The organism is Leptotrichia sp. oral taxon 221, from assembly GCF_018128245.1.
In the GTDB taxonomy this organism is placed as follows: domain Bacteria; phylum Fusobacteriota; class Fusobacteriia; order Fusobacteriales; family Leptotrichiaceae; genus JABCPH02.
This window is the reverse complement of sequence record NZ_CP072378.1, coordinates 519,042-634,384: the sequence shown is the minus strand read 5'-3', so window position 1 is coordinate 634,384 and position 115,343 is coordinate 519,042. Positions and strand designations below refer to the sequence as shown.

105 protein-coding genes (2 of these 105 cut by a window edge) are annotated in these 115,343 nt (G+C 29.2%); 19 read left to right on the top strand and 86 right to left on the bottom strand.

Going from position 1 to position 115,343, the window contains the following annotated elements; all coding sequences use genetic code 11:
* The 3 genes from asnB to J4863_RS02885 all read right to left on the bottom strand — a co-directional run.
* Positions 1–1,387, bottom strand: the 5' portion of a protein-coding gene (asnB, locus tag J4863_RS02895; protein ID WP_211618968.1) for an asparagine synthase B. Its footprint begins 197 nt before the window's first position; the window shows 1,387 of its 1,584 coding nt (coding positions 1–1,387); the start codon lies at positions 1,385–1,387; its stop codon lies beyond the left edge, outside the window.
* A 545-nt stretch (positions 1,388–1,932) separates the two neighbouring features.
* The gene (locus J4863_RS02890; protein WP_371815580.1) at positions 1,933–3,288 is read right to left on the bottom strand and encodes a M18 family aminopeptidase; all 1,356 of its coding nucleotides are present in this window, start codon (positions 3,286–3,288) and stop codon (positions 1,933–1,935) included.
* A 138-nt stretch (positions 3,289–3,426) separates the two neighbouring features.
* A complete protein-coding gene (locus tag J4863_RS02885) occupies positions 3,427–4,944 on the bottom strand; it encodes a carboxypeptidase M32 (protein WP_249111562.1) in 1,518 nt (505 codons plus the stop codon).
* Between the two features lie 140 nt (positions 4,945–5,084).
* Here J4863_RS02885 and udk point away from each other — a divergent pair, with 140 nt between their 5' ends.
* From udk to J4863_RS02870, 3 genes are all read left to right on the top strand, one after another.
* On the top strand, positions 5,085–5,726 hold the full coding sequence (gene udk / locus J4863_RS02880; protein ID WP_211618967.1) for a uridine kinase: 642 nt from the start codon (positions 5,085–5,087) through the stop codon (positions 5,724–5,726).
* Between the two features lie 34 nt (positions 5,727–5,760).
* Positions 5,761–7,098: an FAD-dependent oxidoreductase gene (locus tag J4863_RS02875; protein WP_211618966.1), complete on the top strand. Its 1,338-nt coding sequence runs from the start codon at positions 5,761–5,763 to the stop codon at positions 7,096–7,098.
* A 75-nt stretch (positions 7,099–7,173) separates the two neighbouring features.
* Positions 7,174–7,968 (top strand): potassium channel family protein, encoded by a 795-nt coding sequence (locus tag J4863_RS02870; protein WP_211618965.1) that lies wholly within the window; start codon positions 7,174–7,176, stop codon positions 7,966–7,968.
* A gap of 186 nt (positions 7,969–8,154) precedes the next feature.
* On the opposite strand, the gene J4863_RS02865 is transcribed toward J4863_RS02870, so the two are convergent.
* From J4863_RS02865 to J4863_RS02845, 6 genes are all read right to left on the bottom strand, one after another.
* A complete protein-coding gene (locus J4863_RS02865; RefSeq protein WP_211618964.1) occupies positions 8,155–9,237 on the bottom strand; it encodes a Xaa-Pro peptidase family protein in 1,083 nt (360 codons plus the stop codon).
* 88 nt (positions 9,238–9,325) lie between these two features.
* Positions 9,326–10,783 (bottom strand): AarF/ABC1/UbiB kinase family protein, encoded by a 1,458-nt coding sequence (locus J4863_RS02860; RefSeq protein WP_249111561.1) that lies wholly within the window; start codon positions 10,781–10,783, stop codon positions 9,326–9,328.
* 35 nt (positions 10,784–10,818) lie between these two features.
* Complete coding sequence (locus J4863_RS09415; protein ID WP_249111560.1) at positions 10,819–10,965, bottom strand: hypothetical protein; 147 nt, start codon at positions 10,963–10,965, stop codon at positions 10,819–10,821.
* A 13-nt stretch (positions 10,966–10,978) separates the two neighbouring features.
* Positions 10,979–12,616 (bottom strand): NAD(P)/FAD-dependent oxidoreductase, encoded by a 1,638-nt coding sequence (locus J4863_RS02855; RefSeq protein ID WP_211618963.1) that lies wholly within the window; start codon positions 12,614–12,616, stop codon positions 10,979–10,981.
* 141 nt (positions 12,617–12,757) lie between these two features.
* Positions 12,758–13,261, bottom strand: coding sequence for a small multi-drug export protein (locus J4863_RS02850; protein WP_211618962.1), 504 nt, complete (start codon positions 13,259–13,261; stop codon positions 12,758–12,760).
* 202 nt (positions 13,262–13,463) lie between these two features.
* The gene (locus J4863_RS02845; protein ID WP_211618961.1) at positions 13,464–15,143 is read right to left on the bottom strand and encodes a S16 family serine protease; all 1,680 of its coding nucleotides are present in this window, start codon (positions 15,141–15,143) and stop codon (positions 13,464–13,466) included.
* A gap of 311 nt (positions 15,144–15,454) precedes the next feature.
* Between J4863_RS02845 and J4863_RS02840 the strand changes: the two genes are divergently transcribed.
* Positions 15,455–16,744 (top strand): hypothetical protein, encoded by a 1,290-nt coding sequence (locus J4863_RS02840; RefSeq protein ID WP_211618960.1) that lies wholly within the window; start codon positions 15,455–15,457, stop codon positions 16,742–16,744.
* Between the two features lie 6 nt (positions 16,745–16,750).
* Here the strand turns inward: J4863_RS02840 and J4863_RS02835 are convergent, their stop codons facing one another.
* The 3 genes from J4863_RS02835 to mnmA form a co-directional block, all read right to left on the bottom strand.
* Positions 16,751–17,971, bottom strand: a complete 1,221-nt coding sequence (locus J4863_RS02835) for an NAD(P)/FAD-dependent oxidoreductase (RefSeq protein ID WP_211618959.1) — start codon at positions 17,969–17,971, stop codon at positions 16,751–16,753.
* Between the two features lie 1,122 nt (positions 17,972–19,093).
* Positions 19,094–20,035: an aminotransferase class IV gene (locus J4863_RS02830; RefSeq protein WP_211618958.1), complete on the bottom strand. Its 942-nt coding sequence runs from the start codon at positions 20,033–20,035 to the stop codon at positions 19,094–19,096.
* Positions 20,036–20,167: 132 nt separating this feature from the next.
* Entirely contained in the window at positions 20,168–21,229 is a 1,062-nt protein-coding gene (gene mnmA / locus J4863_RS02825; protein WP_211618957.1) for a tRNA 2-thiouridine(34) synthase MnmA, read from the bottom strand.
* A gap of 215 nt (positions 21,230–21,444) precedes the next feature.
* On the opposite strand from mnmA, the gene J4863_RS02820 reads away from it, so the two are divergent.
* From J4863_RS02820 to J4863_RS02800, 5 genes are all read left to right on the top strand, one after another.
* Entirely contained in the window at positions 21,445–21,894 is a 450-nt protein-coding gene (locus tag J4863_RS02820) for a MarR family transcriptional regulator (protein ID WP_211618956.1), read from the top strand.
* Positions 21,895–21,960: 66 nt separating this feature from the next.
* Entirely contained in the window at positions 21,961–22,707 is a 747-nt protein-coding gene (locus J4863_RS02815; protein ID WP_211618955.1) for an ABC transporter ATP-binding protein, read from the top strand.
* Positions 22,700–24,217, top strand: coding sequence for an ABC transporter permease/substrate-binding protein (locus J4863_RS02810; RefSeq protein WP_211618954.1), 1,518 nt, complete (start codon positions 22,700–22,702; stop codon positions 24,215–24,217). The genes J4863_RS02815 and J4863_RS02810 overlap by 8 nt, the downstream gene beginning before the upstream one ends.
* Positions 24,218–24,406: 189 nt before the next feature.
* Positions 24,407–25,186, top strand: coding sequence for a J domain-containing protein (locus J4863_RS02805; protein ID WP_211618953.1), 780 nt, complete (start codon positions 24,407–24,409; stop codon positions 25,184–25,186).
* Positions 25,183–25,629 (top strand): hypothetical protein, encoded by a 447-nt coding sequence (locus J4863_RS02800; RefSeq protein ID WP_211618952.1) that lies wholly within the window; start codon positions 25,183–25,185, stop codon positions 25,627–25,629. Before J4863_RS02805 ends, J4863_RS02800 begins: the two co-directional genes overlap by 4 nt.
* Positions 25,630–25,767: 138 nt before the next feature.
* On the opposite strand, the gene J4863_RS02795 is transcribed toward J4863_RS02800, so the two are convergent.
* The 10 genes from J4863_RS02795 to J4863_RS02750 form a co-directional block, all read right to left on the bottom strand.
* A complete protein-coding gene (locus J4863_RS02795; protein WP_211618951.1) occupies positions 25,768–26,574 on the bottom strand; it encodes an HAD family hydrolase in 807 nt (268 codons plus the stop codon).
* A gap of 58 nt (positions 26,575–26,632) precedes the next feature.
* On the bottom strand, positions 26,633–27,445 hold the full coding sequence (locus J4863_RS02790) for an HAD family hydrolase (RefSeq protein WP_211618950.1): 813 nt from the start codon (positions 27,443–27,445) through the stop codon (positions 26,633–26,635).
* 162 nt (positions 27,446–27,607) lie between these two features.
* The gene (locus tag J4863_RS02785; RefSeq protein WP_249111559.1) at positions 27,608–28,555 is read right to left on the bottom strand and encodes an SDR family oxidoreductase; all 948 of its coding nucleotides are present in this window, start codon (positions 28,553–28,555) and stop codon (positions 27,608–27,610) included.
* A 28-nt stretch (positions 28,556–28,583) separates the two neighbouring features.
* Positions 28,584–31,262 carry a leucine--tRNA ligase gene (gene leuS / locus J4863_RS02780; protein WP_211618949.1) on the bottom strand — a complete coding sequence of 893 codons (2,679 nt, stop codon included), beginning with the start codon at positions 31,260–31,262 and terminating at the stop codon, positions 28,584–28,586.
* A gap of 546 nt (positions 31,263–31,808) precedes the next feature.
* Positions 31,809–32,501, bottom strand: a complete 693-nt coding sequence (locus tag J4863_RS02775; RefSeq protein WP_211618948.1) for a hypothetical protein — start codon at positions 32,499–32,501, stop codon at positions 31,809–31,811.
* 52 nt (positions 32,502–32,553) lie between these two features.
* Entirely contained in the window at positions 32,554–32,769 is a 216-nt protein-coding gene (locus J4863_RS02770) for a zinc-ribbon domain-containing protein (RefSeq protein ID WP_211618947.1), read from the bottom strand.
* 88 nt (positions 32,770–32,857) lie between these two features.
* On the bottom strand, positions 32,858–34,639 hold the full coding sequence (aspS, locus tag J4863_RS02765) for an aspartate--tRNA ligase (protein WP_211618946.1): 1,782 nt from the start codon (positions 34,637–34,639) through the stop codon (positions 32,858–32,860).
* A gap of 72 nt (positions 34,640–34,711) precedes the next feature.
* Positions 34,712–35,344 carry a hypothetical protein gene (locus J4863_RS02760; RefSeq protein WP_211618945.1) on the bottom strand — a complete coding sequence of 211 codons (633 nt, stop codon included), beginning with the start codon at positions 35,342–35,344 and terminating at the stop codon, positions 34,712–34,714.
* Positions 35,345–35,365: 21 nt separating this feature from the next.
* Positions 35,366–36,601 (bottom strand): histidine--tRNA ligase, encoded by a 1,236-nt coding sequence (hisS, locus tag J4863_RS02755; protein WP_211618944.1) that lies wholly within the window; start codon positions 36,599–36,601, stop codon positions 35,366–35,368.
* A 63-nt stretch (positions 36,602–36,664) separates the two neighbouring features.
* Entirely contained in the window at positions 36,665–37,357 is a 693-nt protein-coding gene (locus J4863_RS02750) for a thymidylate kinase (protein WP_211618943.1), read from the bottom strand.
* A 271-nt stretch (positions 37,358–37,628) separates the two neighbouring features.
* Between J4863_RS02750 and J4863_RS02745 the strand changes: the two genes are divergently transcribed.
* Entirely contained in the window at positions 37,629–38,201 is a 573-nt protein-coding gene (locus tag J4863_RS02745; protein ID WP_211618942.1) for a hypothetical protein, read from the top strand.
* Positions 38,202–38,336: 135 nt separating this feature from the next.
* On the top strand, positions 38,337–39,530 hold the full coding sequence (gene fabV / locus J4863_RS02740) for an enoyl-ACP reductase FabV (protein WP_211618941.1): 1,194 nt from the start codon (positions 38,337–38,339) through the stop codon (positions 39,528–39,530).
* 286 nt (positions 39,531–39,816) lie between these two features.
* Here the strand turns inward: fabV and J4863_RS02735 are convergent, their stop codons facing one another.
* The 5 genes from J4863_RS02735 to J4863_RS02715 form a co-directional block, all read right to left on the bottom strand.
* Entirely contained in the window at positions 39,817–40,509 is a 693-nt protein-coding gene (locus J4863_RS02735) for a M48 family metallopeptidase (protein ID WP_211618940.1), read from the bottom strand.
* A 9-nt stretch (positions 40,510–40,518) separates the two neighbouring features.
* The gene (locus tag J4863_RS02730; RefSeq protein WP_211618939.1) at positions 40,519–40,953 is read right to left on the bottom strand and encodes a hypothetical protein; all 435 of its coding nucleotides are present in this window, start codon (positions 40,951–40,953) and stop codon (positions 40,519–40,521) included.
* A gap of 34 nt (positions 40,954–40,987) precedes the next feature.
* Positions 40,988–42,451 carry a magnesium transporter gene (mgtE, locus tag J4863_RS02725; RefSeq protein WP_249111558.1) on the bottom strand — a complete coding sequence of 488 codons (1,464 nt, stop codon included), beginning with the start codon at positions 42,449–42,451 and terminating at the stop codon, positions 40,988–40,990.
* 125 nt (positions 42,452–42,576) lie between these two features.
* A complete protein-coding gene (locus tag J4863_RS02720) occupies positions 42,577–43,089 on the bottom strand; it encodes an NUDIX hydrolase (protein ID WP_211618938.1) in 513 nt (170 codons plus the stop codon).
* A 51-nt stretch (positions 43,090–43,140) separates the two neighbouring features.
* Positions 43,141–43,935: an SseB family protein gene (locus J4863_RS02715; protein ID WP_211618937.1), complete on the bottom strand. Its 795-nt coding sequence runs from the start codon at positions 43,933–43,935 to the stop codon at positions 43,141–43,143.
* A 194-nt stretch (positions 43,936–44,129) separates the two neighbouring features.
* On the opposite strand from J4863_RS02715, the gene J4863_RS02710 reads away from it, so the two are divergent.
* Together J4863_RS02710 and J4863_RS02705 are read left to right on the top strand one after the other, a co-directional pair.
* Entirely contained in the window at positions 44,130–45,752 is a 1,623-nt protein-coding gene (locus J4863_RS02710; protein ID WP_211618936.1) for an ABC-F family ATP-binding cassette domain-containing protein, read from the top strand.
* A gap of 118 nt (positions 45,753–45,870) precedes the next feature.
* Positions 45,871–48,579, top strand: coding sequence for a PEP/pyruvate-binding domain-containing protein (locus J4863_RS02705; RefSeq protein ID WP_211618935.1), 2,709 nt, complete (start codon positions 45,871–45,873; stop codon positions 48,577–48,579).
* 83 nt (positions 48,580–48,662) lie between these two features.
* Here J4863_RS02705 and rpmA read toward each other — a convergent pair whose 3' ends face one another.
* The 3 genes from rpmA to rplU are packed head-to-tail and all read right to left on the bottom strand — an operon-like array spanning position 48,663 to position 49,627.
* Entirely contained in the window at positions 48,663–48,956 is a 294-nt protein-coding gene (rpmA, locus tag J4863_RS02700; RefSeq protein ID WP_211618934.1) for a 50S ribosomal protein L27, read from the bottom strand.
* Complete coding sequence (locus J4863_RS02695) at positions 48,953–49,294, bottom strand: ribosomal-processing cysteine protease Prp (protein ID WP_211618933.1); 342 nt, start codon at positions 49,292–49,294, stop codon at positions 48,953–48,955. The genes rpmA and J4863_RS02695 overlap by 4 nt, the downstream gene beginning before the upstream one ends.
* 24 nt (positions 49,295–49,318) lie before the next feature.
* Entirely contained in the window at positions 49,319–49,627 is a 309-nt protein-coding gene (gene rplU / locus J4863_RS02690; RefSeq protein ID WP_211618932.1) for a 50S ribosomal protein L21, read from the bottom strand.
* Between the two features lie 183 nt (positions 49,628–49,810).
* Here rplU and J4863_RS02685 point away from each other — a divergent pair, with 183 nt between their 5' ends.
* Positions 49,811–50,395 carry a YiiX/YebB-like N1pC/P60 family cysteine hydrolase gene (locus J4863_RS02685; RefSeq protein ID WP_211618931.1) on the top strand — a complete coding sequence of 195 codons (585 nt, stop codon included), beginning with the start codon at positions 49,811–49,813 and terminating at the stop codon, positions 50,393–50,395.
* 180 nt (positions 50,396–50,575) lie between these two features.
* On the opposite strand, the gene ychF is transcribed toward J4863_RS02685, so the two are convergent.
* The 16 genes from ychF to J4863_RS02605 form a co-directional block, all read right to left on the bottom strand.
* Entirely contained in the window at positions 50,576–51,679 is a 1,104-nt protein-coding gene (gene ychF, locus J4863_RS02680; protein WP_211618930.1) for a redox-regulated ATPase YchF, read from the bottom strand.
* 68 nt (positions 51,680–51,747) lie between these two features.
* Entirely contained in the window at positions 51,748–52,305 is a 558-nt protein-coding gene (locus tag J4863_RS02675) for a uracil-DNA glycosylase family protein (RefSeq protein WP_211618929.1), read from the bottom strand.
* 12 nt (positions 52,306–52,317) lie between these two features.
* The gene (locus tag J4863_RS02670) at positions 52,318–53,091 is read right to left on the bottom strand and encodes an MBL fold metallo-hydrolase (protein WP_211618928.1); all 774 of its coding nucleotides are present in this window, start codon (positions 53,089–53,091) and stop codon (positions 52,318–52,320) included.
* Between the two features lie 33 nt (positions 53,092–53,124).
* Entirely contained in the window at positions 53,125–53,592 is a 468-nt protein-coding gene (locus tag J4863_RS02665) for a competence protein ComE (RefSeq protein WP_211618927.1), read from the bottom strand.
* A 21-nt stretch (positions 53,593–53,613) separates the two neighbouring features.
* On the bottom strand, positions 53,614–54,726 hold the full coding sequence (gene yqeH, locus J4863_RS02660; protein WP_211618926.1) for a ribosome biogenesis GTPase YqeH: 1,113 nt from the start codon (positions 54,724–54,726) through the stop codon (positions 53,614–53,616).
* 27 nt (positions 54,727–54,753) lie between these two features.
* Entirely contained in the window at positions 54,754–55,755 is a 1,002-nt protein-coding gene (gene xerA / locus J4863_RS02655; protein WP_211618925.1) for a site-specific tyrosine recombinase/integron integrase, read from the bottom strand.
* 11 nt (positions 55,756–55,766) lie between these two features.
* Positions 55,767–58,214 (bottom strand): type I DNA topoisomerase, encoded by a 2,448-nt coding sequence (gene topA, locus J4863_RS02650; RefSeq protein ID WP_211618924.1) that lies wholly within the window; start codon positions 58,212–58,214, stop codon positions 55,767–55,769.
* A 48-nt stretch (positions 58,215–58,262) separates the two neighbouring features.
* The gene (gene dprA, locus J4863_RS02645; protein ID WP_211618923.1) at positions 58,263–59,381 is read right to left on the bottom strand and encodes a DNA-processing protein DprA; all 1,119 of its coding nucleotides are present in this window, start codon (positions 59,379–59,381) and stop codon (positions 58,263–58,265) included.
* A gap of 25 nt (positions 59,382–59,406) precedes the next feature.
* Positions 59,407–60,153, bottom strand: a complete 747-nt coding sequence (locus J4863_RS02640) for a lipopolysaccharide assembly protein LapB (protein ID WP_249111557.1) — start codon at positions 60,151–60,153, stop codon at positions 59,407–59,409.
* A 25-nt stretch (positions 60,154–60,178) separates the two neighbouring features.
* Positions 60,179–61,567 carry an asparagine--tRNA ligase gene (asnS, locus tag J4863_RS02635; RefSeq protein ID WP_211619294.1) on the bottom strand — a complete coding sequence of 463 codons (1,389 nt, stop codon included), beginning with the start codon at positions 61,565–61,567 and terminating at the stop codon, positions 60,179–60,181.
* Between the two features lie 255 nt (positions 61,568–61,822).
* Positions 61,823–62,167 carry a 50S ribosomal protein L20 gene (rplT, locus tag J4863_RS02630; protein ID WP_211618922.1) on the bottom strand — a complete coding sequence of 115 codons (345 nt, stop codon included), beginning with the start codon at positions 62,165–62,167 and terminating at the stop codon, positions 61,823–61,825.
* A gap of 23 nt (positions 62,168–62,190) precedes the next feature.
* Complete coding sequence (rpmI, locus tag J4863_RS02625; RefSeq protein ID WP_211618921.1) at positions 62,191–62,397, bottom strand: 50S ribosomal protein L35; 207 nt, start codon at positions 62,395–62,397, stop codon at positions 62,191–62,193.
* Between the two features lie 17 nt (positions 62,398–62,414).
* Positions 62,415–62,948, bottom strand: coding sequence for a translation initiation factor IF-3 (gene infC, locus J4863_RS02620; RefSeq protein ID WP_256439017.1), 534 nt, complete (start codon positions 62,946–62,948; stop codon positions 62,415–62,417).
* A gap of 564 nt (positions 62,949–63,512) precedes the next feature.
* Positions 63,513–65,666 carry a M13 family metallopeptidase gene (locus tag J4863_RS02615; RefSeq protein WP_249111556.1) on the bottom strand — a complete coding sequence of 718 codons (2,154 nt, stop codon included), beginning with the start codon at positions 65,664–65,666 and terminating at the stop codon, positions 63,513–63,515.
* A 213-nt stretch (positions 65,667–65,879) separates the two neighbouring features.
* The gene (locus J4863_RS02610; protein ID WP_211618920.1) at positions 65,880–67,475 is read right to left on the bottom strand and encodes an alpha-glucoside-specific PTS transporter subunit IIBC; all 1,596 of its coding nucleotides are present in this window, start codon (positions 67,473–67,475) and stop codon (positions 65,880–65,882) included.
* Between the two features lie 268 nt (positions 67,476–67,743).
* A complete protein-coding gene (locus J4863_RS02605) occupies positions 67,744–68,538 on the bottom strand; it encodes an endonuclease/exonuclease/phosphatase family protein (RefSeq protein WP_211618919.1) in 795 nt (264 codons plus the stop codon).
* Between the two features lie 239 nt (positions 68,539–68,777).
* Between J4863_RS02605 and malQ the strand changes: the two genes are divergently transcribed.
* Positions 68,778–70,277, top strand: a complete 1,500-nt coding sequence (gene malQ, locus J4863_RS02600; RefSeq protein WP_211618918.1) for a 4-alpha-glucanotransferase — start codon at positions 68,778–68,780, stop codon at positions 70,275–70,277.
* 177 nt (positions 70,278–70,454) lie between these two features.
* Here the strand turns inward: malQ and J4863_RS02595 are convergent, their stop codons facing one another.
* From J4863_RS02595 to J4863_RS02475, 25 genes are all read right to left on the bottom strand, one after another.
* Positions 70,455–71,831, bottom strand: coding sequence for an NCS2 family permease (locus J4863_RS02595; RefSeq protein WP_211618917.1), 1,377 nt, complete (start codon positions 71,829–71,831; stop codon positions 70,455–70,457).
* A 24-nt stretch (positions 71,832–71,855) separates the two neighbouring features.
* The gene (locus J4863_RS02590) at positions 71,856–73,205 is read right to left on the bottom strand and encodes a hemolysin family protein (RefSeq protein WP_211618916.1); all 1,350 of its coding nucleotides are present in this window, start codon (positions 73,203–73,205) and stop codon (positions 71,856–71,858) included.
* Between the two features lie 126 nt (positions 73,206–73,331).
* Positions 73,332–74,306, bottom strand: a complete 975-nt coding sequence (gene trpS / locus J4863_RS02585) for a tryptophan--tRNA ligase (protein ID WP_211618915.1) — start codon at positions 74,304–74,306, stop codon at positions 73,332–73,334.
* A gap of 32 nt (positions 74,307–74,338) precedes the next feature.
* Entirely contained in the window at positions 74,339–74,863 is a 525-nt protein-coding gene (locus J4863_RS02580; RefSeq protein WP_211618914.1) for a gamma carbonic anhydrase family protein, read from the bottom strand.
* A gap of 93 nt (positions 74,864–74,956) precedes the next feature.
* Positions 74,957–76,171 carry a saccharopine dehydrogenase family protein gene (locus tag J4863_RS02575; RefSeq protein WP_211618913.1) on the bottom strand — a complete coding sequence of 405 codons (1,215 nt, stop codon included), beginning with the start codon at positions 76,169–76,171 and terminating at the stop codon, positions 74,957–74,959.
* Between the two features lie 122 nt (positions 76,172–76,293).
* A complete protein-coding gene (speB, locus tag J4863_RS02570; RefSeq protein ID WP_211618912.1) occupies positions 76,294–77,157 on the bottom strand; it encodes an agmatinase in 864 nt (287 codons plus the stop codon).
* A 39-nt stretch (positions 77,158–77,196) separates the two neighbouring features.
* Entirely contained in the window at positions 77,197–78,045 is an 849-nt protein-coding gene (speE, locus tag J4863_RS02565) for a polyamine aminopropyltransferase (protein WP_211618911.1), read from the bottom strand.
* Between the two features lie 96 nt (positions 78,046–78,141).
* The gene (locus tag J4863_RS02560; protein WP_211618910.1) at positions 78,142–79,593 is read right to left on the bottom strand and encodes an aminotransferase class I/II-fold pyridoxal phosphate-dependent enzyme; all 1,452 of its coding nucleotides are present in this window, start codon (positions 79,591–79,593) and stop codon (positions 78,142–78,144) included.
* 14 nt (positions 79,594–79,607) lie between these two features.
* Entirely contained in the window at positions 79,608–80,459 is an 852-nt protein-coding gene (speD, locus tag J4863_RS02555) for an adenosylmethionine decarboxylase (protein ID WP_211618909.1), read from the bottom strand.
* Positions 80,460–80,786: 327 nt separating this feature from the next.
* Positions 80,787–81,668 (bottom strand): hypothetical protein, encoded by an 882-nt coding sequence (locus J4863_RS02550; protein ID WP_211618908.1) that lies wholly within the window; start codon positions 81,666–81,668, stop codon positions 80,787–80,789.
* A gap of 90 nt (positions 81,669–81,758) precedes the next feature.
* The gene (gene rlmB, locus J4863_RS02545) at positions 81,759–82,457 is read right to left on the bottom strand and encodes a 23S rRNA (guanosine(2251)-2'-O)-methyltransferase RlmB (RefSeq protein ID WP_211618907.1); all 699 of its coding nucleotides are present in this window, start codon (positions 82,455–82,457) and stop codon (positions 81,759–81,761) included.
* Between the two features lie 195 nt (positions 82,458–82,652).
* On the bottom strand, positions 82,653–83,579 hold the full coding sequence (locus tag J4863_RS02540) for a transketolase family protein (RefSeq protein WP_211618906.1): 927 nt from the start codon (positions 83,577–83,579) through the stop codon (positions 82,653–82,655).
* Between the two features lie 12 nt (positions 83,580–83,591).
* Positions 83,592–84,401 (bottom strand): transketolase, encoded by an 810-nt coding sequence (locus J4863_RS02535; RefSeq protein WP_211618905.1) that lies wholly within the window; start codon positions 84,399–84,401, stop codon positions 83,592–83,594.
* 18 nt (positions 84,402–84,419) lie between these two features.
* The gene (locus J4863_RS02530; protein WP_211618904.1) at positions 84,420–85,745 is read right to left on the bottom strand and encodes an MFS transporter; all 1,326 of its coding nucleotides are present in this window, start codon (positions 85,743–85,745) and stop codon (positions 84,420–84,422) included.
* Positions 85,746–85,846: 101 nt separating this feature from the next.
* Complete coding sequence (locus tag J4863_RS02525; RefSeq protein WP_211618903.1) at positions 85,847–86,800, bottom strand: alpha/beta hydrolase; 954 nt, start codon at positions 86,798–86,800, stop codon at positions 85,847–85,849.
* A gap of 66 nt (positions 86,801–86,866) precedes the next feature.
* Positions 86,867–88,180: a nucleotidyltransferase family protein gene (locus J4863_RS02520; protein WP_249111555.1), complete on the bottom strand. Its 1,314-nt coding sequence runs from the start codon at positions 88,178–88,180 to the stop codon at positions 86,867–86,869.
* Positions 88,181–88,263: 83 nt separating this feature from the next.
* Complete coding sequence (gene pflA / locus J4863_RS02515; protein ID WP_211619290.1) at positions 88,264–88,989, bottom strand: pyruvate formate-lyase-activating protein; 726 nt, start codon at positions 88,987–88,989, stop codon at positions 88,264–88,266.
* Between the two features lie 134 nt (positions 88,990–89,123).
* A complete protein-coding gene (pflB, locus tag J4863_RS02510) occupies positions 89,124–91,355 on the bottom strand; it encodes a formate C-acetyltransferase (RefSeq protein WP_211618902.1) in 2,232 nt (743 codons plus the stop codon).
* 303 nt (positions 91,356–91,658) lie between these two features.
* Positions 91,659–92,120, bottom strand: a complete 462-nt coding sequence (locus tag J4863_RS02505) for an RpiB/LacA/LacB family sugar-phosphate isomerase (RefSeq protein ID WP_211618901.1) — start codon at positions 92,118–92,120, stop codon at positions 91,659–91,661.
* Between the two features lie 48 nt (positions 92,121–92,168).
* Complete coding sequence (locus J4863_RS02500; protein WP_211618900.1) at positions 92,169–93,227, bottom strand: biotin--[acetyl-CoA-carboxylase] ligase; 1,059 nt, start codon at positions 93,225–93,227, stop codon at positions 92,169–92,171.
* A 143-nt stretch (positions 93,228–93,370) separates the two neighbouring features.
* Positions 93,371–93,856 carry a hypothetical protein gene (locus tag J4863_RS02495; protein WP_211618899.1) on the bottom strand — a complete coding sequence of 162 codons (486 nt, stop codon included), beginning with the start codon at positions 93,854–93,856 and terminating at the stop codon, positions 93,371–93,373.
* A gap of 21 nt (positions 93,857–93,877) precedes the next feature.
* Positions 93,878–94,108 carry a serine kinase gene (locus tag J4863_RS02490; RefSeq protein ID WP_211618898.1) on the bottom strand — a complete coding sequence of 77 codons (231 nt, stop codon included), beginning with the start codon at positions 94,106–94,108 and terminating at the stop codon, positions 93,878–93,880.
* An 84-nt stretch (positions 94,109–94,192) separates the two neighbouring features.
* The gene (locus J4863_RS02485) at positions 94,193–94,930 is read right to left on the bottom strand and encodes a helicase (RefSeq protein ID WP_249111554.1); all 738 of its coding nucleotides are present in this window, start codon (positions 94,928–94,930) and stop codon (positions 94,193–94,195) included.
* 54 nt (positions 94,931–94,984) lie between these two features.
* The gene (locus J4863_RS02480) at positions 94,985–95,968 is read right to left on the bottom strand and encodes a hypothetical protein (protein WP_211618897.1); all 984 of its coding nucleotides are present in this window, start codon (positions 95,966–95,968) and stop codon (positions 94,985–94,987) included.
* A 26-nt stretch (positions 95,969–95,994) separates the two neighbouring features.
* Positions 95,995–97,662 carry an AAA family ATPase gene (locus J4863_RS02475; RefSeq protein ID WP_211618896.1) on the bottom strand — a complete coding sequence of 556 codons (1,668 nt, stop codon included), beginning with the start codon at positions 97,660–97,662 and terminating at the stop codon, positions 95,995–95,997.
* 496 nt (positions 97,663–98,158) lie between these two features.
* On the opposite strand from J4863_RS02475, the gene J4863_RS02470 reads away from it, so the two are divergent.
* From J4863_RS02470 to J4863_RS02455, 4 genes are read left to right on the top strand one after another with little or no spacing between them, the layout of a single operon-like run.
* Complete coding sequence (locus J4863_RS02470; RefSeq protein ID WP_211618895.1) at positions 98,159–99,556, top strand: oxaloacetate decarboxylase subunit alpha; 1,398 nt, start codon at positions 98,159–98,161, stop codon at positions 99,554–99,556.
* A gap of 25 nt (positions 99,557–99,581) precedes the next feature.
* Positions 99,582–99,920 (top strand): OadG family transporter subunit, encoded by a 339-nt coding sequence (locus J4863_RS02465; RefSeq protein ID WP_211618894.1) that lies wholly within the window; start codon positions 99,582–99,584, stop codon positions 99,918–99,920.
* Positions 99,921–99,948: 28 nt separating this feature from the next.
* The gene (locus J4863_RS02460; RefSeq protein ID WP_211618893.1) at positions 99,949–100,308 is read left to right on the top strand and encodes a biotin/lipoyl-containing protein; all 360 of its coding nucleotides are present in this window, start codon (positions 99,949–99,951) and stop codon (positions 100,306–100,308) included.
* A 30-nt stretch (positions 100,309–100,338) separates the two neighbouring features.
* Positions 100,339–101,457, top strand: a complete 1,119-nt coding sequence (locus J4863_RS02455) for a sodium ion-translocating decarboxylase subunit beta (RefSeq protein WP_211618892.1) — start codon at positions 100,339–100,341, stop codon at positions 101,455–101,457.
* A 184-nt stretch (positions 101,458–101,641) separates the two neighbouring features.
* Here the strand turns inward: J4863_RS02455 and trpA are convergent, their stop codons facing one another.
* The 15 genes from trpA to J4863_RS02380 all read right to left on the bottom strand — a co-directional run.
* The gene (gene trpA / locus J4863_RS02450) at positions 101,642–102,409 is read right to left on the bottom strand and encodes a tryptophan synthase subunit alpha (RefSeq protein WP_211618891.1); all 768 of its coding nucleotides are present in this window, start codon (positions 102,407–102,409) and stop codon (positions 101,642–101,644) included.
* Positions 102,402–103,601 carry a tryptophan synthase subunit beta gene (gene trpB, locus J4863_RS02445; RefSeq protein WP_211619288.1) on the bottom strand — a complete coding sequence of 400 codons (1,200 nt, stop codon included), beginning with the start codon at positions 103,599–103,601 and terminating at the stop codon, positions 102,402–102,404. The genes trpA and trpB overlap by 8 nt, the downstream gene beginning before the upstream one ends.
* A 67-nt stretch (positions 103,602–103,668) precedes the next feature.
* Positions 103,669–104,049 (bottom strand): hypothetical protein, encoded by a 381-nt coding sequence (locus J4863_RS02440; RefSeq protein ID WP_211618890.1) that lies wholly within the window; start codon positions 104,047–104,049, stop codon positions 103,669–103,671.
* Positions 104,042–104,695, bottom strand: coding sequence for a phosphoribosylanthranilate isomerase (locus J4863_RS02435; protein ID WP_249111553.1), 654 nt, complete (start codon positions 104,693–104,695; stop codon positions 104,042–104,044). Before J4863_RS02435 ends, J4863_RS02440 begins: the two co-directional genes overlap by 8 nt.
* 85 nt (positions 104,696–104,780) lie before the next feature.
* Entirely contained in the window at positions 104,781–105,548 is a 768-nt protein-coding gene (gene trpC / locus J4863_RS02430) for an indole-3-glycerol phosphate synthase TrpC (protein ID WP_211618889.1), read from the bottom strand.
* The gene (locus J4863_RS02425) at positions 105,523–105,858 is read right to left on the bottom strand and encodes a hypothetical protein (RefSeq protein WP_249111551.1); all 336 of its coding nucleotides are present in this window, start codon (positions 105,856–105,858) and stop codon (positions 105,523–105,525) included. Before J4863_RS02425 ends, trpC begins: the two co-directional genes overlap by 26 nt.
* Positions 105,859–105,879: 21 nt before the next feature.
* Entirely contained in the window at positions 105,880–107,493 is a 1,614-nt protein-coding gene (gene trpD, locus J4863_RS02420) for an anthranilate phosphoribosyltransferase (RefSeq protein ID WP_211618888.1), read from the bottom strand.
* Between the two features lie 130 nt (positions 107,494–107,623).
* A complete protein-coding gene (locus tag J4863_RS02415) occupies positions 107,624–108,901 on the bottom strand; it encodes an anthranilate synthase component I family protein (RefSeq protein ID WP_211618887.1) in 1,278 nt (425 codons plus the stop codon).
* A gap of 585 nt (positions 108,902–109,486) precedes the next feature.
* A complete protein-coding gene (locus J4863_RS02410) occupies positions 109,487–110,260 on the bottom strand; it encodes a phospholipase D-like domain-containing protein (RefSeq protein ID WP_211618886.1) in 774 nt (257 codons plus the stop codon).
* Positions 110,261–110,404: 144 nt separating this feature from the next.
* Positions 110,405–112,069 (bottom strand): OPT/YSL family transporter, encoded by a 1,665-nt coding sequence (locus J4863_RS02405; protein ID WP_211618885.1) that lies wholly within the window; start codon positions 112,067–112,069, stop codon positions 110,405–110,407.
* 74 nt (positions 112,070–112,143) lie between these two features.
* Positions 112,144–113,151 carry a YiiG family protein gene (locus J4863_RS02400; protein ID WP_211618884.1) on the bottom strand — a complete coding sequence of 336 codons (1,008 nt, stop codon included), beginning with the start codon at positions 113,149–113,151 and terminating at the stop codon, positions 112,144–112,146.
* Positions 113,152–113,260: 109 nt separating this feature from the next.
* On the bottom strand, positions 113,261–113,836 hold the full coding sequence (locus J4863_RS02395; protein ID WP_211618883.1) for a chromate transporter: 576 nt from the start codon (positions 113,834–113,836) through the stop codon (positions 113,261–113,263).
* Complete coding sequence (locus tag J4863_RS02390) at positions 113,836–114,411, bottom strand: chromate transporter (RefSeq protein ID WP_211618882.1); 576 nt, start codon at positions 114,409–114,411, stop codon at positions 113,836–113,838. The genes J4863_RS02395 and J4863_RS02390 overlap by 1 nt, the downstream gene beginning before the upstream one ends.
* A gap of 80 nt (positions 114,412–114,491) precedes the next feature.
* The gene (sufU, locus tag J4863_RS02385; protein ID WP_211618881.1) at positions 114,492–114,938 is read right to left on the bottom strand and encodes a Fe-S cluster assembly sulfur transfer protein SufU; all 447 of its coding nucleotides are present in this window, start codon (positions 114,936–114,938) and stop codon (positions 114,492–114,494) included.
* A gap of 42 nt (positions 114,939–114,980) precedes the next feature.
* Positions 114,981–115,343, bottom strand: partial view of a SufS family cysteine desulfurase gene (locus J4863_RS02380; protein WP_211618880.1) — the 3' portion only. The gene runs 855 nt beyond the window's last position; only the last 363 of its 1,218 coding nucleotides appear in the window; its start codon lies beyond the right edge, outside the window; its stop codon occupies positions 114,981–114,983.

Genomic DNA, 115,343 nt, shown 5'->3' with positions numbered 1-115,343 from the left:
TTTTCAAGTCCTCATCAGTATATTTCCCCTCTGCATATTCTTTCAAATAATCAACCATTGAATGTCCTACTGCATCACTAAACGCTGCTTTTTCTCTATACAAAATGCTATCTGGCAAGTAGTCTAACCCTTCAAATGCTTTTCTCAATAAATATTTTCCTTTATTATATTTATTCATTTTTTTCTCAGGATTCACGCTCATAACATAATCTACGAAATCCAAGTCACCAAACGGAACTCTTGCTTCTAACGAATTTGCAGCAATCACTCTATCAGCTCTCAACACATCATACATATACAATTCTCTAATTCTTTTTTGAGATTCTTTTTGAAATTCTTCAGGTGTCGGTGCAAAATCTGTATATTTGTAACCAAATATTTCATCGCTGACTTCTCCTGTCATAAGCACCTTCAAATCAGTATTTTCGTGAATATATTTACACACTAAATACATTCCAATACTAGCTCTTATTGTTGTAATATCCCATGTTTCCAAGTGCCAAATTACTTTTTCCAACGAATCCAAAACATCTTTTTTTGTCATAATTACTTCTGTATGCTCCGTTCCTAAAAAATCCGCCACTTCTTTCGCATATCTCAAGTCAATCGGATCTGTTTCCATCCCAATTGCAAAAGTTTTTATTGGTTTATCCAAAAATTTTTGAGAAACTGCACAAACCAATGAAGAATCTAATCCACCACTCAACAAAAATCCCAACGGTGCATCTGAATGTAATCTCTTTATTATTCCTTTTTCCAATTTTTCTCTAATTTTAGAAGTTATCGTATCTAAATCTTCATCAATAATTCTTTTTGGATCTGCCAAATCATTGTACAAATGAAATTCTCCATCTTTGTAATAATGACCTGGAGGGAATGGAAATACTTCATCGCAAAATTCTATTAAGCCTTTAGCTTCTGATGAAAATGCGATTCCGCCAGTTTCTTTATCATATCCATAAAACATCGGTCTTATACCAATCGGATCTCTTCCAGCCATTATTTCACCAGTTTCTCCATCAAATAAAACTAAAGCAAATTCAGCATCCAACATCTTCAACATAATTTCAAATCCAAATTTTTCATAAAGCGGAATAAGTACTTCACAATCACTTTCTGACTTAAATTCAAACTCATCCCTCAACAATTCCCTCAATTCCAAGAAATTATAAATCTCCCCATTACAAATCAATTTTTTCCCATCTCTTTCAAACGGTTGATTTCCTTTTGCTGACAAATCCATAATCGATAATCTATGAAATCCCCAAATCCCATCTTCTTCTTTGATTATTTGGTTATCAGGCCCTCTATGAAAAATATTGTCATAACTTTTTTTAAACATTTCCTTATTAATTTTTTGTTTTGATGCAAATACAAATCCACACATACTAATTTCTCTCCTTTTTTCTCTTAAATTTTCGTAATTATACAACTGCTAAATAAAGAAAAAACCGCAATCTCTAAAAAATTGCGGGTATTAAATATACATTATATGAATTAAGTATGTTACAAACTTGTCAAAACAAATTTACAATTAATGTTTTTCATAATTACAATGTACGGAAATGCCTTTTCATGCACTCGATACCCGCCAATACTAACGTAATTGGATCACGTCTCAGTCTACTAAAATTTCTTTTTATTGATTTAATTCATTTTATTTAAAATTTTTATAATTTATATTAAATCTCTCATTTCTAAAAGAAATTCTTTCGGTGAGCAACTCCAGAGTGTTCTTCACTAATTACTCCATTGTTAGACTTCCACCATCTCTAACTCGCTCTTAACTTCTGTAAAAAGCTACTCTCTCTATCACAGTCTTTTCATCTATTTAGCTTTATTATGAACTTATACTATCATAAAAAATCATAAATGTAAAATATATTATTATTACATAATCATTTATAATATTTATAGTTTTAACAATTTATATTATTTTTCAAAAAATTCTGTTGCCAATTCTTTCAAGAAATAAACATCTGACACTCCACAAAGTTCCCTTGCTGAGTGCATTGCAAGCATAGGTATTCCAACGTCTATTCCATCGATTTCTAAGTGAGTTGAAGAAATAGGTCCTATTGTACTTCCTCCCAATTCATTTGACTCATTTACAAACGGCTGTATTTTAATATCTGTTCCATCAATTATTTGTTTTATTACAGAAGTTGAAAATCCGTCTGAAGTATATTTTTGTCTAGCACTAATTTTTACTGAAATACCTTCATTAATTCTACCTCTGCTTGTAGGATCCGTTTTGTTCATATGTGCAGGATGTGCTGCGTGTGCTGCATCTGCCGATAACATAAATGATCCACTTAACATTCTCAAGAAATTTTCTCTCGTATAACCTAATCCTAACACTATTCTTTCCAATGTATGTATTAAATAATTTGAATCTGCCCCTTGTTTTGTCGCACTTCCAATTTCTTCATTATCAAAAGCCACAAAAACGTTTATTTGTTTTTGATTATGCTCACTTTCCACCAATCCTAAAAGTCCTGCATAAACTGAAACTAAATTATCAATTCTTGGTGCTGAAATAAATTCTTCATTTGCCCCCAAAAGACATCCTTTTTCAGTATTGTAAACATACAAATCAAAATCCAAAACATCTTCTTTTTTCAAATTAATTTTATCAAAAATGTAATTTAATAAAAAGTTATCTTTTTCAAATATTTCATTCATTAATCCAATTACTGGCAACACATCTTTTTGTCTGTCAATTTTTACCCCATTATTAACATCCCTGTTTTGATGTATTGCTAAATTTGGTATTGTCATTAGTGGCTCATCAAATTTTATAGCAACTGTTCTTGGAAAAAACGGATCATTTGTTCTAAGAATAACTCTTCCTGCGATTGAAAGTGGTCTGTCAAACCATGTACTTAAAATTGGTCCCCCATAAACTTCCGTATTCAATCGAATTATATTCTCTGTAATCATCTCAGGATTTGGTTTTATTCTGAAACAAGGCGAATCTGTATGTGATCCAAATATTTTAAACCCTCTCGACAAATCTACGTCTTTCCCCACTGTAAACGCAATTATCGCAGAATTTGATTGTTTTACAAAATATTGACCCCCTTTTTTCAATTTCCACTCTTCTCTCGGATTCAATCTTTGAAATCCATTTTCTTCCAAAATATCTGATGAATTTTTTACTGCATGATAGGCACTTGGACTGTCATCGATAAATTCAATTACTTCTCTAGCAAAACTTTTGATTTCTAAATCTATAAATCTTTTTTGTATTTGCTGCATTTCTTCATTCGTGTGTATCATTTTCATCCCTCTCTTTCCAAAAAAAAATTCAACTCTATTTACTAAAAAATATACGTTTTTCAATTTTTTTGTGTCTCTTACTTTGATAAAAGTATACCTTGAAAATCTTAAATTTCAATAGATTGAAACCAAATTAAATGTTTTTTAATAAATCTCAGAAAATTTACCAATTAAATAATCAATATAATATGATGAATCAAATTCTTTTCCAGTCATGTCTTTTATTATTTCTTTTGGTGTTTTTGTTTTCCCAAATTGATGAATATTGTTTTTTAAAATTTCATTTATTCTACTGAATTCTCCATTTTTTAATTCATCTAAAATATTTACTTTTTTGTTAATTGTATCGTAAATTTGTGCAGAATAAGCACTTCCTAGCGCATATGAAGGAAAATATCCAAATAATCCTGAAGCCCAGTGAACATCTTGTAAAATTCCTTTTGAATAAGTTTCTGGTCTAATTCCTAAATATTTTTCATATTTATCTGCCCAAGCTTCTGCCAATTCATCTACATCAACTTCCTTATCCAAGTCGCTAAAAATCTCTTTTTCAAGCTCATATCTTATCAAAATATGAATCGGATACGTCAATTCATCAGCTTCAATTCTAATAAACGACTCTTCAACTTCATTTGCTAGAATATACAAATCTTCAGCAGTTATCCCATTTTTTGACAATATTCCATCAAAAACTTTTTCAATTTTTGGATAAAGAAAACTTAAAAATTCTCGACTTCTTCCAAACATATTTTCATAAATTCTCGATTGTGATTCATGAATTCCCATTGAAGTTCCATTTCCTAAAATCGTATTAGAAATCTCGTCTGTGATGTGTTGTTCATACAAAGCATGTCCACCTTCATGAATTGTTGAATAAACTGAACTCAATAAATTATTCTCATAGTAATGCGTCGTAATTCTAACATCTTTATTTCCCATATCAGTAGTAAACGGATGCTCACTTTCCTTCAAAATACCTCTCTCAAAATCAAATTTCATTACATCTAGAATCTCTTTAGATAGCTCTTTCTGCTTTTGAATATCAAATTTCAATGATTTAAATTTTTTTCTTTTTTCTTCATCTAAAACTTTTTTCTCGCTCTTAACAATTTTCTTAATCAATGGCGACAATTCAGTTCTTACCTTCTCAAAAAATTCATCCAATTCCACAACAGTCATTTCTGGCTCATAATCGTCCAAAAGCGTATTGTATTGATGCCCTTCATATCCCCTCAATTTAATAAATTTCTTATTATATTCTATAATTTGCTTCAAATAATCCTTAAAAATCTCATAATTATTTTCATTTTTAGCTCTCTCCCAAACCCTTGAAGCTACTAAAACAATCTCTGAATATTTTTGATAATCTTCTTTGGGTATTTTTTTCATTTTTTCAAACGTCTCTTTTTTTATCTCTTGAATAATTTTTCTATCTAATTCATTCAAATTATTCTCATCAACCGAATAAACAAGTTCCTTAAACTCATCATTTATTACAGTCGAATAACTTTCTCCCGACAAATAATTAAGTGTCTTAGACTTTTTCTCAATCGCCATTCTAGGTGCCTCTGTTTCCAAATCCCAATTTAACAACGTTATCGCATCATCAAATGCTGCTTTTTTCTCTAATATTTCTTTAATTTTCTTCATTTTTTCGTTCATTTTTTCCTCCTCAAATTTCCTTTTTATACAGAATACTTTTTATTATATCACATTAATTTATTTTTTTGTAACGGACAAAAAGAAAATAATATGTTATAATAAATTATGTAAAAAATCATTTTTAATTGGGAGGAATATGTATGTCATATCAAACGATTATTGTTGGAATTGCTGGTGGAACTGGATCTGGTAAAACTAGCGTGACTAAGGCGATTATCGAAGATTTAGAAAAGAAAGGAATTCATTCAATTTTGCTGGAACAGGATTCTTACTATAAAAAAAATGATCACTTGACTTATGAGGAAAGAGTGGGATTGAATTATGACCACCCTGATGCAATTGATTTTAACTTGTTAGAAGAGCATATTTTATCTTTGAAAAATGGAAAATCTATTGAAAAGCCGATTTATGATTTCCAAGTTCATAATAGGGTTAATGAGACAGAACACATTGAACCTGCGAATTTAATAATTGTAGAAGGGATTTTAGTTCTTGCTATACCGAAAATTCGTGATTTGTTTGATGCGAAAATTTTCGTTGATACAGATGACGATGAGAGATTGTTAAGAAGGATTGAGAGAGATTTGCATGAACGTGCGAGAAGTTTCGAAAGTATAAAAAATCAATATATAAATACAGTAAAACCAATGCACTTAGAATTTGTTGAGCCTTCAAAAAGATACGCAGATGTTATTATTCCTAGAGGAAAAGATAATAAAGTTGGAATAAAAATGGTCGCAAGTCGTCTTAGATACTTGTTTAATCATTTAGAAAAAAAATAAAAAATTAAGTTTAATTTGAGAGGAGAAATATTTTATGAAAATAGTTGTAATTGGTGGTGGAGCAGCGGGAATGATGTTTTCCACTCAATATAAAAAAGCAAACCCTGATGATGAAGTTTTTTTGTTTGAAAAATCTTCATATGTTGCTTGGGCTGGTTGTCCGACACCTTATTTTATTGCTGATGAATTGAAAAAAAGTGATGTTTTACACGGAACGCCTGAAGACTTTATAAAAAGAGGAGTTAATGTAAAAATTCATCATAAAGTGACTGGTATTGACTTTCAAAATAAGACTTTGAATGTTGAAGGTGAAGAAATAAACGGAATTTTTGGTTATGATAAACTTGTGATTGCTGTTGGAGCAAAATCGTTTATTCCAAATATTTCTGGATATTCTAAAAATTTGACTAATGTTTTCACGCTTTCTCATGCAGAAGAGGCTTTTAAAATTAAAGACTACATTACTGAAAATAAAGATAAATTGAAAAAAGCTGTGGTTGTTGGAGCTGGATTTATTGGGCTTGAAACTGCAGAAGCCTTTAATAAAAAAGGATTAAATGTGACAATTGTTGAAAAGGCTGGAGAAATTTTACCTTCGTTTTCTGAAAAATTGAAAGCTGGGGTTTATAAAGAAATTGAAAATCGAGGAATTTCTTTGAAGTTGAATGCTGGTGTTACTGAAATTGTTTCACAAGATGGAAAAGCAAGCGCTGTAAAATTAGATAATGGAGAAATAATTGATTTCGATATTGCATTATTTAGTATTGGAATTACTCCTAATATTGATTTTATTCCTAAAAATTTAAAAACTGACCAAGGAAAAATTGTTGTAAATGATAAATTCGAGACTAATTTACCTGATGTTTATGCAATTGGAGATTGTATATTTAACAAATTCTATAAAACAGATAGAAATCTTTATGCACCGTTTGGGGATGTCGCTAATAAACACGGAATGATGTTGGCGAAATACTTGTCTGGAAAAAATATTAGCTGGAAAGGATTGTTAAGATCTTTTGCAACTTCATTTTATGATATTAAATTGGCACAAACTGGATTGACATTGAAAGAAGCGTTAGATTTAGGATTTAATGCAGATGTTGTTGAAATGCATGCAATGTATAAAAATTCTGGATTTGAGGATTCTATTCCTGGAAAAGTTGAAGTTGTTTATGATAAAGATAAAAAAGTGTTGTTAGGTGGAAGTATGGTTGGAGCTCAAGCTGTTGCTCAATTTATCGACCAAATTGCGATTGTTACAACTTTAGAAACACCTATTGAAAAATTTATCGAAATTGATTTTGCTTATTCACCTACAAATGCGAGCGTTTGGAATCCATTGTTGGTAGTTTATAGAAAAGTTATTAAATAATTTTTTAAGCAGTTTTACTATAATTAAATAAAATTACGAATAATCTTAAAAATACAATAAATAGGAGGAAGTTCTGTGAAAATTAAATTGAAAAGATTAAAAAAAAATGTTCAGCATAATAAAAGATTTAGAATAAATTATCAGATTTTTTTTATGTTTCTCGCCATTTATAGTTTTGCAACATCACTACTTGATTTGCATGGCGATATCAGTATTTCCAAAAATCCTATTTTAGAATTTATCGATTTTTCGATTTATTTAATTTTTGCTATCGATTACATAGTTCGGTTTATTTTTGCAAAATACAAAGCTAATTTTATAGAAAATAATATTCCTGATTTAATCTCGATTATTCCATATTACTCGATTTTTAGACTATTTAGAATATTTAAAATCAGAAAATTCGCGAAACTTTTTCGATATCTAAAACTTTCTAAACTTTATTTATTCGTAAAAAAAACATACAAAAAAATCAAAAAATTCTTAAAATTGAATGGTTTGATTTATCTATTGATGATGGCTGCACTTGGAATTCTTATTTCTGCTCTTATTATTTCTTATGTAGAAAAAATGAAATATGGAGACAGTTTATGGTGGGCCTTTGTTACAGCAACAACCGTTGGATATGGAGATATTTCGCCAAGAACTCATGTTGGTAGATTTGTAGCGATTTTCCTTATGCTTATTGGTGTTGGAACTTTTGGAATGATTACAGGTACTGTCACAACCTATTTTTTAAACAAACAAAATGAATTTGTACCTGATGATGATTTAGAAAAATTTATTTTAAAATCCGAAAATTATAGCGATTCTGAAAAAAAGGAAATTATCACTTTTATAGATTTTTTAAAATCTAAACGAGAAAAATAATAAAAATTGTGGGCAATTTGAAAGTGTTAGAAATTTATACTTTCAACATTAAATCCCACAATTTTTTATAAATATTCCTACCATCCTATACCGTATATTATATTTTGAGTTTACACAAAATTCTGGACACTCTCAATAATTCTTTTACAAAATTATTTTCACATTTTTACTCATTAAATCCAAAATCTATTTAGCTTCTAAAATTATCAATTCTTTTGGACTCTTATTCAATACTTCACATCCATCTTTTTTCACAACAACATCGTCTTCGATTCTAACTCCACCCCATCCGTCAAAATAAAGTCCTGGCTCAATAGTTACAATCATATTTTCCTTCAATTCAATTTGTGACATTTTTGATAAATATGGTAATTCGTGAATTTCTATTCCAATTCCATGACCTAATCCGTGACCAAATGCTTCTCCTAATCCTTTTTCTGTAAAGAAGTTTCTTACAACAGTATCCACTTCATCTGATCTCATTCCAGCTTTAACAGTATTTATTCCTAATAATTGACTTTCTAAAACAGTGTTATAGATTTCTTTGTGTCTTTCTGTGATATTATTTCCATAATAAACTGTTCTTGTGATGTCAGAAACATATCCGTCATAATATGCTCCAAAATCCATTGTAATAAATTCATCTTTTTGAATTTTTTTGTCACTTGCTACACCATGTGGCATCGCACTTCTGTACCCACTAGCCAAAATAGTATCAAACGATCTATCTTCAGCACCTAATTTTCTTTGAACATATTCCATATATCCAGCCAATTCTTTTTCAGAAACACCTTCTTTAATCACTTTCAAAACTTCAGAAAATGCAGTATCACTTATTTCAATCGCCTTTTTTATAGTTTCAATTTCTTCATTAGTTTTAACCATTCTCTCAAAAATTAATTTTTCTCCAACAGGTACTAAATCAGCTTTAAAAATCCCTTTTATTGTTTGATATAAAGAAAAAGTCACATCTTTATCCTCAAATCCAACAGTTTTCAATCCTAATTTTTCAATATATTCTCCAACAGTTTGCAATGAACCTCTTGTCACTTCTACAAATTCAAATCCCATTGGTGTCACTTGTTTTTCAGCTTGAGTTCTATATCTAAAATCCGAGAAGAAATAGTTCCCTTTTTTTGTAACCAAAGCCACTCCAGTAGTTCCTGTAAATCCAGCAAAATATCTCAAATTATACAAATTTGTCAAAAAAATTCCATCAATATTTAATTCATTCAATATTCTTTCTAATTTATCTGTTCTTTTAGTCATCTTCTATTCTCCAATCTTAATTTATTTTGATTTATTTCATTTACTATTTTAACGCTATTTTCATCTAAAATCAAATATTTTTTTACTTTTATTTTTTCCCCTTTTTTATAATTTCAACTATTCCCAAAATTGCCGAAATAACGTATCCTAAAAATCCTAAAACAGGTATCTCATTTATTTTAGGCGGGATTTCAGATAATACAACTATCGAAGAAGCTATTAACAACGAAGCAATAATTATCGCAACAACCAATCTATCCAATATTTTTAACAACTCTTTAAATCCCGTAACTTCATGTTTATGTTTCAATTCCCCATTCAATATTTTTTGCGATATATTCCTCAAATCTTCTGGCAACGACAACCAGCTTTCAGACACTTGCGTAATTTTCTTAGTCCCTTTTTCAAAAATATATTTTGGATTCATTCTTTCTCGCAAAATCCTTTTCGCATAAGGTTCTAGCGTCTTCATAATATCTAAACTTGGGTCCAAATGCCTTCCAATTCCTTCAATTTGTCCCACACCTTTCACTAAAAGATAAATATCCTCTGGCAAAATTACTTGATTTTTATTAAGAATAACTCTAACTTTTTCAAAGATATCTCCAATACTTATCTCGCTCAATACATTTCCATCAACTAAATACACAATTTCTGTTAATTCTCTCTCTAATTGTCTCTCATCAGGAACATTATATTTAACAGCCAGCTCTTTTATAGTATCTATAGCTTTTTTCACATCCTTTTGTATAAAATGCAACAATAAGTTTTCAAGTAATTCCTTATCTTGCGGATACAAAGTCCCCATCGCACCAAAATCAATAAATACAATTTTTCCTTCTGGCGTCATAAAAACATTCCCTGGATGCGGATCAGCATGAAAAAATCCATATTTTAATACTTGCTGTATATACAAATCCAATCCTACCCTTGCCACTTCACTAGGAAAAAATCCACATTTTTCAATCTTTTCCTTATCTGTTATTTTAAATCCCTTTATAAATTCCATACAAAGAATATTATCATTTGACAACTCCCTATACGGAACTGGAACATGTATTCGCTTATCATTTTTAAAATTGTTCGCAAATTTCTCCATATTGCTTAATTCATTTCTAAACGACAATTCCTTCGTAATCGAATTCCCAAAAGTATTAATAATATAAGAAGTATTCATCTTTTTAATCTCTTCATTCGTTCTCTCAAAATACGCCGCTAGATCCCTCATCATTGATAAATCAGAGGCTACAATCTCCTTTATTCCTTCTCTTCTAACTTTAATTACAACTTCTGTTCCGTCTTTCAAAATACCTTTATACACTTGCCCCATCGAAGCCGAAGCCATTGGTGTTTCATCAATCTCTTTAAAATATTCTAATGGCTCTATATTCAATTCTGCCTTTATTTTTGCATAAATATCTATTTTCTCTGGCTCAACATCATCTTGCAATTTTTGAAATTCTGCAATAATATCTTCTGGAAAAATATCCGTTCTATTACTGCACATTTGCCCTAATTTAACATAAGTAGGACCCAAATCCTGCATTGCTAAACGGATTCTCTCAGGAAAAGATGTCTCCCTTATATTTTCCAATCGCTTACTATTTTTGCCAACTTATTTGGAATAAATCTCTCCATGCCAGTTCTATCAAAAAGTTCCTCGAAACCATATTTTAAAAGAACATCTGATAATTTTTTCATTCTTTTTATTCTATCTATAACTTCCATTTTTTAACCTTCTTTATTCATAGTTTTTGTAATATTCGATTACCATTTCTGCACATTTTATGCCATCAACTGCTGCAGACATTATTCCACCTGCATATCCAGCACCTTCTCCACATGGAATAATCCCTTCAATATTAGCAAAAAACTCCTCATTTCTAGGAATTTTTACTGGCGAAGAACTTCTACTTTCCACACCTGACAAAACAGCATCATAATTTCCAAACCCTTTAATTTTCTTATCCATCGCTAATATTCCTTCCTTTAAAGCCGAATTTATAAACTCTGGAAACAACAAATTCAAGTCTGCAAATCTATATCCTCTAAAATAACTAGGCTTAACCTTCCCTAATTTTGTAGAAACTTTATTTTGCAAATAATCTCCAAACAACTGAATTGGTGCTTTGTAATCACTTCCTCCAAGCTCAAACGCCTTCTCTTCTAATCTTCGCTGAAACTCAACCCCAGCCATTACATCTTCCCCATCAAAATCCTCAGGAAACACATTTACCAAAACAGCCGAATTTGAATTTTCTAAATCCCTCTTAGAATAACTCATCCCATTCACCACAAGTCTTCCAATTTCACTTGCTGCAGGAACAACCACTCCTCCAGGACACATACAAAATGTATAAACCCCTCTACCATTACTAGCCTTCGCATTTAACTTATATTCTGCAGTCGGCAATTTATCAGCAAATTTACCATATTGAGAATGATTTATCATCGCTTGTTTATGCTCAATTCTTACACCAACAGAAAAAATCTTTCTTTCCATGTGAATATTTTTCTCATTCAGCATATAAAAAGTATCTCTCGCACTATGCCCAATAGCCAAAATCGCCACATCTGTTTCAATTTCATAACTCGGATTTTTTTCAATCTCCCCATTTTCCACTCTTTTCATAGCCTCTTCACTAACATCCTCAATCTCAACACTAGTTAATTTCTCATTCTCATCATATTTCACAGAAACTAATTTTTGGCTAAATCTATATTCTCCTCCTAAACTCTCAATTTTTTCCCTAATCCTTCTCATAATCCCAATCAATTTATCTGTCCCAACATGTGGTTTCGACATATACGCAATCTTTTTCTCTGCTCCAGCCTTTATAAATTCCTCATAAACCTTCTGCATCCTAAAATTATTCGTATTCGTATTCAATTTCCCATCAGAAAAAGTTCCAGCTCCACCTTCTCCAAACTGCACATTCGAATATTTTTTCAAATTTCCAGTCTTAAAAAAGTCATAAACATCTTTTTCTCTCTCATCAACACTTTTCCCTTGCTCAATAATTATTGGCTTCAGCCCAGCTTCTGCTAAAATCAATCCAGCAAAAACCCCAGAAGGCCCAGTTCCAACCACAACAGGACGTTTCCCCGTCTTAATATTTTCCAAAATTGCTGTTTTATAAATTTTCTTTTCTATCCCTCTAACATTTTTAACACCTTCATATTTTTTCTCATCAACCAATTCCACATCCACAGAATACACATAAATCACATTATTCTTATTTCTCGCATCAATCGCTTGTCCCGCAATTTCAAAACTCAAAATTTCATTCTTCAAAATTTTATACAATTTACAGACAACCGTTTTTAAATCATCAATATTATGTTTCACTGGCATTTTTATATTCGTTATTCTTAACATATTTTCCCTCTCATTTTCTCTAATTAATTTACCATAAAATTTTTTATAGATCTTCTATATAGTAAAAATCATAAATTTATTTTCTTCATAAATCAAATAAAAAACGAGTTAATGCAACTCGTTCCCATATTTTTTGAACTTTTATTTAAATAAACTTATCACACCATAAGATGCCGCCGTCATAATTGCTGCAGCTATCAATACTCCTAGCGTAATATAAATAAATGATCTTTTTCTCTCAAATTGAAGCAAAGCCGCAATTAATGCACCCGTCCAAGCACCTGTCCCTGGAAACGGAATAGCCACAAATAACATAAGCCCTATAAATTCTCCAGTTGCAAGACCTTCGCTACGTTTTTTTGCACGATTTTCAATTTTTTCAATAAATTTCACTAAAATATTATGCTTTTTCATAAATTCAAATGCTTTTACCGAAAACAAAAGAATAAACGGCACTGGAAGCAAATTCCCTACAATTGACACAATCATATTCAAATACCAAGGCAACCCAATCGCCGCTCCAACAGGTATCGCTCCACGAAGCTCAACAACAGGTAACATCGATATTAAAAATATCCCAAACATTTTATTCAAAAGTGATGCTCCCAATAAACTCACTTTTATAAATTCATTAAAAGATTTCATATTTTCCCTTTCTCATAATTTTTCTTATAATTATCAATTCTTTGATTCATAGATTAATTTCTCAAAAATTTCTATCAAATAATCTTTAATTTACAATTACCTTTTATAGAAAAATTCGAATTTTTCTATAAATCTCTTACAAATATTTTCTTTATTATATCATACGAAAAAAAATACTTCAATTTTTTATTTTACCCTTCCATTAATTCAAAAACATCTTATTAATATCCTCTTCTATTTCTTCTTGCATCAAAAATAATTTTGAGTAAACTTGCTCATAATTTTCTACAAATTCAACTTCTACTTTATCCAAAATATCTTTATTCACAGAACTGACACTACTTTTATCACCTTCAGGAACAAAAAATTTTTTTATTCCAAATTTATAAGCTTCTTCAATTTTTAAATTTACTGCTCCCACAGGTAAAATTTCTCCTAAAATACTCAATTCTCCAGTAAAAGCTATATCTTGTCGTATTTTCACTTGATTCAACGCAGAAAGTATTGATGTTGCAATAGCCATTCCAGCTGAAATAATATCTTTTTGAATGGAATTTTCGCTTAAATGAACATGAATATCATATTCCCTATAAAAATTAGGATTTTTCAAATGAAATCTTGTACTTTTTGTTCTTAAATATGTTATCGCTACCATTATCTCTTCTTTCATAGTTTGTGAAATATTCCCAGTTACTATTATTTCCCCTCTTCCAGGCATAATAACAGTTTGAATAGGTATAACTCTTCCTCCAAAAGGAGATAAAGCAATTCCCATCACTTTTCCTATTTGTGACCCACTAGTTGCCACATTTATCGGTATTTTTGGAATTTTTTTAGTGCTAATAAACGAATCAATATTTTTTAAAGTTATTTCAGGAGTTTTCTTTCTTTCTAGTGTATTTTTAGCAATTTTTCCATAAATTTTCATCAAAATTATATTCAATTTTCTAACACCAGACTCACTAGTATAATTTTCAATAATATATCTTAAAACATCGTCATCAAAAGTTAATCCTGATCCTATTTTTTTATTTATACTTGGAACCATATATCTTTTTGCAATCTGAACCTTTTCCTCCAAAGTATAACTATCCAAATAAATGATTTCCATTCTACTTTTTAGTGGCTCAGAAACTCTACTCATATCATTTGCTGTAGCTATAAACAACACATTTGACAAATCGTATTCTAATTCCAAAAATTCATCCCTAAATCTCTTATTTTGATCTGGATCTAAAATTTCAAGCAAAACACCTTCTATATCCCCTTCTGTTCTTTTCTCCATAATTTTATCAACTTCATCTAATAAAATTAGAGGATTATCACAACCAAATTTTGCCAACGTTTTCATAATTCTTCCAGGAGCTGATGAATTGTATCCTTTTGTAAGTCCTGTCAATTCAAACGTCGTTGTTACACCACTCAAAGAAATCTTCTCAAATTTTCTTCCCAAAGCTTCAGCTATCGATTCAGCAATTGAAGTTTTCCCTGTTCCAGCTGGACCTGCCAAACACAATATAACTGGCATTTTTTCATTAGTATTTTTCATAAAAAAACGTATTGCTAAATTTTCTAGAATAGTTTCTTTTATACTTTCCATTCCAAAATGTCTTTCATTCAAAATCCTTCTTACTTCACCAATATTAATTTTCTTTTCTTTAAGGTGTCTTTTCCAATCAAGACGTTTAATGAATTCAAGGCATCTTTCCATTTTTCTAAAACCTGCTTCTTCAACATTTTCTTCATCAGAACAAAATTCAAAATATTCTTTTATTTTAGCTTTATTGCTTTCACTCGTATCTAATTTTTCAATATCTTCAAATCTTAATTCTGATCTGCTTTCTTCCAATTCTTCGTTGTTTTTCAAATCTTCTTTAGCCATATTTCCCCCTATATTTTTAAATTATGAATTTATTTTTACAACATGATTTTTAGAAAATTTTAGTAAAAACTTCTAATTATTTTTGAAATGTTTCTCAAGAAGCTCCTTAAATTCTTGAATTTATATGATCATTAATTTGTTTTGCATTGTCTTTAATATGTTTTGTCGTTTTATTATTATACCACATGCATACCTCTTTGTAAACAAATTTTTAGTCCAAATCTTCTCCATTACTTGCAATAACTTTTAAAAAAATACTGTTTATTAATCTCATAAATATGCTATAATACGTGCAATAAAAGGAGGAATTCATGAAAGAAATGTTAAAAGGAAAATTGGAAATTGTTGAATTTTTTAAAAAATATTTTACAGAAAAACGGAAAGCTGAATTTAATAATGAAATTAAATTAGTGAATAAACTAAATGATAAAATGAAAAATTATACTCAACAACTAAACACAAAATATAATAAAAAAATTGATAAAAAGTTACAAAAAATTTATGATTTAAAAAGTGGAAAAATACAAATTATCAACGTAAATCGATATATTCAAAGAATTTTACTTCTAATTCTTTTTTATATTTCGCTTTTTAATTTATCATTGAATTTAAAGGTTTACAACCATTTTATCCACGTTTTAGTTGTGATTTTTATTATTCTATCATCTTTATCAGTACTGATAACATTTATTATTAAAAAGAAAATTTTTGATGCCTACTATTTCAACTTTAATTTTAAAAAATTAATTCCATTTCTTATCTTTTTTGTAGGAATTGGCTATTTTTTAAATTCTTACAAAAATACTTTAGAAGCATTGAATAATAAATCTATTTTGATTCGAGGTGCTGAAATGGACTCAATTTCTGAATTGAAAAATAGTACTCTTGAGATATCAAATAAGGAGGGAAAAATAAAATGGAAAGTTGATAAAAATCTAAAAATTATCACTCATGAAGATTCCAAAAATAAGAATATGAAAATTGTGGATACTGTTATCGAAGACAATAACAAAGTGAATATTTCATTCACTAATGATAAAGGCGAAGTTGTGTGGATAAAAGGGAAAATCATTAGTTTTGATCCTGATACAGTGAAAATAACATTAAAAGATAAACGTGTTATTCAAGGAGAAGTGTACGGAAAAATAATAAAACTTGATGATGGCAGAACCTTAATATTGAACAATAATTTTAAATTACGTGACACAAATAAAAAAATCGTCAATCGATTAATGTCGAATGAAAAAAATTTAAAAACAATAAGAAAATCAGTTTTTGCAATTTTGAAAACTGTTAAATCGTTGACATTTCCGATAGTTCTTGTTCAAACATTATTTTTAAGAAATGTGATTTTTAATCTGTTTTTTGAAGGGAATCTGAAAAAAGGATATGACTTAACAAATGTTCTTTTATCCTATTTTTCAAATTCATATTTATTAATTTTTATCGTACTTTTACTTCCGATTCTTTCTGAAATGTATAAAATTTTAAGATTAATGGCTAATTATATAAACACAAATTCTTCCATTGATGAACCTCTTGATTTGAAGAAAAAAAGAAAATATTCTAGAATCAAAATCTATAATCGTAGAAGAAAATAATTTTTATTAAACATTCATTCCGGCTAAATGCCCCGAAGACCAAGCCCACTGTAAATTAAAGCCACCACATTCACCATAAACATCTAAAATTTCACCAGCAAAGTATAGCCCCTTAACTTTTTTCGATTCTAAAGTTTCGGGGTTAATTTCTTTTAAAGGTATTCCACCCGCTGTAACTTGAGCTGCTTTAAAACCATTCGTATCTATCACATCCACTCTATACTTTTTTAAAACAGTGCACATACTTCTTAGTTCCTTTTCTGTCAACATATTTATCATTTTTGACAATTTCTCAATTCCAGATGCTTTTGACAAAAACTGTCCCAATTTTTTATTAATCATTCCATTAAAATATTGTTCCATCGTCAAATCACCCAATATATTTTTACGTTTTCTTAAAATTTCCAACAACTCGTTATACTCAAATTTTGGCATAAAATCAATTTCAAGCTCCACTTTCTTATGAATCGGATACACAAACGAAATATTAAAAATCACATTTCCTGAAACTCCATATTCTGTAAATAACAACTCCCCATCATAAGTACAAATTTTATTCCCATCACCATAAGCCGTAACTTTTGTATCTAGTTTAATTCCACGAAGTCCTTTAACTTGATAATCTTTAGTTTTCAACTGAACAATCGTCGGAACCAACTTTGTAATTGAATGTCCAAAACTTTTTGCCAACTCATATCCAGATCCATTCGACCCTAATTCTGTGTAAGTCTGTCCACCAGTAGCTAAAATCACTCTACTTCCTTCCACAACTTTTTTATCTTCAGAATAAACCTTAAATTTAAAATCCTTTTTTTCAATTTTTCTTACATAGAAATCAGTCAACGTAGTAATTCCCAATTTTTCAGCACAAAATCTCAATCCATCAACAACCGAAGCCGCCTGACCACTCAAGGGATAAACTCTCCCCCTAGTTTCCTCATTACAAATTAACCCAATTTCATTTTCAAAAAAATCAATAGTATTTGTCACCGTAAACTTCTCAAACACATTCTCAATCAAATCCACATTTTTCCCCATCGCAAAATAATTCGAAATCCCAGCTCTAACATTAGTCATATTACAACGTCCATTTCCCGTAACTAAAACCTTTTTTAGCACTCTTTCTTTTCGCTCCAAAATAATTACATCTTTCCCATTTTTCTTAGCAGTAATCGCTGCTATTAATCCTGATGCACCACCACCAATTATTATTACATCCGCTTTCATTATACCTACTTTCTATTTTTCATATTCTCAAACTTCATTAACATTTTCTCATTATATCACATTTCTAAACATTCCTAAACCTTTTTAATTTTTCTTTTTCTAAATATTTTAATAATAAATCAAAAAAATTCAATTTAAAAGTTTTTTTCTTAAAATTTCAAAAATTCTGTTTCTATTTTTAAAATAAAAAAGTGTGAATCTTAGTAATTTCAGTTTTATTTTACCAAAATTAGACTCACACTTATAAAAAACAATATATTTAAAAAACGAGCCGTGTGCTCGTTTCTTGTATGAAAGAAGTCTAAATGTAGAGATGGGGCGTCTCTTTTAGACAAATATATATTACCACATTTCACTTTTTATGTCAACACTTTTTATTGAAATTTTTTCATTTTTTTTCATTTTTATATTTTTTTTTTATATTTACTATTAATATAACTTTCACAAACTTATTATTTAACAATATTTATAACTTTATTTGTAATAATTACAATTTTAATATACTATCATAATTTTGAAAAAAATATATATTTTTTTCAAATATTCTTTTGACTTTAAATTTTTTTGTCTTATTTCTCAAAATTTTCTAATAAAAATATCCATTCTATAACGAAATTTTTTTAAATAACACCTGCTATATAAATTTTTCTTTATTTTTTTAATAATCCTATATCGAATTTAAAAACTGATTTTTCATGAGTACTTTTTATTTATTTATGTTTAGAATAAATCATTTAAGTCAATAAAATAGGCAAATATAAGAATTTTTATAAAGTAAAATAAATTTTTCTTTATTATTCAAAAGTTTCTATTTAATCTTTTTTCTAATTAGTTTGAAACCTTTTTATTTTTTTTTCATAGATTTGAAAAATTTTTTTATTTATTTCATTAGTTTTGAGATTTGGAAAATGATTTAAAAAATTACCTTTAAACATTGATTTTTAAAGGTTTAATAAAATTTTCTTTTTAATTTTTATTCTTTTAGAAATGTTAATTATCATATTTTTCTAATAATTTAGCTTTAAAACTATATTTTCAAACGATTTTGATAAAATAAACTAAGTATAATTTTAGTAATATAAATTAAAAGGCTCTGAATCTTTCAGAACCTTTTTATAATAACTATTCAACAACAAATAACCATTCTTTAGATAATTCGTGATCTCCATTAATAACTTTTTCATATTCACCTTTTAACAATTCATAGAATTTACCAGGTTTTGGTTCAGCATGGAAGTCTAATTGTCCAATTGGTCTTTGGTCTAATGATTCAGCATAAGTGATTTTCATTGCTGTTCCTGTTACTAACAATTCATCTGCTGTAAATACCATTGATCTGTCAATTTTTCCACGGTTGATTTTGTATCCATTGTATTCTAATAATTCTAATGCTGATCTTACTGTAATTCCTTCAAGTGCTGCATTTCCTGTATCAGGAATAATTACTTGATCTCTGTAAATTAATACAATATTTGCAACAGAAACTTCTACTACATTTCCTGCATCATCAAACATTAATGCATCATCATAACCATTTCTTTGAGCGTCACTTGTAGCTAGGAATGAATTGATGTAAGATCCACCTGCTTTTGCTTTAGTTGGGATAGATGAATCGTTATATTTTCTATAAGTTGAACTCATCAATCTTAATCCACCTTTTGTACTTACATAATCTGCAAGTGGCAACATATAAATTGCTAAATCAAAATCAAGTCCTGCTTTTTTAGGTGATAATCTTGGTTCTTTACAGAAAATGAATGGTCTCATATAGAAATCTTCTTTAATATCGTTCTTTTTAACTAATTCAGTTACAATATTTTTAAATTCATCCCATTCCATGAAAAATTCAAAACCTAACATTTTTGAAGCTGTCATAAGTCTTTTATAGTGATCTTCCAATCTAAAAATTGCTACTTTCCCATTTCTGTAGTATCCTCTAACTCCACCGAAACAAGTTGTTCCATATTGTAAACTGTGAGTTGCAATACTTACTGTTGCTTTCTCAAATTCTACTATTTCTTTATTGAAATATGCATATTTCATAAATTCAGTTTTACCTGCCATTAAATTTACCTCCAATATTTACATAACACTTATTATTTTTACTATTTAATTCTATCACTTTAGAGTAAATTAGTAAAATTTATTCTATAAATGGTAGTATTTATTTTTTTTATAAATATTAAATTTCTTATTTTATTTTTTCGTTTTTATCTCTCCACCACCGATTAATTCATCGTTTAAATAAAATACAATATGCTGACCTTCAGAATTTTCATGTGTTTTTTCATTAAATTTGAAAAAAAGTAAATCCTCTTTCAAAATTAATTTTCCCTTCAGTCCTTTCGATGAAAATCTTGGTCTTGCAATAATTTCCTTATCAAGCAACTCTTCTATTTTGTAATACAATTTATAATTAATCACTTCAATTTCATCTATTAGCAATTCTTCAAAATCTCCAACGACAATTTCGTTAGTTTCTGATCGAATTTCTGAAACGAAAAAAGGTTTTCCTAAATTAAGTCCCAAGCCACGTCGCTGACCAATCGTATAAAATTGATATCCTATATGCTGACCTACTACATTTCCATCTTTATCTACAAAATTTCCCTTTTTGACTTCATCGCCAAGAACCTTTTGTAAATATGGAATATAACCATTTGGTGCAAAACAAATTCCTTGGCTATCTGGCTTGTTATGTGTATGAATTCCGTGTTGTCGAGCGATTTCTCTAACTTGTGGTTTTTCATATTCTGATAGCGGAAATAAAAATCTCTCAACAATATCTTTATCAAGTCTGTAAAGCATATACGACTGATCTTTTCGATTTTCCTTGTCCCACATAAGAAGTCCATTCATACTTTTTTTCGAATAATGCCCAGTTGAAATATATTTTATCCCCATTTTATCTGCAAATTCTACTAATTTCTTAATCTTCACTTTCTCATCACAAATCACGCAAGGTGATGGAGTTTTCCCTTCATTGTACATTTTCACGAAATATTCCATTACCTCTTTTTTAAATTCATCTACAACATTTATCACATAATGTGGAATCCCCAAATTATAGCAAGTATATCTCGCATCATTTATATCATCTAGTGAACAACATGTTTTACCAGGATTTTCTGACAATTCATCTGGCAAATGTTTCAATGTAACTCCTATCACTTCATATCCTTGTTGCTGCAACAATAATGCTGCTACCGAACTATCTATTCCTCCACTCATTCCAACTACTACTTTTTTATTTTTCATTTTTACCTTTCTCAAAATATATAAAATTTTTAGTCTATTTTACCACACTTTTTGAGAAATTTCATTTTTTATTAATTGTTATTTTTTTATTTTATAAATTTCAAAAAATATTTGACTTTCATATTACTATATGGTAATATAAATTTACGATATAGTTATATTTTTATGTGAATATATTATCATATAGTAATAATTTTGTAAAGGAGGAAAATACTATGAAATCAAACTCTGGATTTTATATAAGCAGAATAAAACAAGTAAATACTAGACTTTTGAATAAATTTTTAGCACAAAAAAATATAATGGCGTTTAATGGGGAACAAGGTCGAATTTTGCATGTGCTTTGGGAAAATGATGGGATTAGTAATAGAGAATTGTCGAAAAAATCTGGTCTTGCTATGAGTTCACTTACAACGATGCTTGAACGGATGAAAGAAAAAAAATTATTGATACGAAAATTTTGTCCGACTGATAAACGGAAAAGTTTAATTTTTTTAACGGATTATGCTAAATCCTTGAAAAGTGAATATGATGAAATTTCTGACAAAATGACTGAAATCTCTTTTGAAGGAATTTCAGATGAGGAAAGATTGGCTTTTGAGACAACTTTAGAAAAAGTTTTGTATAACTTTGAAAAAGCTGAACAGGAATTTAATAAAAAATAATTTAAAATACTGAACAAAATTTGAAATTTATAAAAAATTATTTGGTATTTAACTGGAGGTAAATGAATGATAGAATTTATCAATGTTGGAATGACTTATCCAAATGGGAATGTTGGATTAAAAAATATAAACTTGACTATAAAGGAGTCTGAAATTACGGTTTTTATTGGACCGTCTGGGAGCGGGAAAACTACGCTTTTGAAAATGATTAATCGATTGGAGGATAATACGACTGGGGAAGTGAAAATTAATGGAAAAAATGTGAAGGATTATAATATTCACAAAATGCGTTGGGATATTGGATATGCTTTGCAGCAAGTGGCACTTTTTCCGCATATGACGGTTGAAGAAAATATTGCGATTGTGCCTGAATTGAAAAAATGGAAGAAAGAAAAAATTGATGCGAGAATTAATGAGTTATTAAATATGGTTGGGCTTGAGCCTGAAAAATATCGAAAGAGAAACCCTTCAGAATTATCTGGTGGAGAAGCACAAAGGGTTGGAATTGCAAGAGCTCTAGCTGCTGATCCACAAATTATTTTGATGGACGAACCATTTAGTGCATTAGATCCCATCACTCGTGCAAATTTACAGGAAGATGTGAAAAAACTTCAGAAACAAATTCACAAAACAATTGTTTTTGTAACTCACGACATTGAGGAAGCATTTTTATTGGGGGATAAAATTTGCATTATTCAAGATGGCGAATTAATTCAATCTGGAACAAAACACGAAATAATCTCAAATCCTAAAAATGATTTTGTGAAAAAATTTATAGCTATCAAAAAGAAAGAAGGTGAAATTTATGAATAAATTAATTTTGACTTTTTTAGAGAAAAAAGACGAACTTTTTAGTGGAATTGTGGAGCATATTCAAATTTCTTTTATTGCACTAATAATCGCTCTAATTATCGCCATTCCACTAGGAATTTATTTGAGCTATCATAAAAAATTAGCAAATATTGTTATTGCGATTAACGGCGTTATTCAAACTATACCATCTTTAGCAATTTTAGCACTTCTAATTCCTATTGTTGGAATTGGGAGAAAACCTGCTATAATCGCCTTAATACTTTATGCTCTGCTTCCAATTTTACATAATACTTACACTGGGATTACTGGCGTGGATCCAATGTATATGGTAACTTCAAGAGCTTTAGGAATGAATAAATTTCAGCAACTTACAAAAGTTCAGCTTCCACTGGCTATGCCTGTAATAATGACAGGAGTTAGAACGGCTGCAGTTTTGATTATTGGGACTGCCACATTGGCTTCACTTGTTGGAGCTGGAGGACTTGGAAAGTTGATTTTACTTGGTCTTGATAGGAATAATAACTATTTGATTTTGTTAGGAGCGATTCCTGCTGCTTTACTTGCGATTTTATTCGATTTCATCTTTAAGCAATTGGAAAAATTGAGTATCAAAAAAATATTAATTTTCCTAATTTTAATCACGTTTGCGTGTCTTTTTGGGTCAATTAGCAGTTTTAATAATACAAAAAAAGACAAATTGATAATTTCTGGAAAACTTGGTTCTGAGCCAGAAATATTGATAAATATGTATAAAATTTTGATTGAAGAAAATAGTAAAATTGGCGTTGAGTTAAAACCTGGACTTGGAAAAACTTCATTCGTATTCAATGCTTTGAAAAATGGCAATATTGATATTTATCCTGAATTTTCAGGAACTGCCGTTTTTACTTTCTTGAATGAAACTCCTGTGAATAATAATGCTGAAGATGTTTTTAATCAAGCACAAAAAGGAATGGAAACTAAATTTAAAATGGTTATGTTAAAACCTATGAAATATAATAATACTTATGCAATCGCTGTTAGCAAGAAGTTTGCTGATGAAAATAATTTGAAGACGATTTCTGATTTGGTGAGAGTGAAGGATAAGATAAAAGCTGGATTTACAAGAGAATTTAATGACCGTGAAGATGGTTATCCTGGACTTAAAAAATTATATCAGTTTGAAATTCCGAATATTAAAGAGTTTGAGCCAAAACTCCGTTATGTTGCTGTTCAAAGTGGCGATATTAACTTGGTTGACGCATATTCTACTGATCCTGAACTTGCTCAATATAATATGGTTATTTTAAAGGATGATAAGCATTTATTTCCACCATATCAAGGTTCTCCAATGATGCGTGAAGAAACTTTAAAAAAATATCCTGAATTGAAAAAGATTTTGGAAAAATTGAGTGGAAAAATTTCAGATGAAGAAATGTCGACAATGAATTATCGTGTTTCTGTGAAAGGTGAGAAAGCGGAAGATGTTGCTAGAGAATATTTGAGAAATGCTGGAATTATTAAAAAATAAATATAAAATGTAAAAATACAAAAAGTTGACATCCATCAATTAATTAAGTAAAATAATATTAATTCAATGTATTTTTTATTTTGTGATTAATCTTATTATTTTGAGTTTAGCTACAATAATTTTGTACATAAAATCATAATAAGTAATGACAATTTTATAAAATATAAAAATCTAAAAAGGAGGTCACTGGTGAAATCTTTAATAAAAATAGTTCAATTTATATTAAATGAAATTATTGAACTCGTTCTTTCAATTTGGACGTTTTTAATGGGAATTGGATTTTATGTAATTCTGCCAATTTTAACTTTTTTTGCTCTTCTTGCTCTTGTTATTGGAAAAAATTGGAATGGAATTATCGGAATTGTGCTTTTCTCTTTTGTTGCTTGTTTAATTTTGGGGATTATTAAACTTCTTCAAATAATTTTAAATTTTATTGTGGGGATTCTTTTGAATGAAAGGGGAGAAAATAAAAGAATTTATAAAACATATGAGCAATGGTATGAAAATTCAATAAACCAAGAATACGAAAGAAGACGAAGAGCTCAAGAAGAATACCAACGACAGCAACAACAAGAATATCAACGAAAACAAAACGAAAAACAACGTTTTTGGGACGAACAATACAAAAAATGGCAAGATAAAGAATATTCAAAACAACAGCAGCAACAATCTCGACAACAATATGAAAGACAAAACAACAATAATTCTCGTTTCAAGTATCAAAATACAAATGATGGTGGAATTATTCAAAAATTTGAAAAATATCTTGATGTTTTAGAAATTGATAAAAATGGAGAAATTACTGAAAGGATTATACATAAAGCATTCTTAAAGAAAATGAAAGTTGTTCACCCTGATAAGAATCTTGATAAAGATACTACTGCTCAAGCTCAAGAACTAAAAGCAATGGAAGATTTCTTGAAGGCACAACTTGAATATTATTTAATGCAAAGGAGAAAAAGACAATGATTATAAAAAATTATAAATATATAAATTTAGCTTATACAGCTGGATTCCTAATTTTTTTAGCTTGTGTTTGTATACCAATTTTTTTAAAACTTGGAATATTTGTCACTGGAATTTGGTTTATATTTTCTTTTTTTATTACTTTTAGTTCAGATATTTGTGAAAAAACAATTCAAAAAGAACTCAATAAAAGAATGTCGAAAATTCCAGTACCTAAAAATCAAATTTTTAAATGGAGAAGAAATAGGAATATCGGATATGCTTTTACAGATTTATCGAAAGGAACAATTTGGATTTGCAGTACACAAACAAAATTTGAATTACACATATATTTTCTTTCAGAGTTGAAGATAGTCGATGAATCTTTTGGAAAAATCCATTTTAGAAGAACTTCAAATACAATACGTGAAAATGAACTTCGAGAGTTTGTAATCTATCATTATTAATCTTTTTTTAATATATAAATTTAATCTATAAAAAGAGAGTGTTCGTACTTTTTTAAAAAACTAACACTCTCTAATCTTTAAATATTAATCAAACTTATACTAAATATATTACTAAAAAATTATATCTCTTTTAATATTTTATAGAAACAATTCTTTTAACTTCACAGCTTCTCCATCTTCTGTATTCATCCCAACAAATTCAAAATCTTTTGGTAATAATCTTCGAAGTCTATCAATAGAATTTCCCATTGCATATCCTTTTCCGACCATTGTAAGCATTTCAAAGTCATTTTCACCATCACCAAAAGCTACTGCATCTTTTAATTCTATTCCTTCTTTTTCTAGTAGAAATTTTGCTGCTGCCCCTTTATTGGCGCCTTTTGCCATAATTTCCATACAATAATCATTAACAAATATAACATTTACAGCATCTGTCACTTTTAAAATAGCCTTTTCTAATTTTATTAACTGCTCATGTTCTCCAATATAAAATATTTTTAATATATCCAAATTTTTTAATTCATCTTTAGGAATCTCTTTAAAAACAACTTTTACATCTCTCGGAATTCTATCATATACTTTTTGAGCTGTTCCTTTTGTAATAATCCAGTCATTTCCTGAAAATATGTTTAAATGTGAATCTTTGGCAATATTTTCATAATCTAAGTCCAATATCGCTTCTGTTGTTTCTTTTGATAATCCTTTTTCATAAATCATTTTTCCTTCTGCATCAAAAATTCTTGCACCATTTGCCGCTATAATCGGAATTTTTACATCTAGTTGTTCTGTTATGTATCCAATTTGATCATAACTTCTACCCGAAGCAATATAAAAATTTATTCCTTTATTTATTATTTCTTTTATGACATCTTTAGTAAATTTTGTAACATGATGACCTCTACTTAGTAAAGTTCCATCTAAATCACTAATAACAGCTTTATACATGTATTCCCTTTCTTATTTCTTTATTTAATTATTTTGAAATTTTAATTTTTTATATTTTTTATAAATCAAACAATTCTCTTAATTTTTTTGCCATTCCATCTTCAGCATTACTTTCAATAACTTCCGTATCTGTCAATTTCTCAAGCAACAAATAAATTGAATTTCCCATTGCAAAACCAAGTCCAGTTTCTGTTATCAGTTCATAATCATTCAATCCATCTCCAAATGAAACTGCATCCTTTAATGTCAATCCATCTCTTTTTAACACAACTTCAGCTGCTTTTGCCTTATCACAATTTGCAGGGAAAACTTCCAAACTTCCTTCATTTGCAAATAAAAGACTTATATTTTCCTCCCCAACTATTCTTTTTATCTCATTCTCAAGTTCTAACAATTCATCATGATTTTCTCCAAGAAAAAATATTTTTGTAAAATCATTCTTTTTAAACTCTTCAGGAGTAATTTGTTTTGGATATCTAGTTCTATCAGGCTTTTTATTGTAAAAATATTCTCGCAAATCTTCAGTAACAAACCAATTTGGTCCAGAATATCCAGTTATAATTATATCTTTTCCAAACGACTTATAATCAATATTCAAAACTTTATCTAAATATTCTCGCTTCAAATTATTTGCAAAAATTTTATTCCCATTCTCATCAAAAACAACTGATCCATGTGAAGTAATCAATGGGACTTTTACACCAAGCTCATCCATTGCTTCTTTTGCTCCTAAATAATTTCTTCCAGTTGCAATATAAAACTTTATCCCTTTTTTTAATAATAATTCTACCGTTTCTCTAGTAAAATCACTTACTTTATGTTCTGCATTCAAAAGTGTTCCATCCAAATCACTTACAACAGCTTTAAACATTTTATTATCTCCTTCTTTCGTAGCTAATTATTATTTTACTCTCACGTCATTATAACACATTTTTACATTATAAAAAAGGAGGAAAAAATTTCCTCCACTTAAAATCTAATTTTTAATGTTTCAAACAAGATTTAAAAATTTATCAAATATTTTAATATTTCCCTATAATTTTTCCAAATATTCCGAAAACGAAGTAGCTTTACGCCCTAAAACTTTCTCAATGTCATTAGAAATCCCTGATTGTTCCCCTTGAGCAATCGCAGTATAAGTCGAAACCCAAGAATCATATTCCCATTGCTCAGCCTTCCAAATTTTACGACTTTCGTAAGCTTCTTCCACAGTTTCATCAATATACTTAATTTCTTTTCCAAAATATTCGCTCACAATTTTTACAATTTCATTCATTGTAAGTTCCTCAGGCCCTGTCATATTCAAAGTTTGATTTTCCCATTTTTCTGGATTTTCCAAAATTTTAGCAACAACTTCCGAAACATCTGAACGAACTACAACAGAAACTTTACCATTCCCAGCAGGTCCTTTTATCTCTCCGTATTCTCTGCACATGTCCACAAAAAAATCTGCATAAAAATTATCTCTCAAAAATGTATATTTAAATCCATTTTCTTTAATATACTCTTCAGTTGCATAATGATCTCTTCCCAATGTAAATACAGAATTTTTTGAAGCATTGTAAAACGAAAGATACACAATGTGCGAAACTTTTGCCATTTTAGCCGCATCAATAAAATCCTTATGTTGCTGAACTCGATTAGGATTTTCCGAACCAGACACCATAAAAAGAACATCAATTCCCTCTAGCGCTTTCACAGTTTCTTCTGATTTATCATAACTCGACTTAAAAACATTAGAAAATCCCATTTTTTCAGCCTTTTCTTTATTTCTAGCCAAGTTTCTAATTTCTATTCCATTTTTCTTACATAATTTTGAAACAATTCCACCTAAATGTCCTGTCACTCCAGTCACTGCAATTTTAGTCATTTCAATATCGCCTCTTATTCTCAATTTATCACGTAATCTAATAAATACTTCTTTATTTTCTTCTATTTTTTCAAACAAAATATCCATTGAGATTTTTTTAATTTTTTCCAAAAATTCCCCCACCTTTTATAAAAATTATTTACCCTTTCACAACAACATTAACCAATTTATTTGGTACAACAATCACTTTCACAACTTCTTTTCCAACAATAAATTTCTTAGCCTTTTCTGATTCCAACGCAAGTTTTTCAGCGTCATCTTTTGAAATACCAATTTGAGCCGAAACCATGTCTCTCACTTTTCCATTTACTTGAATTACCAAATTGAAGGTATAATCTTTTGTCAATTCTTCGTCATATTTTGGCCATTCTTCTTCAAAAGTAAATGTTTCATTTCCTAAATAAGCCCACAATTCATCAGCTACATGCGGTGCAAATGGTGCGATTAACAAAATTGTTTTTTCCAATACTTCACGCCAGATTTTTTTGCTTTCTGAAGATATATTGTCTTTATCAATTACTTCTTGCTTGTAAGTCGTCATGTCGTTTAACAATTCCATAACAGCTGCAATTGCGGTATTGAAGTGGAAATCATCTTCGATGCTTTCTGTAACTTTTTTAACTGTTTGATGCAATTTCTTTTGAATTTCTTCATCTTTTTGATTTCTATTTTTTAATTCAACTCCATAGTGATTTGCTGATTTCGCATTATGTTCAGAAAATTCTGCAGTTCCAGAAACTAACAAATACAATCTATTTATAAATCTGTATGCCCCTGCAAGCCCATTCATGTTCCATTCCAATTCTTTTTCAGGCGGTGCAGCAAATAATGTAAACACTCTTGAAGAGTCGGCTCCGTATTCTTTCACGATTTCTTCAGGATCAACTCCATTATTTTTTGATTTACTCATTTTTTCTACTTTTGTAACTAATTCTTCCCCTGTTTCAATCGAGAACGCTTTTCCATCTTTAAATTCAGCTTCTCTTGGGAATAAGTATCTTCTCTCATTTTGCGAATAGAATGAAGGCCCTAAAACCATTCCTTGCGTCAACAATTTTTTAAATGGCTCATTTGTGTCAACATATCCCAAATCTCTAAGTGATTTATGGAAAAATCTCGCATAAAGCAAATGCATTACCGCATGTTCAATTCCACCAATATATTGATTTACAGGTGTCCAAGCATCTGCGTCCGCTTTTTCAAATGGCTTATCCGCATTATGAGAATCCAAATATCTCAAATAGTACCAAGACGAGTCAACGAAAGTATCCATCGTATCAGTTTCTCTTCTACCTTTTTTCCCATTCGGCAAAATCACATCCTTAAACTCTTCCGAAGTTTCAAGCGGATTTCCTTTCCCATTAAATTCAATATCAGTAGGAAGTTTTACTGGCAAGTTTTCTTCTTCTTCCAAGTAAATATTCCCATCTTCATCATAAATTACAGGAATCGGAGTTCCCCAATATCTTTGTCTACTAATCAACCAATCATGAAGTCTATAATTTACCGTTTTCTTACCAAGCCCAATTTTTTCCAATTTTTCAGTAATTTTCTCTTTTGCTTCATTACTATTTAATCCGTTAAATTCTTCTGAATTCACTAATACTCCTGGAACTGTTAAAGCATTTTCCAATTTTTCAACAGAAACTTCTTCTAAATTTCCATTTTTATCAACAGGATTTACAACAATTTTCAAATCCAAGTTATATTTCTTAGCAAATTGAAAATCTCTTTCATCATGTGCAGGCACCGCCATAACAGCTCCTGTCCCATAATCCATCAATACATAGTTTGCAACCCACAACTGCACTTTTTCACCATTTACAGGATTAATCACATAAATTCCAGAAAAGACTCCTTCTTTTTCCTTATCTTCTGCTGTACGAGCTATTTTATCCTCATTTCTCATCGCTTCAACTTTTTCTCTAATACTAGGATTTTCCTTTAAAATAACTTCCTCAACCAACGGATGTTCTGGTGCAACAGTTGCATAAGTAACTCCATAAAGTGTATCAGGTCTTGTTGTAAACACAGAAATTACAACTTCTTCCTTGTCATTCAATTTCAAATGCGTATGTCCATTATTTTCAAATTTGTAATCTAAAATAAAGTCAACTTCAGATCCAGTTGATTTTCCAATCCAGTTTTTTTGCATAGTTAAAACTTGTTCAGGCCAATGTCCTCTAAGTTCTTCATGCCCTTGCAGCAATTCTTCAGCATAATCAGTTATTTTAAAATACCATTGCGACAATTCCTTTTGAATAACATCAGTTTTACTATGTCTCCAGCATTTCCCATCTTCAACTTGTTCATTCGCCAAAACCGTATTACAATCAGGACACCAGTTTACAAAAGATTTTTTCTTATAAACCAATCCTTTTTTATACATTTCAATAAAGAATTTTTGATTCCATTTGTAATACTCTGGAGTATAAGTACTAAGTTCTCTATCCCAATCATAAGAAAGGCCCATAAGTTTCAACTGTCTTCTCATATTGTCAATGTTCGCTTTAGTCCATTTTCCAGGATGAGCTCCATGATCAATCGCCGCATTTTCCGCAGGTAACCCAAAACTATCCCATCCAAATGGATGCAACACATTAAACCCTTTCATTTTCTTATATCTAGCAATCGCATCACCAATCGCATAGTTTCTCAAATGCCCAACATGCAATTTCCCTGACGGATATGCAAACATCTCAAGCACATAATAATTCTCTTTCCCATCGGCTTTATTTTCAGACTTAAAAACATCTTTTTCAGCCCATTTATCTTGCCATTTTTTCTCAATTTCATTAGGATTATATTCCTTAATCATTGTTTTTTCTCCTTCATTTTTTCAGTATTTATAAATTTTTTATTTAATATCCTTAAAAAATAATTTGTCTATTGACATTTCTGCAAAAATATTTTATAATTAATTACCAAATAAAAACATGTGTGAAAAATAAGAGTATTATTGCTCTTATTTTTTTATCCACTTTAAAAATCGATAACTAAATTCTATTGTTTTTACAATACATAATATAATCGTTGCTACCCTAATCCATTCCATATTCAGCACTCTCCTTTGATTAAATAGAAGGGAGGGAGTCAGGGAATTATTCCCCTTTAAACCTCCTAATCATTTTGATAATCCATTTTATTATCTTTATCAGATAATCTATAGTTGTAATGAATAAAATAATTATCTCCCAAATTTTTAACATGTGCATTTTCTCCCTCCGCCTCATAATTGTACTATATTTTGGAATTTTTGACAATTATTTTTGTTCCATAATATTTCTAGAATTCCTATAAATATTATTTCCTCTTCGCATAAAACAACAAATGCAGTCAAAAACAAATAATCTACTTCAACCTACTAATATCCAAAACTTGGATTTTCAATAACCCATTTTCCATTCTTTTTATTAGCTTCCAAAATTTCTTTTCTTCCTACATATTTCCCATTTTTTGTAATTCGTTCTAATTCTTGATCCATCATTTCTAATTGAATTTCACCTATTGTTTTAAAATATTTTTTCATAGCTTTTTCATCATTTTGTGAAATTGATTTTTGATATTCTTCCATTGTTTTTCCTGTTTTTTTCTTAAAGGCTTCGTCCATTTTTTCAGCCATTTCTCCAGATCTTTCAATCATCTTATCCATGCTCATTTCATCTGTATTTACAGGAAATCCCAATTTAACTTTTACATATGCTTTTTCTCCATTGATATAATCTATTTTTTCTATATTAATCTTGTAATATTTATACATTGTATCTATCATTTTAGAAAAATAATCTTTTCCAAAAAAAGAACCCATCATTTCTTTTATTTGATTTTCTCCATCTTTTTGACTTCCAACAGAAAATCCATTCATCATTTTATTCATCATTCCAAACATTTCCTCTTTTGAATAAATTCTGCTAACTTCCTTTTCAATTTGAGAATTGTAATCTGAAAGAATACTTTGATTAAATTTTACAGCTGGTTCTACTTCCACTTGATATTTTTCTTGTGCAAAACTTGACAAACTTAATAATATTGACAAACTTAAAATTACTTTTTTCATAAAAATTCACTTCTTTCTTTTTAAATTTATTTCCATTAAAACCTAGAAAAAATCAATCTTTCGGCACATCATAAGCCTGATGGCAAATCGGACATTCCAAATATTCTTTTCTTGCACTTATCGGAAAAACTGGTATCCAAAACAAAGTAAACCAGTCACGATATTCCATAAAATTCCAATCAGATGTATTGTTGCATCTTGAACAATGACAGTTTTCTAGTGTTCCTAAATTTTTAAATTTTCTTTTTGTTCCGAATATTAAAATCATTCTGGATCCTTCTCCTTTATTTTTTACATTTTTTGACAAGGGGTCAAGACCCCTTGCTAATCCTTTAATTATAAAATTTTTTTAATTACTAATCTTCTTTTTCAACTTCCAGCAATTTCAATCTCAAATCATCTTCAAGAACTTGTTCTTCAATTCCTGCAGGTGCTCCAGTCATCAAGTCTTGTCCTTTATTAGTTTTAGGGAACGGAATTACTTCTTTTATTGAATCTTCCTTCAACATTGCCATAAGCCATCTATCAATTCCGTAAGCAAGTCCTCCATGTGGCGGAACTCCATATTTCAACACTTCCAAGAAGAATCCAAATTTGTCTTCTAATTCTTCTTGACTAAATCCTAATTTTTCAAAAACTTTTGCCTGTAAATCTTCATCGTGAATTCTGATACTTCCTCCACCGATTTCATAACCATTCAAGACAATATCGTAAGAATCTGTTTTAATTTTTGCAAGTTCATTCATATCAAGATATTTTCTATCTTCTTCCTTAATCGAAGTAAATGGATGGTGTTGCGCTTTATATCTATTTTCTTCTTCACTCCATTCAAACATAGGAAAATCAACTACCCATAAGAATTTAAACGCATTTTTGTCAATTAATTCCAACTCTTCTCCCAGTTTCAATCTCAACGCTCCCAATCCATCATGCACAACTTTATATTTATCAGCCAAAATTAACGCAACTTCATTATTTTTAATTCCCAATTTTTCAATAATTTGTGTCAATTTTTCTTCTGAGAAGAATTTCGCAATTGGAGAATTTATTTCTCCATTTTCATTCATTTTAATATACGCCAGACCTTTTGCTTTAAAGTATGTTTTCACATAATCTTCCAAATCTTTAATGTATTTTCTCGAGAATTTTTCTGCATTTGGTGCAACAATTGCTTTTACATTTCCACCATCTTTCAACGCATTTTCAAAAACGCCAAATCCACAATCAGCAGTTTCTTCAGACAAATCAATCAATTTCATATCAAATCTCAAATCTGGCTTATCTGAACCATAAAAATTCATCGCATCATCGTAGCTCATTCTTGGAAATTTTTCAGTAATTTCAATTCCTGTAACATCTTTAAATACTGTCTTTGTCAATTCTTCAGCCATTGAAATCACATCTTCTTGCTCAACAAACGACATTTCCACATCTAATTGAGTAAATTCAGGCTGTCTGTCCGCTCTCAAATCTTCATCTCTAAAACATTTTGCTAACTGATAATATTTGTCAATTCCAGAAACCATAAGTATTTGCTTAAACAATTGTGGTGATTGTGGCAATGCATAAAAATCTCCTTTGTTAGTTCTACTTGGCACAATAAAATCTCTCGCTCCTTCAGGTGTCGCTTTTGCCAAAATCGGAGTATCAACATCCAAAAATCCATTTTCATTCATAAATTTTCTAATCGAAAACAGCATATCGTTTCTTTTAATAATATTATTCAACATTTTCGGTCTTCTAATATCCAAATATCTATAAGTCAATCTCATATTTTCGCTAAGATTCCCAGTTTCACTAATTTCAAACGGTAACTGTTTCGCACGGCTTAAAACTTCAATTTTTTTCGCTTCAATTTCAATATCCCCAGTTGGAATATTTTTATTTTTACTACTTCTTTCAGCCACAACTCCTGTAACCTTCAAAACCCATTCATTCTTATATTTTTTAGCTTCCTCAAAAAGTTCACTCCCAGAAACTTCCTCATTCAACAAAATTTGAGTAACCCCATATCTATCCCTCAAATCAATAAACACAAAGTGCCCCAAATCTCTAACTTTAGAAATCCATCCTGACAAAGTCACTTCTTCGCCAATATTTTCCATTCTTAATTCATTTAATTTATAATCTCTATACATTTTTTATCCTTTCTTTATTTAATGATTTTATATTTTTTCTATAAAATTTAATACAATCTATTTTTTTACAATTTATTTTATTTCATTCCAACTTTTTTCCACAACTTTTTGCATTTCTATCACATCTTTTGGTAATCCTTCAACAGTTATTTCATAAAGTTTGTCTTTCACAATAACACCATTTTTAATCATTGATTTCCCTTGAAATTCTGTTAATACAAACTGCATTCCTTTATAACCATTCAAAATTACTGGTCCTAGCGACATTTTATTTTCAGTGACTCCTGCTTTTTTATATTTATCATACACATTTTTTAACATTTTTTCTACTGCCTTTTCTGAATTCATATTTTTGTACTCTTTAGCTAAATCATATGATATAAGCGTGTAAATATCACCATTTCCTTTGCTTATTTGCATTGCATATACTGGTAATCTAACATCAGCAAATAATGTCCAACCTTCTGTTTTAGGATATTCGATAAAACCTACTTTTTCATTTCCAAATCTACCTTTTTCAAAATATTTCATCGAATCCATATATATTTTTCTCTTTTCATTTTCAACTTTTTTAACTACCTCTTGTCCCTTTTCTGAATTCAAATCTAATAAACATTCAATATGTCCAGCAGGTTTATAACAATTTTCAGAATATAAACTTAATGAACTAATCAAAAATAACGCTGTAAAAAAAATCTTTTTCATCTTCATACTCCTTTAAATTTCTTATTTCAAAATCTCAAAAACTTCTTCAAAACTGTATTTTTTCTGCTCCCCAGTACTAAATTTCTTAACCGTGATCACATTTTCATTTCGTTCTTCTTCCCCTAAAATCAACACATATTCAGCATTTTCACGGTTTGCCTTTTTCATTTGTGCTCCAAAACTTTTTGCATTATAGTCAAAGTTTACTTTAATGCCATTTTTTCTAAGTTCATTTACTGTTTTCACAAAATATTCTTTTGTATCATCGAAATAAATTACATAAATTTTTTCTTCATTTTCAGAAATTATAGAATCATCCATTAACATCGCAATTCTTTCCATTCCAGCGGCAAATCCAATTCCAGGAACTTTCGCATTTCCTAATATTTCAAGCAATCTGTCATATCGTCCACCCGCTAGAACTGTCGCTTGTGACCCCAATTTACTCGATTTAATTTCAAAAACTGTGTCCGAATAATAGTCAAGCCCTCTAACCAATTTATCATTTACAACATAATTCACGCCCAACAATTCCAAATATTTTTTAGTATCTTCAAAATATTTTTTACTTTCTTCATCCAAATAATCATAAAGTTTTGGTGCATTTTTAAACTCTTCCTGATCACCTTTATCCTTAGAATCCAAAGCTCTCAAAGGATTTTTCTCATATCTTTTTTGCGAATCTTCACTCAATTTGTCAAGTCTTTCAAACATAAATTTTTTCAAATCTTCAATATATTTTTTTCTCGACTCAACATTTCCTAAGCTATTAATCTCCACAACTAAGCCAGTAATTCCAAGTTCTTCAAGAAAATCACAACCCATTTTAATAATTTCTGCATCTAAATAAGCACTTCTCACACCAAACATTTCCACTCCAGTTTGATGAAATTCTCTCATTCTCCCTTTTTGTGGTGCTTCGTATCTGTACATTGGACCATTGTAAAACCATTTCACTATTGGAGAAGACTTATGAAATCCAGCTTCAAGATACGCTCTTACAACTCCCGCAGTTCCTTCTGGACGCATTGTAACATCTCTTTCTCCCTTATCCTTAAAATCATACATTTCTTTTGAAACAACATCAGTTTCATCTCCAACACCTCTTCTAAAAAGCTCCGTCTCCTCCAAAATCGGCGTAATTATTCGCTCAAATCCATATTTTCCAAAAACTTTTTTTGAAGCCTCTACAATCGCATCGTATTTTTTCACATCGTCAGAATATCTATCTTTCATTCCTTTTAATACGCTTATCATTTCAATTCCGTCCTTTCTACAATTTTATATAATTCCTATTTTTATATTTTAAAATTTTCTAATCTACAAATTTTTCAAAACAATTTCCAACATTTCATCATTTATTTCTTCAATCGTTCTCAATTTATCATTTTTTACGCAAGAAATCACTTTCCAATCATATTTTTTAGCCAATTCCTTAGCTGTTTCATAAGATTTTTTCAAATATTTCTTATCTTTTTCATGAATATCTTTTTCTTTATCACCAGTAATCTTGTTTTTTCTCTCCTCCATCAATTTCTGACTATATTCAAAAGGTATATCCAAAAAAAATACAACATCAGGCTTTGGAATTGCAATTTTATTCCATTCTAAGTCAATTAACCAATCTAAATATTTTTCCTTTTCTACTACATCATCAATCTTCGGTACTTGATGAATCATATTTGAAATTGTATACCGATCACTCACCACAACTCCACCATTTTTGTAAAAATCTTCCCATTCTGTTTTAAAGGAAGCAAATCTATCCACAGAATAAAGCACAGAGGCTGCATAAGCATTCACACTATCAGCCGTTTCACCAAACTCACCTGAAAGATACATTTTTACTGGTTCAGACGCCTTACTTTCATAATTTGGAAAAGAAATTTTTTTTACATTATTTTCTCCTATTTTTTCTGAAAGTTTTTTTGCTAAAAGCTCTGATTGCGTTTGTTTCCCACTTCCGTCAGTTCCTTCTATTATTATTAATTTTCCTGTTCTCAAATTTACCATTTTTTCATTCCTAATTTCATATTTTTTATCATTTTCCGTTTTTTTAAACTAAAAAATGCTTTATTATTATAACATTTTGCAACGATAAAATCTATTATTTATCAAAATAAATACATAAAATTTTTGATAATTTTCACAAAATCCTTTATTATTTTCATTATTTATGATAATATATTTTTATGTTATAATTCTATTATAAACTAAATTAAAATTTGTTTTTATAACTATTAATAAATATAGACTGATACATCATTTAGAAAGGATAAAAATCATGACAGTGCTTAATTTTTTTAAGAAAAAAGAAAAAAAAGTAGAAGAAAAAGAAGAATTCGAGTTGTTTTTTTATGTTGTAAAAAGTAATGAAAGTAATATTATGAAACAATTTGATGAGTGTTTTCATAATCAAAGTGAAGGTTGTTATGATTCAGACGGAACTCCATTTTCTGAAAAAACGACAAAATTTATTATAAAATTTAGCGATGGTTCTACAATTAAAGGAAATTTGGATAATTCTGAAGAAGCACAAGACCAAAGTGTTGGAATGTATAACTATTTTTCTAAAGTTCATCTCGATAACGAAGAACTCAAAAGCAATATTTTAAAGCAAATTTCAATGTTTAACTGTATTATTAGCGTAAATTTTTCTTATCCTAAATCAAAAAAGGAATCAGAAGAAGTTCAAAATCGAATAAAAGATATTTACAAATGTATCGAAAATTGTGGAGGATTCATATTCATGGATTTAGATAACATCTTTCATCCAAATGGAAAACTTTTAATTTCAAAAGATGGACACACAGAGTTTACGCACTTTATTCCTATTGTTTACGGAGAATTAAAATAATTCTCCTTTTATTTTAATTTTCAAATATTTTGAGTTTCAAGTATAATTTTTTTTTATAATTAGATTATTTATCTTGTAAAAAATATATATTTATTGTATACTTGTAGTAATAATAGAAATAATTAGGAGGAAAAAATGGTAATCAAACCTAGATTAAAAGGTGGGTTAGCTTTAACTAATCACCCAATAGGAGCAAAAGAATTTGTAAAAAGACAAATTGATTATGTAAAATCACAAGATAAATATACTGGACCTAAAAAAGCTTTAATTATAGGATCGTCTTCAGGATATGGACTTTCAACAAGAATTTCATTAGCTTTTGGTGCAGGAACTGAAACTATCGGAGTTGCATTTGAAAAAGGTGTAGAAGGAAAAAGAATTGGTTCTGCTGGTTGGTGGAATACAATTGCTTTTACTGAAGCTGCAAAAAAAGAAGGAATTAAAGCTAAAAATTTCATCGGGGATGCTTTTTCTAACGAAATGAAAGAAGAAGTAATTAAATACATCAAAGAAGAATTTGGTGGTAAAATTGACTTAGTTATTTATAGTTTGGCAAGTGCTGTAAGAACTGATCCTACTGACGGAGTTACTTACAGATCTGCTTTAAAATCAACAAAAGAGGAAATTACTGGACCAACTATTAACTTTGAAAAAGAAACCATGGAAGACACTACTATGGGTGTTGCTACTCCTGAAGAAGTAAAAAGTACTGTAAAAGTAATGGGTGGAGAAGACTGGAAATTATGGATTGAAGCTCTTGCTGATGCTGATGTTTTAGCTGAAGGATTCAAAACAGTTGCTTACTCATACTTAGGACCAAAAGTAACTTATGGAATTTATAAAGATGGTACAATTGGAGCAGCAAAAAGAGATTTAGAGCATACTTCTGATGTTTTAAATGATTTCTTAAAAGAAAAAGTTAATGGTGAAGCATATGTTTCATTGAGTAAAGCCTTAATGACTAAAGCAAGTGCTGTTATACCTATATTCCCATTATATGCTGCATTACTTTACAGAGTAATGAAAGAAAAAGGAATCCACGAAGGAACTATCCAACAAAAACATAGATTATTAAAAGACATGGTTTACGGTGACAAACCTGAAATCGATGACCAAAGAAGATTAAGACCTGATAACTGGGAAATGAGAGAAGATGTTCAAGCTGAAGTTGAAGCATTATGGGATCAAGTTACTCCTGAAAACTTTAAAGAAATCAGTGATTACAAAGGTGCTAGAGAAGAATTTATGCAATTAAACGGATTTGATTTTGATAATGTAGATTACGATGCAGACGTTGATATCGACGAATTAGCTAAATTAAAACCTTAGTTATCTTTAATTGCTTTTTAAAATCAAAAGTGATTTTTTAAATTTAGAAATAATTTTATAAAAAGAGGCTGTCTTAGAAACTAAGACGGTCTTTTTTGTGTGTAATTTTCTTATGTGTAAATAGAATAAAAAAGTACTGAATTTACTAGATTTATCTATTAATTTACACAAAATTTTAGATACTCTCAAATTATCAAATATATCAGTAAATAGTTTAAAAAATATGAATTTAATTTCCTTATAAATAAAAAATAATCGTCATTTATAACAACGATCATTTTTATTTCTAATAATAATGTTTTGCGTTCAGCATCTTCTCTGCCATTTTATAATTCGGCATATAATTTTCAATATATCGATAAAATCCTTTCCCATGATTCGGATATTTCAAGTGAGTCAACTCGTGCAAAACTACATATTCTATTTCAAATTGTGTTCTTTTTATAAGTTCTGTATTCAAATTTATATATCTCTTAACATAATTACATGATCCCCATCTAGATTTCATCGGCTTTATTGACAACTTTTCTATCGATTCATCAAGTATTTCCAACCATTTTTGTATTGCATTTACAAAAACTTTTTGTGCATTTTCAAAATACCATTTTTCCATAACTTTTTTCTTTTCATCTGAATTTTCAAAAATATTCGAAATTACAGTTAAAATGATTTTCCCCTCTTTTAGGCTAACTCTATTACTGTTGCCTTGCTTAACTTCTAGCTCGTATTCCTTTCCTAGATATTTGTGCTTTTCACCTGATAAATACTGAGATGGTAACTGGTTTTGTTTTGCTTCCTCTATTTTTTTCAAAACTTGTTTTATCCATTTTTCTTTTGAGCGAATAAAATTTTCGATGTAATCACTATGTAAATTCATCGGTGCCGAAATATAAATTTCCATATTCGGTCTTATTCGCAAATTAATGTTTTTAACCTTTTTCCTATGAACTTCATAACCCAAGATTTTTTCAACCTTCATATTTCCCCTTTATTTATTATTTTTATAATCTTCTATTTCTTTTTCAATCATTTCAGGAATATCTATTCCAATCATTTTTATTCCTATTGGAACTGCTCCCAAAATTTTATTGAATAATTCTGGTTCATTTTCCTTACAACTCTTCAAAAATAGTATACAATCTTTCTTTTTTTGCAATTTTATCGTATAACTATCTTTCAATAAAATACTCATAGATAGACTCTTAAAAAAATTCTGTGTCATAACCATTTTTGAAATATATGCCATTTCCACTTCATTTATATGAAAATATTCTGATTTTTTTCTCAATACTTTCAAACTTGTATAAATAAATTCTCCGTCTAATTCTTCTAACTTCTCAACTTTATAAGCCAAATGTTTCAAAAACTTTTTTGCCCAGAAAAAGATTAATAACACCCATAAAATTACTCCTACTACTATCATCTATTCTCCTTTCTGAAGACTTTTCTTTAAAATTTTAAACTAATTTATTTAAAAATACTGTTGCTAAACTTAAAAATATTAAAAATCCAAAACAGTCTGTTGCTGTTGTTAAAACAACGGCTGATGCCATTGCAGGATCAATTTTCATTGCTTTTAATGTTATTGGAATTAAAAATCCAATCATACATGCGATTACTAAATTTCCAATCATTGCTAAAAATACGATTAATCCCATGTAAAAATTTCCATAAATTGCCCATAAGATTCCTCCACATAGCAATCCTAAAAGTGCTCCATTTATCGTTCCAACTAAAACTGTTTTCCAAATTATTCCTAGAGTGTCCTTTAAGTCAACCTCTCCTAATGCTAACGCACGAATTGTTACAGATAAGGCTTGTGTCCCGGCATTTCCACCCATTCCACTGATTATTGTCATTACTGAAGATAGTATGACCACTTTTTCAACTGTTCCAGAAAATATTCCAATAACGAATGACGCTAAAAATGCAGTTCCTAAATTTATTGCTAGCCATGGCAATCTCTGTTTAACAGAAAACCAGAAATCTGAATAAATATCCTCTTCTTCAGAAACCCCTCCTAATTTCAAGATATCTTCTGTATTTTCCTCTTGAATTACATCAATAATATCATCAATCGTAATAATTCCCAATATCATTTTTTTGTGATTAATTACTGGAACTACCTTTAAATCATACTTTGAAACTAGTCTAGCTACATCTTCCTGATCCTCTTCTACATAAACATATTTCGGATTTTCGTCCATTATTTCCGATAATTTTGTTTCATCTGATGAAATTAAAATATCCCTCAAATCAGCTTCTCCAACCAATTCTTTTTTACTATTCGTTACAAAAATCGTTTCAATTACCTCTGTCCTCGGCGCGATCATTTTTATTTTTTTCATAACTTCTTTTATTTCCAAGTTTTCCTTGAATGCGATATACTGAGTCGTCATGATCCCACCAGCTGTATCTTCTTCATAACCTAATAATTCTCTAATTTTATTAGCTTGAGATCTTTTCATCTTTGTCAAAATAGATTTACTTTTCCGAATATCAATAAATCCTAAAACATCAACAATATCATCTGGTGACATAAACGCCAAAATATCAATTGCCTCTTCATCAGGAATAAGCTCAAATATTCTTTCTTGAAGATCGTCATCAGCCTGTTCAATCACATTCGCCTTTTGCTCATCTGTCATCAATTCAAATACACGCAAAAGCTCTTCATCATCTAATTCTTCAAAACTTTCTGCGACATCTACAAAGTGATTATCTTCCAAGTATTCTTCTAACTCTTCTTCCGATTCAATCTTCTGAATTTCCTCAGCCATCTCCTCAGGCGAAATTTCTTCATCTTCCTCCTCTTCAATCTCTTCCGATTCAGACATTCTGTTTCTTATTTCATTTTTTAACTCTTCAACGTCTTTATTTTTAAACTCTTCTTTTAATTCTTCTAAATTTTTATCCTTCACTAATTTCCTCCTTCCTTTTTTATTCTATTATTTTTTTCAGTATAATTTTTTATTCCTAATTTATTTTAATCCAAATAAATTTACACACTCTGAACCATACACTTTTATTGCAAACACCACAAAAACTATTTTACAAATTTACTATTTTTTGAAAAATATGTTACACCCAAAATTGTTTTCATATCATTTGATTTTTCCAAAATATCCTTCACATCTATCCATTCCACGACTAAATCTTCTCCATGATCCAATCTCAATTCTTTTGGCGTAATATCATCAGATTTCAATCTAGCACTGAAAAAGTAAAGATTTTCAGTCGTATAACCAGGTGACACATACAAACCATGTGGCAATTCTTCAAAATCTGTCACATCTTCTTTCTCATAACCTGTTTCCTCTCTCAATTCTCTAAATGCCGCAGTCAACGGATCCTCTCCTTTATCAATCAATCCTGCTATTATCTCCAACATTTCACTATTTGATCCAGGTCTAAACTGTTTTACCAAAATAACTTTCTCTCTTGTTTCATTAAACAAAACAAAACAAACTGCATTTGATTTATCTAAATATTCCAATGTTATCCCTGTTGTTGGATGTATCATTTTCGCACCTTTTAAAAATTTAAAACTATTATCCATTGTTCCTCCTATTTTTATTTTTTTATTTTTATCAAACTATAGAATAAAATTCTATAAATTTATAAGAAATTTTCTTTTTTTGTAAAATGGCAAATTTTCTTCTAAAAGCTCATTTTCCTTCAAAGTCTCATAATTTTCTATAATCATTGACTGATTGGGTAGATTTTCCATTATTTTCTCACTCAATTTTTGTAAACTTTCTTCATAATCAATTTCATTTTGAATAACAATAACATTCCGTTTAATATCTCTAAAATTAAGATTTAACAACCATGCTTTTTGAATATTTGGAAATTTCTTCAATACTTTTCGCAATTCAATTTTTATTTTCTTTGACACATCTATCGAATCGGTGTATTCTATCTCTTTTTTAGCCGATTCCCTCGCATCCTTTATTTTATCTTTATGCTGTTTCAACATTTCTATCCATTTACTAGACATCACAAACAAATCACCAAACGGATTTATGACAACTCCTGCCATTCGTTCCATGTTTTTTCTAACCAAAGAAGCATAATCATCAAAATTCATAATCATTAGCGTAACATCTTTACTATCATTTCTCAAACCTTTTTTCAATTCTTCCAAATCTGTAAAAGCTGGATAATAAACCTTTCCGTCACCTGAATTAACTGTTTGAAAAGTTAAACTTATTTTTTTCTCGATTTTCTTATTTTCAAAATGATTTTTTTTCAAGGATTCTTTTTTATAATGAATGTAACATAAAAATTGTGAGTTAAAAACTATTTCTTCTAAAATATCATTTTGTAACTCATCATTTTCAATTTCACTATTTTGTTGTTTTAATAATTTTTTTAATCTAACATTTTCTATTGTTTTTTCCATATTTTTATGTTTTCTCCAATTTTTCTAAAATTCCTGTCTCCCAACCCATCTAATTATACCAAAAAAAAAAATTATATTCTAGCATTATCTATAATATTTATATATTTATTTATAATTTTTGTTTATTTAATCGACTTTTTTTGATATAATATAGGTAATATAAATTAAAGTATAAAATTTAAGGAGGAATTTAATTGATATCAACTAGTAACTTATCAGTTCAGTTTGGTGGAAGAAAACTTTTCGATGAAGTTGACATAAAATTCACACCAGGAAACTGTTACGGTATAATCGGTCCTAATGGAGCTGGAAAATCTACATTTTTAAAAATCCTAACTGGAGAAATGGATTCAACTTCTGGAGAAGTTATTATTGACAAAGGTAAAAGATTATCATTCTTAAAACAAGATCACTTTGCTTACGAAGATGAGGAAGTTTTAAACGTTGTAATGATGGGACATGCAAAATTATACGATATTATGAAACAAAAAGAGAAACTTTACTCTAAAGAAGAATTTACTGAAGAAGACGGAATATTAGCGTCTGAATTAGAAGGGGAATTCGCTGAATTAGACGGTTGGGACGCTGAAACAAATGCAGAAAAATTCTTAATTGGATTAGGAATTGGTCCTGATTTACATCACAAATTAATGAAAGAATTAACGGAACCTGAAAAAGTAAAAGTTTTATTGGCACAAGCTATTTTTGGTAATCCTGATATTTTATTATTAGATGAGCCTACAAATGGACTTGATTTACACGCTGTAAAATGGTTGGAAGATTTCTTAATGGATTTGGAAAACACAACTGTTTTAGTTGTTTCGCATGACAGACACTTTTTAAATAAAGTTTGTACTCACATTGCTGATATCGACTATGGAAAAATTAAAATGTTCGTTGGAAACTATGATTTCTGGTACGAATCAAACCAATTAATGCAAGAATTAATTAGAAACCAAAATAAAAAAATGGAGCAAAAGAAAAAAGAATTACAAGATTTCATCGCAAGATTCTCTGCAAATGCTTCAAAATCTAAACAAGCAACAAGCCGTAAAAAACAATTGGAAAAATTACAATTCGAGGATATGCAAGTTTCTAACAGAAAATATCCTTATATTGAATTCAAACCAGACAGAGAAGCTGGAAATAACTTATTGAAAGTTGAAAATTTAAGTAAAACAATTGATGGAGAAAAAATCTTTGAAAATGTTTCATTCACAATAAATACTGGAGATAAAGTTGTTCTTTTATCAAGAAATGATATCGCTAAAACTACTTTATTCCAAATTTTAGCAGGTGAAATGGAACCTGATTCAGGAACTTACGAATGGGGAATTACAACTTCACAAAGCTATTTCCCTAAAGATAATTCAGAATATTTTGAAGATGTTGATTTATCATTAATTGATTGGTTAAGACAATTTTCTAAAGATCAAGACGAACAATATGTAAGAGGATTTTTAGGAAGAATGCTTTTCTCGGGTGAAGAAGCTAAAAAATCAGCTAAAGTTTTATCTGGAGGAGAAAAAGTTAGATGTATGTTGTCAAGAATGATGTTATCTGGTGCAAACGTTTTAATGCTTGATAATCCTACAGATCACTTGGATTTGGAATCAATTACTTCATTAAATAAATCATTGGAAAGATTTGACGGAACTGTTTTATTCACTACTCACGACCACGAGTTTATCCAAACAGTTGCAACAAAAATTATTGAAATCACACCTAATGGAATTCTTGAAAAAGAAATGGAATATGATGATTATTTAAACGATGAAAAAGTTCAAGATAGATTAGAAGAATTATATGGTAAATAAATTTTATTTAATATTTTGGTAATCTAAAAATTTAGGAAAAATGTAAAAAAGGTTATTTTCAATTATTAACCTTTTTTATTTTTAGTTATGAAGAAAAAAGTAGAAACTGGAGGTCAATATGAAATATATCTACGATATTTCCGAAAATAATGGTTATAAAGAAAATATCAAAATTGGTAAAAAAGCTCAAAATCTAAATGACTTGTTGAAAAATGGATTTAATGTTCCATATTTTTTTGTTATTAGCAACGAATATTTTGAGAAAATAATTTTTTCTAAAATTAATAAATCTCTGAATATTTACGATTGGAATGATGTAATTAATAACAATAATAGCAAAAACTTATTGCAAAAAATAAAAGATATTATTGAAGACCATACTTTTGAAAATGAATTTTTGAAAGAGCTTTATTCTTATTTGAAAAATGATGAATATTATGCTGTTCGTTCGTCTTCGATTGAAGAAGATAGCGATTCATTCTCATTTGCTGGTCAGTTTGAGACATTTTTGTATATCAAAAAAGAGGAAGTTCTTCAAAATATTAAAAAAATATGGATTTCTTCATTTTCAGATCATATTATGAAATATCGAAAAGAGCAAAAAATTAATAATAAAATTAATGTTCCTGCTATTATTGTCCAAAAAATGGTGAATTCTAAAAAATCTGGAATAGCTTTTAGTGCAAATCCTGTTAATCAAAATAAAAATGAAATAGTAATTTCTGCAACTTTTGGATTGGGAAATTCTCTCGTTGACGGTATTGAAAGTGGAGATTTATTTGTTTTAGATAAAAATTTTAAAATTTTAAGCAAAAAAATTAAAGAAAAAACTGTAAAACAAAATTTTGATTATGATAAAAAAACAATTAAACTTGAAGAAATAAATGATTCGAGTGAAGTTTTAAATGAAAATGAATTAAAAAAACTTACCGAAAACATAATAAACATTGAGAAATTATATTCTTTACCTCAAGATATCGAATGGGCCTATGAAAATAATTCTCTTTATATCTTACAATCTAGACCAATTACAACTTTCAAAACTAATAATAATCAAATTTTAAATGATTCCAATACGATTATTTGGGACAATGGTAACGTTATCGAAAGTTTCCCTGAAATCACTTTACCTCTAACATTTAGCTTTGCAAAAAATGCTTACACAGAAGTTTACAAACAGTTTGCTGAAATTATTGGTGTTTCAAAAAAAATAATCAATTATTATAACCCTGTTTTTGATAATATGCTTGGTATCTTGAATGGGCGAATTTATAATAATCTTATTAACTGGTACAAAATGTTGCTTCTTGTTCCAAATGCTAAGAAAAATAATACTTTCATGGAACAAATGCTCGGAGTAACTGACGAATTAAAGGGAATAAATTTTGAAGAAAATTTGACTGATGCTTACAAAAATATGAATTCGTTTGAAAAATTTCTTAGTTTTACAAAAAAAATAAAAGCTGGATTTTTCCTATTTTTGAATATGTTTTTTATAAATTATCGTGCAAAAAAATTCTGTCAAATGATTGAAGAAAACACTAAAAATAATGAAGAAAAAATTGCTAAAATGAATATTTCTGAATTGAAAAATTATTATGATTTACTTGAAAATAAACTTCTTAAAAAATGGAATGTCTCTATATCAAATGATTTTCTAGTAATGGTTTGGTTTGGAATTTCAAAAAAATTAACAGATAAATTTATAAAAACAAATGCTGATGAAATTCATAACATTCTTATTTCTCAAAAAGGAAAAGATATCATTAGTGTCGAACCCGCAAAATATATTGAAAAATTGAGTTTTCTCTTAAAAAAAGATACAACTTTACAAGAAGAAGTAAAAAATATTATTACAGAAAAGAAAGACATTTTCACAAAAAATTCTAAATTTAATGAACTTTTAAACGAATATTTAGATAAATTTGGAAACCGAGCGATTTATGAATTAAAGCTGGAATCATTGACTTTAAAAGAAAATCCAATATTTTTACTTGAAATGATTTATTCACTTTCTCTAAAAAATAATGAAAATTCTAAGGAGGAAACTGATATTTCAACAGAACAAAAAAATATTTACAAAAATATCAAAATTAATATTTTCAAAAAATTTCTATTAAAAATATCAATTTTTTATGCACAAAAATTTATTAAAATACGTGAAAAATTAAGATTTCAGCGAACTATCGTTTTTGCTCTTGCCAAAAACATATTTAAACAAATTGGAATTTATCTAAAAAATAGTAATATTATAAATAATGAGCGAGATATTTTTTATATGACTACAAATGAAATTTTCGGATTAATAAATGCTTCTATAATTGACACAAATATAAAAAAAATTATTGAAATACGAAAAAAGAATTATGATATTTACAAACAATTAACACCTCTTCCGAATCGTTTTTTAACAAAAGGATTTATTGGAGAAAATTTCTTTTTTCAAGATTTAACATCTTCAGAAATTATACAACATGATGAAAAGAAAAATTTATTAAGAGGAACGCCTTGTAGTAAAGGAATTGTGAGAGGTTTTATCAAAGTAATTGCAAATCCTGCAAATGAAAAAATAGAAAAAGATGACATCGTAGTAACAAAATCTACTGATCCTAGCTGGGTTATGGTTTTTCCATTGTTAAAAGGACTTATTGTCGAAGTTGGAAGTCTTCTTTCTCACAGTGCCATTATTTCTCGAGAATTAGGAATTCCATCTATTGTCGGTGTCTCAAATGCAACTCAATTACTAAAAACTGGCGATTACATAGAATTCGATGGAAGTACTGGAATTATACATAAAATCGACTTAAAAAAAACTTCCAAAGAATAATACTAACCTAAATAAAGAGACTATCTCAAAATGATTGAATTTTGAAATAATCTCTTTTATTTTCAATATTTAATTTTAATTAATTAAGCTTCTGCTCTTTCAGGGTAAATACTAATTCTTTTTTTACCTTTTCCGAAATTTTCAAATTTTACATATCCATCTGTTAAAGCGAATAATGTATAATCTTTTCCTAATCCAGCATTTGTTCCTGCATAGAATTTAGTTCCTCTTTGTCTTACGATAATATTTCCAGCTTTTACTAATTCACCGTCGTATTTTTTTACTCCTAAATATTTAGGATTTGAATCCCTACCATTTCTAGTTGATCCTTGTCCTTTTTTTGAGGCAAATAACTGTAAGTTTAATTTTAATATCATTTTCTAACCTCCTTAATTGTTAATTTCACATATTTTTTATAAGCTTTTGCTACTTCTTCAATATATTTATACATTGATTCTGTTAAGATAAATGCTTTTTCACGTTCATCTTCTGTCAAATCAGAATTTTCTAAATCACAAACTATGTATCCTTCTTTTTCTTCATACTTCAAATTTTTAAATTCTAATACTTCAAGAAGACCATTTAATGTCATTTGTGAAACAGAAGAAATAGCCGCACAAACTATATCTTGTCCATATTCACTTGAATTAGCATGTCCTCTAATTTCAAAATGAACAATTTTATCATTTTTTCTTTGAATTTTTATTTCTATCATTCAAATCACGACATTTCTCAATTATTACGCATTTATTGATTTAACTTCAATAGTTGTGAATGATTGTCTATGTCCTTTTTTTCTATAATAAGTTTTTTTGTTATATTTAAAGTTGATTTTTTTATCACCTTTTCCGTGTTCTTTAACTGTTGCTACAACTGTAGCTCCTTCTACTACTGGAGTTCCAACTTTAACGTTATCTCCTTCTCCCACCAATAGAACTTCTTTAATTTCAACATCTGAATTTACTTCAGCAGCTAATTTTTCAACTTTTAATACAGTTCCAACTTCAACTTTATATTGTTTTCCACCTGTTTTAATTACTGCAAACATTCTGTTCACCTCCAAAATTTTAAAATCGCTAAGTGCAGGTATTAGCCACCCAACCTATGCGTACTTCATTTATTATACTATAATTTTAAATTTTTGTCAACTTCAAAAAATTTTAAAAAAAACTAGATTTTTTCTCTTCTTTTCGTTATAATGTAACATATTATCTTTTAGAAAGGAGTTTTTATGATTTATAGTTTTCCAAATATAGAATCGAAGATAAAAAAAATTATTCTATTGCTTGTAATGATGATAATGGCTATTTCTTGCCAGTCTATTGTTCCAAATTACAAGTGGTATTCGACTAAGGAATTAGTTGAAAAATCTGATAAATTAAAACCTGGAGATATTTTAATTTTATCTAAAGAGCCTACGTTACGTTCAATGTGGGGACATGCAGCTATTATTAATGAAAACAGGAAAATAGTTGAATTTCCTTCCTATTCGATAGGTTATAGTGAAAGTCCAATTTATTCTTGGCGAGCAATTAACAGACAAGTTTCTGTAATGCGTTTAAAAAATATTGATGATGATTTTAGAAGTGCACTATTTAAAGAGATTGATAAAACTCTGACAAAACCTTACGGAATTACTTTTAACAAAACTTTTGATAAACGACTTTATTGTTCACAATTTGTTTATCTCGTATTTAAAAAAGCTGGTATAGATGTCGGAAGAAATGTTGATTTGGATTCAAATGGTGGAGGAATGGTTATGCCTTTTGATATTTTAGAATCACCACTTTTAGAAAATATTGATTTATATGAATAATTAATTTAAAATACGCCACTATTCATGTTTTTCACAAATAAAATGGCGTATTTTTTATTTAAAAATATTTTCTTTTTTTATTTATTATTATTCTAAAACTACTTTAAAACTAAGCGCTAAAACTATGACTATTTTACTTAACCCTTAAATTTACATAATTTAAATAGTTTTGAGTATAAATTATACATTAAATCTAAAGAACATTACATCTCCATCATTTACAACATATTCTTTACCTTCAAGACGCATTGCTCCTTTTTCTTTAGAACCTGCCCATCCATTATACTCAATAAACTTGTCGAATGAAACAACTTCTGCTCTTATGAATCCTTTTTCAATATCAGAATGAATTTCCGAAGCTGCTTTTGGTGCAAGAGTTCCTTTTTTTATTGTCCAAGCTCTTACTTCTTTTTCTCCAGCTGTAAAGTACGTGATTAATCCTAATAATTTGAAACCACCTCTAATTAATCTGTTTAAGCTAGGTTCTGTAATTCCTAATTCTTCGATAAACATTTGTCTTTCTTCTTCATCTTCAATCTCAATCAATTCTGCTTCAACTTTTGCCGAAAAAGTTACAACTTCACTATCATGTTCTGCTGCAAATTCTCTTACTTTTTTAACATAATCATTTTCAATTCCTTGAGTCAAATCATCTTCAGAAATATTTGCTGCAAACATCATTGGTTTTATTGTTAAAAATTGATAAACTCTAATCAAATCTTCTTCTCTTTGAGTGAAATTCAATGTTTTCAATAATTTGAACTCTTCCAAATGAGCTTTACATCTTTCTAATACAGCCAATAATTCTTTACCTTCAGCATTTCCACCTCTTGCCAATTTTTGATTCTTTTGAATTGCTCTATCAACTGTATCCATATCAGAAAAAATCAACTCTGCATTAATTGTTTCAATGTCTCTAATCGGATCAACGCTTCCTTCAACGTGAATAATATTATCATCATCAAAACATCTAACAACTTGACAAATAGCCGCTGTATTTCTTATATTTGATAAAAATTGATTCCCTAATCCTTCTCCTTTTGAAGCACCTTTTACAAGCCCAGCAATATCAACAAACTCAACTGTCGCTCCCAATGTTCTTTGAGGATTTATTATTTTTGCCAAATTATCTAATCTTGGATCTGGCACACTAACTAATCCTACATTTGGCTCAATTGTTGCAAACGGATAATTTGCTGCCTCTGCATTTTGTGTTTTTGTAATCGCATTAAACAATGTCGATTTTCCTACATTTGGTAATCCTACTATTCCTATTCCTATCATTTATTTTTTGCATGATAAATAAATATTTATCATACTCTCCTTTCTCTATTCTTTATTTACTCTAATCTTTAATCACTTATTAATTTTTTCATACTATCTACTACTGCTTCCAAAACTCTTACCACTTTCCATTTTTCCTTATCACTTGCTCTCAATAAATATTGCACATCATATATCGGTACAACTTTTATACCACCAATATATTCGTATGCATTCCCAACCAACATTCTAATATCTTCTTTATTTTTTAAAAGCAACTTTGTTGGTCTATCTCCAACTGTTATAATAAATTCTGGATTAATTAATGCAATTTGAGCAATCAAAAAATTTTTACATTTCATAATACATTTTCCATCGACCATATCTCCACGTGCACTACATTTTGTCAAAGTTGTAAGGTAACATTTATTTATATCTAATTTCGCAAATTTAAAAAATTTTTTTAAATATTTACCATTCTCATCTATCAACAGTTCCTTTTGATCATCTTCTTCAGTGCTAATACTATCCAATAAAATCATAACCGAAGCTTCTCTATCGCCTTCTCCCAAAATTGAATTTTTCGTAATTTTCCTTAAATTACAATCGCTACATAAATCGACTTCTATTTCTAAATCTTTCCACATTTTCTTGACTCCTCACAAACTATACATTTTAGTTTGCTCTTCTGTAATAATTTCAATTTCTAAATCCTCTTTATTTTCACGCTCTAAAATACTATATAGCGAATTGTACGCTAATTCTGGGGTATTGTTGTCTTTACTAATATGCATTAAATAAATCTTTTTTAATTTTTTACATAGAACTTGTGCAATTAATTTCGATGCTTCAGAGTTTGATAAATGTCCATTTCGTCCTTTTACACGATTTTTCAATTCCCAATGATAAGGCCCTGTCATTAACATATTATAATCATAATTGCTTTCTAATACGATTACATCACTATTTTTCAAGTTCTCCTTGATTATATTATTGACACATCCAACATCACTTGCATACGATAATTTTTTATCCTCATATTCAAACGTGTATCCCAAACACTTTACAGCATCGTGCATTACCTCAAAATTATTAATAACACAATCTCCAATAATTGTCTTATCACCTTTAATAAAATTAAGATTTTTTGGATCTATTTTACCAATTTTCTCTTGCACTTCTCTATACGTTACCTCGTGAATATATATCGGAATATCGTATCTTCGAGAAACAATCCCTAATCCTTGTATATGATCGCTATGCTCATGAGTAACAAAAATCCCATTAATATCTTCTGGCCTAACTTTAATATTATTCAATTTTTCAGAAATTTTTTTCCCACTAAAACCAGCATCAATCAAAAATTTTTTACTCCCCATTTGAACAAAGCTAGAATTTCCACTGCTCCCACTTCCTAAGCTCGAAAACTTCATTTTTTCTATCTCCAACTTTCTTTACTTTTTAATTTATTTTTTTTGTTTTTTAGGTTTACTTGGTTTCCCGATTTCAATATTAGGTTTTATTTCACCCTTCATTTGATCATAAACCCAACCACCAGTATTATCTTGCTTTTCAACAATTTTATTCGTTCTCACAACATTTTTTACTAAATTTTCTGGTATTTCATAAAGTTTATTCTCTCCATACAATATCGCAAAATCATATAAATTATCAGTACTTTTTAATGCTTTTAAATTGTTTTCATTTCCCTTTAATGCTGGAAATGAACCTGTTCTCGATTTATAATCTTTTATAGCATTTTCCAATTTTATAGTTTCTACTTTAATATCTGCTTCCTTTAATTTATTTACTTTCGTAGCATACATATTCAAAACTACAATTCCTGAAATTATAATCACAATAGCCATAGAAATAATTCCATTTACTATTTTTTTTATTTTTTTCTTTGTTGAAACATTATTGTCATAACTCATATCTCAATTTACTCCATTTATTTATTTTTTAGCCTTAAAAATTCCTGGTCTAACAACAATTTTTACATCTTTTGGTGCTGTTAACTCAATTTTTAATGGACCTCTTTTTACATTTATCCAGCCTAATCCAGCAATCGCCAATTCTTCATTTTCTTCCAATTCAATCACTTGTGTATAAAATTCATTTTGAAAATACATTTCTCTCTCGTATCCATTCAAGATCTTAAAAAATCCTTTATCAATCAACTCTTGAACTCTTTCCTCTCTAGTTGTATGATATTTTACATCTTTTGAAGAATACGCTGAAAATATTGGCTTTGTATCAGAACCAGTTTCCAATATCTTAAATCTACAGAAAACATCAAACATAAATACTTGTCCTGCATCTAATTTAAATGTTTTTCTGGAAATTTCACCAGCTGGAACCAATTTCAACCCAGTTTCCACTTTTATTAAATCAGAAATTCTACCATCTGGTATTAATCCTGGCGTATCAATTATTGTTATCTCCGTATTCGGAATTTTATTATTAATCGATTTTAACGTTGTTCCAGAATATTTGGAAGTTGTAATTCTTTTATTTCCCAATAGCAAATTAATTACTGAAGATTTTCCAACATTTGAAACACCTAAAACAGTAGCTTTAACCTTTTTATTAGGAAATAATGTCTTTATTTTTCTAATAATTCCATTAACTCCATATTTATTTTTCGCACTCACAAATGCAATGTCATCTGGAACAATATCTTCCTCTGCCAATCTTCGTTTTACCCAATTCGCAATTTCTGTCGGATGAACAAAATCTGGCAATAAATCAATTTTATTAATCACAACTATAGAACGATAATCTCTCAAATAATCCAAAATTTCTTCAGTAAACGAACCTTCAAAATCAATTATATCAAAAATCGGTATTATCACATCTGATTTTTTTACATTCTCCGTTACTTCCTTCAAGTAATCTTCTTTATCAAAACTATGCTCTAAATTTTGTCCATAATTTTTTATTTTAAAACATCTTTGACAAAGCAAATTTTCTTCAGTAACAAATTTTTCTTCTGGAACATACCCTTCTTTTGTCTTATCTTCAAACTGTAGTTCAACACCACAGCCTATACATTTCTTTTTTAACATTTTTTCTCCTTAATAAATTTAACTCTTCTATTCATTTGCGAATGGATGAGTACTCATGTAGATACTTCTCAAGAAAGATTTACTCACATGCGTGTACACTTGCGTTGTCGAAATACTGCTATGTCCCAACAACTCTTGCAAATATCTAATATCCACACCATTATTCAAAAGTTCTGTTGCAAATGAATGTCTAAATACATGAGGTGTCACTTCTTTTTGTAACCCTGCTTCAGTTGCATGGTTTGAAATGAGACGTCGTAAAGAACGAGTTGTCAGTTTTTTCCCTTTGCTATTTGTAATTAAAATTTCTTTACTATAGTTTTTATACTCTTTCTTTTTCTCTTCAATATACTTTTCCAACCATTTTTTTGCATTCCGACTAAAAAAAGTAATTCTCTCTTTGTCACCTTTTCCAACAATTCTCATTTCTCGCTCATTAAAATCAATCACATACTCATTCAAATTTATCAACTCACTAGCACGAATTCCACTCGAATAAAGTAATTCTATTATCAATCTATCACGAATTCCCGTAATTTTTTCAGTATTAATGACACTTCTCATCTTATTCAAGTCATCTTTACTCAATACATTCGGCAATTCCTTCTCAAACTTTGGCATATTCACATACATTACTTTATTCGTTTGAATAACTTTTTTCTCTTGTAAATACTTAAAAAACGTCCTCAATGCTGAAATTTTTCTATTAATACTTCTTTTTGAAACGACTTTAGCATTCTTCTTTTTTTTCAATCTTTCATCAGAATTCAAATACGCAATAAACGATCTAATTGTCAGCATTTCCACATCTTCAAAAGTCCTTATTTCCTCATATTCATCAATATATTCCATAAACTGCAATATATCTCTTCTGTAGCTTCTTATTGTATTAGAACTTTTTCCTAAAATAACTTCCTCATAATATAAATATTTATCAACAAAAAACATAAGATTTTCTATATCTTTGTAATTTTCATAGGTTTCTTCTAAAATTTCTTCATTTTTTTTCTTATCTTTAGAACTATCCATACAAAACCTCTCTATTCGCTATCAGAATCAGAACTAGTTTTCTTTTTCCTTGTAGTTTTTGTTGTTTTAGTTTTAGTCGATGTTGTTTTTGATTTTGTAGTTTTTTTAGCTTTTGTTGTTTTTGCCTTACTTTTAGCAGATTTAGTAGATTTAGTAGTCTTTTTAGTAGCCTTACCTTTTTTTGAACTTTCATCCTCACCATCATCTACTGTTCTAGTAACTTTCCCAGTTTTTATATTTTTTATCGTTTTACATTCTGGATACCCAGTACACGCCAAAAATTTTCCAAAACGTCCATTTTTAATCTCATAAGGTCGTCCACAAAACTCACAAACTCCAGCTTCTTCTATTATTTTCTTGTCTTCTTCCAAAATCTTTTCCAACTCATTTTTTATTTGTAAAACACCGTCTATTTCAATAAGCGTATCTTTTTTATACTTCTGTTTCAAAGGTAATGGTAACGCCATTCTCTTTTCATCATTTTCATAATCTTCACTTTCAAGATATTCTCCATATCTTCCAGTTTTCAGCAAATATCTTTTATTGTTCTCAGTAAAGAAGTCTGTTGGAATTCCTTTCTTTTTCTTTTGGGTTTCCTCAACTTCTTTTTTTACAGTGATTTTACCCTCTTCAATTTGTTTTGGATCAACTTGAATTCCTTTCAATGTTATTTTTTCATTAGAATTAGTTTCCGAAATTAAATATTTTCCAAAAATTCCAGTTTTTAATACCATCGGATTACCACTAGAATCCATTACGTCAGAAACAATCCTTCTATTTTGAATTTCTTCTATTTCTTTTTCATAAACTTCTATATTTTTTTCCAACGCATCATAAAACTCTCTTAACAGCTGGACCCACTCAATGCTACCTTCTTCAACTTCATCTAATTTTTCTTCCATATTCGCTGTAAATTTAACATTCATGATATCTTTAAAATGTTTTTCAAGTTCATCTTTCACTTCATATCCTAAATTTGTCGGATAAAATCTTTTCTCAATAATTTCAACATACTCTCTAGCCTTCAAAGTCTCAACAATAGAAGCATACGTCGACGGACGCCCAATTCCTTCTGCCTCCAATTTTTTTACTAAAGTTGCTTCAGAAAATCTCGCTGGAGCTTTTGTTATTCCTTCCTGAATATTTAACTGCTCAATTGGATAAACATCTCCCTCTTTCATTTCTGGAAAATCTTCAGTCTTTATCTCATCTTCATCTTTAAAAATCTTGTAATATCCATCAAAAAGTACTTTATTTATTGTCCCTCTAAATCTATAATCGCCATTTACAGCTTCTATCTTCATTTGTTCATACTTCATAGCTGCAAATTGCGAAACCAAAAATCTATCCCATATCAATTTATATAACTTATACTGATCATTTGTCAAATTGTTTTTTATTTTATCAGGTTCTAACTTAATATACGACGGTCTTATTCCTTCATGTGCATCTTGAATATTCCCTTTAGATTTTTTCACAACATAATTTCCAACATACTGTTTTCCAAAATTTTTAGTTATATAATCTTTAGCCATATTCATTGCATCTACAGAAACTCTCGTAGAATCCGTTCTCATATATGTAATTAACCCTTTATTTTCGCCATCTATCACAAGCCCTTCATACAATTGCTGTGCTACGCTCATTGTTTTTTTCGCACCAAATCCTAAATATGAGGAAGCCAATTGTTGCAATGTACTCGTTTTAAAAACTAACGGTGGTCTTTGACTTTTTTTCTTAATCTCAATTTTATCCAACGTCAAACTTTCATTTTCTAAATCTTTTTTCAATTTTTTTACTACTTCTTCGTCGAAAATTTTATCAACTTTCTCCTTTAAAATTTCAACAAGATTCAGTTTTATATCATTTTTTAAAACTGCGTTCACTTCCCAATATTTTTTTGGAACAAAACTTTTTATTTCATCTTCCAAGTCACAAATCAATTTTAATGCAACAGACTGAACACGACCAGCACTAGCATTTCTATTTATCGTTTGCCAAAGTAATGGACTTATTTTATAACCCACTATTCTATCTAGTAATCTTCTCGCTTGTTGTGCATTTACCAGATTTTCATTAATATTTCTTGGATTTTTTATTGCATTATTAATTGCTGTTTTAGTTATCTCGTTAAATTCAATTCTTTTAATTTTATCAGGTTGTTTTATATAATTTGATATATGCCAAGCAATAGCCTCTCCTTCTCTATCCTGATCGGATGCCAGATACACGGTAGGAGCCTTTTTAGATTTTTCCTTCAATTTCTTTAAAAGCTCACCTTTCCCTTTAATCACTTGGTATTTAGGCTCAAAATTATTATCAACATCTATTCCTATTTTCGTTTTTGGCAAATCAATCACATGCCCATAAGATGCCGTCACTTCATAATTTCTACCTAATATTTTTTCAATAGTTTTAGCCTTAGAAGGCGACTCTACTATTACAAGTTTTTTCGCCAAGTTTATCACCTCAATATTTCTTTCTATTATACTTTTTTATCCTACAAATTACACTATTTTTAAAAATTTTGTTACTCCTGTTTCTACTATTAATCCCTTTATCTTTAAACTCATTAGTACAGAAAATAATTTTTTGACTGGAAATTCTGGGATTTTATTAGAAATCTCCTCAACATTCATTTCCTCTACTAATAATCTAAACACCAGCTCTTCATCTTCTGTTAACTTTTCTATCTTACTATTTTTCTTGCTTAAATCCCACAAAAATTCTTTCGCAATATCATCTGCTGAAGTCACCAATTTTGCCTTATTTTCCTTTATCAAATTGTTACAACCTTCAAATGACGGATAATTAAGAAAACCAGGTATTGCAAAAATTTCTCTGTTAAGCGTAAATCCCAACTCAGCTGTTATCAATGCTCCTCCAGATTTAAAACTTTCTGCAACTAAAATACCTTCAGACAATCCTGCAATTATACGATTTCTCTGAGGAAAATTCCATTTTAGTGGTTTTGTTCCCATTGGATATTCGCTAATCAACGTCCCACATTCACTTATTTTTTCCCACAACTCTCGATTTCCATAAGGATACACAACATCTAATCCACTTCCTACAACAGCAGTCACCTTATTCTGATTTTCAACCGCCATTTTCAAAGCAATCGTATCAATTCCTTCAGCCAGTCCACTTATCAAGTTAATATCATAATCCAAAAGTTCCTTTACAATCTTTTCACAATTATTTCTACCAATTTTCGTCATTCTTCTAGTACCAATCACTGCAATATTTCTATTAAAATTGTAATTTTTTTCTTCATTTTCTGTTGAAAATAGTGTTTTTTCCTTATTTGCTGTTTTCTTAACGTTTCCTTCAATCAGTTTTTTCCCCTTAACATACAAAAATAACGGAAAATTAGAAACTTCTCTTAAATTTTTTGGATATTCATAATCATTTGCACTTATTATCCTAATTTTGCTTCTACTATAAATATCCATTTCTTCTCTTATATCAATTTTCCTAGATTTTTCAAGTTCCCTTTTTAAATCATCTTTAAAAAGAGAAAAATTTTTCTCTAGAAATAATTCTTCATAATCTGAAAAGAGATTCATCAACTTTCTAATGTGACCATTTTTCATCTCAATTTTTTTCAAATTTAACCAACCCACAATTAAATCCCCCAATTTAATTTATTTATTTTTTATTTGCCAATATATCATTCAAAATTGCTATATCTTTTACTACTTCTTGATTAGAATTCTGTTCAGCATACTCTCTCAAAAATTCCAACGCTTTAGAAAACTCACCTTTTGATTTATACGCTATTCCAATCCCCAATTTAGCCTCTTGCTGATCTGGTGACATCGCCAAAATTCTATTATAATAATCAATCGCTTGATCATAATTTCCCATTAATCTAGACCCAATTGCAACAACATAAAGATTTCTAATGTCACCGCCTGTATCTTTTTTTGCCAAATTAACAGCTTTTTCATACAATCCATCTTTAAAATATAATTGACTCATTTTAAAAGTTGCAGTTGAACTTTTTTTAGCCAATGTTGCATTTTCAAAATTTCCATAAGTATTGTATTTTGCTTCTGACGAAACATCTTCATCAGGTGAAGCTGGCATTGTTCCAGTGTCACGAGTCTCTGTAACCTTTTGATCAGTAAAAGACTTTTTCATAGTACTTTCTGTTTTATTTGACTGTTTTTGCGCTTGTTTTATCGCTATTTGGCTCATTATACTATTTACAGTTGCTCTTTCTTCAGGCGTTAACGAAGAATCATTTAAAATTCCTCTTCCAACTGTTTCAGCTGATTCATAATTTCCTTGTTGAAAAAGATTAGACAAAGTCTGAATTTCACTTGATAAATTCGCTTTTACAACTGTCGATACCATCAATAGCGACATTACCCCTATCAAAATTTTCTTCATTTTTCCCTCCTATTTCTAATTTTTATTAGAATTCAAGATTTTTAGTAGTTCTTGGGAACGGAATTACGTCTCTAATATTTGTCATTCCAGTTATGTACATTAACATTCTGTCAAATCCAAGTCCAAATCCTGAGTGAGGAACACTTCCATATTTTCTCAAGTCTAAGTACCACCAATAATCTTCTTCTTTTAATCCCATTTCATGAATTTTTCCTAAAAGAACATCATAATCATCTTCCCTTTGGCTTCCTCCAACAATTTCTCCAATTCCAGGTGCCAATAAATCAACTGCTCTTACAGTTTTTCCATCTTCATTTAATTTCATATAAAATGCTTTAATATCTTTAGGATAATCAGTTACAAACACTGGTTTTTTGAAATGTTCTTCAGCCAAATATCTTTCATGCTCAGTTTGTAAATCAATTCCCCATTCAACTTCATATTCAAAATCTTTTTTCGCATTTTTCAAAATTTCAATCGCTTCTGTATAAGTAATTCTATCAAATTGATTATTTACCAAAGTATCCAATCTAGCAAATAATTCTTTATCTACAAATTTATTGAAAAATTCCATTTCTTCTGGAGCATTTTCTCTCACATAATTTACAATATATTTTATCATCTCTTCAATAACATCCATATTTACATCTAAATCAGCAAATGCAATTTCTGGCTCCATCATCCAAAATTCTGCTGCATGCTTTGGAGTATTTGATTTTTCAGCTCTAAATGTAGGACCAAAAGTATAAGTATTTTTAAATGCAGTTGCAAATGTTTCAACGTTTAATTGTCCACTCACTGTCAAATTAGCTTCTTTCCCAAAGAAATCTTGTTTAAAATCAATGTCTCCCTTTTCAGTTCTAGGCACATTATTAATGTCCAATGTAGTCAATCTAAACATTTCTCCAGCACCTTCAGCATCACTTCCAGTAATTATCGGTGTTTGCACATAAACAAAGTTTTTTTCTTGAAAAAATTTATGAATCGCATAAGCCAACAATGATCTCACTCTAAAAACTGCAAAAAAAGCATTCGTTCTAGGTCTCAAATGAGCAATTGTTCTCAAAAACTCAAACGTATGTCTTTTATTTTGTAATGGATAATCTGAATCAGCTTTATCATAAACTTCAATTTTTGTTGCTTTAATTTCATATGCTTGTCCTTTCCCTTGTGATTCTACAACTATCCCTGTCACTTTTATTGAAGATGAAATCGTCAATTTTGAAATTTCCTCAAAATTTTCTAATGAATCTTCAAAAACTACTTGAATTCCTGTAAAAAATGTACCATCATTTAATTCTATAAATCCAAAGTTTTTTTGACTTCTAATTTTTTTTGCCCATCCGTTTAATGTCACTTCTTGACCTAAATACTTCTCTGTGTTTTTTTGTAATTCCCTTAATTCTAATAACATTTTTTTCGCATAACAAATTATTTTTATTAATCTTCTTAAAAAATAATTTTTATGCACTCCTTTCTCTATATTATATTCTTTAATTTTTACGCTTAATTATAGCATAAAATCTAACATATTTTAAGTATAATCTTCAAATTGATAGAGTAAAAATTTTAATAGTAAATTATAACCATAAACACTTTCTATCTAAAATAAAAACATCCTAAAACTCATATTTTTAGGATGTTTTCATATAAATTACATTATTTAATACTATTTTACTTTTTCTACTAATTTTGCAAATTCTGCAGGATTGTTTAAAGCTAAGTCAGCTAAAACTTTTCTATCTAATTCAATTCCAGCTTTTTTCAATCCGTTCATAAATTTAGAATAAGATAATCCATTTAATCTTGCAGCAGCGTTAATTCTAACAATCCACAATTCACGCATAGTTCTCTTTTTAAGTTTTCTATGCTCTGTTGCGTAAGCCATTGCTTTCTTAACAGCTTCATTCGCTTTTTTATAATTTGTTTTTATAGCTCCTCTATAACCTTTTGCTTCTTTTAAAACTTTTTTATGTCTTTTTCTTCTAACTATTCCTGTTTTTACTCTTGGCATTTTCTTTCCTCCTTATTTTCTAACTATCTTCCTGCTTGCCCAGCTAATGCTTTTTTAATTTTTCTTTCTGCTCCTTTAGGAACTATTGCGTCTTGACCTAATCTTTTCTTTCTCTTATTAGACTTTTTAGTTAAGATGTGGCTTTTTCCTGAATGTTTAACTGATACTTTTCCACTTCCTGTAACTTTTACTCTTTTTTTAGTTCCTTTATGTGTTTTCATTTTTGGCATTTTCTTTCCTCCTTGAATTACTTTTTAGGCGATAACAATATAAATTTTTGTACTTGTTCTTTCCCATATTTTTTTTCAACAATTGCTGTTTCTTCAAAATGACTTGCAAATTCATCTAAAATTTTAATAGCTGAATCAGCATGTAATCTTTCTCTTCCAGTAAGTCTTAAACTTACTTTCACCTTATGTTCTTTTTCTATGAATTTTTTAATTTGAGAAATTTTTGTTTCTTTATCGTGTTCATCAATATGAGGTTTTATTCTCAATTCTTTGACAACAACATTTTTTTGTTTCTTTTTATTTTCTTTATCTTTTTTTGTTTTCTCATACTTGTATTTTCCATAGTCCATAATTTTACATACAGGTGGTGTGGCATTCGGTGAAATCTCAACTAAATCTAGATTTTTTTCTGCAGCTAAAGCAATTGCTTCATTAACAGACAAAATTCCAAATTGTTCTCCATCGTCTCCAATCACTCTAATTTCTCTTGCTCTAATTCTCTCGTTCATTCTCGGTTCGTTAGATTTATTAGTTCCTTTTATAAAGAACACCTCCTACTTTTTTTACACCTAAATAATTGGGTATAATTAATAAAAAAACAAGATATAAGAAACCTTGCTCAAAATAGCTATATAAACAGATTATTAAATATATTAAAATATAAAATAAACTGCAAAATAAAATAACTATATACCTAACTCATCTCTTTCTTAAAAAAGAAATCTTTAAATATCAATTGTCAATCAATCAATATTTCTAATTTGCTTATAATTTTAAGCAAAAATCCACTTCTGATGGAAAGGTGAGAAACAATGTTTCTACTTCTAATTTAATTACCTAGTTATAATAACATATTTTTATATATTTTGTCAAATTAATTTTTTTAATTATTAAGATATATTTTTTACTTTTTATTATAAATTTAAATTTTATTTTTTTAGACTTCTAATTTAACAAAAGATAACAAAAAGTCTACGGCTTCTACAAGCAGGAGTAGTTCACTGATAATAGAAAATCCAAGTCTAACAAGACTCAGATTTTCTAATAAATTAGTTATTTACCTAAACTAATCCTTCATTATCCTCAGTAAAATTACTTTTCTCTAAAATCAATTTTTACCAAATTTTCACTCTATCTTGTGGTGCTCTATACATTTTATCTCCTGGTTTTGTTTTAAAGATTTTATGAAAAGCATCAGTGTTTTTCAATACAGAGTTTACACGTAGGAAATTAGGCGAGTGCGAATCTGTTTTAGCTAAATTATTTCTATATTCTTGTGTAGCTTTTTGTTTCCAAATATTTGCATAATTTAAGAAAAATAATTCATTTTCTGTATCATTAGAAACTTTCAAATCAGGATGGTCTGCCAAATATAGTTGTAATGCGTCATAAGCTATACTTACTCCTCCTAAATCTGCGATATTTTCTGTTAAAGTGTATTTACCATTAAGTTTGATGTTATCTCCAACAGTATAATTTGAAAATTCATCCTCTAATTTTTTAGTTGCTGCATCAAATTTTTGCTTATCTTGAGCTGTCCACCAATTTTTAACATTTCCGTCTCCATCAAATTGTGCTCCAGAAACGTCAAATCCATGAGTTATCTCGTGACCAATAACTGCTCCAATTCCACCAAAATTACTTCCTACTTCAGAATTTTTGAAATCATAAAATGGTTTTTGTAAAATTCCTGCTGGGAATACTATTTCATTTCCTGTTGGTGAATAATAGGCATTTACTGTATGTGCATCCATAAACCATTCTGTTTTGTCTACTGGTTTTCCAATTTTCTTAAATTCTTTATCGTATGCCCATTCTCCAGCTTTTACCATTTGATCATACAATGAATCATTTTCATTTATATTTAAAGTACTGTAATCATGCCATTTATCTGGATAACCAATTTTTACATTTATTTTATTCAATTTTTGTATTGCTTTTTTCTTAGTTTCAGCACTCATCCAATCTAATTTGTTAATTCTATTTTGGAATGCTTTTTTTATGTAACTAACCATTTCTTGAGTATTTTTTTTAGCTTCAGGTGAGAAATTTTTCTTAACATATTCTTTTCCAACTAATTCCCCTAAAGTTCCATCAACAAAATACAGCGCTCTTTTTTCAAGCGTTTCTCTTTCTTTTTGTCCATTTAAATATTTTCCATAAAATTCAAAATATCTTTTCCCTAACTCATCATTTAAAACACTTGAAGATCCTGCAATCTTTTGAAATTTCATATAATCTTTTATCACATCAATATTTTCATTTGTCAAAAATTTATCTAAATTTTTATAATAATTTAATTCAGTAATAATCACTTTATCTGTATTCACATTCAACTGTTTCAAATAATTAGCCAAGTTCACATTTTTAGTTATCGATGACAATTCACTAACTTTTCTAGGATTGTTATATTTAGCTACATCATGACTTTCTTCATTTTTTAACAGCGTTTGAGCAATTTCTTTTTCAAACGCAACTATTTTTTGAGCTTTCGCATCAGTGTCAGTTTCACCACCAAGTTTCAATATATCACTAACAAATTTCGTATATTCTTTTAAGATTTTTGCATTTTCTGGAGTTTCCTTTTGATAATAATCTCTTGAAAGCCCTAATCCTGCTGATTCCAAATAAATCGCATTATTTTTAGAATCATTTAAATCAGTAGAAAGTCCCCAACCGTAAAACTCATTTGATCCTTTTCTTGTATTCTTAATATTATATTTTTGCAAATCATCAATTGATTTTATATCATCAATTTCCTTTAAATCTTTTTTTATTGGCTCAAGACCTAATTTATTTCTTTTATCTATGTTGTAAAAAGATTCATATAAAGTTAAAATTTTCTTTTCATCCGAATTCAAAGAATTTCTTTTTTCCTTCAAATCTTTTATTAAATTTCTCAAAAAATCTTGATTTTTTTCAGAAAGCTCTACAAATGATCCCCATGACGATTTTGTCGATGGTATTTGTGTTTTATCTTCCCAATTTTTGTTTACATATTCATAAAAATCGTCTGTTGGTTTTATTGTTTTACTTAAATTTTCATAAATTTCTTTATCATTTGGTTTTACTAATTTTCGTTGTGATTCTGTATAAAAGTCCCAAAATCCTCCTTTTGTATTTGTATTAGTTCGACCTGGATATTTATTAGTACTCTCATTAGAATTTGTGTTACTAGTAACTTCTGCATGTGCCACACTCATACTCGCTAGCAACAATGACATTACCATTAATTTCTTCATATTTTCCCATTGCTTTAATCTATTCAAAATTAAATTTTCCTAGATTTAAAGTAACTTCTCCTCTCCTATTTATTCTTTTTTATTAATTTCAATTATCGTTATTTTATCACAAAGTATTTACATTTTCAATACTTTTAAATTTATATTAAAAGAAAAAAGTATTGATTATAAAAATCATTTTCATAATTTCTATAAAACAATACTTTTTCTAAAAATTTAATTATTTATCAAATTTTATTTTTACCCTTTTTTCATCATTTCTTCAATTCTTTCTCTTACTTGAGGTACTGATAATCCAATGATTACTTGAATAGCTGTTCCTTTTCTAACTACACCATGAGCTCCTGCTGCTTTAAACGCTGCATCTGGTAATAATTTACTTGCATCTTTTACACTTACTCTAAGTCTAGTTGCACAGTTATTAAGTTCTTCAATATTTTCTCTTCCACCTAATGCTTCAAGAATGATTGCACCTTTTTGAGCATATTCATCTCCACCAGCTACGGCTGCTGCACCTTGTGCTCCACCTTCACCATGTTTAGCTCTATAGTCAGCTTTTGTATAAAGTTTCATTTCTTCATCATCATCTTCTCTACCTGGAGTTTTTAAATCCATTTTTAAAATTAAGAATCTGAATAATACGAAATAAATACATGTAAAGATTAATCCAATTACAATTTGAATAATTACTGTTCCACTGTGGTTTTTAAACATTGGAATCCAGTTTAAGAATAAGAAGTCTAAGAATCCTCCACCGAAGTTTCCTACAACTCCGAACATATACATTAATGTTGACATTGTTGCAGCTAATACTGCGTGTAATCCAAATAATACTGGTGCTATAAATAAGAATGTAAATTCAAGTGGTTCTGTAATTCCTGAAACTATTGCAGTTAATAAAACTGGTAATAACAATCCTGCTACTTTTTTCTTGTTTTCAGGTTTAGCAGTTGAATACATTGCAAGTGCGATACCTACTGAACCAAAGATTTTTGAGTTACCGTGTAATGCAAATCCACCTTGTGGGAACATTTCTTTTAAAGGTTTTGTAGATTGAGCAAATTCTCCAATATGTTGTACCCAGTAAGTTTGAATTCCACCTGGAACTGCTGCTGGTCCAAATATAAATGGTGTATATACAAAGTGATGTAATCCTGTTGGAATCAATGCTCTTTCAAGGAATGTATAAATCCATACTCCAATTGGTCCTGAAACTTTTAATAATTGTTGTAAGTTGTTAATTCCAATTTGAACTTTTGGCCAACAAAGTGCAGTTATTAAAGCACATGGAAGCATTACTAAGAAACCAATAATATAAACAAATACTGTTCCTTGGAATACTCCTAAAAAGTCTGGTAACTTTTTATCAAAATATTTATTATGTAAATAAACTACTATTGCAGAAATTATAATTGCACCAAATAAGTTTGTATCAAGTGTTTTTACTCCAGCAATTATTGCAAGTCCACTTGTTCCTCCAGCTTCTTGACTCATGTCAACACCAAAGAAACTCCATTGTGCAAGCATTGCTGCTACGAAATAATTATAAGTTGTATATAAAGCAAACGCTTCTAAACATGCTCTTGCATTTGTTTTAGTTGCAAGGCTGATTGGTAATCCGATTGCGAACAATAACGGCATTTGTCTAAATACTGTCCAACCACCTTCACTTATTACAAACCAGAATTTATACCAGTTTGTCCCTTCATTTGCGATTGAACCCATTACTTGTGGATTTGTAAATAGTGATGCTATCCCTACCACTATCCCTGTAAATGCAAATAACAGAACTGGTGCCATCATTGCTCCACCGAACCGTTGAATTTTTTTCATCATGATTAAATACCTCCAAAAAATTATATTAGTTTTTTCTTTTTTACAATAAGTTATACCCTATTTTTTTCTAATGTCAATATTTTTTTTATAAATTTTTTATTTTTTTTAAAATTTTATAATTATAAATCCTTCTAAGCTAGTAAAAATCATACTTTTCTTTGTAGAAAAATTTTTAACTTTTTTTATTATAATTATAATTTTACAAATTACTTAATAGATGTTTAGATTATAAATTAATTTTTTTATTATTTCTTTTTTATATTTTTAATTATTCTACATCTAAAATTACTTCTATTCCATAATGATCTGAAATTACAGGATAATTTTTTCCATTAAAGATTACTTTACTTTCTTTAACTTTTAATTCTTTTGTCAAGAAAATGTAATCTAGTTTTTTCTTTTCTTTTTGACCTTGCCAACCATCGATATCACCACCTACTGTGATACCATCATCCTTTTTCTCTGCTAATTGATATGTATCTAATAGCCCTTGATTTAAGATATTTTCATAATCTTCTTTATCTTTTAACATATTTGTATTAAAATCTCCCATTAATACTTTTATAATATCATCTTCATTTCTATTCAAAATTATTTGAATACTTTTATCCATTTTTTCTGTTTCACAAGTTGGTAAATTCATATGGCAGCTATAAAATTCCATTACTTTTCCATTGTATTCAATTTCAGCACTTATAACTTTTCTTGAAGAAATTGAATTTACAGTTTGTGATCTAGTACAATAAAAATCATCTGTACCTTTTAATACATGTTTTGTTAAGATTCCAATACCTTCCTCATATTTTCCATAACCGATATGCGAATTACTCCAATGGTAATAATAAGTTGTGTCTGTATATTCTGCTATTTTATTAAGCAAAACCCAACCGTAGTTGTCTTCCCTCACATCTGCATAAACTACAGGCTGTGTCATCAACTGATTCACTTCTTGCATAGCAATAACATCATAATCTTTTTCAGCAATTGTTTTTGCTAAAATGTCAATTTTTTCCATTTGGTTTTTTTCAATCCAAGCATGGACATTAATTGTCAATAATTTCATTTTCCTCTCCAACCTTTCTAAATATTTATTTTTTTTGAGATTTTTTAATATTATTTTTTACTTGTTAATATTTTTTAGATTTGGGAATTTTATATACTCTAAAAAGTATATCTCACTATTTCTATTTTGTCAATCATAATTCTAATAATAAAAATATTATTTTTTTAATGTTGACATTTATAAAAAAATAAAGTATATTTAAAGTGAAAAAGATTATTAAATATATTTAAGGAGGAACAATGTTCGAAAGAAGTTCAGGTATTTTATTACATCCTACTTCACTTCCAGGGAAATATGGAATTGGAACTTTAGGAAAAGAAGCTTTTGCATTCGTAGATTTTTTGAAAAAATCTAATCAAAAATTATGGCAAATATTCCCATTAGGGCCAACAGGATATGGTGATTCTCCATACCAATCATTCTCTACTTTTGCCGGAAATCCATATCTTATTGATTTTGATTTATTAATTGAAGAAAATTTATTATCACAATCAGATTTAGAAGGGATTTCATTTGGAGAAAATCCTGAAAGCGTTGATTATGGAGCTATTTATAATCAAAAATATCCTTTGTTAAGAAAGGCATATGAAAATTATAAAAACACTAAAGAAAACAAAGAAAGAGAAGAATTAAAATATTTATTTGAAGAATTTAAAGATCATAATCAAAGTTGGTTAAACGACTTTACAATGTATATTTCTTTAAAAAATCATTTTAATGGATTGCCTTGGAATGAGTGGCCAGAAGATATTAAATCTAGACAACATGACGCAATGGGTAAATATTATGAAATTGTTAAAGAAGAAATCGAATATCAAAAATTCACTCAATTTTTATTCTTCAAACAATGGAATGCTGTAAAAAAATATGCTAATGAAAATGGTATAAAAATAATTGGAGATATCCCTATTTTCGTTGCTGCTGATAGCTCTGATGCATGGGCAAACCCAGAAATTTTCTTATTTGATGAAGAAAGAAAACCAGTTAAAGTTGCAGGAGTTCCGCCTGATTATTTCAGTGCTACTGGACAACTTTGGGGAAATCCATTATACAATTGGGACAAATTAAAAGAAACTGGATATAGATGGTGGATTGATAGAGTTAAAGCTAATCTTTCTACTTGCGATATCATAAGAATCGATCACTTCAGAGGATTTGATGAATATTGGGCTGTTCCTTATGGAGATAAAACAGCTGAAAATGGTACTTGGTGTCCAGGACCTAGAATGGACTTATTTAATGCCATTAAAAATGAACTTGGAGAATTACCTATAATTGCTGAAGATTTAGGAACAATGACACAAGGTGTTATTGATTTAAGAGATGCAACTGGATTCCCTGGAATGAAAATTTTAGGATTTGCATTTGATTCTAGTGAAGAAAATGAATATTTACCACATACTTACGACAAAAACTGTGTTGTTTATACTGGTACTCATGATAACGATACAATCGTTGGTTGGTTTGAAAAAGCTAAACCTGAAGATAGAAAATTCGCACTTGAATACTTAAATTCAAGAGATGAAAATAATATTCACTGGGATGCAATTAGAGGAGCTTGGAGTTCTGTGGCTTCTATTGCACTTGCACCTGTTCAAGATTTCTTAGGATTGGGAAGTGAAGCTAGAATTAATACTCCTGGTATCGCCGCTGGAAACTGGCAATGGAGATTAAAAGATCGTTTATCAGATGATTTAGCTGAAAAAATTGCTCATTTTACAAAACTTTATTCTAGATAATTTAATTATAAAATTTTAATAAAATACCGAAGATGTTTGGAATTACCTTGCTAATGTGAGGTAATTCCTTTTTTATTATTAAATTTTAGATTTTATTAAGTACAAATTTAATTCTTTTCTAAACAAAAAAGACCATTTCGCATTCACAAAATGATCCTTTTTTACTTTTAATCAATACTACATCAAAACTAATTTTATTATAAATAATATTGCAAGTGCTATCATTACCCAAGATACTGGTTTTCTATCTTCTTTTGGTGCAACTGCATTGTAGATAAGATTGATTATTACATATGATAAAATTCCTAGTGTTAATCCATCTCCAATACTATATGTTAATGCCATTGTTGTGGCTGTAATAAATGCTGGAATTCCATCTGTTACATCGTGTAAGTCAATTTCTTTTAATGAACTTAACATTAAGTATCCTACATAAATCAATGCTGGTGCTGTTGCACATGCTGGAATTGCTATAAATATTGGTGAGAAAAACATTGATAACAAGAATAAAACTCCTGTTGTGATTGCTGTCCAACCTGTTCTTCCTCCAGCTAAAACTCCTGTTGAGCTTTCTACATAAGTTGTAACTGTTGACACTCCTAAAGCTGCTCCTGCTGTCGTTCCAATCGCATCTGCAAGTAACGCTCTTCCTACATTTGGTACATTTCCTTCTTCATCTAACATATTCGCTTTTGAACAAACACCAATCAAAGTTCCTACTGTATCAAAGAAATCTACAAACAAGAAAGTACAAACTACTACGAAAAAGCTACTTAAACCTTTTACATCTGCAAATACTGAAAAATCTAATTTCCCTGCAATTGGTGCAATTGATTCATATTTAAAAATTCCTTTTGGTAAAGAAATTCCCAATTTAGCTGCTGCTTCTGGATCAATTATAGAAAAAATCCAAGCTAAAATTGAACTTACAACAATTCCATAAAGAATTGAACCTTTTACACCTTTTTTATCTAAAACTCCAATTATAAATAAACCAATTGCTGCTATTACGACTGTTGGTGTAAAATGACCCATACTTACTTTTGTTGATTCATTTGCTACTACAAGTCCTGCTCCTGAAAATCCTACAAACGCAATAAATATACCTATTCCAGCTGTTACTGCGTGTTTCATGCTTGTTGGTATCGAATTTACTACTATTTCACGAACTTTAAACATTGTTAATAAAATAAATATTATTCCTTCTACGAATACAGCTGTTAATGCTACTTCCCAGCTAACTCCACCTTTTAAAACGACTGTAAATGCAAAAAACGCGTTCAATCCCATACCTGAAGCCAAAGCAAATGGCAAGTTTGCAATAAATCCCATTAAAAAACATCCTACTGCTGCTCCTAAACAAGTTGCTGTTACTAACGCACCTGCATCCATACCTGTTTTAGAAAGTATATTTGGATTTACAACAATGATATAAGCCATTGTCAAGAATGTAACCAATCCTGCTAAAAATTCCTTTTTGTAATTTACATTTTTTTCTGCTAATAACGGAAACAACCACTGAATCCCTTTTAATTCTGATGTCTTAGACGCCATATTATTTTATTCCTCCTTAAAATTTTATTGTGTATTTTTTTCTTTTTCTACTTTTTCTTGCATCTCAATTTTCTTCAAAAATATCACTATTATTTTCTCAATTTTTTTATCTCTAACTCTTTGCGGTTTAAATTCAATTCCATCAATAGTTATCGGCGATATTTTTTCATCATCTTCAGGAATATATCCTAATTTTTCAATCAAAAGACCACTCAAAGTATCATAATATTTAGATTCTAGCTCTATATGAAACGCATCATTTAAGTCATTCAACGAAACATCTCCACTAATCAAATATTTATTCGGCGATAATTGTCTGATTGATAAATCTTCATCATCATATTCATCTGCAATATTCCCCATCACTTCTTCAATCAAGTCTTCCAATGTCACAATTCCAGAAAATCCTCCATATTCATCAATTAAAATTGCAATATGTTTTTTCTCTAACTGCATTTCATTAAATAACTCATTTACATTTTTAGTTTCTGGAACAAAATATGCTTCCTGAACCATTTCAGAAATATTGATATTTTCAAATCCTTTTTTGTACGCCTCCATCATTAAATCTTTTGTCAACAAGATTCCTACAATATTATCTGCTTCCTCTTCATAAACAGGTATTCTTGAATATTTCCCAACTTCTTTTGTTTCAAATAATTCTTCAATCGTCGTATTTCTATCAATTAAAAAAACTTTCGTTCTTGGAATCATTATTTCTCTAGCAATTTTTTCATCGAAAACTATTATATTTTCAATCATTTCCTTTTCGACTTCATTAATAATTCCATGCTCTCTTCCAACTTCTACAAGTGAACGTAACTCCTCTTTAGAAACCTTTTCTTCAATATTATCTTCCTTCAATTTCAAAAGCGTCAACACGACATTCGTTGAAAATGTAAGAAACTTTACAAATGGCGAAAATATTTTTGAAATAAATACAATTACACCAATTGAAGATAAAGCCATTTTTTCAGAAGATCTTAACGCTACTCTTTTTGGAATAAGTTCTCCAAAAACCAAAGTTACATATGATAACAAGAAAGTTACTATAATCATTGATAACTGAGCACTATATGGCACCTTCATTTTATTTAAAAATACTGATAAAAATTGTGAAAGTCCTGTTGCTGCTGATGCTGATGCAAAGAAACTTGCAAGTGTTATTCCAACTTGAATAGTTGATAAAAACTTACTTGGCTCTTTTAATAAATTATCTAATAAAATTGCCTTTTTATCTCCCTCCTCAACCATCACTTTTATCTTATTTTTATTTACTGAAACTATCGACATTTCTGCTCCTGAGAAAAATGCATTAATTCCAGTTAAAACTATTATTACAATGAATTGTAATAACAAACTGCCTTCCGACATTTTTTTATTCCTCCTAAATTCTTAAATTTACTTTATTATAACATATTTTAAGAATTATTTTAATTAATTTTCTTGAGAATTCAATCACCACCCTCAAACTCAGCTTTTTATTTCAAAATTTTAAACCTAACTTCTTTTCAATAATCCTACAGTATCTCTAACTATTTCTAATTTAGCTCCTGCGATTTTACGAGCTTTTTCAGCACCTTCTTTTAAAATATCATAAACATAGTCCATGTTATTTACTAATTCTTCCCTTTTAGCTCTATATGGTGCAAAATAATCCATAAATTTATCTAATAATTCATTTTTGGCATGTCCATATCCGAAATTCCCAGCTCTAAATTTTTCTTTTAAAACTTCTACTTCTTCTGGAGTTGCAAATAATGAATATAATTGAGTTACATTATTGTCTGGATTTTTTGGTTCTTCTAAAGGTGTTGAATCTGTAACAACGCTCATAATTTGTTTTTTAACTTCTTTTTTTGAAGCGAACATATTTATTACATTTCCATAAGATTTACTCATTTTATCTCCATTAGTTCCTGGAACAATTGCTACACTTTCAACAATTTTTGGTTCAGGTAATTTAAAGATTTCTTTTTCATAAGTTTCATTAAATTTTGTTGCAATATCTCTTGTTATTTCTAAATGTTGTTTTTGATCTTTTCCAACTGGAACTACATCAGCATCATAAATTAAAATATCTGCTGCCATTAACACTGGATAAGTGAAAAGTCCCATATTTGGCTTGATTCCTTTCGCAACTTTGTCTTTGTAAGAATGTGCCCTCTCTATTAATCCCATCGGAGTTACATTCGCTAAAATCCACGATAATTCAGTATGTTCTGGTACATCTGATTGTAAAAACAATGTAGATTTTTTAGGGTCTAATCCTAATGCTAAATAATCTAAAATTACACCAATTGTATTTTTTTTCAAATCTTCACCTTTTGGTGCTGATGTCAAAGCATGATAATTAGCTAAAAAATAAAGTCCTTCATAATCATCTTGCATTTCTACAAACTGTTTTATCGCCCCAAAGTAATTTCCTATATGCAAAACTCCGCTAGGCTGTATTCCTGATAAACTTCTTTTCATTTCAAAATAACCTCCATTTTTTATTTCTTAATTTAATTTCTTATTTCTTGTAAATAATTTTGATACAATTTTCCATTTTCAACATAATGATCTGCATTTGCTTTTAATCCTTTAATTTCTTCATCCGTTAATTTTCTAACAATTTTAGCTGGACTTCCTAAAATCAAAACGCCTTCTTCTTTTGGTGTAGAACAAGTTACAAGCGAATTTGCTCCAACTAAGCAATTATCGAGTATTTCTGCATCATCCATAATTGTACTTCCCATTCCAACTATAACATTGTCTCCAATTTTACAGCTATGCAATATTACATTATGCCCAACAGACACATTTTCTCCTATTATACAAGGTGTTCCCTGTTTAGTGTGTAAAGTGCTATTATCTTGGACATTACTATTTTTTCCAATAACTATTTTTTCAATATCTCCACGAAGAACTGCTCCAAACCAAATACTCGCATTTTCTCCTATTTCAACATCGCCAATAACATCTGCATTTTTCGCAATAAAAGCACTATTACTTATTTTTGGTTTTCTTTCTTTTAATTTGTAAATCATATTTTTCTCCTAAATCTAGCACAAAAAGGGACTTGTAAGAAAAAATTTCTTACAGAAAGCCCCAATTTTAAATCTTTTCAATTTCTTTATAAATTAATCTACTAATGTTGGATTAAAATCTTCTACCCAAGGTAATCCAAATTTATTCAACGCATCCATAAATTTATCTGGATCCATTTCTTCAACATTGTACACTCCTGGTTTTTTCCATTCTCCAGTCAACACCATCGCAGCACCAATCATAGCTGGAACTCCTGTTGTATAAGAAATTGCTTGTGAGCTAACTTCTTTATAACATTCTTCATGGTTACAAACATTGTAAACATAATAAGTTCTATCTTTTCCGTCTTTTTTACCTCTAAAGATATTTCCAATATTTGTCAATCCTTTTGTTCTAGGCCCTAATGAAGCTGGATCTGGTAATACTGCTTTTAAAAATTGTAATGGTACAATTTGTTGCCCTTCAAATTCAATTGGCTCAATCGAAGTCATTCCTACATTTTCCAACACTTTTAAGTGCGTCAAATAACTTTGTCCAAATGTCATGAAAAATCTAATTCTCTTAATTCCTTTAATATTCAAAGCTAAAGATTCCAATTCTTCGTGGTGTAACAAGTACATGTCTTTTTCACCAATTTGTGGAAAATTGTATACTCTTTTAATTTCCATTGGTTCAGTTTCTACCCATTTTCCATTTTCCCAGTAACTTCCGTTTGCAGTCACTTCTCTAATATTAATTTCTGGATTGAAATTTGTTGCAAATGGATAACCATGATCTCCAGCGTTTGCATCTAAAATATCAATATAGTTTATTTCATCAAAATAATGTTTTTGTGCATAAGCTGAGAATACTCCTGTTACTCCTGGATCGAATCCACATCCTAAAATAGCCGTAATTCCTGCTTTCTCAAATTTTTCTTTGTAAGCCCATTGCCATTTATACTCAAATTTTGCTGTATCTAAAGGCTCGTAATTAGCTGTATCTAAATAATCAGTTTTAGTTTCCAAACAAGCATCCATTATTGTCAAATCTTGATAAGGCAACGCCACATTTATTACGATATCTGGTTTGTATTCGTTAATTAAAGCTACTAATTCTGGTACATTATCTGCATCCACTTTTGCTGTTTGAATTTCTATTCTTCCTGCATATTTACTTTTTTCAATTGTTTCTTTAATTGCATCACATTTCGATTTTGTTCTACTCGCTATCATTATTGAGCTAAATACTTCTGAATTTTGAGCACATTTGTGACAAACTACATTTGAAACTCCACCTGCTCCAATTATCAACGCTTTTTTTCCCATTTTTTACCTCCAAAATTATTCTATAAAATTTTTTTATTCAATTTCTTCTAATTCAAAATAAATTCTAATTGGCTTAATTTCATTTTTTCCTTTATAATTTACAGAATTTTAAACTTTTTTACTTATTTGTAAACAAACAACAAAATTTCTCTCAATAATTTACAAGCCAAAGCTGTTGATTGTCCTGAATGGTCATAAATTGGTGACAATTCATTCATATCCAATCCAACAATATTTAATTTTGAGATTTTTTCAATTGCTTTGTGAAGTTCTACGAATGTTACTCCACCTGCTTCAGGCGTTCCTGTTCCTGGAAATTCCGAAGGATCCAAAACATCTAAATCTAATGTGAAATAAACTGGTTTCCCTTTCAATTTTTCTACAACTTTATCCAATTCATCAAAATTATTCCCAAAATTAAACTTAGTTGTATGTAAATGTTCTTTTGCAAATTCCCACTCAGCTCTTTCTCCACTTCTTATACCAAATTGGAAAATTTTATCATCTCCAACAATATCCCAACATCTTCTAATTACAGAGGCGTGTGAATAATATTGTCCTAAATAATCGTCTCTCAAATCTGTATGAGCATCAAATTGGATAATATGTAAATCTGGATATTTTTCAGCCGCTGCTCTAACCGATCCAAGTGTCACAGAATGTTCTCCACCAATCATAAACGGTATTTTCCCATCTTCCAAGATTTCTGCTGTTGCATCTTCAATATCCTTCAATGCACTTTCTGAATTTCCAAACGACAATTCTAAATCTCCAGCATCAAAAACATTAATATCTTCTAAATCTTTATCTTGATACGGACTATAAGTTTCAATCCCAAAACTTTCGTTTCTCATCGTAGCTGAAGCAAATCTTGTTCCAGGTCTAAATGATGTTGTGCTATCAAATGGTGCTCCGAAAACTACTATTTTACTCTCTTCGTATTCATCCTCGCATCCGATAAATGTGTGTATGTTTCTTTCTTTCATCACCTAAATTTTTTCCTCCTATTATTATTTTTTACAATTTTATTCTTGACCAATCAATTTTTTCACATAATTTGGTAAAGCAAATGAACCTTTGTGCAATTCTGTATTATAATATTTCGTTTCCAATCCTAATTTATTCCATTCATCCGCCTTCAAATCATTCACAGGATGATATTTTTTTGACGCAAATCCAAATAACCAGTGTCCTGACGGATAAGTCGGTATATGCAACTGATAAACTGTAGCTATTGGAAAAACTGCTTTCAATTGTTTATTCGCTCTTTGAGTAGCTTCAGCATCCGCTTCATAATACGGACTTTCATGCTGATTTACAAGTATTCCATCCTCTTTCAAAGCATTGTAACAATTTCCATAAAATTCTCTCGTAAACAAATCTTCTCCAGGCCCAAACGGATCAGTCGAATCAACAATCACAATATCGTATTCATTCGTTTTAGAACGGACAAATTTCAAGCCATCTTCATAATAAAGATTCACTCTCGGATCATCTAACTTACAAGCTGTTTTTGGTAAATATTCACGACAAATATCAACAACTTCTTTATCAATCTCAACCATATCAATTCTCTCAATACTATCGTATTTTACAAGCTCTCTAACCGTTCCACCATCACCAGCTCCAATTACCAATATCTTCTTCGCATCATTTTTCACAGCCATCGGAATATGAACAATCATTTCATGATAAATAAACTCATCTTTTTCAGTCAACATCATAAATCCATCTAATGTCAAAAATCTTCCAAATTCTTTAGATTCAAAAATATCTATTCTTTGAAATTTACTTTTTTTGGTAACCAATTGCTTGTCAACTTTTATCGAGAATCTAACATTTTTCGTATGTTCTTCTGTATACCATAACTCCATTTTATCTCTCCTTTCTTAAATTTTTTCTAAAATTCATACTTTCATTTATTATTATACTCTAATTTTTTTCATCTTACTCAATAAATTTTGTTTTAATTACTCAATAACCACATTAATATTTTCTACTTTCATATCTTCAGTCCCCGTCAAAAGACAACCTTTTTCCTTCGCATACTCGATATAATCAATAATTTCATCAGTTATCTTTTCCCCTGGTGCTAAAATCGGTATTCCTGGCGGATAGGCCATAACAAATTCACCACTAATTTGACCTGAACTTTCTGAAATTGGTATCATTTTTTTCTCAGCATAAAACGCCTTTTGTGGTGGCAACACTACAGTTGGTGCAATATACTCATGATCAAACATTCCTTTTGGATCTTTTGTATAAATCCGTTTAATTTCTGCCAATGATGAAATTAATCTCTCAATTTCCATCGCTCTATCTCCTGCCGAAATTATCGCCAAAATATTATCTAAATCTCCAAATTCAATTTGAATATTAAACTCGTCTCTCAAAATATCATAAACTTCTATCCCAGCAAGTCCAACATCCTTCGTATAAATTGACAATTTTGTTGTATCAAAATCAAAAACATCATCGACATTTATAAGGTCTTTTCCATACGCATAATATCCACCTAATTTATTAATTTCCTCTCTAGCATATTCTGCAAATTCCACTGTCTTTTTAAAAATTTCTTTACCATTAATACTCATGTTTTTTCTCGCAGTATCAAGCGAAGTCATCAATAAATATGAAGCACTTGTTGTCTGAGTCAAATTAATCACTTGCCGTACATAATCAGCATTTATTCTTTCTCCACTTAATAAAATCGAACTTTGAGTTAATGAACCACCTGTTTTGTGCATACTTATTGCTGCCATATCTGCTCCAGCTGCCATTGCCGAAATTGGTAAATTATCTCCAAAATAAAAGTGTGCTCCATGCGCTTCATCCACTAAAACCAACATATTATGCTTATGTGCCAATTTTACAATTGATTTTAAATCTGAACAAATACCATAATATGTCGGATTATTTACTAAAATTGCCTTTGCATCAGGATTTTCTTTTATCGCCTTTTCTATATCTTTCACAGACATTCCTAGCGATATTCCCAATTTTTTGTTAAGACCAGGATTTATATAGACAGGAATTGTTCCGTTAATAACCATCGCATTAATTGCACTTCTATGCACATTTCTAGGAATAATGATCTTATCTCCTGCTTTACAAGTAGACATAATCATAGCCTGAACTGCCCCAGTTGTCCCACTTACCATAAAATATGCTTCCTTAGCTCCAAAAGCATCAGCTGCAATATCCTGTGCCTCTTTTATAACTGATGTAGGATGACATAAATTATCCAAAGGTTTCATTGAATTTACATCCATTTGCATCGCATCTAATCCAATAAAATCACGAAATTGCTTATTTCCACGACCACCTTTATGACCAGGTACATCAAATCTAACAACCCTGTTAGCCAAATGTTTTTTCATCGCATCAAACAAAACCGTTTTTTCTTGTAATTTTTTATCCATCGTTACCTCCTTCGTTAATAAATATTCATCCCACTATAAATTTCTATCATTTCTTTTCTCAATCTATTTGTTATTTCTAACCGTGTTTTAGGCGATATTTCATACACATCTTGATTAAACAAATAATTTTGTAATTCAATTTCTTTAATTAACATTTTTGTATGAAAAATATTCGATTGATAAACATTCACATCAATCGCATCATATATTCGCAATTTTGCAGGTTCAATATAATCTTGTATTGACGTAATATTATGATCTGTAAAAAACTTTTTCCCAGAAATATCCCTAGTAAATCCTCTTATTCTATAATCAATAGTTATAATATCCGAATCAAAACTATCAATCAAGTAATTCAATGTATTCAATGGCGAAATCTCTCCACAAGTTGCAATATCAATATCCACTCTAAAAGTTGATATAGAATTATCTGGATGATATTCTGGAAAAGTATGCACAGTAATGTGGCTTTTATCCAAATGTGCGTGTACAGTTTCTGTATCTGTCAATTTATCTTTCTCTTCTTCCGATAAACTTTCACTATTGAAAAACGGAATCCCTCTATTACATGATTTATCGATACTATCTGGATTTATTCTCTCTTCTGCTATTAATATGTTCACAGACGCTCCTTGTGGATCGTAATCCTGTTTAGAAATGTTCAAAACTTGAGCTCCTATCATTCCCGCTACATTTGTTAATATTTTTGTTAATCTATCTGAATTATATTGTTCATCTATATAAGCTATATAGTCTTTTTGCTCTCTTTCAGTCTTAGCATAACAAACATCATAAATATTAAAACTTAATGTTTTTGTCAAATTATTAAAACCATATAATTTTATACTTTTTTCCAACTCATTCATCACATCCTTTCTTTCTTGAGAATCTAACCTGCTCTCAATCTTTATTTTCTTATAAATTCAATTTTTTATTCCTTCATTAATTTAATTTTTCAATTTTATCTGGATTTTTAATAATTTATGTTAAAAGTTAAAAATCCTTAATTTTAGAAACAATTTTTATAAAATATATCACTTCATATATTTCACTTATATTTTCTTACAGATTATATCATTTATATTTTATTTTTACAACGAAAAAATATTCCCCAAATCAACAAAATTTTGTAAAGAAAAACAAACAAAAAAATGCACTTAACCATTATCCGTTTAAGTACATTTTTTAAAAAATTATTTTTCTTCAATCATTTTTAATTCCAATATTTTATTTCCAAGCGTCAATACATAAATATCATTTTCCAAAACACAAATTTTCAAAATTTTATCATCTGTAATTTTCTTTTTCATTAAAATCTCAAATTTGTCGTCTGTAATTAACAGCTCTCCCGTTTCTAATCCAATCACGTATTTATCACCAATCTCTTCAATATACGTAATCTGACTATCTGATAATTTTATAGAATCATAAAGTTCTTTTTCTAAAATATTCCAAACTTCAATTTCACCTTCTTTAGTCCCACCTAAATATTTAATTCCAACAATTTTTGAAAATGTATGAGTATTTTCTGTTTTTATTTCAAAAATTTTTTTTAATTTATCCTCAAAAATACTAATTCGATTTTCTTCATCACCAATTTTTTGGTATTTTAGAATAACATTTTCACCACTTGTAAAAAGTCTATATCCACCCTTTATTTCATCTGTTATACAATTATTAGAAATTAATTCTTTATTTCGTGTGTCATAAGAAAATAATATACCGTTGTAAATATAAATTATTCTACCATTCGTAGTAAAATTTATAGCTGTAATATCTTTCCCCAAGTCTAAAACTTCTTCAACTATTTTCTTTTTATTTCCATCACATTTATATACTTTTCCTTCATTATTAGACACAAAAAACATACTTGATACGAATAACTGATTTTTTTCTTTAATATATTTTATTATATTGCTTTTTTTGATTTTTCTTGTAATTTCTTTTTCAATCTTACCTTTTTTCCAAAATATTAATTTATCGCCTGTTGTTATAATTCTTCTATTTATCGGCTCTACTCCAAAATCTTCTATCATAGTTTCATAATTTATATCTTTTTCTAAAGTTAATTTCATTTCTTACCTCATTTTTTAAATTATGCTAGTTTCTTTCTAGTATAATTATACATCATTTTCAAATAAAATAAAAGAGTTTACAAGAAATTCTTATTTAGCAATTTCCGATAATAAAATTCCCCCAGCTACTGAAACATTTAGTGAATTTATTTTCCCTTCTAAGTGAATTTTTACAATTTTATCGCAATGTTCTCTCACTTTTTTTCTCATTCCATTTCCTTCACTTCCTAAAACTAGGCATGTTTTTTCTGGATATTTTTCTTCATAATAGTAAGTTTCTCCATTTGCTTCTGCACCATAAACTGTATAACCGTATTGTTTTAATTTATCTATTGTGTCAGAAATATTTGTTACTTTTACGATATCAACATATTCAATCGCTCCAGTCGAAGATTTCACAACAGTTTCAGTCACTTTTACACTATTTCTATCTTGAATGATTATTCCATCTACACCAAAACATTCAGCACTTCTTATAATCGCACCAAAATTTCTCGGATCCTGAACTTGATCTAAAATTACAATTCTAGATTTTTTCTTTTGTAAAACCTTTTCCAAAAACTCAACAAAATCAATATAATAATCAAAATCCGATACTAACGCAACAACTCCTTGAGAATTTTCAGTCCGTCTATCTGTATAAAAAACCTTAATATTTCTTTTACTCGCCAAATTCAAAATTTCTTTTATCGTATCTTTTTTTATCTTTTTATAAACTTCCAGCTTTTCAATATTTTTATCTGATCTCAAAGCCTCTGTAACAGGATTTATTCCAATTATTTTTTGCATTTTTTACCTCTTTCTCTATTTTCACTAATTTTTATAATTTTTTTATCTTATCTTTATTTTAACTCTTTCAAACTTTTATTTTCTTTTTCAAAAGTGATTTTCTTTACTTTCCTTTAATAGTTTATCATTATTTGGAGGTAAAGTAAAGACAAAAAAAGAACGAGCACTTCTACTCGTTCCTAAAAATTTCTCATTCTATCTATTTCTCAAAACTACTTCTACAATATCTTTCGCTCTCAATTTATAGTTATTCAACATTGTATCTCCATCAGCACTTTGTCCAAATACATCTTGAATTCCGTGTTTGATGACTTTCGTTGGATGGTTTTCTGATAAAAATTCTGACACAGCACTTCCTAATCCACCAATTACTGAGTGTTCTTCACTTGTTACGATAAATTTACATTCTTTTGCTGCTTTTAATACAGTTTCTTCGTCTAATGGTTTAATTGTTGAAACGTTAACTACTCTTGCTTTGATTCCTTGTTCTGCTAATTGTTTTGCAGCTTCAGTTGCTTCGTAAACCATTAATCCTGTTGCTAAGATTGCCACATCATTTCCTTCAGTTAATGTTACAGCCTTTCCAATTTCAAACTTATAGTTGTCATCGAATAATACTGGAATATTCAATCTTCCTAATCTTACATAAACTGGTCCTTCGTATTCAGCTGCTGCAAAAATCATTTTTTCAGTTTCAACTGCATCAGCTGGCGATAAAACTACCATTCCAGGAATTGCTCTCATTAAAGCTAAATCTTCTACTGATTGGTGAGATCCACCATCTTCTCCTAAAGATACTCCTGCGTGAGTAGGACAAATTTTAACATTTAATTTAGGGTATGCAACGCTGTTTCTAATTTGGTCATATGCTCTACCTGCTGCAAAAAGTGCAAATGTTGATGCAAAAGGTATTTTACCAGTTGTAGCGAATCCAGCTGCTGTTCCAATTAAATCAGCTTCTGCAATCCCAACATTTATATGTCTTTCTGGAAATTCTTTTTTAAAGTATGCTGTCATTGTTGATTTTGACAAATCTGCTTCTAATACTACTACATTTTCATTTTCTTTTCCTAATTTAGCTAAAGCTTCTCCATATGCTTGTCTTGTTGATTTTTTTTCCATTCTCGATTCCTCCTATTTTAATTCTTCCATTGCTTGTTTGTATTCATCTTCATTTGGAGCAGCTCCATGGAATCCAGCGTTATTTTCCATAAATGAAACTCCTTTTCCTTTAACAGTGTGAGCCACGATTACAGTTGGTTTTCCTTTTACAGATCTTGCTTTTTCTAATGCAGCAATTATTTCTTCATAGTTATGTCCATCAATTTCGATTACATTCCAGTTAAATGCTTCAAATTTAGCAGCTACTGGTGCAACATTCATTACATCTGTTACATTTCCATCAATTTGTAAATTATTACTATCAACGAAAGCTACTAAATTATCCAATTTGTAATGAGCCGCAGTCATTGCCGCTTCCCAAACTTGACCTTCTTGTAATTCTCCATCTCCTAAAATTGTGTAAACTCTGTAATCATTTTTGTAAATTTTAGCACTTAAAGCCATTCCATTAGCAGCTGATAATCCTTGTCCTAATGAACCTGTTGACATTTCAACACCTGGTAATTTTTTCATATCAGGATGTCCTTGCAATGGTGAATGCCATCTTCTAAGAGTAGGAATTAAATCTTTACTCGCAAATCCTTTTTCCATCAATACAGCATAAAGAGCTGGTGCAGCATGTCCTTTACTTAAAACAAATCTATCTCTATTTTCCATTTTAGGATTTTTTGGATCTACATTCATTTCTTTCCAATATAATACTGTTAAAATGTCTGCGATTGATAACGATCCTCCTGGATGTCCAGATTTTGCTCTGTAAATCATTTCAACAATGTCTCTTCTTAAACCTTTTGCTATTGCTTGCAATTCATTAATTTCCATAAAAACCTCCATAAATTTTTAATCTTCTTTCTTTAAATTATAAAAAAACAACGATATTCCGAACAAAATAAATGCTACTATAAGTGTACTTCTAACTCCTAAATCAGTTGCTGTTTTCAATCCTGTCACAGACTTTTGACTTCCAAACACAATTACAATCGAAACCGCAACTTGTTGAACTAAAAATGATAATTTTAGAAATAATCCTTGTATTCCAAATAAAAATCCTTCCAGTCCAACTTTTTTTCTCTCTGAAATTTCTGCAGAAATCTCACTTAACATAGCTTGTGGAAAAATAAACGCCGATCCACTAAGTCCTATTCCACAAATAACAAACATTAAATAAGCCCATTTTGACAATTCTTTTGTTATAAAAAGCAGTCCAAACGAACCTACCATTAGAAATGCAATATCTAATACCAATATTTTTTTATACGAATATTTTTTACCCCATTTATTTGTAATTGGGAAAAATAATCCCGCAACTCCAAATAAAATCACCGACACCAAAGTCAATTGTGCTATTGGTCTTCCCATAACTATCGTTAAGTAGTAAGTTAGCACTCCTCTAAGTATGTTAAAACCACTGAAAAAAAAGAAAAATCCTCCAAAATAAAGCAAAATTTCTTTTTCAAATATATATTTTAATGAATTTCCAAAAGAAAGTGATCTTTTCTTTTCTTTTTTTGCAGTTAGATCCTTTTCTTTTAAGAAAAATATACATAAATAAATTCCTAAAATTGCTAAAACTGTTAATAAAATTACTGTTTTTCTAATTCCAGCCTCAGTATTTCCATTTCCTAATTTTGCTATTAAGATTCCTGGCAATACCATTGCTATCCCTGTAAAGATTAACCTAAACGTAGATTGAACCGTTGATAAATTTAACCGTTCTTCTTTTGTATTAGCCAAATCAGGAATTAACGCATTATACGGTGCCGCAACCAGTGTATATGCCGTAAAATATAGTCCTCCAACTATCGATAAATACACAAGCGTCGCAATTTGAGAAGATTTCACTGGATAGAAATACATTATTGTCAACAATCCTAATGGAATTCCTCCTATCATCATGAAAAATGACCGTTTTCCAAATTTAGATTTTGAATTATCTGAAAGATAACCAACTACTGGATCTGAAACTGCATCTATCAATCTTGCAAAAATAAATGCTATTATCAAATATTGTGGTTTTAATAACGGTGTTAAACTTTTTTCAGTATTTGGTGGCAAATAATAATACTGCAACCACTGATTATACAGTTGGTCAATTATGAAATACGAAACACCTAATCCATAAAACCAATATGATTTTTTCGTTAATCTTGAAATGTTTTTAGACATTCTTCAACTCCTCTTATTTTTGAATAAATTGTTAATAATTAATTTCTCAAATTCAATTTTTTTAATTTAATTTTTAAAATTATTAATTAGAAATGATTTCCCTAACTTCTAAGAAAATCAGCCACAATTTTAGTATATTCTTCTTTGTATTCAGGTTCAGCATAAATTCTTATATGTGCACCCTTTTCAAACACCTTTAATTGAACATTCGAATTTTGTGCTATTTTATTATACTCTTCCATTAACATTCCATAAGTTGTTGCTTTATCATTTTTTGTTTGTAATATTAAAGTTGGCACCCTTTTTAACAAATACGATAATCGAAGTTTTTCCAAATGATTACCCACTCTAAAATTAAAAATTCTAGTTATAATACTAACTATAAATTTAGGCACTTTTCTTTTTTTTGCATCTTGTTTAATTCTCTTTTTAACATTCGATATTGGACTATCTAAAATCAATTTATCAACCTTAAGTCCTTTTTTTCTCAATGAATCAACATGTAATTTCGATACAATTGCCGCTCCCATTGCACCTTGCGAAAATCCATATAACGTAAAATTGTTCAGCCCATACTTGTCTTTCAACATTTCCATCGTATGAAGAATATCTTGAGCAAAATTATACCCTAATTTTGTTCTCGCTTCATCAGAAGCACCAGAATTTCTAAAATCTGGTATAAAAATATTATAATCTTTATCCAAATTAGCATCCTTCAAAAGTTGTAAATATTGTAACGAACAAAGTCTATTAACACCTCTACCATGACAAATAATCATAGTTTTATTAGCATTTTTCGATTCTATTAACCAACCATACAAATTTAATTTTCCAGACTTATATGCAACATCTTTATAATTATAACCATAATCTAGTGGATTTGCCTTACCTTCTTCAAGATTATATTTTTTTCTCAATTTTTTACTATCATAAACTTCTTCATGCGTAACTCTCGGATATTTCTCAATCTGATTTATAAAATATCTTACTGATATATAAGCTATCACGAAGAAAAATATCATAAATAAGACATTTATTATTTCTAATACTCCCATTCCGCCTCCTAATTAATTTTTATTCTTTTCCAAAAAACTAATTTTATAAATATTTTTAATCTTTAACTATGATTTTCTTACCACTGGATTCAATCTTTCACTCTCTCCAAAAAACAATTCCTTCAGTAAAAATCCCATTTTTTCAACTTCTATTTTTAAATAATTGATTTTTTCATTATTTATCTCTTCTTTTTTATAATCAAAAAAATCTTTTACTTCTAAATTTCCTTTTTCGTTACAAGAAATCCGATCTCCTTTATTTTTCTCAATATCCTTCCAATTCACAAATACTTTTTTCATTTTCTCACTATTCTTCAACTTTTTCAAATATTCTTGACCTTTTCGATTAAATCCCAACACTCTAACATATTCAATCTCAAAATCTAAAACCTCTTTTTTTATATTCAAAACAACATTTAACATCAGTCGCTCTATCCTCTTTCCAGAAAAATTTCTAGATTTCATATTTTTTAAAAACTCCTTCAAATCCTTTGAATTTTTCAATTTTGAGAATATTCTAGAATATATTTCTTCTGTCATATCATAAATTTTTAAAATCTCTTCTCTTTCAGAAATCAGAAATTTATACTTAAATAATTTAAAAACCTCTTTTTTCACATCAACCTTTAACACTTTATTTTTTAAAATTTCAAAAGTTTCTATCGGTACAAATTCCTTCAATTTCAATAATTTTTCTTTATCATCGGTTTGATAATTTTCAATTTCAGACCGTATAAATGACGCACTCGCAAACTTTTCTCGTGAATCTTCAACTTTATTTTCATTATATTCAGAAACTTCACGCTTTATAATATAAGGTTTTATTCGCAGTTTAGAATTTTTCATCTCTCTCATGTATTCCAATGCTAAAATGTTATTTGATTTTACAAGATTTCCAAGTCTATATTCTTCCAATGCCTTTTTTTGCGAAGTCCCATAACTATTTCCTTGTTTCATATACTCCATCAATTTTTTCTTATAAGCAATCTCTTCTTGCAACTCTATCACATTCTCTAATTTCTCAATTTCATTACTTTCCGCTCCAAAAACTTGAATATCTAAATCCAAATATTCTAAAATTCTAGTTGCCATTTTTGAAAAAATCTCTGCATTTTGTATAGAATAATAAAGTGGCAATTCCACAACAATATCGACTCCATTTTTCAAAGCGACTTCCGTTTTTTCCCACTTATTAAAAAATGAAAACTCCCCTCGCTGTACAAAATCTCCACTCATTACAACAACCAACAAAGCTTCATTCCCAAATTTTTCTCTTATTTTTTCAATTTGATACAAATGTCCATTGTGAAAAGGATTATATTCTACAACTATTCCTATTTTCTTCCCAATTTTTATACCTCCGTTTATATTATACCACAAAATTTATCAATATGTATTTTTATTTAAAAAAAATAATGTGTAAAAAATTGCTATCACAAATTTTACGCATTATTTTACAAAAATTATATTCCTACATTTAAACCATATTGCTTAAATATTTCTTCTGTTTTTTGAATTTGCTCTCGAGTAGGTGTCGGAGTATCCTTCAATTTATACTCTTTTCCAACCTTTTCCCACTTAAATTGTCCCATTTGATGAAACGGCAAAATATCAACCCTCTTCACATTTTTAAACTGCGATACAAATTTCGCCCATTCATGCAAATCATCCTCATCATCAGAATACCCTGGAACTAAAACATATCTAACCCAAACAGGCTTATCAATGCTATTCAAATATTTAGCAAATTCCAACGTATGCTCTAATCTTACCGACGTCAAAGTCTTATATTTAGCAGGATTTATATGTTTTATATCAAGTAAGACTAAATCAGTATACTCTAAAACTTCTTTCGCTTTCTCATTAAAAATGTATCCCGATGTATCAAGTGCCGTATGAATCCCATTTTCTCTACATAATTTGAATACTTCTTTCACAAAATCAGGCTGAATCAATGGCTCTCCACCAGAAATAGTCACTCCTCCTGTCTTTATAAATCCTTTTACTTTCAATATTTCATGCATAACCTCTTCAGGTTCCATCATAAATTTTCTATCACTTATATCCCATGTATCCACATTATGACAATACAAACATCTAAGTGGACATCCTTGTAAAAACAGCACAAATCTTATTCCTGGTCCATCTTTCGTTCCAAAAGATTCAAAAGAATGTATGTAACCTTTTATTCCCATGATAAAACCTCTTTTCTTCTATTATTTCTCTTTTAAGAAAATAATGCCGCATAACTCATATTTATGAAACTATGCGACATTTTTCATATTTTACAACATAACAATCTTACACATATACTACTTTTTTATTACATTTTGTTTGAAATTGTTCTGTTAATAACATCTAATTGTTGTTCTCTTGTCAATTTAACAAAGTTTACTGCATATCCAGAAACTCTTATTGTTAATTGAGGGTAGTTTTCAGGATGTTCCATAGCATCTTCTAACAATTCTCTACCGAATACGTTTACATTCAAGTGATGTCCTGTTTGATTGAAGTATCCATCCATTAATCCTACTAAGTTAGCTTTTTTCTCTTCAATATTTTTACCTAAAGTTTCAGGTGTTATAGCAAATGTGTAAGAAATTCCATCATTTGCGTGTTCAAATGGTAATTTAGCTACTGATGCCAATGAAGCTACTGCTCCTCTTGTATCTCTTCCATGCATAGGGTTTGCTCCTGGTCCAAATGGCGCTCCAGCTTTTCTTCCATCAGGTGTATTTCCTGTTTTCTTACCATATACTACGTTTGAAGTAATTGTCAATACTGATTGAGTTGGTATTGCATTTCTATACATTTTGTGGCTTCTAATTTTATCCATGAAGATTCTTACGATATCTACTGCAAATTGGTCAGTTCTATCATCGTTGTTTCCAAATGGAACATATTCTCCTTCTTGGATATAATCAACTGCATCTCCATCTTCATCTCTAACAACTTTTACTTTACCATATTTAATAGATGCTAATGAATCTGCAACAATTGAAATTCCTGCAATTCCAAATGCTTCTGTTCTTCTAATGTCAACATCATGTAAAGCCATTTCTAAAGCTTCATAAGAATATTTATCATGCATGTAGTGAATAATATTTAATGCTTTAACATAAGTTTCTGCTAACCAGTCTAACATTTTATCATATTTAGCCCAAACTTCATCGAAGTCTAAGTATTCTGATGTAATTGGTTCTAACATTCCTTCTGGTAATACATATTCTTTGTATCTTTCATCTTTACCACCATTAATTGCATATAACAATGCTTTTGGTAAGTTAACTCTTGCTCCAAAGAATTGCATTTGATGTCCAATAGTCATTGGAGATACACAACATGCGATTCCATAGTTGTCTCCAAATTGAGGTCTCATGATATCATCGTTTTCATATTGAACTGATGAAGTATCAATTGAAACTTTTGCACAGAATTTTTTCCATGCTTCTGGTAAGTTTTCACTCCATAATACAGTTAAGTTTGGTTCAGGTGATGTTCCCATGTTGTATAATGTATGTAAAATTCTGAAACTATTTTTAGTTACTAATGATCTTCCATCTAATCCAATTCCACCGATTGATTCTGTTACCCAAACTGGATCTCCAGAGAATAATGCATCATATTCAGGTGTTCTCAAGAATCTAATAATTCTTAATTTCATTACGAAATGATCCATTAATTCTTGTGCTTCTTTTTCAGTTAAAGTTCCTTCTTTTAAGTCTCTTTCAATATAAATATCTAAGAAAGTAGAAGTTCTTCCGATACTCATTGCAGCTCCATTTTGATCTTTAGTTGCTGCTAAGTAAGCGAAATACAACCATTGAATAGCTTCTTGTGCGTTAGATGCTGGTTTTGAAATATCAAATCCATATGATGCTGCCATTCTTTTTAATGCTTTTAATGCTTTAATTTGTTCAAAGATTTCTTCTCTAACTCTAATTAATTCTTCTGTCATTTCACTTGAATCACGTTTTTTGAATTCAGCTTGTCTTTCTTCGATTAATTTGTCAACTCCGTATAAAGCAACTCTTCTGTAATCTCCGATAATTCTTCCTCTTCCATACGCATCAGGCAATCCAGTGATTATTCCTGTATGTCTAGCTTTTTTGATTTCATCAGTATAAGCTGAGAACACTCCATCATTATGAGTTTTTCTATATTTAGTATAAATTTCTTCAGTTTCAGGATCTAATTTGTATCCAAAAGCTTCCAAACTATTTTTAACCATTCTTAATCCACCATTAGGGAAGATTGCTCTTTTTAAAGGTGCATCAGTTTGTAAACCAACTATTTTTTCCAAATCTTTATCAATATATCCTGGTCCGTAAGCATCAATTTGAGAAGGAATTTTAGTTTCTGTATCATAAATCCCTTTTTCTCTTTCAACTTTGAATTTTTCAGATAAATTTTTCCATAAAGCAGTTGTTGCTTCTGTTGGACCTTCTAAGAAAGATTCATCTCCTGTATATTCAGTGTAATTTAATCTAATAAAGTCCGTAACATCGTTTACCTTATTCCAATTTCCTTCTTTAAAACCTCTCCATGCTTCCATTATTTTCTAGCACTTCCTTTCTTATTTTTAAACAAATATTTTTAATTATAATTATGTGAATTATCTTTTGTAATTTTTAATCTGTAAATTGATATCTCCACGATATAGAATTTTTGAAAATTTTTTATTTTTCCAAATATTCTAATGTAATTAATAAATTCAATTGAATTAATTCCAATATTATCCTTATTACAAAGATATTATACCCCATATTTTCTGAAAAGCAAACATTTTTTTGACATTTTTTCAAGTTCTTTTTTTAACAAAAACTATTATATACCAAAAACTTTTTTAACATAAGTTTTATATATTTTTTATATGTTTTTCTGCAATTTCGATAACTTTATCCACTCTTTTTGTATATCTTGGATTATCAGAAAGATATTCAGTCGTCATCCAAGTTTTTACGATTTCTTGGGCAATTGCTGAACCTATTATTTTTCCTCCTAAACAAAGTACATTCGTATTCGAATGCGAACGAGCCAACCCAGCACAGAAAGGATCTTGACAAACTGCTGCATAGACACCATAAATTTTATTCGCAATCAATGCACTTCCATACCCAACTCCATCAATAAAAATTCCTCTATCAACTTCACCTTTACTAACTGCAAGTGACGCAGGATAGATAAAATCAGGCAAATCGCACCCTTCTTCACTAAAAGGTCCAAAATCAACAATTTCATGTCCTTCTTTTTCCAACATTTCTTTTATTTCTTTTTTCAAGGCAAACCCAGCATGATCTCCAGCCATTGCTATTTTCATAACACCATCTCCTCATTATTTCACTTCAAAATAATCTATCTTTTTCATCTAATTATACAATTTTAATTCTTTCATTTCAACATAATTTAACAATTTTTCATTAGTGAATTTTTTTTCAATTGAAATACAATTAGTTCTATATTTTTTACAGAAAAAATCAACCTTCTCTAAAAATTCTTCATTAACTAAATTTTCATTCTCTCCTTCATTTTTAAGACCATTTTCCATAAAAACTTTTTCAAACTTAATTTTATTTTCAAAAGTAAAATTTTCTATCTTTTGAAGATCATCTTGATTATTGTTAGAATCGAAAAAGTACACTCCAATCGGATCATAACCCAAATTTTTTAACCTTTCTAAATTTTCAAGAGAAGAATTTTCATTTGTTAAAACAGTAATGATTCTCTCTTTCAAAACTTCTCCAATCGAAAAATGATGTATTTCATTATCATATAAAATTTCAAGCCTACCATCAGAATCAATATTTTTAGCAATTCCTGAAACTGTTTTTTCATCTATTTTCAATGTAATCTGTTTATCTTTCAAATAATTTAATTCATTAATCTCACTCAATATTTCATTCCAAGAACCATTTTCCAATTTTTTTACTAATTCAGAAAATTCTGTCACTATCGACAAAATAATTTCGTCAATATCATATGTTTTTTGTGTAACAGAATTTATCGAAATCGCTACATTTTTTACTTCATTTGGCAAAATATTATTAATATTTATCCCAATTCCAACAAAATATTTGTCATCTGCCTTTTCCAAAAGAATCCCAGTCAATTTTCTGTCATTCAAATAAATATCATTCGTCCACTTAAACTTGTAATCTAATGGCTCTATTTTTTTCAATCCATTAATTACTGCAACCCCAGCAACTAACGGTAATTTCAAATATTCATTAACATTAAAATTTTCTTTTGGATTAATATAAAAAGTAAAAAGTGCCATCCCTTCACTCGAAAACCAAACATTTCCCCTTCTAGCTTTTGCATGTGTTTGATTTTTAGCAGAAATAATATCATATTCTTCATATGATTTGTGATTTTTTTTCAAATATTTATTTGTCGAATCTAGTTCATTAAATTTATATAATTTCATATTGCCTCCTTTATTTTTTCAATCTTCATATAATTTATTGTTTACATAAAATTACGGATATTCAAAATAATCGCTGCTTTTTATAACAATGATCATCCAAAATTTTTATGAACAATTTAATACTTTAAATTATTTACCTATGCCTATTTTTCTACTTCATCCAAAATGTATTCTTCTATATAAAAATTAGAAATATAAGAAGAAAATCCTTTTATTTTTTGATATTTTTTAATTTTTATTTTTGCTTCTTTTTTAGAAGAACATATTGATAAAATCCTAAATTTTTTATCAAGTTTATTATTTATGTAATGAAAATGACCTACTAAATATATTTTTTTTTGCGAATCATTTTTTATTTCTTGGAATAAATTATTATTATTTTTTACTTCACTATAATAAGTTGTTTCAAATCCACCTTCCCAACCTAAATTTTTATCAAGTTTACATTTCTCTATACAAAAACCATCTAAATGTGAACTAAATCCTTTTATTTTTTGATATTCAATTAATGATTTTAAAGCTTCTTTTTTTGTGTAATAAACTCCTAATATTCTACCTTCCTCATCCCACTTGTATTTATCACATAAATCTCCATAATCATATTGATGTGACAAAACCCATATATTCATATATTTACCTCATTTTCATGTTTACTTTATAGCTTTCGATTTAAATCCTTTTGTATAATAGCTCTTTCCAATAGTCAGTGTTTTTATTTTAAATCCTTCTGGAAAATCTTTGAAACCTTTCATTTTTATATACTTTTCCTTCTCAATATCTGCTTTTTCTCTTGTTGAAAAAAATCCTATTAACTTCCCATCGTTATTTCTTTCTGTTTCATGATATAGCATATATACTTTTTTTATTTTATTGCGTTCCATGTTTTATACCTCCTCTTGTAATAGCTTTCAAAATTTTCTTCTTTTCCTAAAAAACTTGAAATTAAATATTTCTATAACTCTATTTTAAATTAATCCCAGTAATGGCTTAAATATATTATTCATTTCCACAAATTCTTCATAAGTAATATCTGCCTTGTCATTAAAGATAATGTATATACCCTTTTCAAGTAGCATCACTACCTTTGCTTTCCCCTTAAGTCTTTCTAGAAGCTCTTCCTTTGGTACTTTTATCAGCTTATTATAACTTTCTTCATTGAAGTACATCACTGGAGATAGTGTAAATAATACATCTTGAAGTTCTTTTAACCCTTTTTCCTCTAATTTTAAAATTTCTGATTTATAGCTTTCTTTATAAGCAATCGAATAACTTGGGGAAACAAAAACATCAGCAATATAAGGATCAAAAATATTTATTACTTTTGGAAGATCATCATATATTATTTTCTTATAGTCTATCAACTTATATGTTATCTTAAATTCATAACGTAACTCATCCCAGACTACATATTTAAGTCCTCTCCACCTATATACACCTTCTATTGAAACACCTTTAGTTTTAATATTTTTAGCATCATAAAAACATACCAGTTCTGTCCCAAAGTCAGGTATTTCTGGAATTTCACTATCTTTCAATCCTAAAGGTGCTTCCAGTTTTGACAGTCCTTCCATAACTTTCTCATGTCTTTCTTCCATTGATTCATTTACGTCTACTTTTCTGTATAAGTGAATTGTTCTTTCTACTTCCTTCATTTCTTTATTTCCTTTCGTAGAATTTATAAAATCAAGATAATGGGGTGCCATCTTAATTTATATTTTAGATTTTGAATTTACACAAAATTCTGGACACTCTCTCTTCTAAAAATTTTCTTTAAAGTTTTCAAACATTTCCTGAACTTCATTATCATTATAAATATCTTCATAAGCATTAACAATAATTTCAAGTTCTTTCAAAAAGTCTTTTTTAGAAATTATTTCTACATTTTCCTTTTCTCTTTCATTTTTATATTTTTCTGAAATTAATATTTCTGCTTCTTTTTTTGTTATAAAATCACTGATATACTTATCAGAACTTTTTCTATCTCCATAAAATATTCCACGTTCTCCAACTAACAATTTTCCATTAGACCCCATACCTCTACAGTAATATTCAATATTTATACTCAATTTATCTATAGTTAACTTATAAATTTCATTATATCCATCATCAATAAAATAATTTTTTAGATTTATTCCAAATTTTTTTTGTGGATTAGATAAAAACTCTTTTAATACATCTTTCCCTAATAAATATGATAGAAATCTCTTTAGTATATTTATATCTGAATATCCTATCTTTTTTTTATGAAAATTTATAGCTCCGATATTGTATTGATTTTCTTTTTTGACATAATTAATTAAAAAATTTCTTAATCTGTCTCTTTCAAATATACTATTTAAATCCATATTTATTTTATATTTTTTTGATTCATCTATATGATTGACATAATTTAAAAATTCCTGCTCTACAAAAGCTATCATATCAGAATATTCATTCATATGTTGCAAGTGATACATTAAAAGATAACATAACATCTCTTCATAAGTATAATATACCCTTTCTATATCTTCTATTTCATTTTCATATTCAAAAATATACAATGCTGTCTCATCTTCATCATTCCACCCGATATTTATACCTAATCCTTGATATTCTCCACTTCTTACTTTTTCATTATTAAAATATATATCTGACATTATATATGGAAAATTACCTATTTCATTAATTACTGTTACTAATAAATCAAATTTATTCATTTTTAAATTTTCAAAAAAATTTTCTTTTATTTTTTTTAAACTCACTTTATTTCCCACCTTTACTTAAACCTCTATTTAAAAACAACCTTCACTTCTTTCCCATAAAACGCAACCCCAATCTTCAAAATATTCCTTATCCCTCTTGCCTTCAATCTCGTATCATATTTCTTCTCATCAATCTGTTTCAACGCCTTCTGTGCTTTCTCTTCCATTCCCTTTTTCGTCTTCGATATTTTAAATTCCATAAGATAGGCTTTTTCGTTACTTTTTATTGGAATCATTGCAAGGTCATATCTTCCATATCCGCTTTCATCATTTGAAATAATTTCATATTTTCCCATCAAAAATCCTACAAGCCCTATCATAAACACTTGATAAATCTTTTCCATTTCCTTATCCAAGTCAAAATGACTCAACATATTTATCATTATTTCTCCCAATGTCTTTTCAAATTTTTTAATATCTCCATTTTCAAGCGCTTTTATCAAAATATTTGTTTTTACTTCTGTTCCAAAAAATCTGTTTAAAAACATATTACCAAAATATTTCCGTATTTCCTTATTTGGAATTCTCAAGTTATAAACATCTGTATATTCTGAAGTTACTTCTATTTCTTTTTGTTTTTCATCTTTTGTTAAGTACCCACTATATAAAAGTAATTGCCATATCTCATCGTCGTTACTTAAAAGACTTTTTATTGTTGTTCCATCAGAAATATATTTTTCAATACTTTCTCCATCAGTAAACCGTTTTAAATCTTCATAAACACTTTCTCCCGAATAATCAATCATATTTTCTAAAAATGTATTTCCCGAAACGTTTGCCCAATATGCTTTAATTTCTTTTTTTCTTACATAATTTACAATGGACCAGGGATTATATACTTTACTTTCTCCAAAGATATATCCATTATACCATTCCCTAACTTCTTCAATTTTATACTTCATATCAAAATACTCAAGCATTTCAATCACTTCGCTTTCAAGAAATCCAAAATATTCTGAATAATCCTTACTTAAAATTGTATTTACATAAAGATTATTTAAACCAGAGAACATTCCTTCTTTTATAACCCTTGTTATACCTGTTAAAACACCATATTTCAAAGAATTATTAGTCTTTAATGCTGAACTGTAAAATATTTGAAAAAAGTTCATTGCTTCATTGTAATATCCTTTATCAAAAGCATTTATTATTGGAGCATCGTATTCATCTATTAAAATTATGACTTTTTCTCCATAATATTTATTTAAGTAATTTGACAAATCTAGGAGTGAGGTTTTAAAACTTTGTTTGCTATCTCTCATTTCCCAAATTTTATCAAATTGTCTTTTTTCAACAATATTTAATTTTTCTCTCACAAATTCATATTTATTAAAAATTTTATACATTGTTTTTTTTAGATTTTCAAAACATTTCTCCCAAGTATCTCCCTTTAAATCCTTCAGTGAAATGAAAATTACAGGATATTTTCCTTGCTCACTCATATATTCACTATTATATATTTTCAAATTTTCAAAAAGTTTTCTATTTTCCTTTTTATTTTTAACATCAAAAAAGTATCTAATCATTGACATATTCAATGTTTTTCCAAATCGTCGAGGTCTTGTAAAAAGTGTCACAGGAGCTCTGTTTATCAATAATTCTTCTATTAACATCGTTTTATCTACATAATAATAATCTTCATTTATTATTCTTTCAAAATCTTCAATCCCCACAGGAACAGCTTTTGTTCTCATAAAATCATGCCCTCTTTTATTTTCTTTGAATTTCAATATATTAATTATACCACAACTTGATATTTAAAATAAAGCTATTTAAACGCTCTTTTGTACTTTTAGTTTTTTATTTCAAAATCTCTTGTCTGACTTTTTAAGAGCGGACTTTTATGATCATAAAGTATATTCGATATTTGTTATGTTAACAATGTTATAAAAATAGTGAACATTAGACTAGAATACCAATAAAAATAATTTTATCTGCATTTAATAACTACCATTACTCATAATTTCACTAAATTTCCATAAAATTTTCCATTAAAAAATATTACTCCTGTATACCCTCTAAAATTTTATTCTTTAAAATAACTTTACTTAAAAGAAAAAGGGGGTATAATTATTTTGTAGGGAGTTTTATAAAATAAAAATAATTGTTTGATATGTGCATAAAATTATTGTTAAGTAATATGAATTAAGGGGCTGTTTATGAGGCTTGAGGTTATAAGGAGGTAAAAAAATGGGAAAGGTTAAATTAACGGATACGATTTTAAGAGATGCTCATCAATCTCTAATGGCTACTAGGATGTCGACGGCGGAAATGTTACCGATTGTTGAAAAATTGGATAAAGTTGGATTTGAGGCATTGGAAGTGTGGGGAGGGGCAACTTTTGATGCATCAATTAGATTTTTGAAGGAAGATCCTTGGGAAAGATTGAGAGAAATTAAAAAGAGAGCAAAAAATACGAAATTGCAAATGCTTTTAAGAGGACAAAATTTATTGGGATATCGTCATTATGCAGATGATATTGTTGATAAATTTGTGCAAAAATCAGTAGAGAACGGAATTGATGTGATAAGAATTTTTGACGCGTTGAATGATGTCAGAAATATTAGACAGGCTTGTGAAAGTACTAAAAAATATGGGGCTCATGCTCAATTGGCGATTTGTTATACAATTAGTCCAGTTCATACGATTGAATATTATAAAAATTTGGCGAAGGAAATGGAAGAATTGAGGGCTGATTCAATTGCGATTAAAGATATGTCGGGAATTTTGTTGCCGTATAGGGCTTATGAATTAGTGAAAGAATTGAAAAAAACTGTAAAAGTTCCGATTGAAATTCATACGCATACGACTGCTGGATTGGGGGAAATGACTTGTATTAAGGCGATTGAAGCTGGGGTTGATATTGTGGATACTGCGATGTCTCCATTTTCGAGCGGGACTTCACAACCTGCGACTGAATCATTGGTAAGAACTTTGCAAGGGACAGAATTTGATACTGGATTGGATTTAGAACTTTTGAAGGAAATTGCTGAGTACTTTAAGCCTATTAGAAAAAAACATTTGGAATGTGGAGATTTAAATCCACAAGCGTTGTTTACAGAGCCTAATATTGTGGAATATCAGTTGCCAGGTGGAATGCTTTCAAATATGTTATCGCAATTGAAGGCACAAAAAGCTGAGAATAAATATGAAGATGTGTTAAGGGAAATTCCGAAAGTTAGGGCTGATTTGGGATATCCACCATTAGTAACACCATTGAGCCAAATGGTTGGGACACAATCTGTGTTCAATGTTTTGACAGGAAGTCGTTACAAGATGATTCCTAAAGAAATTAAGGATTATGTAAAAGGATTCTATGGAAAATCGCCTGTTCCAATTTCTGATGAGATGAAAAAAATAATTATTGGAGATGATGAGATTTTTAATGGAAGACCAGCTGACTTGATTGAAAATGAGTATGATAAAATTAAACAAGAGATTGGGGACTTGGCTAAGTCAGATGAAGATGTATTGATGTATGCGATGTTTCCACAAGTTGCTAAAACTTACTTGGAAAATCGGGATAAGCCTGAAAAAATTGGAAAAGAGAAAAAAATAGAAGAGCAAGTTATTAATGTTATTTTTTAAAAATTATTAATTGAAAGGAGAAAAAATGAATATAATGTATGGGAATAATCATGTTGGATTTGGTGATGCAATATTTATTTCAATTGTAAGTATGGCAATTGTATTTTTAGTTTTGATTCTTATTTCGTTCTTATTATCATTGCTAAAATTCATTCCAACTGAAAAAAACACTGTTTCTAAAGAAAATAAAAAGACTGTAGTAACTCCTTCAGTAAGTCAAACAAAAAAACAAGTTAAAAAGATTAGTGCTGAAGATATTAAAGATGACAGAATGTTAGCTGCTGTTGCAGTGGCAGTTATGGAAGCTGCTGGAAATACTCCAAATGCTTATATTCGAGTAAAATCTATAAAGGAATTAAATTAATAAACAATTATGAAAGGATGTTAGGATTATGATAAAAATATATAAAATAAAAATTGGGGAAAAAGTGTACGAAGTAGAGGTTGAGGCTGTTTCAGAAAAAGAAGGAAAAATTGAGGTGAATAAACCTGTTCAAACTAAAGAAAATTCTTCTGTTGCTTCATCATCTTCAGCTGGTGGAGAAGTGGTAACAGCACCATTGCAAGGTCTTGTTCTTAGCGTTGAAGTGACTGTTGGACAAAAAGTAAAGGCTGGGGAAAACTTAGTAATTATTGAAGCAATGAAAATGGAAAATCCAATTGTTGCTCCTAAAGATGGAATTATTCAAAGTATCAATGTTGCGAAAGGGGATACTGTAGAAACAGGAAGTGCTTTGGTTACTATTGAATAAAAACCAGCTAAAAATGAAAGGAGATCGAATATGAATTTATTAAATACCCTTTACGGTACTACAGGATTATCAATGTTGACTTTTCAACAAACTATTATGATTATCGTAGCGTTATTATTATTATATTTGGCAATAAAAAGGGAATACGAGCCTTATTTGTTGCTACCGATAGCTTTTGGAATGCTTTTAGCTAATTTGCCTGGTGTTCCAAATGAAGGAATTATGGAAAAAGGTGGGTTGTTGTATTATTTGTATCAAGGTGTAAAATTAGGGATTTATCCGCCATTGATATTTTTAGCGATTGGAGCGAGTACGGATTTTGGACCATTAATCGCTAATCCAAAAAGTTTGTTGCTGGGAGCAGCCGCACAATTGGGGATATTTACAGCATTTATTGGTGCAATTTTATTAGGATTTACTGGAAAAGAAGCCGCTTCTATTGGAATAATTGGAGGAGCAGATGGACCGACAGCAATTTACACAACTTCAAAATTGGCACCACACATGCTAGGACCAATAGCTGTAGCAGCTTACTCATATATGGCTTTGGTACCTGTAATTCAGCCACCGATTATTAAATTATTGACAACGAAAAAAGAAAGACAAATAAAAATGATTCAATTAAGGGAAGTAAGTAAAAAAGAGAAAATAATATTTCCAATAGTTGTAACAATTTTGGTAATTTTATTGGTTCCATCAGCAGCTTCATTAATCGGAATGTTGATGCTTGGTAATTTAATCAAAGAATCTGAAGTTGTACCAAATTTAGTTGATCATGCGAGAGGTGCGATGTTGTATATCATAACAATTGTTTTGGGAACTACTGTTGGAGCAACTGCTAATGCACAAACATTTTTAAATGTGAAAACATTGGGAATTATCGCTTTGGGACTATTTGCATTTGCGATGGGAACTGTTGGAGGTGTATTATTTGGAAAAATAATGTGCAAATTCAGTGGTGGAAAAATTAATCCGATGATCGGAGCAGCAGGGGTTTCAGCCGTTCCGATGGCAGCTAGAGTTGTTCAAAAAGTTGGACAAGAAGAAAATCCAAGCAACTTCCTATTAATGCACGCAATGGGACCAAATGTAGCTGGAGTAATTGGTTCGGCTGTAGCAGCTGGAGCATTGTTAATTATTTTTAAATAAATTTTAGTATAAAAAATTCGATAAAGCTAAATTAAATCACATTTTTTAGATTATCGAATTTTTTTAATTATTAAATATTGAATGAATTAAGTTCTACTACTATTACATATATCACATAAAAATTTAACTATCTAAGAATTACAATCTCTGGATATGGTACCATATTTAAAACTTTATTACTCAATTACTCAAAAAATTTATTAATTTCACTAATCGTATATTCCAAATTATTCGAAGTAGTCAAATCCACAATACTTGTCCCAATTATTACACCATCAGCAAATTGACGCATTCTTTTTACATCGTTATTATTTTTTATTCCAAATCCTAATGATACTGGTAAATTTGTTTGAGTTCGTATATTTTCAATAAATTTCTCAAGTCTTGGCAAATCAACTTGTTTTGATCCTGTAACTCCAAGTGACCCAATCGCATAAACAAATCCGCTTCCATGAGATGAAATTTTTGAAATTCTATTTTGAGAAGTCACGCTCACCAATGGAATTAAATCTATACTATTTTCTTTTGTCTTTTCATATAAATCTTTTGATTCCTCATACGGCAAATCTGGAATAATCAATCCTTGAATATTGCTTTCTGTACATTTTTTCAAGAAATTATCAATTCCATAAGAAAAAATCAAATTATAATAAACCAAAAATACAAGTGGTTTTGAAACTTTATCCTTCACTTCTGTCAACAATTCAAAAACTGTATCTGTCGTAACTCCAGCTTGAGATGCCTTAAAAGAAGCCTCTGAAATCAATTTTCCATCTGCTAATGGATCCGAATACGGAATTCCAATTTCCAAAATATCAATATTTGTTTTATCTAAATTAGAAAGAAAATTTTTCGTAAAATCTACACTAGGATACCCTGCAACAACATACCCAATATTTGTTTTCTCATTATTTTGCTTTTTTCTTTCAAATACACGTTTTATACTATTCATGAACATTTTCTCCCTTCAATACTGAAAATACTGTGTGCATATCTTTGTCTCCACGTCCAGAAACATTTACAATTATTGTTTCCCTCTTATCTTTTGAAAGTGTCGGACACAATTTTTCTAAATACGCCAAAGCATGCGCACTTTCAATAGCTGGAATGATTCCCTCTTTTCTCGTAACAAGGATCAATGCTTGCATCGCCTCATCATCTGTAATTGGTGCATAAATCGCTCTATTTATATCATGCAAATATGAATGTTCAGGCCCAATCCCTGGATAATCAAGTCCAGCCGAAATTGAGTGAACTGGTAAAATTTGTCCATATTTATTTTGCAACACATAAGTTTTCATTCCATGAATAATACCTTCACTACCAAGCGTTAATGTAGCCGCATGCATATCCGTATCAATTCCAAGACCTCCAGCTTCAACACCATACAATTTCGTAGTTTCATCATCTAAAAATCCACTAAAAATCCCAATCGCATTACTTCCACCACCAACACAAGCAATAACATGATCAGCATGTTTCCCTAAATCTTCAATTTGATGTCTAGCCTCTTTTCCAATAATCGACTGAAAATCCCTAACAATCGTAGGATAAGGATGTGGTCCAACAACAGAACCAATCACATAAAATACAGTTTCAATTTCTGCAACCCAAGCCTGAATTGCCGCAGTAGTCGCCTCTTTCAACGTTTTAAGCCCATCTTCAACCGAAACAACTTTCGCTCCCAAAAGCTCCATTCTAAACACATTCAATTTTTGTCTTTCAATGTCAACTGCTCCCATATAAACATCGCATTCAAGCCCAAGAAGTGCCGCAGCTGTAGCAGTCGCAACCCCATGTTGTCCAGCCCCAGTTTCAGCGATAACTTTCTTTTTCCCCATTTTTTTCGCAAGTAAAACTTGTCCCAACGCATTATTAATTTTATGTGCTCCAGTATGGTTCAAATCCTCTCTTTTCAAGTAAATATCCTGATTATAATGATCGCTCAAATTTTTTGCATAATAAAGCGGTGTCTCTCTCCCAACATAATTTTTCAACAAGTACTCAAAATTCTCATGAAATTCCTTATCATCTTCCAATTCTTCATACGCCTTTTCCAACTCAAATAACGCAGTCATCACAGTTTCGGGAACATATTGCCCTCCAAATTCTCCGAAATAAGATTTTTTATTTTCCATATTTATCTCCTTCTGTTTTTCTAACTTTTATCTTTCTAGCAAGTTTCTTCCAAAATTATTAAATAAATCAAAATTAATTTTCCATTTCCAAATAAAATTCCAACATATTGAAAATTTCACTTGTATTTTCGTCAAGCTTTCTCAAACCTCTCAAATTCTCAATTTTTAAAATCAATCTTAATCTCTCTCTTCTATAAATTTCCTTTTCCTTAGCGTCCAATTTTAAAATTTTCTTCAAAAATCTAAATTGTTTTACATAAAGATTTTTAATATCATTCAATAATCCTTTTTTTCTTCGACTTTTCTCAGCTATTTTCTCAAATTTCTCATCAATTTCAGAAACGTCAATTTTCTCATTTTCAGCCGATCTAAAAAACGCTCTCAATGCTCTCTTTTCATATCGTGAAAATAACATTAAAACCTCTTCCACCAAATTTTTCTCTTCTTTATTCAAAAATATCTCCACCTATCAAATTTATAATTTCCTCTACTAACCCCTTATTCTTCCTATCTTCAACCTCAACTCTACTATTCACATCCAAAATTGTCGGAGAATATTCCAATGCATTAGCAATATTCTCTTTAGAAAGTCCACCAGCAAGAATAAATTTTTGACCTTTCAAGTCTTTCAAAATATTCCAATCAAATGTAATTCCATTTCCACCTCTATTTTCACCTTTCGCATCGAATAACGGATACTCAATATATCCTAAATAATCCTCAATATTTGGAAATTCATCATTCACTAAAAAAACTTTCCAAATGTTAATTTTTCTATCACTATTCATTTTATCAAATTTTTTAGATAATTCCAAACAATATTCAGGCGTTTCGCTCCCATGCAATTGAACACAATCAATACCAGTTTTCGCAACAATTTCTAAAATATTTTCAACACTCTCATTCACAAAAACTCCAACTGTTTTTTTCCCAGCCTTATGAGCAATCTCAGTAATTTCCCTAGCCAACTCCACACTTACCTGTCTCGGACTTTTCGCAAAAATACATCCAAAATAGTCAATATCCAAACTTTTCAACTCTTCTATTTCCTCAATCGAACGAATCCCACAAACCTTTAATTTAATAACTTTTCCTTCCAACTTTTTCCTCTCTAAAAATTTAAATTTATTAATATACAATTTTTCACTTTTAATAATTTCCACTTTTTATCAAAATTATAACTTCCTAAAGAAGACCTCTCATAAGCGCTTCCCCAATCAAAAGACCATCAACCCCAATACTTTTTGCATACTCCAAATCCTCTTTCGTAAGAAATCCACTTTCGCCAACAAGCACGAGTTTATCCTTCATTTCATCTGGAATTTTATCCATTAGTTTCTTTGTAGTCTTAATATCTACCTCAAAAGTATTCAAATTTCTATTATTAACTCCCAAAATTTCTAAATTAGGTATTTTTAACGCTCTCTCAAGTTCAATCTCATCATGAACCTCAACCAAAACATCAAGCTCCAAATCATGTGCCAATTTATGCAACTCACACAAAGTCTTGTCATCCAACATTCTCACAATAAGAAGTATCGCCGAAGCCCCCAAAAACTTAGCATGAGCCACCTGAAACGGAATATAAATAAAATCCTTCCTCAAAATCGGCATTTCTGGAAATTTCTCTCTTATAATTTTTATAAAATCATTCTCCCCTTTAAAATATTCCTTTTCTGTCAATATCGAAAAAGCCGCAACCCCTTTATCCACATAACTTTGTGCCTGTTTTAATAAATCAAAATCATCTTTCGCAATTTTTCCCTTCGATGGAGAAGCCCTTTTAATTTCTCCAATAATCCGTACTCCATCCTGTTTCAATGCCTCTTTCAACGACGGCTGCTTAAAAGATTTTAATTCTTCTTTAAGCTGTATATCTCTTTTTATTTTTATTTTTTCTAAAATATCCATATTTCTCCTTTTGTTTTTAAATATTTGGTATGAAAATTTCATTTTTTACTAAACTGACATACATACTAAACATTATTAAATTTACTAAAAAAATTACTAATTTTAATTTATTTTTAGATTTTTTTCTTTTTTCTTCATCTTCAACTTTATTTATTTCTTTTAATTTTTTTGAACTTAAATACATTACTATTATTTTAAACAAAATATAAATTAAAGGAATATTTCCAATAACAAAAAAATATAAAAATTCTAACATAGGGTAGAAAAAAATTGTAACTAATAAAAGTAATATTATGTCAGGCGCTATAAAATACCTCAAACATTTTTCTTTATACAAAGTTTTTAACATCATCTAAATTCCACTTCCAAAAAATTATTTCACATAGTTTTCATAAAATTCATAAACTTTCCCACTCTCAATCGCTTCCAAAATCATTTCCTTTGCCTTCGCAGGATGGTCCACTACATTCGCAGTATAAAGCCCAAACATCGCATTTAACACAACTATATCAAATTTTGCAGATTTTTCTTCACCTTTTAATATTCTCTTTAAAATTTCAGCATTTTCTTCTGCCGTTCCACCTTCGATTTCAGAATGAAAAGCTCTTTTAAATCCGAAACTCTCAGGAGAAATTGTATATTCAAAAATTTGATCTCCTTTTACTTCGATAATTTTTGTATCGTCGCAAATTGTAATTTCATCAAGTCCATCATTTCCACGCACAACCAACGCATGCTCTCTTCCCAATAATTGCAATGTTTCAGCATACAATCTGTGAACAGGTTCATGATAAAGTCCAACTAATTGATATTTTAATTTTTTATTAGGATGTAACAAAGGTCCTAAAACATTGAAAACAGTTCTTATTCCAAGTTGCTGACGAACTTCTCTAACTTCTCCAACTAATTTATGAAAAAACGGTGCATGGAAAAATGCCAAATGTTTTTTCTCAAGTTTATCTAATTGAGCCAACAATGATTTTTCCAAAGGAACTCCCAATTTATCTAAAACATCACTACTTCCACTCTTACTTGAAACCGCACGATTTCCGTGTTTTGCAACAGTTACTCCCATCGCTCCCAAAATAAACGCAACAGCCGTAGAAATATTTATTGTCTTAAATCCATCTCCACCAGTCCCACAAACATCTATCATATCCGACTCATCCTCAAACGTCGTACTATAAGCCAAAATATTTTTTACAAAAGCCGTAAGCGACTCTGGATAAAGACTTTTTTCTGAAATTAAAACTAATAACGCTCCGAGCTGAATAATATTATAGTTTTTACTATCAATAATCGCACAAATTTCCTTAAAATCACCATCAGTCAACGCAATATTATCTTGCAATTTTTTTAAATATTTTTTCAAATTTTCGTTTTTCTCCTTCTCTTTATTTTCAACCGTTTTCTTATTAGTCGATACCACAAAATTCTTAATTATTTTTTTACCATATTCTGTAAAAAACGACTCTGGATGAAATTGAATTCCATAAATATCCTTTGTTTTATGTTCTAAAGCCATAATTATTCCATCATCTGACTTTGCACTAACCTCTAATTCTTCTGGTAAATTATCCTCATTAACATAAAGCGAATGATAACGCATCACACTAAATTTTTTCGGCAATTCTTTAAACAACAATGAATCTTCCTTATTCACAATAATTTCAGAAGTTTTCCCATGTAAAGGAACCTCCAACTGTTTTATCTCTCCACCAAACGCATATCCAATCGCCTGATGTCCCAAACAAATACCCAAAATAGGCGTATCATCAATATTTTTCAATATCTCCAAACAAATTCCGCTATCTTTTGGATGTTTCGGTCCTGGTGACAAAATAATTTTACTCGGATTCAATTTTTTTATTTCTTCCAAAGTAATTTTATCATTACGAACTGTTTTCACTTGCTCATCAGTCATTTCCTTCAAATATTGTTCCACATTAAATACAAACGAATCATAATTATCTATCAATAAAATCATATTTTTCTCCTATCTACTTCCATAAATAAATTTTCTATTTATAAATTTCATCTTTTTTATAAATTCAAATCTAATATTTTAGATTTTTTCAAATGAATAAACCAATTTTCTCTTAAATACCTTTAATGAATTACAATTTCTTAGCATTTCTCTCAAAAACTCCCACTACAGAAGCTCTCTTATGACAAATTTCATTATACTCTCTCTCCTTCACAGAATCGTAAACAATTCCAGCACCTGATTGAATGAATACCTTTTGTGCGTCAGAGCCATCTTCTTTTGCCTCAAAAAATGCCGTTCTAATAACAATCGCTATTTGCAAATCTCCATTAAATCTAATAAATCCAATTCCGCCACCATAAACATTTCTCTTAAATTCTTCTAATTCTGCAATAATCTCCATCGCACGAATTTTTGGCGAACCACTCAAAGTCCCAGCAGGAAATGCTGATGATAAAATATCAAAAATCGTTACATCCGAACGTTTCTTCCCAAAAACCTCAGAAACAATGTGCATAACATGTTGATAATGCTTAATGTGCATCAAGTTTTTCACAATAACTGTACCCTTTTCTGAAAATTTTCCAACATCATTTCTTGCTAAATCAACTAACATTCTGTGTTCAGAGCATTCTTTCGGATCATTCAACAAATCGTTTGCCAAAAATTCATCTTCATTTGCATCTTTCCCACGGGGTCGTGTTCCTGCAATTGGTGCAATGTAGATTGTATCAGAAAAGACATCAACTAATATTTCAGGACTAGACCCTACAACATCTCCATATTTTGTCGGAAAATGGAACATATATGGCGATGGATTCGCTTCAGACAAATATTTATAAAATTCCAACGAATCCATATTAGTTTCCAATTTCAACTGCTCACTCAAAACAACTTGAAATATATCCCCAGATTTTATATACTCCTTCGCCTTCTCAACAATTTTATAAAAATGTTCTTTTTCCTTATCTAAATCTGTTTTTATCGTATAATAAGTATCTTTATTATCATTTTTTTCTATTTTCTCAACTTCATCCTTCAAAATCGAATAATATTTTTCTTTATCCCCATAAAATGAATATTCCTTGCTAATCTTGGAATAATGCAAGTAAGCCTTCGCATTAGCAAATAAAAATGCAGGAAATTTAAATTGTGATTTTTCAATCTCATCAATTTTCTCAAAATAATGTATCGTTTCATACGCAAAAGTCCCAAAAAGCCCTGCAAATGGTGCAATCGACTTCTGCGATTTATAAAATTGCTCCAAAGATTTGTAATTATGTTCGTAAGAATCGACATACTCACAATCAATTCCAATTATCACTTGAAGAGTATCTTCTGCCAAATACGAATTTTTGTAATGCTCTCTTATACGAGAATAGTAGTAAATAGGGTCTTTTAGTAACATATAATTTCCTCCTGATTTTCTTTCTAATTTTTTATTTCTATTTAATTCTGTTTCTATAATTTTATATTTATATTTGTACTTATAAATATTATAACATAATTTTTTATTTTCTTTTAAAACAAAAAATCCTCTATCACTTTCGCCAAGTAACAGAGAATTTAATCGAGAAAAGCATTGATAACTCACCAATGCTTCATACAATCTATCAATTATTATTTATCTAATTTTATATAGAATAACTATAACTAAATTCTAAATTGCTGGTGAAAAAAATATTAAATTGTTTATATGCTTCCCACCATAACCAAGTCGCTTTTTTCATTATAATCACTCTCCATTTTTAATTTCTTTTTCTTTACAAAAAGAGTATACCTCACTTTTATACATTTGTAAAATATAAGGTTTTAATAGGAGATATAATTATTATTTATGATAAAAAAGATATATTTAATTATATATTTAATTTATTTTTTCTATTTAAAAATTTCTAGAACTATCTCTATCTATAAAATTTTTTCTAAATTTTATTAAAATATAAACCTTTATAGAATTTTATTACACTAATTTTGATAAAATAAAACCTCATTATTCATAAAATGTATATGATTCATCATCAAAACCATCTTTTTTAGAAAATGTTTTTATATTTTTTTGTAGTGTTTTTAAGGGAATTGCTGGTAATTCTAAAAATTCTTTGTAAAGTTTATTCAGATCTGAAATAAATTTCTTATCTTTTGTTTTTATTCTCGTTTCGTGATTGTATCTAAAACCTGAATCTGTACAATTTAATGAGCCTAAATAAGCGATTTTATTGTCGATAATATAAATTTTACTATGTAGTGGATATCCTTTTTTTAAAATATGTAAGTTTAAATTTTTTCTTATTGAGTATTCAAAATCTATTTCACTAGTTTTTTTCAATAAAAAAATATTTATGATAATCAAAAACACTACTAAAAATATTTGAGAATTTATTGTAATATTTTTTATAAACGAAAAATTAAATTCAAAAGATAATAAAATATTTATTAATAATAAAGTGATTGTAGCGAAAATAAATGTTAAAAACAATTTTGAAACATTTGAACGATAACTTCCGAGTGAAGAAAATTTCGGATTTTTGGAAATAACTTCTTTTAAAAGTGGATAAATACGAAAATGATCTTTCGTCACAATGCTCACTTTTACATTTTTATCTAATAATTTAATGATTTCTTGTGCAGTCATATTTCCACTTAAAAATGGAGAAATTATAGTAACTGATTTTTTAGCATTTTTAAAACTCTCTTTTATACTCGCTCCAGCACCTTTTCCAATAAAAACATCACACGACACATTGTTATTAAATTTATTTTCCATTACAACCTCCTTCTTTTTTTGATTTTTAAATTTTTATTTTCAGTTAATATTTTTCAAAATAATTCTCAGTTTTTTATCATTAATTTTTGATATTTCAATAGAAAGTTATTAAGTACTCTATTACTAAAAATATTTACCGCTGTATCATTTTTGAAATAGCACAAAATAATAAGTAATTAACGAAATTCCAACACCTACTATCGCCTCTCCAATCATTAATCCATTAGAAACTAATAAACATTTTTCAGAAAATTTTGAGGAAACTCTTGAAGCTACAAAATTTAAAATTCCACCTAAGAATACTGTTAAAGTCATATAAAATGGAACGTATATTCCAATTCCGAAAGTTAAAGCTGATACATTAAAAAAGTATAAAACAAAACCTATCAAAGCTCCTAACCAAAAAATTTGAATAAATGGAATTCCATCAATAAATGAAGTTATAAAAGAGGCTTGTAACGCCATTAAATCCGCATTATTATGTGGTCCAATATTTTTGTAAACATCAAATAAAATGAAAAATAAATTTGTTACTACAAATGAACCTATTGCTGCTCCTATTAATTCTCCAAAAAACTGTTTTGAAGGTGCTATTTTTGTTTGGCTTCCCAATTTTAAATTATTTAAAATATTTCCACATAAACCACAAGCAACTGCGACAAAACACGCTAAACAAAAAGTCATTAATGTTGTTATTCTAGTTGAAAAAACTGCATTTTCCATTCGAATTCCATTTAACAATTTATTAAAAAAAGTAATTGTTAAAATTGTTATTACTGCATAAATTTCTAGAAAATTCAATCCTGTTTTACCAACAGTATATCCTGAAATTATAATACATAAAATACAAATTATCACAACTATAAACGACAAGAAAACTGGCAGCTTGTAAATCCAGCTAATTCCAAATATCCCAATCCCAGCAAAAATAGCTATTTTCCAAAATAAATTTGAAGATTTTCTATACTCCTCCTCATATTTTGAAAAAAATAATTTCACAATTACTGCAATTCCAAAACCAACAATAATTCCCATTCCAAAATTATTTTTCATAATATCAAAATTTTCAAATTTTTTTATTAAAGCAAATGGTTGAAAAACAAAATAGATTAATGCTCCACCTAAAAACCACGCGAATGTTTTTGCAATTCCTAAAATATAGCCAATTCCTAATAATAATGGCGATACATAAAAATTTAAAAATCCCTTTTTAAATGAATATATTGTCGGTAAAATCGTTTTTTTACCACGCATAAAACTAAAATCTCGCAAAATCGCAATAACCGTACTTAACAACGCTCCAAATCCAACATAAGTCATATTTTCACTATTCTCACCTGAATTTATAACATTAAATGTTGCCTCTCCAATTGGAAATTCAAGCTCTTCATTTTCCAATAATTTCTGTTTAAAAATAAATGAAAAAATACAACCTAAAATCGAACCAAACAAAACCGTTACCCAAAGTTGCATTCTATCGATATTCTCAAGTTTTCCACCTAAAATTAAATATCCTGGCATTGTAAAAGCAACTCCACCAGCTACCATTGCTCCAGCACTCATAATCGTATGAACAATACTAACCTCTCTACCATTGACTTTTTTAAAAAAAACTAATGTTGAAGTTGAAATTAATGCTACCATTACTGACGCCCACGGCAACGCACCAAATTTTAATACTGTATAAAATGAACTAGATGATACGATAACTGCCCCTATAATTCCAATTATAATCGACAAAAGCGTAAAACTGGAACTTGTTTTAAAATTTTTCTTTGATTTCATTTTTGAATTTATTTTTTTTGCCATCAAATCTCCTTTCTAAAAACTCCCTACTTTACAAAAGAAACGAGCATTCTCTGCTCGTCTCCAAAAATAACATCCTATTTATTTTTTTTCATATTTAATAATTTGTTATGCTCTTCAACAACTTCATTAAACTCGCTCAATACATTTTCTGGAGTTCCTTCCTCTGTTTGTGCAAAGAAGCTATCACTTACTGAAGAATGTGACGCCTTATCTTTTTTCTCGATTCTAATGATAAATTTATTTACAATATCTCTAAATCTATTTGCTTTTTGATTGAAAATAATAAAGTCGTCTGTTGAATTATAACCTTCTTTTTTAGCTTGTTTTTCATTTTTAGAACTTCTTTCTAATTTTTCCAATGATTTCTTAATTTTATCTCTTAATGGTTTAAATTTATTAACATTTCCTCTAGTAAAATCACTAGCATCTAATCCTTGCTTATGAATTTCATCCAAGAACGCTTCTCCATTTTCAAGAAATAAAAATCTATTGTAAGTAATATGCTCTTTCTTCTTGTCAAATTCCTTCGCTGTCTCTTTTTTTATCTCTTTAGATTTTTTATCAAAAAGTTCTTTATATGGTCTTTCTACTTGTTTAAATTTTTCAGTAACAGCCAACAATCTAGTATGATATTCCTGTGCCTTTACAAAATTATCTACTTTGTAACCTTTTTGAACATAATACGTTTTCATTTCATTTACAATCGGTAACATAGTTTCTAAAGCGGGAAGCATTGCAATTGCCTTTTTATCCAACTCGCTTTTTTTCTCTTTAGAATCCTTAATTGATTTTAACTTATCAATCAATGCTTGATCCACTCCAATATTTACTTCAATATCATCAGCATCAATTTTCCTAAATTCTCTTTCCATCCCAGCATCTTCAAAATAATAAAGCAATCCTTTGTCTATATTTAAAATTCTGTCATATATTTTAATATGCTCGCTATAATTTTCTTTTGTTTTTTCCAAAAATGTTTGTTTTTTCTGTTCACCTCTTTTTTCAAGACTATCATCACCTTTTTTACCACAAAAAGCAACAATTATTAGCATTCCTATTATCAACAATCCTATCTTTTTCATTAAAAGTTATACTCCTCCTATCTTTTTATTTAACAATTATAATTATATTAGCTTTTTCCTTTAAAGTCAAACAAAAAAAGAAAATTTTTCAATTTTCTTTTTAATTTTGTTAAAATTTGAAAATTATTCCAATTATTGCTGAAATTACTATCGATAAAATTGGATTTACTTTAAATTTTGTCAAAATTGCTATAAATATTGCCAACAAAACTGATTTGTAATTAAAAATATCTCCAATATGTTTTGAAATATTATATTTTTCTAAAGTGAATAACGATCCTTTTGCAACACTTATCCCAGCAGTTACTATCAATCCAATGGATGCTGGACGCAAACCATAAAATATATCTGCCACTAAAATAGAATCTTTAAATCTATTTAATGCATGAGAAATCATAATAATTATTATAACTGAAGGAATTACTAAAGCTACTGGTGCAATCAATGCTCCCCAAAGTCCTGCTATAGTATATCCAACAGAAGTCGCCATATTAATTCCCATTGGACCTGGTGTTGATTGTGAAATGGCTATCATATCTGACACATCTCCAGCTGTAAACCAGCCTGTCTTTTGACCCATATGATACAAAAATGGCAACGTTGCAAGTCCTCCTCCAACTGAAAACAAGCCAACTTTACTGAATTCAAATGACAAATGCAACAATTTCATTAATTCATTTCCCATTATTTTGTACCTCCACTTCCTAATTTATGTTCTTTTCCAGTTTTTCTAACAAAATTTTTAATTATAACTCCTGTTACACCAGCCAAAACTACTAGCAAAGTTGGATCTAAAATATTTGTAACCGATAAAATAATCACTAAAATAAAAATAGTCAAGCATATTTTATCTGGCAAAGATTTTTTGGCCATCATTACAATTGCTTCAAATACTTGTACACAAACACAGGCCCTTATACCATTAAACGCATATTTCACAACTTTTAAATCTGAAAAATTCTTCAAAAATATCGCTATCAAAGTTATAATTATTATCGGCGGAACAATCATTCCCAAAGTTGCAGCTATCGAACCAACAAGCCCTTTCACTTTATGGCCTACAAATGTAGAAGTATTTACAGCTATAACTCCTGGTGTTACTTGCCCAATCGCATAGTAATCCATAATTTCATCCTCTGTCGCCCATCCATTTTTCTCAACAACCTCTCTTTTAATCATCGGCAACATCGCATAACCTCCACCAAATGTGAAAAGTCCCATTTTAGCAAAGGTTACAAATAATTTAATTAAATCTCCCATTTATCTTCCCTTCTATTTCCAAACATCTCTTAATTTCTATTATAAAAAGATTTCTGTTAAATTTCCTTAAATAATATAAATTATTTACTTTTATCGACTATCACTTTTAGCGAATGCCAACTCAATGTAGCACATTTCACTCTAGCAGGCATTTTTGCAACATATTCTAGCAATACAGCATCTCCCAATTTTTTCATTTCTTCCGAAGTCAATTTTTCTTTATCCTCACTAATATCCATCATTTTGAAAAATAGATTAACCTTTTCTTCAGCCTCTTTCATCGTTTTACCTTTTATCAAATCAATTAGCATTGCCATCGAAGCCGTTGAAATCGCACATCCAGTTCCGATAAACGCAGCATCCTCGATAACATTATCCTCATTAACCTTTACTTCTAATGTCAAGTCATCTCCACAATTTGGATTATGACCCCTTTCCACATAAGTTGGATTTTCCATTTCTCTATTCAAATCCTTTTTACCACTATATTCTAAAATTGTCTGCTGGTAAATTTTTTCTAAATTCACTTTTTCGTACTCCTTTCTTAAAACATCAAATTTCTCAATCTATTAATTTTCCGATTCATCTTTCGATAAAAAAATCTCTCCAACTTTTTTTAGTCCTTCAATTAATTTATCAACATCTTTCTCATCATTATAAATACTAAAACTTACACGACAACAAGATGGTACATCTAAATAACTCATCAAAGGCTGAGCACAATGATGACCCGATCTTATCGCAACATCATACGAATCAAGGATAAATGAAACATCATGCGAGTGAACACCTTTCACATTAAACGCAATAACTCCTGTTTTTTCAACATTTTCATCAGAATAAGTCTCGATAAATCCTAATTTGTTCATCTCTTTCATCGCTTTTTCATACAATCTAGCCTCAACTTCATTAATTTTCTCATAACCTATTTC

What these genes read in the sequence shown, in the direction of transcription:
- J4863_RS02890 (WP_371815580.1), bottom strand. Translation starts at nt 3,288, where the DNA reads ATGAAAATGATACACACGAATGAAGAAATGCAGCAAATACAAAAAAGA.
- J4863_RS02885 (WP_249111562.1), bottom strand. Translation starts at nt 4,944, where the DNA reads ATGAACGAAAAAATGAAGAAAATTAAAGAAATATTAGAGAAAAAAGCA.
- udk (WP_211618967.1), top strand. Translation starts at nt 5,085, where the DNA reads ATGTCATATCAAACGATTATTGTTGGAATTGCTGGTGGAACTGGATCT.
- J4863_RS02875 (WP_211618966.1), top strand. Translation starts at nt 5,761, where the DNA reads ATGAAAATAGTTGTAATTGGTGGTGGAGCAGCGGGAATGATGTTTTCC.
- J4863_RS02865 (WP_211618964.1), bottom strand. Translation starts at nt 9,237, where the DNA reads ATGACTAAAAGAACAGATAAATTAGAAAGAATATTGAATGAATTAAAT.
- J4863_RS02860 (WP_249111561.1), bottom strand. Translation starts at nt 10,783, where the DNA reads ATGCAGGATTTGGGTCCTACTTATGTTAAATTAGGGCAAATGTGCAGT.
- J4863_RS09415 (WP_249111560.1), bottom strand. Translation starts at nt 10,965, where the DNA reads ATGGAAGTTATAGATAGAATAAAAAGAATGAAAAAATTATCAGATGTT.
- J4863_RS02855 (WP_211618963.1), bottom strand. Translation starts at nt 12,616, where the DNA reads ATGTTAAGAATAACGAATATAAAAATGCCAGTGAAACATAATATTGAT.
- J4863_RS02850 (WP_211618962.1), bottom strand. Translation starts at nt 13,261, where the DNA reads ATGAAATCTTTTAATGAATTTATAAAAGTGAGTTTATTGGGAGCATCA.
- J4863_RS02845 (WP_211618961.1), bottom strand. Translation starts at nt 15,143, where the DNA reads ATGGCTAAAGAAGATTTGAAAAACAACGAAGAATTGGAAGAAAGCAGA.
- J4863_RS02840 (WP_211618960.1), top strand. Translation starts at nt 15,455, where the DNA reads ATGAAAGAAATGTTAAAAGGAAAATTGGAAATTGTTGAATTTTTTAAA.
- J4863_RS02835 (WP_211618959.1), bottom strand. Translation starts at nt 17,971, where the DNA reads ATGAAAGCGGATGTAATAATAATTGGTGGTGGTGCATCAGGATTAATA.
- J4863_RS02830 (WP_211618958.1), bottom strand. Translation starts at nt 20,035, where the DNA reads ATGGCAGGTAAAACTGAATTTATGAAATATGCATATTTCAATAAAGAA.
- mnmA (WP_211618957.1), bottom strand. Translation starts at nt 21,229, where the DNA reads ATGAAAAATAAAAAAGTAGTAGTTGGAATGAGTGGAGGAATAGATAGT.
- J4863_RS02820 (WP_211618956.1), top strand. Translation starts at nt 21,445, where the DNA reads ATGAAATCAAACTCTGGATTTTATATAAGCAGAATAAAACAAGTAAAT.
- J4863_RS02815 (WP_211618955.1), top strand. Translation starts at nt 21,961, where the DNA reads ATGATAGAATTTATCAATGTTGGAATGACTTATCCAAATGGGAATGTT.
- J4863_RS02810 (WP_211618954.1), top strand. Translation starts at nt 22,700, where the DNA reads ATGAATAAATTAATTTTGACTTTTTTAGAGAAAAAAGACGAACTTTTT.
- J4863_RS02800 (WP_211618952.1), top strand. Translation starts at nt 25,183, where the DNA reads ATGATTATAAAAAATTATAAATATATAAATTTAGCTTATACAGCTGGA.
- J4863_RS02795 (WP_211618951.1), bottom strand. Translation starts at nt 26,574, where the DNA reads ATGTATAAAGCTGTTATTAGTGATTTAGATGGAACTTTACTAAGTAGA.
- J4863_RS02790 (WP_211618950.1), bottom strand. Translation starts at nt 27,445, where the DNA reads ATGTTTAAAGCTGTTGTAAGTGATTTGGATGGAACACTTTTGAATGCA.
- leuS (WP_211618949.1), bottom strand. Translation starts at nt 31,262, where the DNA reads ATGATTAAGGAATATAATCCTAATGAAATTGAGAAAAAATGGCAAGAT.
- J4863_RS02775 (WP_211618948.1), bottom strand. Translation starts at nt 32,501, where the DNA reads ATGAAAAAAGTAATTTTAAGTTTGTCAATATTATTAAGTTTGTCAAGT.
- J4863_RS02770 (WP_211618947.1), bottom strand. Translation starts at nt 32,769, where the DNA reads ATGATTTTAATATTCGGAACAAAAAGAAAATTTAAAAATTTAGGAACA.
- aspS (WP_211618946.1), bottom strand. Translation starts at nt 34,639, where the DNA reads ATGTATAGAGATTATAAATTAAATGAATTAAGAATGGAAAATATTGGC.
- J4863_RS02760 (WP_211618945.1), bottom strand. Translation starts at nt 35,344, where the DNA reads ATGAAAAAGATTTTTTTTACAGCGTTATTTTTGATTAGTTCATTAAGT.
- hisS (WP_211618944.1), bottom strand. Translation starts at nt 36,601, where the DNA reads ATGATAAGCGTATTAAAAGGAATGAAAGATAGATATTCTGACGATGTG.
- J4863_RS02750 (WP_211618943.1), bottom strand. Translation starts at nt 37,357, where the DNA reads ATGGTAAATTTGAGAACAGGAAAATTAATAATAATAGAAGGAACTGAC.
- J4863_RS02745 (WP_211618942.1), top strand. Translation starts at nt 37,629, where the DNA reads ATGACAGTGCTTAATTTTTTTAAGAAAAAAGAAAAAAAAGTAGAAGAA.
- fabV (WP_211618941.1), top strand. Translation starts at nt 38,337, where the DNA reads ATGGTAATCAAACCTAGATTAAAAGGTGGGTTAGCTTTAACTAATCAC.
- J4863_RS02735 (WP_211618940.1), bottom strand. Translation starts at nt 40,509, where the DNA reads ATGAAGGTTGAAAAAATCTTGGGTTATGAAGTTCATAGGAAAAAGGTT.
- J4863_RS02730 (WP_211618939.1), bottom strand. Translation starts at nt 40,953, where the DNA reads ATGATAGTAGTAGGAGTAATTTTATGGGTGTTATTAATCTTTTTCTGG.
- J4863_RS02720 (WP_211618938.1), bottom strand. Translation starts at nt 43,089, where the DNA reads ATGGATAATAGTTTTAAATTTTTAAAAGGTGCGAAAATGATACATCCA.
- J4863_RS02715 (WP_211618937.1), bottom strand. Translation starts at nt 43,935, where the DNA reads ATGGAAAAAACAATAGAAAATGTTAGATTAAAAAAATTATTAAAACAA.
- J4863_RS02705 (WP_211618935.1), top strand. Translation starts at nt 45,871, where the DNA reads ATGAAATATATCTACGATATTTCCGAAAATAATGGTTATAAAGAAAAT.
- rpmA (WP_211618934.1), bottom strand. Translation starts at nt 48,956, where the DNA reads ATGATATTAAAATTAAACTTACAGTTATTTGCCTCAAAAAAAGGACAA.
- J4863_RS02695 (WP_211618933.1), bottom strand. Translation starts at nt 49,294, where the DNA reads ATGATAGAAATAAAAATTCAAAGAAAAAATGATAAAATTGTTCATTTT.
- rplU (WP_211618932.1), bottom strand. Translation starts at nt 49,627, where the DNA reads ATGTTTGCAGTAATTAAAACAGGTGGAAAACAATATAAAGTTGAAGTT.
- J4863_RS02685 (WP_211618931.1), top strand. Translation starts at nt 49,811, where the DNA reads ATGATTTATAGTTTTCCAAATATAGAATCGAAGATAAAAAAAATTATT.
- ychF (WP_211618930.1), bottom strand. Translation starts at nt 51,679, where the DNA reads ATGATAGGAATAGGAATAGTAGGATTACCAAATGTAGGAAAATCGACA.
- J4863_RS02675 (WP_211618929.1), bottom strand. Translation starts at nt 52,305, where the DNA reads ATGTGGAAAGATTTAGAAATAGAAGTCGATTTATGTAGCGATTGTAAT.
- J4863_RS02670 (WP_211618928.1), bottom strand. Translation starts at nt 53,091, where the DNA reads ATGAAGTTTTCGAGCTTAGGAAGTGGGAGCAGTGGAAATTCTAGCTTT.
- J4863_RS02665 (WP_211618927.1), bottom strand. Translation starts at nt 53,592, where the DNA reads ATGAGTTATGACAATAATGTTTCAACAAAGAAAAAAATAAAAAAAATA.
- yqeH (WP_211618926.1), bottom strand. Translation starts at nt 54,726, where the DNA reads ATGTTAAAAAAGAAATGTATAGGCTGTGGTGTTGAACTACAGTTTGAA.
- xerA (WP_211618925.1), bottom strand. Translation starts at nt 55,755, where the DNA reads ATGGATAGTTCTAAAGATAAGAAAAAAAATGAAGAAATTTTAGAAGAA.
- J4863_RS02640 (WP_249111557.1), bottom strand. Translation starts at nt 60,153, where the DNA reads ATGAAGAAAATTTTGATAGGGGTAATGTCGCTATTGATGGTATCGACA.
- asnS (WP_211619294.1), bottom strand. Translation starts at nt 61,567, where the DNA reads ATGTTATTAGAATTAAGGGAATTACAAAAAAACACAGAGAAGTATTTA.
- rplT (WP_211618922.1), bottom strand. Translation starts at nt 62,167, where the DNA reads ATGCCAAGAGTAAAAACAGGAATAGTTAGAAGAAAAAGACATAAAAAA.
- rpmI (WP_211618921.1), bottom strand. Translation starts at nt 62,397, where the DNA reads ATGCCAAAAATGAAAACACATAAAGGAACTAAAAAAAGAGTAAAAGTT.
- J4863_RS02610 (WP_211618920.1), bottom strand. Translation starts at nt 67,475, where the DNA reads ATGATGAAAAAAATTCAACGGTTCGGTGGAGCAATGATGGCACCAGTT.
- J4863_RS02605 (WP_211618919.1), bottom strand. Translation starts at nt 68,538, where the DNA reads ATGAAATTATTGACAATTAATGTCCATGCTTGGATTGAAAAAAACCAA.
- malQ (WP_211618918.1), top strand. Translation starts at nt 68,778, where the DNA reads ATGTTCGAAAGAAGTTCAGGTATTTTATTACATCCTACTTCACTTCCA.
- J4863_RS02595 (WP_211618917.1), bottom strand. Translation starts at nt 71,831, where the DNA reads ATGGCGTCTAAGACATCAGAATTAAAAGGGATTCAGTGGTTGTTTCCG.
- J4863_RS02590 (WP_211618916.1), bottom strand. Translation starts at nt 73,205, where the DNA reads ATGTCGGAAGGCAGTTTGTTATTACAATTCATTGTAATAATAGTTTTA.
- trpS (WP_211618915.1), bottom strand. Translation starts at nt 74,306, where the DNA reads ATGAAAAGAAGTTTATCAGGAATACAGCCTAGCGGAGTTTTGCATATA.
- J4863_RS02580 (WP_211618914.1), bottom strand. Translation starts at nt 74,863, where the DNA reads ATGATTTACAAATTAAAAGAAAGAAAACCAAAAATAAGTAATAGTGCT.
- J4863_RS02575 (WP_211618913.1), bottom strand. Translation starts at nt 76,171, where the DNA reads ATGGGAAAAAAAGCGTTGATAATTGGAGCAGGTGGAGTTTCAAATGTA.
- speB (WP_211618912.1), bottom strand. Translation starts at nt 77,157, where the DNA reads ATGAAAGAAAGAAACATACACACATTTATCGGATGCGAGGATGAATAC.
- speE (WP_211618911.1), bottom strand. Translation starts at nt 78,045, where the DNA reads ATGGAGTTATGGTATACAGAAGAACATACGAAAAATGTTAGATTCTCG.
- J4863_RS02560 (WP_211618910.1), bottom strand. Translation starts at nt 79,593, where the DNA reads ATGGATAAAAAATTACAAGAAAAAACGGTTTTGTTTGATGCGATGAAA.
- speD (WP_211618909.1), bottom strand. Translation starts at nt 80,459, where the DNA reads ATGAATGAGTTGGAAAAAAGTATAAAATTATATGGTTTTAATAATTTG.
- J4863_RS02550 (WP_211618908.1), bottom strand. Translation starts at nt 81,668, where the DNA reads ATGAAATTAACTTTAGAAAAAGATATAAATTATGAAACTATGATAGAA.
- rlmB (WP_211618907.1), bottom strand. Translation starts at nt 82,457, where the DNA reads ATGCAAAAAATAATTGGAATAAATCCTGTTACAGAGGCTTTGAGATCA.
- J4863_RS02540 (WP_211618906.1), bottom strand. Translation starts at nt 83,579, where the DNA reads ATGGAAAAAAAATCAACAAGACAAGCATATGGAGAAGCTTTAGCTAAA.
- J4863_RS02535 (WP_211618905.1), bottom strand. Translation starts at nt 84,401, where the DNA reads ATGGAAATTAATGAATTGCAAGCAATAGCAAAAGGTTTAAGAAGAGAC.
- J4863_RS02530 (WP_211618904.1), bottom strand. Translation starts at nt 85,745, where the DNA reads ATGTCTAAAAACATTTCAAGATTAACGAAAAAATCATATTGGTTTTAT.
- J4863_RS02525 (WP_211618903.1), bottom strand. Translation starts at nt 86,800, where the DNA reads ATGGGAGTATTAGAAATAATAAATGTCTTATTTATGATATTTTTCTTC.
- pflB (WP_211618902.1), bottom strand. Translation starts at nt 91,355, where the DNA reads ATGGAAGCATGGAGAGGTTTTAAAGAAGGAAATTGGAATAAGGTAAAC.
- J4863_RS02505 (WP_211618901.1), bottom strand. Translation starts at nt 92,120, where the DNA reads ATGAAAATAGCAATGGCTGGAGATCATGCTGGGTTTGCCTTGAAAAAA.
- J4863_RS02500 (WP_211618900.1), bottom strand. Translation starts at nt 93,227, where the DNA reads ATGAAATTATATAAATTTAATGAACTAGATTCGACAAATAAATATTTG.
- J4863_RS02495 (WP_211618899.1), bottom strand. Translation starts at nt 93,856, where the DNA reads ATGAATATATGGGTTTTGTCACATCAATATGATTATGGAGATTTATGT.
- J4863_RS02490 (WP_211618898.1), bottom strand. Translation starts at nt 94,108, where the DNA reads ATGGAACGCAATAAAATAAAAAAAGTATATATGCTATATCATGAAACA.
- J4863_RS02485 (WP_249111554.1), bottom strand. Translation starts at nt 94,930, where the DNA reads ATGGCACCCCATTATCTTGATTTTATAAATTCTACGAAAGGAAATAAA.
- J4863_RS02475 (WP_211618896.1), bottom strand. Translation starts at nt 97,662, where the DNA reads ATGAGAACAAAAGCTGTTCCTGTGGGGATTGAAGATTTTGAAAGAATA.
- J4863_RS02470 (WP_211618895.1), top strand. Translation starts at nt 98,159, where the DNA reads ATGGGAAAGGTTAAATTAACGGATACGATTTTAAGAGATGCTCATCAA.
- J4863_RS02465 (WP_211618894.1), top strand. Translation starts at nt 99,582, where the DNA reads ATGAATATAATGTATGGGAATAATCATGTTGGATTTGGTGATGCAATA.
- J4863_RS02460 (WP_211618893.1), top strand. Translation starts at nt 99,949, where the DNA reads ATGATAAAAATATATAAAATAAAAATTGGGGAAAAAGTGTACGAAGTA.
- J4863_RS02455 (WP_211618892.1), top strand. Translation starts at nt 100,339, where the DNA reads ATGAATTTATTAAATACCCTTTACGGTACTACAGGATTATCAATGTTG.
- trpA (WP_211618891.1), bottom strand. Translation starts at nt 102,409, where the DNA reads ATGAATAGTATAAAACGTGTATTTGAAAGAAAAAAGCAAAATAATGAG.
- trpC (WP_211618889.1), bottom strand. Translation starts at nt 105,548, where the DNA reads ATGAAATTTTCATACCAAATATTTAAAAACAAAAGGAGAAATATGGAT.
- J4863_RS02425 (WP_249111551.1), bottom strand. Translation starts at nt 105,858, where the DNA reads ATGATGTTAAAAACTTTGTATAAAGAAAAATGTTTGAGGTATTTTATA.
- trpD (WP_211618888.1), bottom strand. Translation starts at nt 107,493, where the DNA reads ATGATTTTATTGATAGATAATTATGATTCGTTTGTATTTAATGTGGAA.
- J4863_RS02415 (WP_211618887.1), bottom strand. Translation starts at nt 108,901, where the DNA reads ATGTTACTAAAAGACCCTATTTACTACTATTCTCGTATAAGAGAGCAT.
- J4863_RS02410 (WP_211618886.1), bottom strand. Translation starts at nt 110,260, where the DNA reads ATGGAAAATAAATTTAATAACAATGTGTCGTGTGATGTTTTTATTGGA.
- J4863_RS02405 (WP_211618885.1), bottom strand. Translation starts at nt 112,069, where the DNA reads ATGGCAAAAAAAATAAATTCAAAAATGAAATCAAAGAAAAATTTTAAA.
- J4863_RS02400 (WP_211618884.1), bottom strand. Translation starts at nt 113,151, where the DNA reads ATGAAAAAGATAGGATTGTTGATAATAGGAATGCTAATAATTGTTGCT.
- J4863_RS02395 (WP_211618883.1), bottom strand. Translation starts at nt 113,836, where the DNA reads ATGGGAAATGAATTAATGAAATTGTTGCATTTGTCATTTGAATTCAGT.
- J4863_RS02390 (WP_211618882.1), bottom strand. Translation starts at nt 114,411, where the DNA reads ATGGGAGATTTAATTAAATTATTTGTAACCTTTGCTAAAATGGGACTT.